This is a genomic window from Janthinobacterium sp. JC611 (assembly GCF_018682595.1).
GTDB lineage: Bacteria > Pseudomonadota > Gammaproteobacteria > Burkholderiales > Burkholderiaceae_D > Janthinobacterium.
On the sequence record NZ_JAFLJN010000009.1, the window covers coordinates 1 to 112,059 of the forward strand.

At 63.4% G+C, this 112,059-nt stretch carries 112 protein-coding genes, 1 other RNA gene and 1 riboswitch (1 of these 114 only partly in view); of the genes, 47 read left to right on the top strand and 66 right to left on the bottom strand.

Annotated features, from left to right (window positions below; translation table 11 throughout):
- Window positions 1–252: 252 nt before the first annotated feature.
- The 13 genes from cobT (at window position 253) to J0O65_RS07575 (ending at window position 13,131) form a co-directional block, all read left to right on the top strand.
- Window positions 253–1,293 (top strand): nicotinate-nucleotide--dimethylbenzimidazole phosphoribosyltransferase, encoded by a 1,041-nt coding sequence (cobT, locus tag J0O65_RS07515; RefSeq protein WP_215405571.1) that lies wholly within the window; start codon window positions 253–255, stop codon window positions 1,291–1,293.
- Between the two features lie 4 nt (window positions 1,294–1,297).
- Entirely contained in the window at window positions 1,298–2,101 is an 804-nt protein-coding gene (locus tag J0O65_RS07520) for an adenosylcobinamide-GDP ribazoletransferase (RefSeq protein ID WP_215405573.1), read from the top strand.
- Between the two features lie 16 nt (window positions 2,102–2,117).
- Window positions 2,118–2,672, top strand: a complete 555-nt coding sequence (locus J0O65_RS07525; protein ID WP_215405575.1) for a histidine phosphatase family protein — start codon at window positions 2,118–2,120, stop codon at window positions 2,670–2,672.
- A gap of 44 nt (window positions 2,673–2,716) precedes the next feature.
- A riboswitch (cobalamin riboswitch) is annotated at window positions 2,717–2,958 on the top strand.
- A 128-nt stretch (window positions 2,959–3,086) separates the two neighbouring features.
- Entirely contained in the window at window positions 3,087–4,958 is a 1,872-nt protein-coding gene (locus tag J0O65_RS07530; RefSeq protein WP_215405577.1) for a TonB-dependent receptor domain-containing protein, read from the top strand.
- A gap of 88 nt (window positions 4,959–5,046) precedes the next feature.
- Entirely contained in the window at window positions 5,047–6,072 is a 1,026-nt protein-coding gene (locus tag J0O65_RS07535) for a FecCD family ABC transporter permease (protein ID WP_215405579.1), read from the top strand.
- 7 nt (window positions 6,073–6,079) lie between these two features.
- Entirely contained in the window at window positions 6,080–6,847 is a 768-nt protein-coding gene (locus tag J0O65_RS07540) for an ABC transporter ATP-binding protein (protein ID WP_215405582.1), read from the top strand.
- 1 nt (window position 6,848) lies between these two features.
- Complete coding sequence (gene cobO, locus J0O65_RS07545) at window positions 6,849–7,481, top strand: cob(I)yrinic acid a,c-diamide adenosyltransferase (protein WP_215405584.1); 633 nt, start codon at window positions 6,849–6,851, stop codon at window positions 7,479–7,481.
- A 7-nt stretch (window positions 7,482–7,488) separates the two neighbouring features.
- A complete protein-coding gene (cobU, locus tag J0O65_RS07550) occupies window positions 7,489–8,055 on the top strand; it encodes a bifunctional adenosylcobinamide kinase/adenosylcobinamide-phosphate guanylyltransferase (RefSeq protein WP_215405586.1) in 567 nt (188 codons plus the stop codon).
- Window positions 8,049–9,002: an adenosylcobinamide-phosphate synthase CbiB gene (gene cbiB / locus J0O65_RS07555; RefSeq protein ID WP_215405588.1), complete on the top strand. Its 954-nt coding sequence runs from the start codon at window positions 8,049–8,051 to the stop codon at window positions 9,000–9,002. The genes cobU and cbiB overlap by 7 nt, the downstream gene beginning before the upstream one ends.
- Complete coding sequence (cobD, locus tag J0O65_RS07560) at window positions 8,995–9,981, top strand: threonine-phosphate decarboxylase CobD (RefSeq protein WP_215405590.1); 987 nt, start codon at window positions 8,995–8,997, stop codon at window positions 9,979–9,981. The genes cbiB and cobD overlap by 8 nt, the downstream gene beginning before the upstream one ends.
- Window positions 9,978–10,877: a cobalamin-binding protein gene (locus J0O65_RS07565; RefSeq protein WP_215405591.1), complete on the top strand. Its 900-nt coding sequence runs from the start codon at window positions 9,978–9,980 to the stop codon at window positions 10,875–10,877. The genes cobD and J0O65_RS07565 overlap by 4 nt, the downstream gene beginning before the upstream one ends.
- Entirely contained in the window at window positions 10,874–11,680 is an 807-nt protein-coding gene (locus tag J0O65_RS07570) for an ABC transporter substrate-binding protein (RefSeq protein WP_215405593.1), read from the top strand. The genes J0O65_RS07565 and J0O65_RS07570 overlap by 4 nt, the downstream gene beginning before the upstream one ends.
- Window positions 11,677–13,131 carry a cobyric acid synthase gene (locus tag J0O65_RS07575; protein ID WP_251373591.1) on the top strand — a complete coding sequence of 485 codons (1,455 nt, stop codon included), beginning with the start codon at window positions 11,677–11,679 and terminating at the stop codon, window positions 13,129–13,131. Before J0O65_RS07570 ends, J0O65_RS07575 begins: the two co-directional genes overlap by 4 nt.
- A 3-nt stretch (window positions 13,132–13,134) precedes the next feature.
- Here J0O65_RS07575 and J0O65_RS07580 read toward each other — a convergent pair whose 3' ends face one another.
- A complete protein-coding gene (locus tag J0O65_RS07580; protein WP_215405595.1) occupies window positions 13,135–14,283 on the bottom strand; it encodes a hypothetical protein in 1,149 nt (382 codons plus the stop codon).
- Between the two features lie 206 nt (window positions 14,284–14,489).
- On the opposite strand from J0O65_RS07580, the gene J0O65_RS07585 reads away from it, so the two are divergent.
- The 7 genes from J0O65_RS07585 to yacG all read left to right on the top strand — a co-directional run bounded on the left by J0O65_RS07585 (window position 14,490) and on the right by yacG (window position 21,290).
- Window positions 14,490–15,962, top strand: coding sequence for a DHA2 family efflux MFS transporter permease subunit (locus tag J0O65_RS07585; RefSeq protein WP_251373592.1), 1,473 nt, complete (start codon window positions 14,490–14,492; stop codon window positions 15,960–15,962).
- Between the two features lie 73 nt (window positions 15,963–16,035).
- On the top strand, window positions 16,036–17,232 hold the full coding sequence (locus J0O65_RS07590) for a type II secretion system F family protein (protein ID WP_215405597.1): 1,197 nt from the start codon (window positions 16,036–16,038) through the stop codon (window positions 17,230–17,232).
- 132 nt (window positions 17,233–17,364) lie between these two features.
- Window positions 17,365–18,525, top strand: coding sequence for an acyltransferase family protein (locus J0O65_RS07595; RefSeq protein ID WP_215405599.1), 1,161 nt, complete (start codon window positions 17,365–17,367; stop codon window positions 18,523–18,525).
- A gap of 185 nt (window positions 18,526–18,710) precedes the next feature.
- Complete coding sequence (locus J0O65_RS07600) at window positions 18,711–19,580, top strand: prepilin peptidase (RefSeq protein WP_215405601.1); 870 nt, start codon at window positions 18,711–18,713, stop codon at window positions 19,578–19,580.
- A 34-nt stretch (window positions 19,581–19,614) separates the two neighbouring features.
- Window positions 19,615–20,262, top strand: a complete 648-nt coding sequence (gene coaE, locus J0O65_RS07605; protein ID WP_215405603.1) for a dephospho-CoA kinase — start codon at window positions 19,615–19,617, stop codon at window positions 20,260–20,262.
- 62 nt (window positions 20,263–20,324) lie between these two features.
- Window positions 20,325–21,080, top strand: a complete 756-nt coding sequence (zapD, locus tag J0O65_RS07610) for a cell division protein ZapD (protein ID WP_152254332.1) — start codon at window positions 20,325–20,327, stop codon at window positions 21,078–21,080.
- Between the two features lie 18 nt (window positions 21,081–21,098).
- The gene (gene yacG, locus J0O65_RS07615) at window positions 21,099–21,290 is read left to right on the top strand and encodes a DNA gyrase inhibitor YacG (RefSeq protein WP_034785391.1); all 192 of its coding nucleotides are present in this window, start codon (window positions 21,099–21,101) and stop codon (window positions 21,288–21,290) included.
- A 3-nt stretch (window positions 21,291–21,293) separates the two neighbouring features.
- On the opposite strand, the gene J0O65_RS07620 is transcribed toward yacG, so the two are convergent.
- From J0O65_RS07620 to argJ, 5 genes are all read right to left on the bottom strand, one after another.
- Window positions 21,294–21,710: a PIN domain-containing protein gene (locus J0O65_RS07620; RefSeq protein ID WP_215405605.1), complete on the bottom strand. Its 417-nt coding sequence runs from the start codon at window positions 21,708–21,710 to the stop codon at window positions 21,294–21,296.
- 4 nt (window positions 21,711–21,714) lie between these two features.
- Window positions 21,715–21,924 carry a FitA-like ribbon-helix-helix domain-containing protein gene (locus J0O65_RS07625; protein WP_152254330.1) on the bottom strand — a complete coding sequence of 70 codons (210 nt, stop codon included), beginning with the start codon at window positions 21,922–21,924 and terminating at the stop codon, window positions 21,715–21,717.
- 120 nt (window positions 21,925–22,044) lie between these two features.
- Window positions 22,045–22,467 (bottom strand): NUDIX domain-containing protein, encoded by a 423-nt coding sequence (locus J0O65_RS07630; protein ID WP_215405607.1) that lies wholly within the window; start codon window positions 22,465–22,467, stop codon window positions 22,045–22,047.
- On the bottom strand, window positions 22,464–23,345 hold the full coding sequence (locus tag J0O65_RS07635; protein WP_215405609.1) for an ATP-binding protein: 882 nt from the start codon (window positions 23,343–23,345) through the stop codon (window positions 22,464–22,466). The genes J0O65_RS07630 and J0O65_RS07635 overlap by 4 nt, the downstream gene beginning before the upstream one ends.
- Window positions 23,342–24,580, bottom strand: a complete 1,239-nt coding sequence (argJ, locus tag J0O65_RS07640) for a bifunctional glutamate N-acetyltransferase/amino-acid acetyltransferase ArgJ (protein WP_215405611.1) — start codon at window positions 24,578–24,580, stop codon at window positions 23,342–23,344. Before argJ ends, J0O65_RS07635 begins: the two co-directional genes overlap by 4 nt.
- Window positions 24,581–24,860: 280 nt before the next feature.
- Between argJ and J0O65_RS07645 the strand changes: the two genes are divergently transcribed.
- On the top strand, window positions 24,861–26,147 hold the full coding sequence (locus J0O65_RS07645; RefSeq protein ID WP_215405613.1) for an alpha/beta hydrolase: 1,287 nt from the start codon (window positions 24,861–24,863) through the stop codon (window positions 26,145–26,147).
- Between the two features lie 75 nt (window positions 26,148–26,222).
- Here J0O65_RS07645 and secA read toward each other — a convergent pair whose 3' ends face one another.
- Window positions 26,223–28,991, bottom strand: a complete 2,769-nt coding sequence (gene secA, locus J0O65_RS07650; protein ID WP_215405615.1) for a preprotein translocase subunit SecA — start codon at window positions 28,989–28,991, stop codon at window positions 26,223–26,225.
- A 279-nt stretch (window positions 28,992–29,270) separates the two neighbouring features.
- Between secA and J0O65_RS07655 the strand changes: the two genes are divergently transcribed.
- Entirely contained in the window at window positions 29,271–29,780 is a 510-nt protein-coding gene (locus J0O65_RS07655; RefSeq protein ID WP_152254324.1) for a DciA family protein, read from the top strand.
- A gap of 109 nt (window positions 29,781–29,889) precedes the next feature.
- Here the strand turns inward: J0O65_RS07655 and lpxC are convergent, their stop codons facing one another.
- From lpxC to J0O65_RS07670, 3 genes are all read right to left on the bottom strand, one after another.
- The gene (gene lpxC / locus J0O65_RS07660) at window positions 29,890–30,825 is read right to left on the bottom strand and encodes a UDP-3-O-acyl-N-acetylglucosamine deacetylase (protein WP_215405617.1); all 936 of its coding nucleotides are present in this window, start codon (window positions 30,823–30,825) and stop codon (window positions 29,890–29,892) included.
- Window positions 30,826–30,900: 75 nt separating this feature from the next.
- Window positions 30,901–31,743, bottom strand: a complete 843-nt coding sequence (locus J0O65_RS07665; RefSeq protein ID WP_215405996.1) for a DMT family transporter — start codon at window positions 31,741–31,743, stop codon at window positions 30,901–30,903.
- A gap of 159 nt (window positions 31,744–31,902) precedes the next feature.
- On the bottom strand, window positions 31,903–32,676 hold the full coding sequence (locus J0O65_RS07670; protein WP_215405619.1) for a helix-turn-helix transcriptional regulator: 774 nt from the start codon (window positions 32,674–32,676) through the stop codon (window positions 31,903–31,905).
- A gap of 104 nt (window positions 32,677–32,780) precedes the next feature.
- Between J0O65_RS07670 and J0O65_RS07675 the strand changes: the two genes are divergently transcribed.
- The gene (locus tag J0O65_RS07675; RefSeq protein WP_215405621.1) at window positions 32,781–33,548 is read left to right on the top strand and encodes a class I SAM-dependent methyltransferase; all 768 of its coding nucleotides are present in this window, start codon (window positions 32,781–32,783) and stop codon (window positions 33,546–33,548) included.
- A gap of 141 nt (window positions 33,549–33,689) precedes the next feature.
- Here J0O65_RS07675 and J0O65_RS07680 read toward each other — a convergent pair whose 3' ends face one another.
- The 17 genes from J0O65_RS07680 to rnpB form a co-directional block, all read right to left on the bottom strand.
- The gene (locus J0O65_RS07680; protein WP_215405623.1) at window positions 33,690–34,196 is read right to left on the bottom strand and encodes a peroxiredoxin; all 507 of its coding nucleotides are present in this window, start codon (window positions 34,194–34,196) and stop codon (window positions 33,690–33,692) included.
- Window positions 34,197–34,380: 184 nt separating this feature from the next.
- Window positions 34,381–35,589, bottom strand: coding sequence for a cell division protein FtsZ (gene ftsZ, locus J0O65_RS07685; protein ID WP_034748865.1), 1,209 nt, complete (start codon window positions 35,587–35,589; stop codon window positions 34,381–34,383).
- 154 nt (window positions 35,590–35,743) lie between these two features.
- Window positions 35,744–36,976, bottom strand: coding sequence for a cell division protein FtsA (gene ftsA, locus J0O65_RS07690; protein ID WP_010394955.1), 1,233 nt, complete (start codon window positions 36,974–36,976; stop codon window positions 35,744–35,746).
- 53 nt (window positions 36,977–37,029) lie between these two features.
- On the bottom strand, window positions 37,030–37,842 hold the full coding sequence (locus tag J0O65_RS07695) for a cell division protein FtsQ/DivIB (protein WP_215405625.1): 813 nt from the start codon (window positions 37,840–37,842) through the stop codon (window positions 37,030–37,032).
- Between the two features lies 1 nt (window position 37,843).
- Entirely contained in the window at window positions 37,844–38,812 is a 969-nt protein-coding gene (locus J0O65_RS07700) for a D-alanine--D-alanine ligase (protein WP_353056166.1), read from the bottom strand.
- 1 nt (window position 38,813) lies between these two features.
- Window positions 38,814–40,217 carry a UDP-N-acetylmuramate--L-alanine ligase gene (gene murC / locus J0O65_RS07705; RefSeq protein ID WP_215405626.1) on the bottom strand — a complete coding sequence of 468 codons (1,404 nt, stop codon included), beginning with the start codon at window positions 40,215–40,217 and terminating at the stop codon, window positions 38,814–38,816.
- Window positions 40,218–40,227: 10 nt separating this feature from the next.
- The gene (murG, locus tag J0O65_RS07710; protein WP_215405628.1) at window positions 40,228–41,322 is read right to left on the bottom strand and encodes an undecaprenyldiphospho-muramoylpentapeptide beta-N-acetylglucosaminyltransferase; all 1,095 of its coding nucleotides are present in this window, start codon (window positions 41,320–41,322) and stop codon (window positions 40,228–40,230) included.
- Window positions 41,319–42,530, bottom strand: coding sequence for a putative lipid II flippase FtsW (gene ftsW, locus J0O65_RS07715; RefSeq protein WP_215405630.1), 1,212 nt, complete (start codon window positions 42,528–42,530; stop codon window positions 41,319–41,321). Before ftsW ends, murG begins: the two co-directional genes overlap by 4 nt.
- Window positions 42,530–44,086 carry a UDP-N-acetylmuramoyl-L-alanine--D-glutamate ligase gene (murD, locus tag J0O65_RS07720; RefSeq protein ID WP_215405632.1) on the bottom strand — a complete coding sequence of 519 codons (1,557 nt, stop codon included), beginning with the start codon at window positions 44,084–44,086 and terminating at the stop codon, window positions 42,530–42,532. The genes ftsW and murD overlap by 1 nt, the downstream gene beginning before the upstream one ends.
- The gene (gene mraY, locus J0O65_RS07725; protein ID WP_034784967.1) at window positions 44,086–45,261 is read right to left on the bottom strand and encodes a phospho-N-acetylmuramoyl-pentapeptide-transferase; all 1,176 of its coding nucleotides are present in this window, start codon (window positions 45,259–45,261) and stop codon (window positions 44,086–44,088) included. Before mraY ends, murD begins: the two co-directional genes overlap by 1 nt.
- 2 nt (window positions 45,262–45,263) lie before the next feature.
- Window positions 45,264–46,694: a UDP-N-acetylmuramoyl-tripeptide--D-alanyl-D-alanine ligase gene (locus tag J0O65_RS07730; RefSeq protein WP_215405634.1), complete on the bottom strand. Its 1,431-nt coding sequence runs from the start codon at window positions 46,692–46,694 to the stop codon at window positions 45,264–45,266.
- Window positions 46,694–48,202, bottom strand: a complete 1,509-nt coding sequence (locus tag J0O65_RS07735; RefSeq protein ID WP_215405636.1) for a UDP-N-acetylmuramoyl-L-alanyl-D-glutamate--2,6-diaminopimelate ligase — start codon at window positions 48,200–48,202, stop codon at window positions 46,694–46,696. Before J0O65_RS07735 ends, J0O65_RS07730 begins: the two co-directional genes overlap by 1 nt.
- An 8-nt stretch (window positions 48,203–48,210) precedes the next feature.
- Window positions 48,211–49,989, bottom strand: a complete 1,779-nt coding sequence (locus J0O65_RS07740; RefSeq protein ID WP_152254313.1) for a peptidoglycan D,D-transpeptidase FtsI family protein — start codon at window positions 49,987–49,989, stop codon at window positions 48,211–48,213.
- Window positions 49,989–50,258, bottom strand: coding sequence for a cell division protein FtsL (gene ftsL, locus J0O65_RS07745; protein ID WP_010394930.1), 270 nt, complete (start codon window positions 50,256–50,258; stop codon window positions 49,989–49,991). Before ftsL ends, J0O65_RS07740 begins: the two co-directional genes overlap by 1 nt.
- Window positions 50,255–51,232, bottom strand: a complete 978-nt coding sequence (rsmH, locus tag J0O65_RS07750; protein WP_215405638.1) for a 16S rRNA (cytosine(1402)-N(4))-methyltransferase RsmH — start codon at window positions 51,230–51,232, stop codon at window positions 50,255–50,257. Before rsmH ends, ftsL begins: the two co-directional genes overlap by 4 nt.
- A 9-nt stretch (window positions 51,233–51,241) precedes the next feature.
- Window positions 51,242–51,670: a division/cell wall cluster transcriptional repressor MraZ gene (gene mraZ / locus J0O65_RS07755; RefSeq protein ID WP_034748899.1), complete on the bottom strand. Its 429-nt coding sequence runs from the start codon at window positions 51,668–51,670 to the stop codon at window positions 51,242–51,244.
- Between the two features lie 661 nt (window positions 51,671–52,331).
- Window positions 52,332–52,671, bottom strand: an RNA gene (gene rnpB / locus J0O65_RS07760) — RNase P RNA component class A.
- A gap of 198 nt (window positions 52,672–52,869) precedes the next feature.
- Between rnpB and J0O65_RS07765 the strand changes: the two genes are divergently transcribed.
- Complete coding sequence (locus tag J0O65_RS07765; RefSeq protein WP_215405640.1) at window positions 52,870–54,573, top strand: thiamine pyrophosphate-binding protein; 1,704 nt, start codon at window positions 52,870–52,872, stop codon at window positions 54,571–54,573.
- 74 nt (window positions 54,574–54,647) lie between these two features.
- Here the strand turns inward: J0O65_RS07765 and J0O65_RS07770 are convergent, their stop codons facing one another.
- The 10 genes from J0O65_RS07770 to J0O65_RS07815 all read right to left on the bottom strand — a co-directional run bounded on the left by J0O65_RS07770 (window position 54,648) and on the right by J0O65_RS07815 (window position 64,289).
- On the bottom strand, window positions 54,648–55,187 hold the full coding sequence (locus tag J0O65_RS07770; protein ID WP_215405642.1) for a hypothetical protein: 540 nt from the start codon (window positions 55,185–55,187) through the stop codon (window positions 54,648–54,650).
- Window positions 55,188–55,338: 151 nt separating this feature from the next.
- Window positions 55,339–56,403, bottom strand: coding sequence for a porin (locus tag J0O65_RS07775; protein ID WP_215405644.1), 1,065 nt, complete (start codon window positions 56,401–56,403; stop codon window positions 55,339–55,341).
- A 973-nt stretch (window positions 56,404–57,376) separates the two neighbouring features.
- Window positions 57,377–57,814, bottom strand: coding sequence for a nuclear transport factor 2 family protein (locus J0O65_RS07780; protein ID WP_215405646.1), 438 nt, complete (start codon window positions 57,812–57,814; stop codon window positions 57,377–57,379).
- Window positions 57,811–58,578 (bottom strand): SDR family NAD(P)-dependent oxidoreductase, encoded by a 768-nt coding sequence (locus J0O65_RS07785; RefSeq protein ID WP_215405648.1) that lies wholly within the window; start codon window positions 58,576–58,578, stop codon window positions 57,811–57,813. Before J0O65_RS07785 ends, J0O65_RS07780 begins: the two co-directional genes overlap by 4 nt.
- A complete protein-coding gene (locus J0O65_RS07790; RefSeq protein WP_215405650.1) occupies window positions 58,575–59,135 on the bottom strand; it encodes a DUF3833 domain-containing protein in 561 nt (186 codons plus the stop codon). Before J0O65_RS07790 ends, J0O65_RS07785 begins: the two co-directional genes overlap by 4 nt.
- A complete protein-coding gene (locus tag J0O65_RS07795) occupies window positions 59,123–60,403 on the bottom strand; it encodes an MFS transporter (protein ID WP_215405652.1) in 1,281 nt (426 codons plus the stop codon). Before J0O65_RS07795 ends, J0O65_RS07790 begins: the two co-directional genes overlap by 13 nt.
- Window positions 60,400–60,948 (bottom strand): chalcone isomerase family protein, encoded by a 549-nt coding sequence (locus J0O65_RS07800; RefSeq protein WP_215405654.1) that lies wholly within the window; start codon window positions 60,946–60,948, stop codon window positions 60,400–60,402. The genes J0O65_RS07795 and J0O65_RS07800 overlap by 4 nt, the downstream gene beginning before the upstream one ends.
- 2 nt (window positions 60,949–60,950) lie before the next feature.
- Complete coding sequence (locus J0O65_RS07805; RefSeq protein WP_502793548.1) at window positions 60,951–62,192, bottom strand: class I SAM-dependent methyltransferase; 1,242 nt, start codon at window positions 62,190–62,192, stop codon at window positions 60,951–60,953.
- The gene (locus J0O65_RS07810) at window positions 62,189–62,986 is read right to left on the bottom strand and encodes a DUF1365 domain-containing protein (RefSeq protein WP_215405656.1); all 798 of its coding nucleotides are present in this window, start codon (window positions 62,984–62,986) and stop codon (window positions 62,189–62,191) included. The genes J0O65_RS07805 and J0O65_RS07810 overlap by 4 nt, the downstream gene beginning before the upstream one ends.
- The gene (locus J0O65_RS07815) at window positions 62,976–64,289 is read right to left on the bottom strand and encodes an NAD(P)/FAD-dependent oxidoreductase (protein WP_215405658.1); all 1,314 of its coding nucleotides are present in this window, start codon (window positions 64,287–64,289) and stop codon (window positions 62,976–62,978) included. The genes J0O65_RS07810 and J0O65_RS07815 overlap by 11 nt, the downstream gene beginning before the upstream one ends.
- A gap of 166 nt (window positions 64,290–64,455) precedes the next feature.
- On the opposite strand from J0O65_RS07815, the gene J0O65_RS07820 reads away from it, so the two are divergent.
- The 5 genes from J0O65_RS07820 to rpoH all read left to right on the top strand — a co-directional run bounded on the left by J0O65_RS07820 (window position 64,456) and on the right by rpoH (window position 69,633).
- Window positions 64,456–65,436 (top strand): MerR family transcriptional regulator, encoded by a 981-nt coding sequence (locus J0O65_RS07820; protein WP_251373594.1) that lies wholly within the window; start codon window positions 64,456–64,458, stop codon window positions 65,434–65,436.
- Window positions 65,437–65,601: 165 nt separating this feature from the next.
- Entirely contained in the window at window positions 65,602–66,657 is a 1,056-nt protein-coding gene (gene ftsY, locus J0O65_RS07825) for a signal recognition particle-docking protein FtsY (protein WP_215405660.1), read from the top strand.
- Window positions 66,658–66,665: 8 nt separating this feature from the next.
- A complete protein-coding gene (locus J0O65_RS07830) occupies window positions 66,666–67,409 on the top strand; it encodes a cell division ATP-binding protein FtsE (protein WP_215405662.1) in 744 nt (247 codons plus the stop codon).
- Complete coding sequence (ftsX, locus tag J0O65_RS07835; RefSeq protein WP_215405664.1) at window positions 67,406–68,326, top strand: permease-like cell division protein FtsX; 921 nt, start codon at window positions 67,406–67,408, stop codon at window positions 68,324–68,326. The genes J0O65_RS07830 and ftsX overlap by 4 nt, the downstream gene beginning before the upstream one ends.
- A gap of 413 nt (window positions 68,327–68,739) precedes the next feature.
- Window positions 68,740–69,633, top strand: a complete 894-nt coding sequence (gene rpoH, locus J0O65_RS07840; protein WP_502793549.1) for an RNA polymerase sigma factor RpoH — start codon at window positions 68,740–68,742, stop codon at window positions 69,631–69,633.
- Between the two features lie 90 nt (window positions 69,634–69,723).
- Here the strand turns inward: rpoH and J0O65_RS07845 are convergent, their stop codons facing one another.
- The gene (locus J0O65_RS07845; RefSeq protein WP_215405669.1) at window positions 69,724–69,990 is read right to left on the bottom strand and encodes a hypothetical protein; all 267 of its coding nucleotides are present in this window, start codon (window positions 69,988–69,990) and stop codon (window positions 69,724–69,726) included.
- A 177-nt stretch (window positions 69,991–70,167) separates the two neighbouring features.
- On the opposite strand from J0O65_RS07845, the gene J0O65_RS07850 reads away from it, so the two are divergent.
- On the top strand, window positions 70,168–70,620 hold the full coding sequence (locus J0O65_RS07850; protein WP_215405671.1) for a hypothetical protein: 453 nt from the start codon (window positions 70,168–70,170) through the stop codon (window positions 70,618–70,620).
- Between the two features lie 177 nt (window positions 70,621–70,797).
- Here J0O65_RS07850 and J0O65_RS07860 read toward each other — a convergent pair whose 3' ends face one another.
- Window positions 70,798–71,901, bottom strand: a complete 1,104-nt coding sequence (locus tag J0O65_RS07860) for a cytochrome P450 family protein (RefSeq protein WP_215405672.1) — start codon at window positions 71,899–71,901, stop codon at window positions 70,798–70,800.
- 76 nt (window positions 71,902–71,977) lie between these two features.
- Here J0O65_RS07860 and J0O65_RS07865 point away from each other — a divergent pair, with 76 nt between their 5' ends.
- The 3 genes from J0O65_RS07865 to J0O65_RS07875 all read left to right on the top strand — a co-directional run bounded on the left by J0O65_RS07865 (window position 71,978) and on the right by J0O65_RS07875 (window position 75,593).
- Window positions 71,978–72,670, top strand: coding sequence for an ArsR/SmtB family transcription factor (locus J0O65_RS07865; protein ID WP_215405674.1), 693 nt, complete (start codon window positions 71,978–71,980; stop codon window positions 72,668–72,670).
- Window positions 72,671–72,810: 140 nt separating this feature from the next.
- Window positions 72,811–73,665 (top strand): DUF3667 domain-containing protein, encoded by an 855-nt coding sequence (locus J0O65_RS07870; protein ID WP_353056169.1) that lies wholly within the window; start codon window positions 72,811–72,813, stop codon window positions 73,663–73,665.
- 275 nt (window positions 73,666–73,940) lie between these two features.
- Window positions 73,941–75,593, top strand: a complete 1,653-nt coding sequence (locus J0O65_RS07875) for a patatin-like phospholipase family protein (RefSeq protein ID WP_215405676.1) — start codon at window positions 73,941–73,943, stop codon at window positions 75,591–75,593.
- Window positions 75,594–75,663: 70 nt separating this feature from the next.
- Here J0O65_RS07875 and J0O65_RS07880 read toward each other — a convergent pair whose 3' ends face one another.
- From J0O65_RS07880 to J0O65_RS07900, 5 genes are all read right to left on the bottom strand, one after another.
- On the bottom strand, window positions 75,664–75,882 hold the full coding sequence (locus J0O65_RS07880; RefSeq protein WP_034784905.1) for a hypothetical protein: 219 nt from the start codon (window positions 75,880–75,882) through the stop codon (window positions 75,664–75,666).
- An 80-nt stretch (window positions 75,883–75,962) separates the two neighbouring features.
- On the bottom strand, window positions 75,963–76,544 hold the full coding sequence (locus J0O65_RS07885; RefSeq protein ID WP_099665451.1) for a TerD family protein: 582 nt from the start codon (window positions 76,542–76,544) through the stop codon (window positions 75,963–75,965).
- A 39-nt stretch (window positions 76,545–76,583) separates the two neighbouring features.
- On the bottom strand, window positions 76,584–77,291 hold the full coding sequence (locus J0O65_RS07890) for a TIGR00266 family protein (protein ID WP_215405678.1): 708 nt from the start codon (window positions 77,289–77,291) through the stop codon (window positions 76,584–76,586).
- A 79-nt stretch (window positions 77,292–77,370) separates the two neighbouring features.
- Window positions 77,371–77,946, bottom strand: coding sequence for a TerD family protein (locus J0O65_RS07895; protein WP_131376285.1), 576 nt, complete (start codon window positions 77,944–77,946; stop codon window positions 77,371–77,373).
- A 132-nt stretch (window positions 77,947–78,078) separates the two neighbouring features.
- Entirely contained in the window at window positions 78,079–79,152 is a 1,074-nt protein-coding gene (locus J0O65_RS07900) for a DUF475 domain-containing protein (RefSeq protein WP_215405680.1), read from the bottom strand.
- 115 nt (window positions 79,153–79,267) lie between these two features.
- Here J0O65_RS07900 and nhaR point away from each other — a divergent pair, with 115 nt between their 5' ends.
- From nhaR to J0O65_RS07915, 3 genes are all read left to right on the top strand, one after another.
- A complete protein-coding gene (nhaR, locus tag J0O65_RS07905; protein ID WP_215405682.1) occupies window positions 79,268–80,182 on the top strand; it encodes a transcriptional activator NhaR in 915 nt (304 codons plus the stop codon).
- Window positions 80,183–80,304: 122 nt separating this feature from the next.
- Entirely contained in the window at window positions 80,305–81,663 is a 1,359-nt protein-coding gene (locus J0O65_RS07910; protein WP_215405685.1) for an MFS transporter, read from the top strand.
- A gap of 63 nt (window positions 81,664–81,726) precedes the next feature.
- Window positions 81,727–83,067, top strand: coding sequence for a hemolysin family protein (locus tag J0O65_RS07915; RefSeq protein WP_215406006.1), 1,341 nt, complete (start codon window positions 81,727–81,729; stop codon window positions 83,065–83,067).
- Here the strand turns inward: J0O65_RS07915 and J0O65_RS07920 are convergent.
- Genes J0O65_RS07920 through J0O65_RS07945 form a run of 6 tightly spaced genes read right to left on the bottom strand, consistent with a single transcriptional unit; the run spans window position 83,064 to window position 88,226 of the window.
- Entirely contained in the window at window positions 83,064–84,143 is a 1,080-nt protein-coding gene (locus tag J0O65_RS07920) for an AI-2E family transporter (RefSeq protein ID WP_215405688.1), read from the bottom strand. The two genes, J0O65_RS07915 and J0O65_RS07920, sit on opposite strands and share 4 nt — an antisense overlap.
- A 42-nt stretch (window positions 84,144–84,185) precedes the next feature.
- A complete protein-coding gene (locus J0O65_RS07925; RefSeq protein ID WP_215405690.1) occupies window positions 84,186–84,779 on the bottom strand; it encodes an SCO family protein in 594 nt (197 codons plus the stop codon).
- A complete protein-coding gene (gene cyoE, locus J0O65_RS07930; protein WP_215405692.1) occupies window positions 84,776–85,675 on the bottom strand; it encodes a heme o synthase in 900 nt (299 codons plus the stop codon). The genes J0O65_RS07925 and cyoE overlap by 4 nt, the downstream gene beginning before the upstream one ends.
- On the bottom strand, window positions 85,676–86,851 hold the full coding sequence (locus J0O65_RS07935; protein WP_215406008.1) for a COX15/CtaA family protein: 1,176 nt from the start codon (window positions 86,849–86,851) through the stop codon (window positions 85,676–85,678).
- An 18-nt stretch (window positions 86,852–86,869) separates the two neighbouring features.
- Window positions 86,870–87,499 carry an SCO family protein gene (locus tag J0O65_RS07940; RefSeq protein WP_353056167.1) on the bottom strand — a complete coding sequence of 210 codons (630 nt, stop codon included), beginning with the start codon at window positions 87,497–87,499 and terminating at the stop codon, window positions 86,870–86,872.
- Window positions 87,480–88,226: an SURF1 family protein gene (locus J0O65_RS07945; protein ID WP_215405694.1), complete on the bottom strand. Its 747-nt coding sequence runs from the start codon at window positions 88,224–88,226 to the stop codon at window positions 87,480–87,482. The genes J0O65_RS07940 and J0O65_RS07945 overlap by 20 nt, the downstream gene beginning before the upstream one ends.
- 36 nt (window positions 88,227–88,262) lie before the next feature.
- Here J0O65_RS07945 and J0O65_RS07950 point away from each other — a divergent pair, with 36 nt between their 5' ends.
- On the top strand, window positions 88,263–88,463 hold the full coding sequence (locus J0O65_RS07950; RefSeq protein WP_034748996.1) for a twin transmembrane helix small protein: 201 nt from the start codon (window positions 88,263–88,265) through the stop codon (window positions 88,461–88,463).
- A 123-nt stretch (window positions 88,464–88,586) separates the two neighbouring features.
- On the opposite strand, the gene J0O65_RS07955 is transcribed toward J0O65_RS07950, so the two are convergent.
- The 7 genes from J0O65_RS07955 to J0O65_RS07985 form a co-directional block, all read right to left on the bottom strand.
- A complete protein-coding gene (locus tag J0O65_RS07955; protein WP_215405697.1) occupies window positions 88,587–89,447 on the bottom strand; it encodes a cytochrome c oxidase subunit 3 in 861 nt (286 codons plus the stop codon).
- A gap of 41 nt (window positions 89,448–89,488) precedes the next feature.
- Entirely contained in the window at window positions 89,489–89,695 is a 207-nt protein-coding gene (locus J0O65_RS07960) for a DUF2970 domain-containing protein (RefSeq protein ID WP_077399736.1), read from the bottom strand.
- A 9-nt stretch (window positions 89,696–89,704) separates the two neighbouring features.
- Window positions 89,705–90,277: a cytochrome c oxidase assembly protein gene (locus J0O65_RS07965; RefSeq protein ID WP_215405698.1), complete on the bottom strand. Its 573-nt coding sequence runs from the start codon at window positions 90,275–90,277 to the stop codon at window positions 89,705–89,707.
- A complete protein-coding gene (locus J0O65_RS07970) occupies window positions 90,274–90,381 on the bottom strand; it encodes a cytochrome oxidase small assembly protein (protein WP_215405700.1) in 108 nt (35 codons plus the stop codon). The genes J0O65_RS07965 and J0O65_RS07970 overlap by 4 nt, the downstream gene beginning before the upstream one ends.
- A gap of 51 nt (window positions 90,382–90,432) precedes the next feature.
- Entirely contained in the window at window positions 90,433–92,031 is a 1,599-nt protein-coding gene (gene ctaD, locus J0O65_RS07975; RefSeq protein ID WP_215405702.1) for a cytochrome c oxidase subunit I, read from the bottom strand.
- 13 nt (window positions 92,032–92,044) lie between these two features.
- On the bottom strand, window positions 92,045–93,253 hold the full coding sequence (coxB, locus tag J0O65_RS07980) for a cytochrome c oxidase subunit II (RefSeq protein WP_215405704.1): 1,209 nt from the start codon (window positions 93,251–93,253) through the stop codon (window positions 92,045–92,047).
- Window positions 93,254–93,719: 466 nt separating this feature from the next.
- Window positions 93,720–94,616: a methyltransferase domain-containing protein gene (locus tag J0O65_RS07985; protein ID WP_215405705.1), complete on the bottom strand. Its 897-nt coding sequence runs from the start codon at window positions 94,614–94,616 to the stop codon at window positions 93,720–93,722.
- 84 nt (window positions 94,617–94,700) lie between these two features.
- Between J0O65_RS07985 and J0O65_RS07990 the strand changes: the two genes are divergently transcribed.
- Both J0O65_RS07990 and trmL read left to right on the top strand, forming a co-directional pair.
- Window positions 94,701–95,450 carry a ComF family protein gene (locus tag J0O65_RS07990; RefSeq protein WP_215405707.1) on the top strand — a complete coding sequence of 250 codons (750 nt, stop codon included), beginning with the start codon at window positions 94,701–94,703 and terminating at the stop codon, window positions 95,448–95,450.
- 42 nt (window positions 95,451–95,492) lie between these two features.
- A complete protein-coding gene (gene trmL / locus J0O65_RS07995) occupies window positions 95,493–95,963 on the top strand; it encodes a tRNA (uridine(34)/cytosine(34)/5-carboxymethylaminomethyluridine(34)-2'-O)-methyltransferase TrmL (protein ID WP_070258795.1) in 471 nt (156 codons plus the stop codon).
- A gap of 142 nt (window positions 95,964–96,105) precedes the next feature.
- Here the strand turns inward: trmL and J0O65_RS08000 are convergent, their stop codons facing one another.
- The 8 genes from J0O65_RS08000 to J0O65_RS08035 form a co-directional block, all read right to left on the bottom strand.
- The gene (locus J0O65_RS08000) at window positions 96,106–96,855 is read right to left on the bottom strand and encodes a hypothetical protein (protein ID WP_215405709.1); all 750 of its coding nucleotides are present in this window, start codon (window positions 96,853–96,855) and stop codon (window positions 96,106–96,108) included.
- Window positions 96,856–96,872: 17 nt separating this feature from the next.
- Complete coding sequence (locus J0O65_RS08005; RefSeq protein ID WP_215405711.1) at window positions 96,873–98,084, bottom strand: hypothetical protein; 1,212 nt, start codon at window positions 98,082–98,084, stop codon at window positions 96,873–96,875.
- A 41-nt stretch (window positions 98,085–98,125) separates the two neighbouring features.
- Window positions 98,126–101,827: a tubulin-like doman-containing protein gene (locus J0O65_RS08010; protein WP_215405713.1), complete on the bottom strand. Its 3,702-nt coding sequence runs from the start codon at window positions 101,825–101,827 to the stop codon at window positions 98,126–98,128.
- Between the two features lie 36 nt (window positions 101,828–101,863).
- Window positions 101,864–102,298, bottom strand: a complete 435-nt coding sequence (locus tag J0O65_RS08015) for a hypothetical protein (RefSeq protein ID WP_215405715.1) — start codon at window positions 102,296–102,298, stop codon at window positions 101,864–101,866.
- Between the two features lie 44 nt (window positions 102,299–102,342).
- A complete protein-coding gene (locus tag J0O65_RS08020) occupies window positions 102,343–103,815 on the bottom strand; it encodes a hypothetical protein (protein WP_215405720.1) in 1,473 nt (490 codons plus the stop codon).
- On the bottom strand, window positions 103,812–105,245 hold the full coding sequence (locus tag J0O65_RS08025; RefSeq protein WP_215405721.1) for a hypothetical protein: 1,434 nt from the start codon (window positions 105,243–105,245) through the stop codon (window positions 103,812–103,814). The genes J0O65_RS08020 and J0O65_RS08025 overlap by 4 nt, the downstream gene beginning before the upstream one ends.
- A 178-nt stretch (window positions 105,246–105,423) precedes the next feature.
- Complete coding sequence (gene rfaE2, locus J0O65_RS08030; protein WP_215405722.1) at window positions 105,424–105,906, bottom strand: D-glycero-beta-D-manno-heptose 1-phosphate adenylyltransferase; 483 nt, start codon at window positions 105,904–105,906, stop codon at window positions 105,424–105,426.
- A 33-nt stretch (window positions 105,907–105,939) separates the two neighbouring features.
- Entirely contained in the window at window positions 105,940–106,179 is a 240-nt protein-coding gene (locus J0O65_RS08035) for a DUF3717 domain-containing protein (protein WP_215405724.1), read from the bottom strand.
- 134 nt (window positions 106,180–106,313) lie between these two features.
- Between J0O65_RS08035 and J0O65_RS08040 the strand changes: the two genes are divergently transcribed.
- The 8 genes from J0O65_RS08040 to J0O65_RS08075 all read left to right on the top strand — a co-directional run bounded on the left by J0O65_RS08040 (window position 106,314) and on the right by J0O65_RS08075 (window position 111,570).
- Complete coding sequence (locus J0O65_RS08040; RefSeq protein WP_215405726.1) at window positions 106,314–107,252, top strand: hydrogen peroxide-inducible genes activator; 939 nt, start codon at window positions 106,314–106,316, stop codon at window positions 107,250–107,252.
- A 77-nt stretch (window positions 107,253–107,329) separates the two neighbouring features.
- Complete coding sequence (gene ubiA / locus J0O65_RS08045) at window positions 107,330–108,184, top strand: 4-hydroxybenzoate octaprenyltransferase (RefSeq protein WP_215405728.1); 855 nt, start codon at window positions 107,330–107,332, stop codon at window positions 108,182–108,184.
- Between the two features lie 108 nt (window positions 108,185–108,292).
- Window positions 108,293–108,649, top strand: coding sequence for an ElaB/YgaM/YqjD family protein (locus tag J0O65_RS08050; protein ID WP_215405730.1), 357 nt, complete (start codon window positions 108,293–108,295; stop codon window positions 108,647–108,649).
- Between the two features lie 47 nt (window positions 108,650–108,696).
- Complete coding sequence (locus J0O65_RS08055) at window positions 108,697–109,083, top strand: phage holin family protein (RefSeq protein WP_215405732.1); 387 nt, start codon at window positions 108,697–108,699, stop codon at window positions 109,081–109,083.
- Window positions 109,080–109,427, top strand: coding sequence for a hypothetical protein (locus J0O65_RS08060; protein ID WP_215405734.1), 348 nt, complete (start codon window positions 109,080–109,082; stop codon window positions 109,425–109,427). The genes J0O65_RS08055 and J0O65_RS08060 overlap by 4 nt, the downstream gene beginning before the upstream one ends.
- Before the next feature lie 89 nt (window positions 109,428–109,516).
- Window positions 109,517–110,074, top strand: a complete 558-nt coding sequence (locus J0O65_RS08065) for a DUF3455 domain-containing protein (protein WP_215405736.1) — start codon at window positions 109,517–109,519, stop codon at window positions 110,072–110,074.
- 216 nt (window positions 110,075–110,290) lie between these two features.
- Entirely contained in the window at window positions 110,291–110,857 is a 567-nt protein-coding gene (locus J0O65_RS08070; protein WP_215405738.1) for a sigma-70 family RNA polymerase sigma factor, read from the top strand.
- On the top strand, window positions 110,854–111,570 hold the full coding sequence (locus J0O65_RS08075) for an anti-sigma factor (RefSeq protein WP_215405740.1): 717 nt from the start codon (window positions 110,854–110,856) through the stop codon (window positions 111,568–111,570). The genes J0O65_RS08070 and J0O65_RS08075 overlap by 4 nt, the downstream gene beginning before the upstream one ends.
- 7 nt (window positions 111,571–111,577) lie before the next feature.
- Here the strand turns inward: J0O65_RS08075 and proC are convergent, their stop codons facing one another.
- Window positions 111,578–112,059, bottom strand: partial view of a pyrroline-5-carboxylate reductase gene (proC, locus tag J0O65_RS08080; protein WP_215405742.1) — the 3' portion only. Its footprint extends 349 nt past the window's final position; the window shows 482 of its 831 coding nt (coding positions 350–831); its start codon lies beyond the right edge, outside the window; it ends in the stop codon at window positions 111,578–111,580.

Genomic DNA, 112,059 nt, shown 5'->3' on the forward strand with positions numbered 1-112,059 from the left:
TACTGCTCTCGCGCTATCGACAAAGCGTTGTGTTTGTCAACTGCGAAGAAGGAAGAGTATGAAGCGTTTGCAGCATTTCGTCAACCTTCTTTTTCACCCTGCTTTACTCGGCATTTGCATGCGTCGTTCAGCGAGGGGGCGAATTATAGCCCTCCCCCCGCAGACTCCGCAAGCGCTATTTTGCAGTTGGGCAAATATTGCTGTGTGATATCGTAGTGCCGACCATACCCTGCCTTATTCACCTTGATTCCCATGCCTATCCCACACATCAGCCCCACCGCCAACCCCGCCCTGAGCAGCGCACTCGAACATGCCATCAACAGCAAGACCAAGCCGCTGGGCAGCCTGGGACTGCTGGAAACCCTGGCCCATCAGATCGGCCTGATCCAGCAAAGCACGCAGCTGACCTTGCAGCAGCCTGCCATCATGGTTTTCGCGGCAGACCATGGCGTCGTCGCCGAAGGCATTTCCGCTTATCCACAAAGCGTGACGTGGCAAATGGTAGAAAACTTCCTCGGCAACGGCGCCGCCATCAATGTCTTTGCACGCCAGAACGATTGCGCCTTATATATAGTGGACGCCGGCGTGAACCATGACTTCGGACCGCGCGACGGCTTGCTTGACCGCAAGCAGGGTCCCGGCACCCGCAACTTTGCCAAGGAACCTGCCATGAACCAGGAGCAATGCCTGGCCGCCATGCAGGCCGGGATGGACCTGGTCGCCACCTTGCACGGCAATGTGCTGGGCTTTGGCGAAATGGGCATCGGCAACACCACCGCTGCCGCCGCCCTGATGCACAAGCTGACGCAAACACCGGTCGCCGACTGCGTGGGCGCCGGCACGGGCCTGTCCAAGGAAGGCATATTGCACAAACAGCAGGTGATCGAAGCGGCTGTCGCCCACCATGCGGATGCCCAAGAGCCACTCGACGTGCTGGCCACCTTCGGCGGCTTCGAAATCGCCATGATGGCGGGCGCCATGCTCAAGGCAGCCGAACGGCGCATGATTCTGCTGATCGATGGCTTCATCGTCAGCAGCGCACTGCTGGTGGCGGCGCGTCTGCAGCCGGCCATTCTCGATTACTGCGTGTTTTCGCACTGCTCCGATGAAAACGGCCATCGCCAATTGCTGGCCAGCCTGGGAGCGCGTCCGCTGCTGCACCTCGATTTGCGCCTCGGCGAAGGCACGGGTTCGGCGCTGGCCCTGCCGCTGCTGCATGCGGCCGTCAACTTCATGCGCGAGATGGCAACCTTCGCCTCGGCCCAGGTCAGCGAAAAATCCACGCCAGACTAAGACCATGAGCAACCCCGTTTCCGCCGCAATCCACCAGTGCCGTCTGTTCTTCATCGCGCTGCAATTCTTCACGCGCCTGCCGATACCGCGCTGGGTGGGATTCGAGCCGGCCTGGCTGCAGCACGCCTCGCGCTACTTTCCCCTGGTGGGTCTGGTGGTGGCGGCCATTTCCGGCGCGGTGTATCTGCTGGCCAGCTGGCTCCTGCCTTCCGCGGTGGCCGTGCTGCTGGCCGTCGCCGCCGGCATCTATCTGACGGGCGCCTTCCATGAAGACGGTTTCGCCGACATGTGCGACGGCTTTGGCGGCGGCTTGACGCGCGAGCGTGTGTTGGAAATCATGAAGGATTCGCGCATCGGCGCGTATGGCGCCATCGGCATCATCTGCCTGCTGGCCATCAAGTGCACGGCGCTGGCCTCGCTGCCGCCACACATCGTCGTGGCGACACTGTTCATCGCCCATCCGCTCTCGCGCCTGGCCGCCGTCTCGCTGATCCGATTCATGGACTATGCGCGCGACGAAGGCAAATCCAAGCCGATGGCGCAGGAAATGACTACCGCAGAATTCATCATCGCCGCCGTCTGCGCCCTGCTGCCGGCCATCGCCTGCGGCACTCTGGGGATATTCGACTGGGCCACGCTGGCCTTTGCCGCCGTGGCGGCGGCGGCCGCTGCTTTCTGGCTAGGCCGCAAATGCCAGCACCGCCTGCAAGGCTATACGGGCGACTGTCTGGGCGCCGTGCAGCAGGTGGCGGAAGTGACGATTTACCTGGCCATCCTGTCGAGTTTCCAGCCTCCCGTGCGCTTCTAGCTTCTATTAAACAAGCATGCGCCTGATCCTCGTCCGCCACCCCGCACCGCAAGTGACCAGCGGCACCTGCTATGGCCGCAGCGACGTGGCGGTGGCGCCGCACGAAATGGCGACGGTACGCGCCAGCCTGCAAGCGACTTTGCCGGCCGGTGTACCGCTTTACGCCAGTCCGCTGCGCCGCTGCGCCGGCCTGGCGGCGGCATTGGCGCAAGACTTGCCTTCCAGCGCACTGCGCTTCGATGCGCGGCTGGAGGAGATGGATTTCGGCGCCTGGGAAATGCAGCCCTGGCACGCGATTGCGCGCACGGAAATCGATGCCTGGGCGGCCGACCTGGCCTGGTATCGCCCCGGCGGCGGCGAGAATGTACTGGCGATGGCCGCCCGTGTCGATGCATTTTTAGGCGATCTGTTGCGCGAACAACACGAAACTGCCGTCATCATCTGCCATGCGGGTACCATCCGCCTGCTGTCGGCACTGCAGGGCAGGCTGCCATTGGAGGAAACGGCCTTGCTGGCCGCCCGTTCCGTCCATAAAATCGCCTATGGTGCGACGGTCGTCGTCGATTTCTGATATCGAATCGACCAGCCGGCCATTTCAGTCCACGCCCACTGCACGTATAATGACCGGGTTTTGGTGCCCGCGCTCATGTCCATGAGCGCAGTTAAACGGGAAACACGATGCCGCGCTCGCGGCGAACGTGTGCTGCCCCCGCAACGGTAAGCAAGTGTCGCCCCTCCCGACAGGAAGCGGACGACAAGCTATCTCTGACAACCACTGTGCTTGCAATCATCGAGCATGGGAAGGTGGGATAGCCGCACTTGCCAGCCCGGATACCGGCCAGGACAGGTGGAAGTGTGCGAACGGGGATGTTCGCGATCCGAATGGCCGACTGGCCGTCTTCGATCGTCATCGTCAGTTCCCACTTCTGTTCAATCTGGCCTACGGGGACGTCGGCTGGTTGCATATTACTTACTGAAAACTATCATGACCCATGCTGTTTCCCGCCACGCGGCCCTCACGTCGCTCGCGCTAGCCATTGCCGCGCCTGCCGCTTTCGCCCAAGCCACGCCAGACACCTTCGATCCCATCGTCGTCACCGCCAACCGTTACCCGCAGCACCTGAGCGAAGTATTGAGCGATACGCAGACCATCAGCTCGGAAGACATCGCGCGCTCGGGCGCCGGTACGCTGATCGACCTGCTGCAAAAGCAGCGCGGCATTGAGGTGACGCGCAACGGCGGCGCAGGCACTGCGGCCAGCGTATTCATCCGCGGCGCGAACAGCAACCAGAATATCGTCCTGGTCGACGGCGTGCGCATCGGCTCGTCCACCCTGGGCACGGCCAACTGGAGCGCCCTGCCCCTGTCGAGCATCGACCACGTTGAAATCGTCTACGGTCCGCTGAGCACCATGTATGGCGCCGATGCCATCGGCGGCGTGATCCAGATCTTCACCAAGAAAGGCGACGGCGCGACGCGCTTCTCCGCTTTCGCAGGCTATGGCAGCAACAACACGCGCCAGGCGGAAGCCAGCGTTGCCAGTTCGACGGGCGGCGCGAACAGCTTCAGCTACGCGCTGACCGCAGGCAAGGAAAAGTCGGACGGCTTCTCCGCATCCAAGCTGGGCGCCTCCTCGTTCACCTACAACCCGGACAAGGACGGCTACGACAAGGAAAGCATCAGTGGCCAGTTCGGCTACCAGATGGCCAAGGGCCATGAAGTCGGCCTGGTTCTCCTGAACAGCAAGTTGAAGGCACAGTACGACGCCGGTCCTGGCTACGATGCACGCAGCAACCAGAAACTGGAAAACATCTCCGTCTTCACGAAGAACGAGTTCCTGCCCAACTGGACCAGCGAACTGCGCTACGCGGAAGCGCGCGACAAGTCGGGCGACGACAGCAGCGCCGAATCGTGGGGCAAGAGCCAGATCGACACCAAGCAGACCGACATCACCTGGCAAAATGACATCCGCTTCGGCCGTGACAACCTGCAACTGCTGGCCAGCTACCGCGATGAAGACGTCATGTCGAGCAGCACGCCGGAAGTGACCGGCTCACGCAACACCAAATCCTTCGCCGCCGCATACAACATGGTGCGTGGCGCGCATTTGTTCAATATCAGCGGCCGCAGCGACGACAGCTCGGCATTCGGCTCGCACAATACGGGCAGCGTCGCCTACGGCTACCGCATCAGCAATGCACTGCGCGCCAACGCCAGCTACGGCACCAGCTTCCGGGCACCGACCTTCAATGAACTGTACTATCCGGGATATGGCCTGGCATCGAACAAGCCGGAAACGGGCCGCAACGCGGAAATCGGCCTGCACTACAACGACGGCGTCTCGCAAGCCAGCGCGACCTACTACCGCAACAAGGTCACTGACCTGCTGGTCAACACCACACCTTGCCCGGATCCGCTGTTCAACGGTAGCTTTGGCTGCGCCTACAACGTGAACAAGGCGTTGCTGGAAGGCCTGACACTCGCTGGCGCGCGCAAATTCGGCGCCTTCAATGTCAGCGGCAACATCGACCTGCAAGACCCGCGCGATGAAACCAAGGACAAGCAGCTGCAGCGCCGCGCCAAGCAGCACGCCAACTTCGCCGTCGACTACACGACTGGCGCGCTGACGTCGGGCGCCGAGTGGCAGTTGTCGGGCAAGCGTTTCGATGATGCCGCAAACAAGAACACTTTGGGTGGCTATGGCCTGGTCAACCTGTACACCACCTACCAGTTCGCCCGCGACTGGTCGGTGCTTGCGCGCTGGAACAACATCGCCAACAAGGATTACGAACTGGCGCGCTTCTACGCAACGCCAGGCTCGAAAGTCTTCGTCGGTGTGCGTTACGGCGTGAAATAAGCTTGTAGTAATGATGTAAGCTGCGGGCGATGGCATGCCGCCGTCGCCCGCAGATGCAGTTCTGCAGTCCCCGTTTTTAAGGCAGTACATGCACCCATTTTTCCGCAATATGCGCCACCGCGCCACCGTCATCCTCACGGTGCTGATCGCGTGCGCGATTGCCAGCCTGATTTTCTCCGGCATGATCGGTTCGATCGCGATTCCGCTCGCCGACCTGCCTTCCGCCCTGTTCCACGTCGTGCAGGGCAAGACCGACACCCTCGCCGCCACCCTGCTCGACCTGCGCCTGGGCCGCGCACTGACCGCCTTTGTCACCGGCGCGGCGCTGTCGCTGGCCGGCCTGATGATGCAGGCGCTGCTGCGCAATCCCCTGGCCGATCCTTACGTGCTGGGCATTTCCGCCGGCGCTTCCGTTGGCGCGCTGGCCGCGCTGCTGTTCATGTGCGCGCTGTGGGTGGTCGACGCGGCCGCCTTTGCCGGCGCCGTCGGCGTGTCCATGCTGCTGTACTTTTTTGCGCGCCGCGACCTGCGCGGCGGCACGGCGGCCGAAGGCGGCGCCTCGCTCTTGCTGCTGACGGGCGTGATCCTGGCCTCGGCCTGCATGGCCATCGTCACCCTGATGCTGTCCATCGCCCCGGAAAGCCGCTTGCGCAGCATGGTGTTCTGGATGATCGGCGACCTGTCCGGCGCGCCCGCGCGGCTGATGCCCTGGCTGGTCCTGGCGGGCGCCCTGGTCTTCGCCTTGCGCAGCGCGCGCTCGCTGAACGTCATGGCGCTGCACGCGGAAGCGGCCAGCACCCTGGGCGTGCGCGTGGGCGCCCTGCGAAAGGGACTGTTCTTCTGTTCCGGCCTGCTCACGGCCAGCGCCGTCACCAGCGCCGGCAGCGTGGGCTTCGTCGGCCTGATCGTGCCGCACGCGCTGCGCTTTGCCTGCGGCCCCGACCATCGCCTGCTGATACCGGCTGCCGCGCTGGCCGGCGGTACCTTCCTCGTACTGGCCGACACGCTTGCACGCACCGTGCTGGCGCCCTTGCAGCTGCCCGTCGGCGTGGTCACGGCCATGATAGGCGCGCCCGTCTTCCTGTACCAACTGCACCGGCTGCGCAGGAGATGAAACAAGCATGATACGTACCTACCAACTCGGCCTGAAGGCAGGCACGCGCTCCCTCGTGGAAAACCTCATCTGGCACATCAGGGATGGCGAATGCTGGAGCGTGATCGGCCGCAACGGCGCGGGAAAAAGCACCTTGCTGCGCACCCTGGCCGGCTTGCGCGAACCGGACGCGGGCCACGTGACGATACAGGGCCGCGCCCTGGTCGACTGGCCCCTGGAAGAACTGGCGCGCGAACGGGCCTTCCTGGCGCAGGCGCGCCACGATGCGTTCTCGTACCGCGTCATCGAAACCGTGCTGTCGGCGCGCCATCCGTATCACGACAACCATTACTGGGAAGGCAGCGACGACCAGCGCATCGCCCTGGCGGCGCTGGCGTCGATGGAAGTGGAGCACCTGGCGGAGCGCGACGTGCGCAGCCTGTCGGGCGGCGAGCGCCAGCGCGTGGCGATCGCCGCCATGCTGGCGCAGGATACGCCCCTGCTGCTGCTGGACGAACCGGCCAATGCGCTGGACCTGGCGCACCAGGTCAGCGTCATGGGCCTGCTGTCGACACTGTGCCGCGAACAGAATAAAACCGTGGTGATGGTGGGGCATGACCTGAACCTGGCGCACCGCGTCTCGACCCATGCGCTGCTGCTGATGGGCGACGGCGGCTGGCTGGCCGGTCCCGTGGCCGACGTGATGCAGGCGTCCATCCTGGGCGACTACCTGGGCCACCCTATCGACATCATCGATCACGGCAAACGCAAGATATTCATACCGAAAGAGGACTGACATGAGCGACAAGAAGACCATCGACGCGGACACCGCGGCCATCAACGAACGCCACCGCGTGCGCATGGAACGCAAGAAAGCCATCATCGACGCGGCCATCGCCAAGGCCGACAAGGAAATCGGCATCATCATCGTCAACACGGGCAATGGCAAGGGCAAGAGTTCGAGCGGCTTCGGCATGGCCATCCGCGCCATGGGCCACGGCATGAAGGTGGGTGTGGTGCAGTTCATCAAGGGCGCCATGTCGACGGGCGAAGAGAAATTCCTGCGCCGCTTCCCCAACGAGATCAGTTTTCATGCGATGGGCGAAGGCTATACCTGGGAAACGCAGAACCGCGAACGCGACATCGAAAAAGCCGAACTGGCATGGGAGCAGGCGAAAACCTTCCTGGCAGACCCCAGCTACGGCCTGGTGCTGTTCGACGAACTCAATATCGCCCTCAAATACAACTACCTCGACGTGCACAAGGTCATCGCCGACCTGCTGGAACGCCCGGCCATGCAGCACGTGGTCATCACGGGCCGCGGCGCACCGGACGAACTGATCGCCATCGCCGACACCGTCACCGAGATGGCCGTCGTCAAACATGCGTACGCGGCCGGCATCGGCGCGCAAATCGGCACCGAGTGGTAACAGCGCCATGACGCGCACCCTGGTCTTCGGCGGCGCCCGTTCAGGCAAGAGCGCCTATGCGGAAAAGCTGGCCCTCGAGTCGGGCAAGGAAGTGGTCTACCTCGCCACCGCGCAAGCGGGCGATGAGGAAATGGCCACGCGCGTCAGGCATCACCGTGCGCAGCGCCCGGCCGAATGGACCACGCTGGAAGAACCGCTGCGCCTGGGCGACGCCATCCTGCGGCAAGCGCGCCCCGGCCGCCTGCTGCTGGTCGACTGCCTGACCCTGTGGTTGACGAATCTGATGTTTTCCACTGGAGAGGCTTACCCGGACGTGGGCGACATCGCCCTGCCCGAACTGTTCCACAGAGAGCGCGCGCACCTGCTGTACGCGCTGGCCGAAATGGCGGACACCGATTGCGACCTCGTTCTCGTCTCGAACGAAGTGGGCATGGGCATCGTGCCTTACGGCGCCATCTCGCGCTGCTTCACCGATGAAGCGGGCCGCCTGAACCAGGCTGTGGCGGCCGTGTGCGACAAGGCCGTCTTTGTCGCCGCCGGCCTGCCGCTGCACCTGAAAGGCGGCCCATGCTGAGCGGCTTGTCGCTGCCCATGCTGGCCGCCTTGATGGCGGCCGGCGTGCTGCTCGACATGCTGCTGGGCGAAACGCGCCGTTGGCATCCGCTGGTGGGCTTTGGCCGCCTCGCCAGCGCGCTGGAACGCCTGCTGAACCGGGGCCGCGGACGTTTTCTGCGCGGCGCGCTGGCCTGGTCGCTGGCCGTGCTGCCCATCAGTTATGCCGCCTACCGGCTGTGCGGCCTGGCGGGCGCCGCCCTCCACGTCTTGCTGCTGTACCTTTGCCTCGGTTTGCGCAGCCTGCGCGACCACAATCAGCCGATCGCCGACGCCCTGGCCATCGATGACCTGGACAAGGCGCGCCTGCTGACGGCGCGCATCGTCAGCCGCGACACGGCCGACGCCGACGCGGCCAGCCTGGCCAAGGCCAGCACGGAATCCCTGCTGGAAAACGGCAACGACGCCGTCTTCGGCACCCTGTTCTGGTTTGCCGTGGCGGGCGGCCCCGGCGCCGTGCTGTTCCGGCTGGCCAATACCCTCGACGCCATGTGGGGCTACCGCAACGCACGCTACGACTGGTTCGGCTGCTGCGCCGCGCGCATCGACGATATCCTCAATTACCTGCCGGCGCGCCTGACGGCCCTGTCCTACGTTTTGCTGGGCAAGAGCATGGCGGACAAGCAGCGCGCGTGGCACTGCTGGCGCAGCCAGGCCCCAAGCTGGGGCAGCCCGAACGCGGGGCCCGTGATGGCCAGCGGCGCCGGCGCCTTGGGCCTGGCCCTCGGCGGCGACGCCATCTACGACGGCGAACTGGAATGCCGCCCGCCGCTGGGCAGCGGACGTCCCGCCGAAGCGCGCGACATCGACCGCGCCTGGCGCCTGGTGGCCGAAACGGCCGTGCTATGGCTGATCTGGATGGCGCTGCTCGCTGGCCTGTCCTACCTTCGGGAGACCTATCTTGCTTGAACATGGCGGCAACCTGCGCGATGCCGCGCGCGAGTACGGCCGGCCCGTCGCCGACTGGATCGACCTGTCGACCGGCATCAATCCGCACTGGTATGCAGCGCCGGCACCCGACGCCAACGCCTGGCACCGGCTGCCGGAAGCCGATCCCGCGCTGGCGGCCGCCGCCTGCGCGTATTACGACGCGCCAGCCATGCTGCCCGTGGCCGGCACGCAAGCCGCCATCCAGGCCCTGCCCCGGATGCGGCCACCATCGCGCGTGGTGGTGGCCGCGCCCTCGTATGCGGAACATGCGCACCACTGGGGCCAGCACGGCCACCAATTGCGCCAAGTGCCGTATGCGCGGCTGGCCGAAGCCGTCGACCACTGCGACGTGCTGGTCGTCTGCAATCCGAACAACCCCACGGGCGAGCGCATCGCGCCCGAGGTATTGCTGGAATGGGCCGGCAAACTGGCCGCGCGCGGCGGCTGGCTGGTGCTCGATGAAGCGTTTGGCGACACGGAAATGCAAGCCAGCCTCGGTGCGCATACGCATCGACCAGGCCTCATCGTGCTGCGCTCCATCGGCAAATTCTTTGGCCTGGCGGGACTGCGCCTGGGCTTTGTCGCCGCCCATCCCGCCTTGCTGGCGCAACTGGCCGACATGCTGGGCCCATGGAACGTCAGCGGCCCGGCGCAGCACGTGGCGCTGGCCGCCTTGAACGATACGCACTGGCAGGCGGCGATACGCGAGCGCCTGCGCGGCGAAGGTATTCGCCTGCGCCAGTTACTGGCCGCACACGGCATCGCCAGCGGCGGCACGGCGCTGTTCCAGTGGTGGCCGGAAGAACGCGCCGAAACGTTCTGGCGCCACATGGCGCAATCGGGTATCTGGGTGCGCCTGTTCCGCCACGCGGCCCACGGCATCCGCCTGGGCCTGCCTCCCGACGAACACGGCTGGCTGCGCCTGCAGCAGGCCCTCACCACATGGAAGCACATATGAACCACTTGAAAACCGCACTGCTGCTGGCCGGATTGATCTCGTTGCAGGCGCATGCCGCCATCACCGTGCGCGACGACGACGGCAATACCGTCACCCTGGAAAAACCGGCGCAGCGCATCCTGGCGCTGGCGCCGCACGTCACGGAACTGCTGTTCGCGGCCGGTGGCGGCGAGAAGATCGCCGGCGTCGTCAGCTATAGCGACTACCCGGAAGCGGCAAAGAAGATCACGCAAGTGGGCGACAACCGCCAGTACGACATGGAGCGCATCATCGCCCTGAAGCCGGACCTGATCGTCGTGTGGATGCATGGCAGCGCCGAGCGCCAGATCGCCATGCTGCGCCAGCTGAAGGTGCCGATCTATCACAGCGAGCCGCGCAAGCTGGCCGACATCCCCGACAGCATGGAACGCCTGGGCCAGCTGATGGGAACGGAAAAAACCGCCAAACCGGCCGCCGCCCGGCTGCGCGCCAAGCTGGCCAGCTTGACGGCGCAATATGCGCAGCGTCCGCCCGTGCGCGTGTTTTACCAGGTGTGGGACAAACCCCTATATACCTTGAGCGGCGCGAGCATCATCAGCGATTCCATGCGCGTGTGCGGCGGCCAGAACGTGTTTGCCGCGATGAAGGTCGTGGCTCCCGTCGTCACGCCGGAAAGCGTGCTGCAGGAAGACCCGGAAGTCATTTTCGGCACCAGCGAAAAAAGCGATGCGCGCAGCGAAGGCGGCCTGGCCATGTGGCGCGCCTTCCCGTCGATGACGGCCGTGCGCCGGAATAATCTGTTCCGCCTGAATGGCGACCTGCTCAACCGCGCCGGTCCGCGCATGATCGAAGGCACGGCCGCCATGTGCGAACAGCTGGAAGTGGCGCGCCAGCGCCGCGCCAAGTCCGCGCCATGAGCCACTATCAACGCATCGCCTGTCTGTCGACGGAAGCCGTCGAGACGCTGTATGCGCTGGGCGCCGAATACGTCATCGCGGGCATCTCCGGCTTTACCGTGCGCCCGCCCCGCGCGCGCGCGGAAAAAACCAAGATCAGCGGCTTTTCCTCCGCTGACCTGGCACGCATCCTGGCCGTCCAGCCCGACCTGGTGATCGGCTTTTGCGACATGCAGGCCGATATCTGCCGCGACCTGGTCAAGGCCGGCATCGAAGTGCACCAGTTCAACCAGCGCACGGTGGACGGCATCCTGCGCATGATCGGCGTGCTGGCCACGCTGGTGCGGCGCGAGGAAGCGGGCAAAGTGCTGGTCGCCAGCCTGCGCGCGGACATCGCCGCCGCCCGGGCCCGCGCCGCGGCCTGGACGCGCAAGCCCGTGATCTACTTTGAAGAGTGGAACGATCCCCTGATGAGCGGCATCGGCTGGGTGGCGGAATTGATCGACATCGCCGGCGGCACGGACGCTTTCCCGGACCTGTCTGCCCATCCTGGCGCGAAAGAGCGCATCATCGCCAATCCACACGAGGTGGTGCGGCGCGCGCCCGACATCATCATCGCCAGCTGGTGCGGCAAGAAGTTCCAGCCGGCGCAGCTGACGGCGCGCCCGGGCTGGGATGCGATTCCCGCCGTGCGCAATGAGATGCTGTTCGAGATCAAGTCGCCCGACATACTTTCGCCCGGTCCGTCCGCCATCACGGAGGGCTTGGGCCAGCTCAGCGACATCATCGCGCGGTGGCAAGAGCAGCGGGAGCGGCAGGCATGAAAAGTACCTTCCCCGCCCTGATGGTGCAGGGCACGACATCCGACGCGGGCAAGAGCACCGTCGTCGCGGCACTGTGCCGATTGTTGAAGCGCCGTGGCGTGACGGTGGCGCCCTTCAAGCCGCAAAACATGGCCTTGAACAGCGCGGTGACGAGCGACGGCGGCGAGATCGGCCGCGCGCAAGCCTTGCAGGCGCTGGCCTGCGGCATCGCGCCGCACACGGACATGAATCCGGTGCTATTGAAACCGTCATCGAACACGGGCGCGCAAGTGATCATCCACGGCAAGGTGCGCGCCGAAATGGATGCGCGCGACTACCAGCAATATAAAACCATCGCCATGGGCGCCGTGCTCGAATCCTACGCGCGACTGCGCCGGCAGTACGACGCCGTCGTCGTCGAAGGCGCGGGCAGCCCCGCCGAAGTCAACCTGCGCGCGCGCGACATCGCCAACATGGGCTTTGCCGAAGCCGTCGACTGCCCCGTGATCCTGGTGGCCGACATCGACCGGGGCGGCGTCTTCGCGCACATCATCGGTACCCTGGCCTGCCTGTCCGACAGCGAACGGGCGCGCATCGTCGGCTTCGTCATCAATCGCTTCCGCGGCGACATCTCGCTGCTGCAACCGGGCATCGAGTGGCTGGAACGGCAGACGGGCAAACCCGTGCTGGCCGTGCTGCCCTACTTGCAAGGCCTGTTCCTCGACGCGGAAGACGCCGTCGAATCGATGCAGGCCGAACGGGGCGCCTTCAAAGTGGTGGTGCCGCAACTGCCGCGCATCAGCAACCACACGGATCTCGACGCGCTGCGCGCCCACCCCGGCATCGACCTGCAATTCATCCAGCAGGGGCAGCCGATTCCAGCGGCCGACCTGGTGATCCTGCCCGGCAGTAAAAACACGCGCGGCGACCTGGCCTGGCTGCGGCAGCAGGGCTGGCCCGCCTATCTGGCCAGGCACCTGCGCTATGGCGGCAAGGTGCTCGGCATTTGCGGCGGCTTCCAGATGCTGGGGCACAGCGTGTGCGATCCGCTGGGCGTGGAAGGCGCGGCGGGAGAATCAACGGCACTGGGCCTGCTCGACATGGCGACCGAGCTGACGAGCGACAAGCGGCTGGAACAGGTGCACGGCCACTGCGCCTTCGCCAGTGCGGCCGATGCACCCGTGGCAGGCTATGAAATCCACATGGGCGTCTCGCATGGCGCGGCGCTGGCGCAACCGGCCTTCGTCATCGACGGCCGTCCGGAAGGAGCGGTATCGGGCGACGGACAAATCCTCGGCAGCTATTTGCACGGCATGTTCGACACGCCCGCCGCGTGTTCGGCGCTGCTGCGCTGGGCGGGGCTGGACTCCGGCCACACGGTGGACACCGCCGCCCTGCGTGAGGCCAGCCTGGAGCGCATCGCCGACGCGGCGCTTCCGCTGCTGGCCGCGCTCGACGCGCTCCCGCGCTAGACCTTACTTTTTCAGGCACATCGTCAGAAAGGAGCGGTCGGTCGAAAACTCGACCGCCATGCTCGACGACAGCGGCATGAACATCGAATAATCGACCGGCGCGTCGGCCGGGTCCTTCAGCACGGCGATGCCATCGACATCGACGGCCTGCGCACCCAGGCCCAGCTTGTTCAGGGTCACGTTTTCCGCGTGCACCTTGCCCGTACCATTGTTCGTGATGGTCGCCACATTGCCCGCGATGTCGATCTTGCCCGTCGTGCCACCCTGCGCCGCACAGGCATAGCTGCCATTGATTTCCGTGCCGATCTTCTGCTGTTGGGCCGCCACGATGGTGCCCACGCGCAGGACGTTTTCCTGGTTGCGGCTGTAGCGGTCGATGAACAGCGCCAGCCCACGGTCCCCCGCATGCACGTGCACGATGCCGAAGTCCTGGCCGCCCTGGCGGGCGACGAGCAAGCCGTTTTTCGCATCCTTTACCAGGGTCAGGCTGGCGTTTTCCGCTTCCAGCTGCGGCGATACTGGCGAGCACACGCCTTGCGCATTGAACACGCCGCCATTGCACAGCTGGGCCGCGCCGTCGGCGGCGATCCTGAGACTGCCTTTCGGATTGAAACGGTCGCCGCCGTTCGAGGCATTGCGCATGGCGCCCAGGAAAATATAGCTGCCGGCCAGCCTGGCCACGTCGCCCACCGCATAGCCGGTGCCGCTGACGGTCGAGACCATGCTGCCCAATTTGATATTGCCAGACAAAACACGCGTGCGCGCATCGACGGTGACGCTGAAATCCGTTGCCGTGTAGGTCGTGAGATTGCCGGTGGTGGATGCGGTAAACGTGCCGCTGCGGTCGCTCAAACCGAACTGCGTCGACAGCACGCGGATCGCGTAGGTTTTCTTGACGTGGTCGAAGGTGATGCGCCACGTGTCGCCGATATCGGCCGCCACGTCATATACCGTCTCGTCCGCATTGGCGCCGGCGATCACGGCCAGGCCAGCCTGGGCCGCGACCGCTTGCGAGGCGACCGTCACGGGATCGGCGACGGGCGTGACCACGACGGGCGGCGTGACGGGTGCTGCCGACGTGCCGCCATCGCTGCCGCCGCCGCATGCGGACAGGGCCGCGCCCAGGACAAGAAAGGTCAGTGCATTTTTCATGTGGTGTGACTTTCGCGAAAGAGGAGGCCGGAGCTGCCAGAAAACACATGCTAGCCTTGCCCGCAATCTATTGCCATGGAACAAATGTTCCATGGACGATGCCCCGGCACGCTGCCAGAATGAAGGGCGCGGGCGGCACGCCTGCGCCATTTATGTGACAATTCACCGTACTGTCGGCTCCGTTTCTCCTCCTCAGGCTCGCATCCATGACCAGTTCCCCGATTAAAAGCTACCTTCCCTGGGTGGTCGCCACCGCCCTGTTCATGGAGCAACTCGACTCCACCATCGTCAACACCGCCATTCCCGCCATGGCCGCCAGCCTCAACGTGACGCCGCTGAGCCTGAAGGCCGTCGTCACCAGCTATATCCTGAGCCTGGCCGTGTGCATTCCCATCAGCGGCTGGATGGCCGACCGCTTCGGCACGCGACGCGTGTTTTCCGCCGCCGTTGCCATCTTTACCATCGCTTCCATCCTGTGCGGTCTGTCCGTGAATGCACCCATGCTGGTGGCCGCGCGCCTGCTGCAAGGGGTGGGCGCGGCCATGATGATGCCGGTGGGCAGGCTCACCATCATCCGCACCTTTCCCAAGTCGCAATTGCTGGCGGCCATGAATTTCGTCATCATCCCGGCCCTGATCGGCCCCCTGCTGGGCCCCACGGTGGGCGGACTGATCGTGCACTGGCTGTCGTGGCGCGAGATTTTCTTCGTCAACGTGCCCGTCGGCCTGGCGGCGCTGTACCTGGCGCACCGCTACATGCCCGATTACTATGGCGACAAGCCCCGTCCGCTGGACCTGATCGGCCTGGTGCTGTTCGGCACGGGCATCGCGCTACTGTCATGGCTGCTGGAAATCTTCGGCGAACACCGCATCGACGGCACCTCGTTCGCCGTGCTGCTGCTCATCTCCATCAGCCTGCTGGCCGCGTATGCCTGGCATTCGAGCGAAGTGCTGCACCCGCTGCTGCGACTGACCCTGTTCAAGATCCGCACCTTCCGCGTCTCCGTGGTGGGCGGCTTCGTCACGCGCCTGGGCGTGGGCGGCCTGCCCTTCCTGTTGCCGCTGTTGTACCAGCTGGGTCTGGGCTTGCCCGCCTGGCAGTCGGGCTTGCTGATGATGCCGTCGGCCGCGGCCGCCATGGGCATGAAATTCATTTCCGCGCGCGTGCTGGCCCGCTTCGGCTACCGCCAGGTGCTGATCGTCAACACCGTGCTGATCGGCGTCACCATCGCCATGTTTTCGCAGGTGGGCGTGGGCACGCCGCTGTACGCCATCGTCGGCATCAGCCTGTGCATGGGCTTTTTCAATTCGCTGCAATTTTCCAGCATGAACACCATCGCGTATGCCGACGTCGACAAGGCCGACTCCAGCATGGCCAGCACCATCGCCAGCTCGATGCAGCAACTGTCGATGAGCTTTGGCCTCGCCTTCGGTTCGCTGATCACGGGCTGGTACCTGGGCGACATGCCGCAGTCGGACCGCGCCATGCTCAGCACGGCCCTGCACCACGCCTTCCTGACCCTCGCCGCCCTGACGGTGCTGTCCTCGCTGACCTTCTGGACCTTGCGCCGCGACGATGGCGAAAGCATCAGCAAGGGCACGGACAGCGACGAGGAAGAGGCGGCCGACGTGAAGGCCCAGGCCCTTGTGCAAACGGAAGTGCAAACCACGAAAGGCTGAGCCACATCAAGCTTGCCGCCGGCGCCGCTGGTGCTTTTGCCGGACGCTGCTACCGTGACGGCAGGAGGTGCACATGGCGGCCGAACGGCGCTTTGCGTGGAAGGGCACGGACCGCCATGGCAAGGCGGTCGACGGCGTCTTGCGCGCCGCCGACGCCAGCGCCGCCAAGGTTGCGCTGAGACGCCAGGGCATCCTGGCTACCCGGGTGCAGGCGGCGCGCCCCGCACCGGGCAAGGCCATCACGCGCAAGGATATCGCGCTGTTTACGCGCCAGCTGTCGACCATGATGGCGGCCGGTGTGCCGCTGCTGCACGCCTTCGATATCGCCGGCAAGGGTCACGCCAAGCCCGCCATCACCGAGCTGATGCGCGACTTGCGCCACGAGATCGAAGCGGGCAGCAGCCTGCAGCAGGCATTCCGCCAATTCCCGCTGCTGTTTGACGAGCTGTATTGCAAGCTGCTGGCGGCAGGCGAACAGGCCGGCATCGTGCAGGATTTGCTGGCGCGCCTGGCCACGCACCAGGAAAAAGCCATCGCCCTGCGGCGGAAAATACGCGGCGCGCTGATGTATCCATTGGCCATCGTGCTCGTCGCCATCGTCGTCACGGCCATCATCATGAGCGTGGTCGTGCCCGCCTTTCGCCAGGTCTTCGACAGCTTCGGCGCGCCCTTGCCGCTGCCCACCCTGGTCGTCATGGGCGTATCCGCCTTCCTCGTCCATTACTGGCTGGTTCTGCTGGCGGCGCTCGTGCTCGCTTGCCTGCTGCTGTCCCTGGCCTGGCGCCGCTGGCCCGGCTGGCGGCGCAACGCGCAACTGCGGGCCTTGCGCCTGCCCGTGTTCGGCCCCCTGTTGCGCAAGGCGGCGATCGCCCGCTGGACGCGCACCCTGGCCGCCATGTTCGCCGCCGGCGTGCCGCTGCTCGACTCGCTCGGCCTGGTGGGCGCCGCCTCCGGCCACGCGCTGTACCAGGAAGCGACGGCGCGCATCGAGCGTGAAATCCGCGCCGGCGGCAGCCTGGCCCTGGCGATGGAGCACAGCGGCGTATTTCCCCCGCTGCTGACGCAACTGGCCCTGATCGGCGAGGAATCGGGCGCGCTCGACGCCATGCTGTCGCGCGCGGCCGATATCATCGAGGTGGACATCGACGCCACGGTCGCCACCCTTTCCACGCTGCTGGAACCGGCGCTGATGGTGGTGCTGGGCGTGCTGGTCGGCTCGCTCGTGATCGCCTTGTATTTGCCGATTTTCAAGCTGGGCACCGTGATCTAAGCAACAGCCAGCGGCTACAGTAAAACGCCAATTCGCCAGAGAAAAAGAAATTACCGCGTTGACAGGTATTGCCTGCCGGGTCAGACTTCGTCGCAACCTCACACCGTCAACGAAGGAGCCATGTCTTAATTCATGAAAAAACAAAATAAACTGGACTGGCTTGAAGCGCTCAGGGGAATTGCTGCCACGCTGGTGGTCCTGACGCATGCCCGCTACTTCATGCTCAATACGGCCAATTGGGAAAAGGCCGATGAAATACTCAGGCCGGGCGCCATGGGAGTCGACCTGTTCTTCATCATCAGCGGCTTCATCATGGCTTATTCGACGCGAAATTCGGATGGCAGCCTAGCCTACGCCAAGACCTTCGCCATCAAGCGCTTTGCGCGCGTGTGGCCCGTCTACGCCATCATCACCTTATGGTGGATAGCGGCAACGCAAGATGTCACCGCGTATTTCGGTTCCTATGACAATGTCATTCTATTTTTAAAAAGCATCTTCTTCATTCCCGTCACGATCGATAATCCGCCCTATTTTGGCGCGGCATTGCCCTTGGGCTGGACCCTGGAATTCGAGATGTATTTTTATGCCATCTTCTGCGCCTCGCTGTGTTTTAAACAATGGCGCTGGCTCGCGCTGTTCGCCTGGATGATCGCCACCGTATTGCTGATTCCCATGCAGCAAAATCCGGCCTTGTCGACCTACGATGCCACCAGAAACCTGTCTTATTCCTTTGTCTACTTCAACTTGATGAGCAATCCGATTATTTTCGAGTTCCTGGCAGGTGCCGCCATCGGGCTGTTGTACCTGCAGGACTGGGCCAGAATCAGGAATCCAGCCATCGCCTATCATCTGCTCGGTCTGAGCATCGCGTTGACCATCTGGCTCGGCTATTCGCGCGTAGTGGATTTCCACGGTCCCAGCAAATGGGGCGGCGCCCTGGCCATGACCGTGCTCGTCATGGCCATAGCCAGCAAGACCGTCAGGATTCCCGCCCCCCGCTGGCTGGTGTGGCTAGGTTCGATTTCCTTCTCGCTGTACCTCAGCCATACGATTACCCATCACTATTTCGGCCTGACCATGCTCAAGTTGGACATGGAAGCACATACGCACTCATGGGGCTATATCTTCATGACCACCGTTACGGCGATTTCGGTCGCGGCCGTAGTCCATCGCTACCTGGAGAAAATGCTTTCGGAATCCATACGCAACAAACTGCTGGCGCTGCTGGTCGAGGAGAAAAAACCGCTGCCTCGCGAACAGGACGGCAACGCCGCCGTGGTCACGAAAAAGTAGCCAAGCGCCGCCGACGAAATACCCGCGGCGTCTTTTGCCAGCCAGCACCGACGAACACATGCATGCTCGTCCAGCGTAAGATGGCAGATAAACTATACTCTCCTGGCTCGCGACGCCGGCCCCGCCATGGCCAGCGTTGCGGGCCATAATCCTGTGCTTGCCCACGCCAATTGGCGATAAAGATAATGCCTCCAGATACTCTGCTGTTCGCCGCGCCCGGCAATCTGCCCGTCGCCCTCGCCGCCGCCCTGTTCGGCCTGATCGTCGGCAGCTTTCTGAACGTGGTGATCCACCGCGTGCCGAAAATGATGCAGCGCGAATCCGATAACTACGTGGCGGAAGAAAGCGGCTTGCCCTTGCCGCACACGGACCGCTACAACCTGATGCTGCCGCACTCGAACTGCACCGCTTGCGGCCACCGCATCACGGCGATGGAAAACATCCCCGTCATCAGCTATCTGCTGTTGCGCGGCAAGTGCAGCGCCTGCCAAGCGCCCATCTCCGTGCGCTATCCGCTGGTGGAATTGCTGACGGGCGCGCTGTCGGCCCTCCTGGTCTGGCACTTCGGCAGCGGCTGGACGGGCCTGGCCACGCTCGTGTTTGCCTGGCTGCTGATCGCCATGACCTTCATCGATGCCGATACGCAAATGCTGCCGGACGACCTCACCTTTCCCCTGCTGTGGGCCGGCTTGCTGGTCAACATCAACGGCACCTTCGTGCCGCTGCAGGAGGCCGTCATCGGCGCGGCCGCCGGCTACCTGGCTTTATGGGCCGTGTACTGGGCCTTCAAGCTGGCGACAGGCAAGGAGGGAATGGGCTATGGTGACTTCAAATTGCTGGCGGCGCTAGGTGCGTGGCTGGGCTGGACCATGCTGCCGACGATCATATTATTGTCGTCGCTGGTGGGCGCCGTGGTCGGCATCGGCCTGATCGTCTTCGCCAAGCGGGGGCGCGACAAACCGATTCCGTTCGGCCCCTACCTGGCGGCGGCAGGCCTGATCGCCCTGCTGTACGGCACGCCCCTGTCGCACCTCACGCTGGGACTGACCAGCTGACCCGCGCAGCACTGCGCCCCCTATGGATACACACATGCAACGACAAAACGTCCCTTATTTCAGCGTGGGTCTCACCGGCGGCATCGGTTGCGGCAAGAGCACCGTGGCCGACCTGTTCGCCGCGCGCGGTGCCTCCATCGTCGACACCGACCAGATCGCCCACAGCCTGACGGCGCCGAATGGCGCGGCCATGCCGGCCCTGGTGGCGGAATTTGGCCCCGACTACGCCGATGCGCGCGGCGCCCTCGACCGCAAAAAAATGCGTGAACTGGTGTTTGCCGACGCCGCCGCCAAGGCGCAACTGGAAGCCATCCTGCATCCGCGCATCCGCGAGGCCACGCTGGCGGCGGCCGCCGCGGCGACGGGCAGCTACGTGATCTTTGCCGTGCCCCTGCTGGTCGAGTCCGGCGGATGGGTGGAACGGGTCAACCGGGTGCTCGTCATCGATTGCCTGGAAAGTTTGCAAATATCACGCGTAATGGCGCGCAATGGCTTATCGGAAGAACAAGTCAAGGCCATCATGGCCACGCAGGCCACGCGGGCCATGCGCCTGGCGGCGGCGGACGACGTGATCGACAACAATGGCGATTTGGCCGCCCTGGCGCCGCAGATTGCCCAGTTGCACGATTTATATCTGGCATTTTCAAAAAGAATGGCTGGAATCGGGCCGCAACGTTTGTAATTTGTCGACGCTTGGTTCAAAATCACGGGATTGTTTGCAGGTCCTTACTTAAGGGAATTATTTTGATTGTCTACGAATACCCTTTCAATGAACGCATACGTACCTTGTTGCGGCTGGAAGACCTGTACGACAAATTCAAGTTCTTCATCCAGCAAGAGCATGCAATGCAACATCATGTCGCCTTGGCAACCATTTTCGATATGCTCGAAGTGGCCGGCCGCGCCGACCTGAAGTCCGACCTGCTGCAGGAACTCGAGCGCCAGCGCCAGAGCCTGCTGGGCTACCGCAGCAATCCGAACGTGGAACCGGAAACGCTCGATGCCATCCTCGGCGAACTCGACAGTGTCAGCGGCGCCCTGGTGGCGGCGCAAGGCAAGACGGGCCAGAATATCCGCGACAATGAATGGCTGATGAGCATACGCGGCCGCACCATCATCCCCGGCGGCGCCTGCGAATTCGACTTGCCGTCCTACTTCGCCTGGCAAAAACGCAGCTGCGAGCAGCGCCTGACCGACATCCACGCCTGGTTCGCTCCGCTGGCGCCGCTGTTCGATGCGCTGGCCCTGGTCTTGCGCCTGCTGCGCGATTCCGGCGGCCCCGTCAAACTGATCGCCAATGGCGGCAGCTACCAGCAAATGCTGCAAGGCAAGGTGTACCAGATGCTGCGCCTGAGCCTGGACGAGAGCAGCGGCGCCATCCCGGAAATTTCCGCCAACAAATACATGCTGTGGGTACGTTTTACCACCCAGGGCGGCGATTTGAAACCCAAGCCGCTGGAAGAAGATGTGCCGTTCGAGCTCACGCTCTGTAATTTTTAACCGTTACGTATTTACCCCATCATGACCGTCGTTAATTGCCCTACCTGTGCCGCCAAAGTCGAATGGACTGAAGCCAACAAATACCGCCCCTTCTGCTCGGAACGCTGCAAGCAGATCGACTTGGGTGCCTGGGCCGAAGAGAAATACACGATCCCCGCCGCCGACCCGTTCGAAGATCCCCTCGCGGACGAAGACAACAAGCCGCAGTAACTCTCAGCGAAACGGATTTTCCAGGCGCAGCCCCTGCGCCGCGAAACTGTCGAGCCTGCCGCTGACCACCGTCAAGCCATAGGCGATGCCCATCGCCGCGATCTGTCCGTCGACGCCGTGCGCGGCGCCATCGCCATGCAGGCGCGCGCACACGAGCGCGCAATCGAGGTCGAATTCCAGCAGCCGCGGCGCATATTCCGCCAGCACGGCTTCCAGCCAGCCTTCCAACGCCAGTGCTTCCAGCGCCGCCTCGCGCCGCCAGCTGCGCTGTATGCCTGCGCGCAATTGCGCGATCGCCTGCACCGGCACATAGCGCATCTCCGGCGCCACCCGCGTGAAAAACTCAACCACGCCCGCCGGCGCAGCGCCGCCCATGCGCGCTGCAACGATCACATCCGTGTCGACCAGGTAGGCGGGCATGCAGTCAGGTGCGGCGCGCGAAATCCGTGTCCAGCCCCACGTCGGGCATGCTGCGCAAGATATCGTCGAGCGGACGCTTCGGCAGCGGCCGCAAGGCGTTGCGCAGGATATCGCGGTGCTCCTCTTCCATGCTACGTCCGTGCGCGCGGGCACGCTTGTGCAAGGCGGCAATCAACAATTCATCGGTATCGGTAAAGGTCAGTGTCAGCGGCATGCGAAACTCCCCGGTGCGTGATGAAAGCACTGTAGCGCAAAGCGCCGCCGATACAAGGAAAGTAACAGGAAAGCTTGCGCCAGCACGCAGCATGGCGCTGCCCGCCGGCACAAGTGGCAATCAGGCAGGCGCCAGGGATGTCCGGCGTACCTCGTCGAGCCATTCCAGCAAGGGAATGGTGGCCGGCAGCAAGGGTTCCACGCCAACCGTGCCCTGCCAGGCGAACGCCTGCCCTTCCAGGCTTTGCGGCTCGCCCCGCCATTCGCGGCTGATATAGAAATGCAGGCGCACGTGGGCGTGCGGATACACATATTCGACGCCGCACCAGGCCTCGGCACTATCGATATGCAAACCCAGTTCCTCGACAAACTCGCGCTTCAAGGCATCAAAAATGGCTTCGCCCGGTTCGACTTTACCGCCAGGAAACTCCCAATAGCCGTCATACGGCTTGCCGGCCGGGCGCTGGCCCAGCAACACGTCGCCATTCGGCTTCATCAGGATGCCGACGGCGACGTCCACCGGTTTGATTTTCACTTCGCTCATTGCGGCAACTTTCCAGCAGGTAGTTTCCCAGCATAATCGCGCGCGAATTGCCACGCCACCCGGCCCGAACGGGAACCGCGCTGCAAGGCCCAGCGCAGGGCGTCGCCGCGCGCTTGCGCGATCTGCTCCGGCGTGCAGCCGAACGAGGCAAGCCAGTGCGCGGCGATATCGAGGTAATCGTCCTGCTTGAACGGGTAGAACGACAGCCACAGGCCGAAGCGCTCGGACAGCGAAATTTTCTCTTCCACCGTCTCGCCCGGATGCAAATCGCCATCGTCGTCCGTCTTGTAGCTGCTATTGTCCGACATGCGTTCCGGCATCAGGTGACGGCGGTTCGAGGTGGCGTAGATCAGCACATTGTCCGATTGCGCGGCGATGCTGCCGTCGAGCGCCACTTTCAGCGCCTTGTAGCCGCTCTCGCCCTCTTCGAACGACAGGTCGTCGCAAAAGATGATGAAGCGCTCGGCGCGCGCCGCCACCAGGTCGACGATGTCGGGCAGGTCGGCCAGGTCGGCCTTGTCCACTTCGATCAGGCGCAGGCCCTGGCCGGCGAACTGATTCAGGCAAGCCTTGATCAGCGACGACTTGCCCGTGCCGCGCGCGCCCGTCAGCAGCACGTTGTTGGCCGGGCGTCCGCCGACGAACTGGCGCGTGTTCTGCTCGATCTGGGCTTTTTGCGTGCCGATATTGTGCAAGTCATCCAGGGCGATGTTCGACACGTGGGCCACGGCCTGCAGATACGGCGCGGCGCCGGGGCGCCGGCGCCAGCGGAAGGCAAAGCTGTTCCAGTCCGGCGCGGGCGCGGCCTGCGGCAGGATCGCTTCCACCCGCGCCAGCAACGCCTCGGCACGGATCAGGAATTGATCGAGGCCGGTCATGAGCGGTAGTCGGCGTTGATCGACACGTAGTCATGCGACAGGTCGCACGTCCACAAAGTGGCCGTGGCATCGCCGCGCGCCAGTTTCACGCGGATGGTGATTTCGCTTTGCTGCATCACGCGCTGCCCATCCTGCTCCTGGTAGTCCGGGTTGCGGCCGCCATTCTTGGCCACCCACACGTCGTCCAGGTACAGGTTCAGCTGGCCGACGTCCAGGTCGTCCACGCCCGCATAGCCGATCGCGGCCAGGATGCGGCCCAGGTTCGGGTCGGAGGCGAAGAAGGCCGTTTTCACCAGCGGCGAATGGGCGATGGAATAGGCGATCTTGCGGCACTCTTCCACGTTGCGGCCGTCTTCCACGGTCACGGTCATGAACTTGGTCGCGCCTTCGCCGTCGCGCACGATGGCTTGCGCGAGAAAAGTGGACAGTTCGGTCACGGCAGCGGCCAGTTCAGCGTAGTGCGGCGAATCGATGGAATCGACGACCAGGCTGCCGGCACCGGTAGCCACCAGCATGAACGAGTCATTCGTGGAGGTGTCGCCGTCGATGGTGATGCAATTGAACGACTTGTCGGCCGCCTGTTTCACCAATTGATCCAGCACCGCTTGCGCCACGGTGGCGTCGAACGCGAGGAAACCGAGCATGGTGGCCATGTTCGGCTTGATCATGCCGGCGCCCTTGCTGATGCCCGTCAGGGTGACCGTGTGGCCGCCGATGGTGACGCTGCGCGAACCGGCTTTCGGCTGCGTGTCGGTGGTCATGATGGCTTCGGCGGCCGAGAACCAGTTGTCCGGCGTCAGTGCGGCCACGGCTTGCGGCAAGCCGGCGACCAGGCGCTGCACGGGCAAGGGTTCGAGGATCACGCCGGTGGAAAACGGCAGGATTTGCTGCGGCGTGCAGCCCAGCAGCTCGGCCAGCGCGGCGCAGCTGGCCTGCGCGTCGGCCAGGCCCGATTCGCCCGTGCCCGCATTCGCGTTGCCCGTGTTGACCAGCAGCGCGCGGATCGGCGCGGCGCCTGCCGTCACGGCCGCCAGGTTGGCTTTCGCAATTTGCACGGGCGCGGCGCAGAAGCGGTTCAGGGTGAACACGCCAGCCACGGTGGCCGTCGGCGCCAGTTTCAATACCAGCAAATCCTTGCGGTTGGGTTTCTTGATGCCGGCTTCGGCAACACCGATTTCAATGCCGGCGACGGCTTTCAAGTCGGCGGCGACGGGCTTGGGGGAATTGACGGCCATGGTGATTTCTTCTGCGAGGGAAAAGGGAAGCGCTATTGTAGCGCCTTCGCGGCCCGGGTGAACATGCGGCAAGGGAATACTCGCGGCGGCGCCGAAGCGAAGCGGTTTGCGATTTATCAGAACCATGCCGCCGGGCGGCGCTAAGGTGGAAGAACCGACGATCGCGAGTCTGGCACAAGCGCCCAGGGAGGATGTCATGGCGCATGGCAAGTCATACGGAATGCAACGCAGCGATGCAGGCCTGCCACGCCTGTTGTGTCTGCTTTGCCTTCTCACCGCGATGACGGCATGCACGGCGCCGCGCGTCCCCGCCGACGAGCCGGTCCTGCCCGCGCCCGCTGAACAGCTGCCTCCGGCGCCACCGGCCAAGGAGGCCACGCCGCCCGCCCAGGAAGTTCCGGCGCCCACCGTCCCGCCGCCGGTCAAGGTGGAACAGCCATCAGGAACCTGGTCCGAGAGCAATGCATGGTCTGGCTTGGGCGGACTGTTCGGCAAGCTCGGCGCGCTTGGCAGCGGCGCCATCGGCACCAGCGTCGCCAAGGATAAAGCCGCCCCGCCCGTCAAGACCGATGCGGTGGCGGGCGCCACGCAAGTCACCGTGTACTATGCCACCGACAGGACATACCAGTTGGAGAGCAACAGCTATGGCTGGCAACCCAACCGCGCGGCGCCCTACCTCAGTTACGGCAGCGTGCAGGTGAGCATTCCTGAAAAAAGAGCGCCGGGCGAACTGCCCTTGCCGCCCTGGTACGCCATCCTGTCCAGCGATAATGCGCAAAAATATGTGCTGATCCAGGGAGCCACGCGCCTGTCGCGCGCGGATTTTCTCGCCACCGTCAAGGCCAGGATACGGGCCGCTCCGGAACGGCATGCCGCCTTCATCTATATCCATGGCTACAGCAATTCCTTCGACGACGCCGCCCGGCGCACGGCGCAAATGGCGGTCGACCTCGATATCGGCGCCCTGCCCGTGTTCTACAGCTGGCCATCGAAAGGCACCCTGGCCGGCTATGAGTTCGACGAAAACGCCGCCGAATGGACGCAAACGCACCTGCAAGCCTTCCTGGCCGACTTCGCCGAGTACTCGTCCGCCACCGACATCTACATCATCGCCCACAGCATGGGCAACCGCCCGATGACGGTGGCCCTGGCCAACCTGCTGGAGCAGCGCCCCGAGCTGCGCCCCCTGTTCAAGCAGGTGGTGCTGGCGGCGCCCGACATCAATGCCGACGTCTTCCGCGACCAGATCGCCCCCCGCTTTGCCAGCCTCAAGCTCTCCGCCACGCTGTACGCGTCTGCGAACGACAAGGCCATGCGCGCTTCCTACAATTTTGCCGACTGGGACAGGATAGGCGACATCCGCGGCCCCGTCGTCGGCATCCCCGGCATGGAACTCGTCGATGCCTCGGCCGTCGTCATGAATTTCATGGGCCACGATTACTTCGCCAGCAACCGCGTCTTGCTGACCGATATCGCCACCATGATCAAGACGGGACAGCGGGCAAGGAACCGTGGCGGCCTGAAAGGCATTCCGGCGCAGGCGCCGCAATACTGGGCCTTTCCCTGAGCCGCCTGGCGCGCGCGACGGGCAAAAAAAACGGAGACCGCGGTCTCCGTTCCTGTTCAAGCCATGCAGCCGGCTTTAGGCCAGCTTGCCGTGGCAAGCCTTGTATTTCTTGCCGCTGCCGCAAGGGCATGGGTCGTTGCGGCCCACTTTCACGCCCATGCTCACGCTCATGTCGTCGACGTTGTCCATGCTGCCGCCGGCCGCAGGCGCCAGCAGTTCTTCCGGCGCCGCGTTCGGATCGAATTCGGCGTGCTGGTAGTGCACGTTTTCCACGTGCGACTGCTGCATCGCCTGTTCCGCCGCATCGACTTCTTCGCGCGACTGGATGCGCACCGTCATCACGTGTTTCGTGACGTCGTTCTTGATCATGTCGAGCATCTGGCCAAACAGCTCGAACGCTTCGCGCTTGTATTCCTGTTTCGGATTCTTCTGCGCATAGCCGCGCAGGTGGATACCCTGGCGCAGGTGATCGAGCGCCGCCAGGTGTTCGCGCCAGTGGCTGTCCACGCTTTGCAGCATGACATTGCGCTCGAAGCCGCCAAACGATTCCTTGCCGACGATATCGATCTTCGACTGGTACACGGCATCGGCCGCGGCCAGCACTTTTTCCAGGATCTCTTCGTCCGTCAGGGTCGGATCGGCTTCCAGCATTTCATGCAGCGGCAAGTCGATCAGCCATTCGCTGGACAAGGTCTTTTCCAGGCCCTTGATATCCCACTGCTCTTCCACCGACTCTTCCGGCACGTACTGGTGCACCAGATCGGTGAACACGCCGTGGCGCAGCGAGGCGATCATGTCCGAGATGTCGGTCGTTTCCAGCAGCTCGTTACGCTGCTGGTAGATGACCTTGCGCTGATCGTTGGCGACGTCATCGTACTCCAGCAATTGCTTGCGGATGTCGAAGTTGCGCGCCTCGACCTTGCGCTGGGCCGATTCGATCGAACGCGAGACGATGCCTGCCTCGATCGGTTCGCCTTCCGGCATTTTCAGGCGGTCCATCACGGCGCGCACGCGGTCGCCGGCGAAGATGCGCAGCAGCGCGTCGTCGAGCGACAGGTAGAAGCGCGACGAACCCGGATCGCCCTGGCGCCCGGCACGGCCACGCAACTGGTTGTCGACGCGGCGCGATTCGTGGCGTTCGGTACCGATGATGTGCAAACCGCCCGCATTGACCACGTGGTCGTGCAAGGATTGCCACTCATCGCGCAGCTTCTGCGCCTGCGCCGCTTTTTCAGCGTCGCTGAGCTCAGGATTGGCTTCGATGAACTTGATCTGGTTTTCAACGTTACCGCCCAAGACGATGTCGGTACCGCGACCGGCCATGTTGGTGGCGATGGTGATGGCTTTCGGACGGCCTGCCTGGGCGATGATTTCCGCTTCGCGGGCATGCTGTTTCGCGTTCAGCACGTTGTGCGGCAAGCCGGCCTTGGTCAGGATACCCGACAGCAATTCCGAATTCTCGATCGAGGTCGTACCCACCAGCACGGGCTGGCCGCGTTCGTAGCAGTCGCGGATGTCGTTCAGCATCGCGTTGTATTTTTCCGCCGACGACTTGTAGACCTGATCCTGACGGTCCTTGCGCTGCAGCGGACGGTTCTGCGGGATCACGACCGTTTCCAGGCCGTAGATTTCCTGGAATTCGTACGCTTCGGTATCGGCCGTACCGGTCATGCCGGCCAGCTTGGCGTACATGCGGAAGTAGTTCTGGAAGGTGATCGAGGCCAGGGTCTGGTTCTCGTTCTGGATCTTGACGCCTTCTTTCGCTTCGACGGCCTGGTGCAAGCCATCGGACCAGCGGCGGCCCGTCATCAGACGGCCCGTGAATTCATCGACGATCACCACTTCATTGTTCTGCACCACATAGTGCTGATCCTTGAAGTACAGCGCATGCGCGCGCAGGGCTGCATACAGGTGGTGCACGAGGGTGATGTTGGCCGAATCGTACAGCGACGCGCCTTCCGGCAGCAGGCCCATTTCCATCAGGATGCCTTCGGCCTTTTCGTGGCCCGCTTCCGTCAAGAGCACCTGGTGCGCTTTTTCATCCTTGGTGTAGTCGCCCGGCACTTCGACCTTGCCCTTGCCGTCCGGCGTTTCTTCGCCGATCTGCAAGGTCAAGCGCGCAGGCACCGCATTGATCTTGTGATACAGGTCGGTATGGTTCTCGGCCTGGCCCGAAATGATCAGCGGCGTACGCGCCTCATCGATCAGGATCGAGTCGACTTCATCGACGATGCCGAAGTTCAGGCTGCGCTGCACGCGCTCGCGCGCTTCGTAGACCATGTTGTCGCGCAAGAAGTCGAAACCGAATTCGTTATTCGTGCCGTACGTGATGTCGGAGGCGTACGCCTGCTGCTTGGCGCTGTGCTCCATCTGCGACATGTTCACGCCCGTCGACAGGCCCAGCCACGCATACAGGCGGCCCATGGTCTCGGCATCGCGCTGCGCCAGGTAATCATTGACGGTAACGATATGCACGCCCTTGCCCGACAGGGCATTCAGGTAGGCTGGCAAGGTTGCCATCAGGGTCTTGCCCTCGCCCGTGCCCATCTCCGCGATCTTACCGAAATGCAAGACCATGCCGCCGATCATCTGCACGTCGAAATGGCGCATGCGCAATACGCGCTTGCTGGCCTCGCGGCAGACGGCAAAGGCTTCCGGCAACAAGGCATCGAGCGATTCGCCGGCGGCGATGCGTTCCTTGAAGGCAGGCGTCTTCGCTTGCAGCTCGGCATCCGACAGCTTTTCGATGGCCGGCTCGAGCGCATTGATCTCGCGTACCGTTTTTTGGTATTGCTTGAGCAGCCGCTGGTTGCGGCTACCGAAAATCTGGGTCAGTAATGACATGCTTGAATTCTTGAAAAAACGCCGTTAAAAAAAGCTCGGCAGGTGACGACGAGGTAACAATCGCGTGACCGCACGGAGTTCGACTATGGCAAAAGACGATGATTTTATCATGCGTTCCCGACATGGTTGGGGTAATGCGCCATATAACAATAGCTTAATGACAAACATATGGCAGAAATTGCCGACATTTTCCATACTGTAAGGCAATACGGCTGGCCCGCCCGCACCGCACCCGCCGTCGCCCTCGTCACGCGGGGGCGAGTGTGCTATGTTTCGGCCATGCGAACTCCCACTTATTCTCCGGCACCGCGCCGCGGCTACGGCTTTGCCCGTTCAAGCCCGGCCGTCACGGGCGCAACCGATTTTCTGCGCGGCAACGCCACGATGGCCTCCCTGATGCCCACCGTCACGCGCCTGGCCGCCCTGCAAAAAGATTGCGCCAAGGCCTTGCCGGCCATGTTCGAGCATTGCGACATCCTGCAGTTCGAGGGCGGCCAGCTGGTGCTGGCCACGCCGAACGCGGCGCTGGCGGCCAAGCTCAAGCAGCAATTGCCGAAACTGCAAGGGGAACTGGAAAGAAAGGGCTGGCAGATTTCAGGCATCAAGCTGAAAGTGCAGGTCATCAAGAGCATCGCGCCCATCGTGCATACGCGGGCGCTGGTCTTGCCGGAAAAAGCCATGTCCGCCCTGGAAGAGCTGAGCACGGCCCTGCCGGCGTCGAAGCAGAATGAACAGTTGATCGCGGCGCTGCGCAACATGGTCCGCCATCACCGCGAACCTAAAGATTAGCAACGCCAGGCGGCAGCACGTAGGTCGGATTAGGCCCTTCGGGCCGTAATCCGACAACATTGTTGGCGCCTGCGGGGTTGTCGGATTACGGCCTGCGGCCTAATCCGACCTACGTCAACGACCACTCGCGCTGCATTTGACGCAGGTAAGACTGCGGCGCCGCTTCGTTGGTATCGAACGAGACGATTTCATACGCTTCCGGCTGCTCCAGCAGCGCCAGCAGCAGCTGGTTGTTCAGCGCATGGCCCGACTTGTGCGCCGTGTAATAGGCCAGCAAGGGGTGGCCCACCAGGTACAGGTCGCCGATGGCGTCGAGGATCTTGTGGCGCACGAATTCGTCTTCATAGCGCAAGCCGTCCGCGTTGAGGATGCGGTATTCGTCCATGACGATGGCGTTTTCCAGCGAACCGCCACGCGCCAGGCCCATGCCGCGCAAACTTTCCACGTCCTGCATGAAACCAAAGGTGCGCGCGCGCGCCACGTCGTGCACGTACGACACGTCGCCGAAATCGACGGAGGCGCGCTGCATCGTGCCATCGACGGCCGGATGATTGAATTCGATGAAGAAGTCGAGCTTGAAGCCGTCGTACGGCGACAGGCGCGCCCATTTCTCCGCATCACCCTTACCGTGACGCACTTCCACAGGCTTGATGACCTTGATGAATTTCTTTGGCGCCTGCTGCTCTTCCACGCCCGCCTGCTGCAGCAGGTAGACGAAGGACGAAGCGGAACCATCCATGATGGGAATTTCTTCCGCATTCACGTCGATAACCATATTGTCGACGCCCAGGCCGGCCGCCGCCGACATCAGATGTTCCACGGTGGACACCCTGGCGCCGTCCTTGATCAGCACGGAAGCCATGCGCGTGTCGCCCACGGCCATGGCGCTGGCGGGGAACTCGACGATGGGATCGAGGTCGATGCGGCGAAACACGATGCCCGTGTCGATCGCGGCAGGACGCAGAGTCAGCTCGACCTTGGTGCCAGAGTGCAAACCGACACCGATGGTGCGGACCTGTTGTTTGATGGTGCGTTGTTTTAACATCTGTCGATTATATCTATTTGCCGGATTTTCGTTGCGGCGCGGCATGGATCACGCCAGAAATACCACAACCGTTTCTTATGGATGCTCGCTCTCGGCGTGGACAGCCTCCCTGCGCACGAGGTAAATGCCGCTGCCGATGATGATGGCCGCGCCGATCAGGGTGTATTCGTCGGGCAAGGCGCGCCACAGCAGCCAGTCCAGCGCCATGCCCCAGGCCAGGGCCGAGTATTCGAACGGCGCCACGCTGGACGCCTTGCCATGGCGAAACGCCTCCGTGATGGCCAGCTGGCCCAGGAAGCCGCTCAGCGACAAGCCCGCCAGCAGCCACCAGTCGTCGCGGCGGATCCCCACCCACTCGTGCGCCGACAGGGCCACGCCGCCGACGGCCATCATCACCATCAGCCAGAAGACCATGCTTTCGCTGGCATCCGTGCGGCTCAGGATGCGGCCCGTGACAGCCGAGATGGCGTAACAGGCGGCCGAACCCAGCACGGCCAGCCCGGCGACCGAAAAGAATCCCGAGCCGTCCGGGCGCAGCGCCACCAGCACGCCCAGCAGGCCCACGGCGATGGCGCACCAGCGCGCGAAGTCGACTTTTTCCTTCAGGAGAAAAACCGACAGGACCGTGATCAGCAAGGGGGCAACAAAAAACAGCGCATACGTCTCGGCCAGCGACATGCGCTTCAAACCGTAGGCGAACAAGGTGATCATCAGCACGCCCAGTATGCCGCGCAGCAAGTGCAGCGGCCAGCGCACCTGCAGCACGTTCCTGAAGGCGCCACGGTACAGCAGGTACAGGCACACGAGCGGCAGGGACGACAGGGCGCGCAAGGCCGTCACCTGCATCGGTGGATAATGGGCGGACAACAGCTTCATGGCCGTGTCCATCAGGGAAAACATGGCGACGGCGACCAGCATCACATAGATGCTGCGCAGGTTGGGATTGCGGGGTAACAGGACAGACTCCTGGCGAAAGAGCGGGACCGTCATCATGGCGACGGCCGGAGCCAGGACAGCATGGTCTGGAAAGGCAGGGCCAGGCGGTCAGCCCGATTATAACAAGCGCGGCCGTTTACCTTATGACAGCGGCAACAGCATCACCAGTTTCAAGTCGTGCTGGCGCGCCAGGTGCAAGGTCACCTGATTGAACGCCAGCAGCCCCTGTTGCGCGTGCTGGAACTGGCGCAAGCCGCCATCGCGGCCCTGCACCTGCTGCGCGCCCCACCACTGGCGAAACTCAAGGCTGGCGTCGGCCAGTTCGGCGATCAGGCCGGCCAGCGGCGCCTGGTCCGCCTGGCGGCCGATATCGGCGCGAAACTCCGCCACCAGGCGCCGCGCCCGCTCGGGCCAGCCGACGACCAGCGCGCGCGCGCCCGCGTCCTGGAACATGAAGCGCAGCTGGTTCGGCGCGTCCCCGTCGCCATGCAGCCAGCCCGAGAACAGCGTGGCCGCCGCCCCGTTCCACGCCACGGCGTTCCATTCGCGGTTCAGGATATACGCGGGCGCGTCGATGGCGGCGACGATGGCGTCCAGCTCGACGCTAGCAAGCCCCCCGCCCTCGCCTGTGCTGTGACTGGGGTCATGCTTGTCGGCCACCTCGAACAGATAGGCGCGCTCGGCCGCGCTCAGTTGCAGCACCTGCGCCAGGCGGGCCAGCATCTTGGCCGACGCCGACACGGGCCGCCCCTGCTCCAGCCACGTCAGCCAGGTGGGGCTGACTTCGCACAGCTGGGCCAGCTCTTCGCGCCGCAAGCCGGGCGTGCGCCGCCGCCCGCCACCGGGCAAGCCGGCCATGGCGGGGGTGACGGCTTCGCGCCGGGCGCGGATGAATTCAGCGAGCTTGTTCGACATCAGATGCCTGCATGGTAGTGGATATACCAGTATAAGTTATGGTCTTGTTACAGGATAATTTTATCCCTATTCTGCAGATACTCACCCATCCACAGGAGAACACCATGCAGCAGCACGATGTCGTTACCGAACAGTTTGGCAAGACGGCGAATGCCTACCTGAGCAGCGCGGTCCACGCGCAGGGCGCCGACCTGGTGCTGATGCAGGAATGCGCGCGCCGCCATGGCAAGCCGGTGGTGCTGGACCTGGGCTGCGGCGCCGGCCACGCCAGCTTCGCCGTCGCCCCCGTGGCGCAATCAGTCATCGCCTACGACCTGGCGCAACCCATGCTCGACGTGGTGGAATGCGCCAGGGTGCAGCGCGGCTTGCACAACATCGGCACGCAGCAGGGCGACGTGGCCCGCCTGCCGTTTGCCGACGCCAGCTTCGACATGGTCGTCACGCGCTTTTCCGCGCACCACTGGAACGACGTGGCGGGCGCGCTGGCCGAAGCGTGGCGCGTGCTGCGCCCGAACGGCACCTTGCTGGTGGTCGACATCGTCGCGCCGAAAACAGCCCTGTACGACAGCACCTTGCAGGCCGTGGAAATGCTGCGCGACGCCTCGCACGTGCGCGACTACCGTACCTGCGAATGGAGCGCCAAGTTCGACAACGCGGGATTCACGCACAGCTTGCGCAGCGTGTGGAAACTGACGATGCAGTTCGACGAGTGGGTGGCGCGCATGCGCACGCCGAGCGAGCGCGTGGCGGCCATCCGCAACCTGTTCGACGGCGCGCCCGAGGAAGCGCGCCAGTATTTCGCCCTGCAGGACGATTATTCGTTCAGCATCGACGCGGCCATGTTCGAGGCGACCAAGCCGCAGGTGCAATAAAAAAACGGCGCCGATGGCGCCGTTTTTACGTCAAAAAAGGAAAAGTCCCTGAAAAATGTTCAGGGCAAGGCGCATTGCCGCAGGCAGTACGAGTAGTACGCCAAGGCAGTGCAACGCCGCCATGGACTTTTTCTCAGGGACTTAAGCCAGTTGGCCCAGCAAGGTCTCGGCATTCGACACTTCAAACTTGCCGCCCTGCTCAATGTTCAATTGCGTCACGACGCCATTGTCGACCAGCATCGAGTAGCGTTGCGAGCGCGTGCCCATGCCAAATTTGCTGAAGTCGGCGTCCAGGCCCAGGGCCTTGCTGTAGGCGGCATTGCCGTCAGCCATCATGCGCACGACGCCGGTGGCTTTCTGATCGCGGCCCCAGGCGCCCATCACGAACGCGTCGTTGACGGAGATGCACCAGATTTCATCGACGCCCTTGGCCTTCAGGTCGGCGGCGTGCTTGACGTAGCCTGGCACGTGCTGTGCGGAGCAGGTCGGGGTGTAGGCGCCTGGCAGGCCGAAGATGGCGATCTTCTTGCCCTTGACCAGGTCTTGCACGTTGAACGTGTTCGGGCCCAGTGCGCAACCTTCGGTTTCGCTTTCGATGAATTCGGCCAGGGTGCCTTCTGGCAGGGTGTCGCCGATCTTGATGGTCATGTTGACTCCTTGTGTACTTGTCGGTTGAGGATGCTGCCGGCATGATGCCGACACTGCGCGATAGTATGCCTGACTTGCCGTATTCGTGCAGAAAACGGCCGGAAAGGCAAAGTCAAAAGTCAAAAAACGGCAAAAAAAACGGCGGCCCTCAGGCCGCCGTCATGCGTGCATACATCAAACCACCTTAGTCGGCTTGCTTGCGCAGGAAGGCTGGAATGTCATACGTCTCCATGCCATTCTTTTCCATCGCGCGCACCTGCTCGGAAGCCGATTCGCGACGCCATACCGCCGGCGCCTTCATGCCGTCGAAACCGGCTGCCGGCGTGGCCACGCCTACCGTCGTCGTCGCCGCTTGCGCGCTACCCATGGCAGCCGACGGGGTCAACGGGCTGTTGTGGGTGCCGGTGCGCAGCACTTGCTGCGGTACCAGCTGGATGTTTTTCTTCGCGCGGCCCAGGCCCGTGGCCACCACGGTCACGCGGATGTCGTCGCCCATGGCGTCGTCGTAGGCGATACCTTGCGCGATCGACGCGTCCGGCGCGGCAAACGCGCGCACGGCAGCCATGACTTCCTTGATCTCCTTGCCTTTCAAGCCACGGCTGGCCGTGACGTTGACCAGCACGCCGCGCGCGCCAGAGAGATCAATGCCGTCGAGCAGCGGCGAAGCGACGGCCTGTTCGGCGGCGATGCGCGCGCGGTCGACGCCGGAAGCCGTCGCCGTGCCCATCATGGCCTTGCCCTGCTCGCCCATGATGGTTTTCACGTCGTTGAAGTCGACGTTGATATGGCCAGGCACGTTGATGATCTCGGCAATGCCGGCCACCGCGTTATTGAGCACGTCATCGGCATGCTGCATCCATTCCAGCATGCTTTCGTCTTCGTAGATCTCTTCCAGTTTTTCATTGAGGATGATGATCAGCGAATCGACGTGCAGCGACAGCTGTTCCAGGCCTTCGTCGGCGATGTCCATGCACTTCTGGCCTTCGTACGAAAATGGCTTGGAAACCACGGCCACCGTCAGCGCGCCCAGTTCCTTGGCCACTTCGGCCACGATGGGCGCGGCGCCCGTGCCCGTGCCGCCGCCCATGCCGGCGGCGATGAAGACCATGTGCGCGCCGCGCAGCGAATCGGCGATGCGCGTGCGCGATTCTTCGGCCAGCTGGCGGCCGACGGCAGGCTTCATGCCGGCGCCCAGGCCGGTGTCGCCGATCTGGATGATGTTGTGGGCCTTCGATGTCGACAGGGCCTGTGCGTCGGTGTTGGCGGCAATGAACTCCACACCCGACATGCCTTTGTTGATCATGTGTTGGACTGCATTGCCACCCGCACCGCCGACGCCGACGACTTTGATGACGGTACCTAAAGCTGTGTTATCGACCATATCGAACTCCATGATGTGCTCCTATCAGATGCGGTTTCCAAGCGCCAGGCCTCATATTGGTAGGAGAACTGGAGATTGAAAACTGCGGTTAAATATAAAATAAAGTTATGTGTGTGTACCTGCGATGCTGCCAAAAAACCTGTGCTGCCGGGCGAAAATCATGCCCTTAAAAATTCCCTAAAAACCATTCCTTCATGCGCTGCCAGACCGCCTTCACCGAGCCGTCCTGACGCGTCACGATGTGGCCGCGCAGGTATTGCTTCTTCGCTTCCAGCAGCAGGCCCAATACCGTGGCATAGCGCGGACTGCGCACCACGTCGGCCAGCTGGCCCCGATACTCTGGCGTGCCCAGGCGCGCCGGTTTCAGGAAGATGTCTTCCGCCATTTCCACCATGCCGGGCATGATGGAGGTGCCGCCCGTGAGCACGATGCCCGACGACAGCACGCCTTCGTAACCGGATTCGCGCACCACCTGGTGCACCATCGCGAACAGCTCTTCGACGCGCGGCTCGATCACGGCCGCCAGCGCCTGGCGCGACAGGTTGCGCGGGCCGCGGTCGCCCAGGCCTGGCACTTCCAGCGATTCGCCGGGGTCGGCCAGGACCTGCTTGGCCACGCCATAGCGGATCTTGATTTCTTCCGCTTCCGCGGTCGGGGTACGCAAGGCCATGGCGATGTCGTTGGTGATCTGGTCGCCGGCGATGGGAATGACTGCCGTATGGCGAATCGCGCCATCGGAAAATACCGCCACATCGGTCGTGCCGCCGCCGATGTCGATCAGCACCACGCCCAGTTCCTTCTCGTCGGGCGTGAGCACCGCATCGGCCGAGGCCATCGGCTGCAGGATCAGGTCCGACACTTCCAGGCCGCAGCGGCGCACGCACTTGACGATGTTCTGCACCGCCGACACGGCGCCGGTAACGATATGCACCTTCACCTCCAGGCGGATGCCGCTCATGCCGATAGGCTCGCGCACGTCTTCCTGGCTGTCGACGATGAACTCTTGCGGCACCGTGTGCAGCAATTGCTGATCGGTCGGAATGTTAACCGCTTTTGCCGTCTCGATGACGCGCGCCACGTCGGTCGCCGTCACTTCCTTGTCCTTGATGGCCACCATGCCGCTGGAATTGAAACTGCGGATATGGCTGCCCGCAATACCCGCGTAGACATTGCGGATCTTGCAGTCGGCCATCAGCTCGGCCTCTTCCAGCGCGCGCTGGATGGACTCCACCGTGGCCTCGATGTTGACCACCACGCCTTTTTTCAGGCCCTTCGATTCGTGCTGGCCCAGCCCGATCACTTCGTGGCGCCCATCGGACATCACTTCGGCTACCACCGCCACCACTTTCGAGGTGCCGATGTCGAGGCCGACGATCAGGTTTTTCGCGTCTTTTGTCATTTCTGTCGCCTAGTTTTTTGGGCTAATAGTTAATTGATGAATTGGGTGTTCGGTCAAGCCGGTTTTTTAATCGGACTGCTATTCTTTTTCTTCATCACTGGCCTGCCATCCTTGCCTTCGGCCGGTATCACCAGGCCGGCGGAGCTCAAGGCCAGGCCATTCTGGTAGCGCATATCGATCGTGTCGATATTTTCCAGCCGGCTCGCCAGCTGCGGGTAGATGCCCACCAGCCGGTCGACCCGCGCCTTCAGGGTCGTATGATTCTGCTCGCGTCCCAGCGCCACGCTCATGCCGTTATCCAGTTTCACGGTCCACGCATAGCGGCTCGACAGCGACAGGCTTTCCGGCACCATCTTCAAGGGCGCAAACCACTTGGCCAGCTGCACATAGGTGGCCAGCACTTCCTTCTCGCTGCCATCGGGACCGGCGAAGGCGGGCAATTCATGGTCGTCTTCGGCCTCGGCCACATTGGCCGTAAACACGTCGCCCTTGACCGACAGCAAGCGCCCGTCCTCGCCCCAGGTACCCAGCGCCTCGTGTTCTTCCAGCGCCACGATCAGCTGGTTCGGCCACTCGCGGCGCACGCTGGCGCGGCGTACCCAGGGTACCGATTCGAACACGCCGCGCACGCTTTCCAGGTTGGTCGTGAAGAAATTGCCCTTGATGCGGCCCAGGGTGCCGCTGCGCAGGGTCAGGTAATTCACGTGGCGCAGGCCCTTCTCGTCCGCGCTTTCCACCTTGATGGAGCGCAGGTCGAACATGGGGCGCTGCGACACCCACCAGACGCCGGCCGCCACGCACACGACCAGCACCGCGGCCAGCAAGCCGTTGGCAGTCGTATTGAGGCTTTTAGCGTCATGCCACATATCAGCGCTGTCCCTTGTGCATTTTCAGGCTGGCGCCGGAAACGATTTCCAGGCACAGGTCTTCATAGCTGGTGCCTTCGGCGCGCGCCGCCATCGGCACGAGCGAATGGCCCGTCATGCCTGGCGAGGTATTCACCTCCAGCAAAAACAGCTTGCTGTCGGCCGCGCGCATCAGCACGTCCACCCGTCCCCAGCCTTCGCAGCCGAGGGCGCGGTAGGCTTCCAAGGCGATGCGCGCCATCTCGGCCACGATCGCCGGGTCCAGCTGCGGTGGGCAGAAATACTGCGTATCGTCGGTAAAATACTTGTTCTGGTAGTCGTAATTGCCTTGCGGCGCGACGATTTCAATCGGCGGCAGCGCGCGCGCCGTGGCGCCCTTGCCCAGGATCGCGACGGTGAATTCGCGGCCCTTGATGAATTCCTCGGCCAGCACCGCATCATCGAGGCCGGCGGCGATGTCGTAGGCGGCCTGGAAGGCCGACGCTTCATTGACGGTCGTGATGCCGATGCTCGAGCCTTCATGCGGCGGCTTGACGATCAGCGGCAGGCCCAGTTCGGCCGCCACCTTGGCCAGGTCGGAGCTGTCGTCGAGCACCGCATACTTTGGCGTCGGCAGCTGGTGCATCAGCCAGATCATCTTGGTGTAGACCTTGTCCATGCCCACCGAGCAAGCCATCACGCCGCTGCCCGTGTAGGGGATGCCCAGCTGCTCCAGCGCGCCCTGCAGGCTGCCGTCTTCGCCGAAGCGGCCATGCAGCGCGATGAAGACGCGGTCGAATTTTTCCGCGGCCAGTTCGGCCAGGCTGCGTTCGCCCGTATCGAAGCCATGCGCATCCACGCCACGGCTTGTCAAGGCGGCCAGCACGCCCGCGCCGGACATCAGCGACACTTCGCGCTCGGCCGAACGGCCGCCGAACAGGACGCCGACCTTGCCCAATTGTTTAACGTCGATAGCTGAAGCTTGGTTCACGTCAGGCCTTTACAGTGTGAGATTGATACGTAGTCAGTTGTTGCGGGATGCCGCTGATCGAGCCGGCCCCCATGGTCAGCACGACGTCGCCGTCGCGCGCCACGCTCATGATGGTGTCGGCCATGTCCGCCATGGACTCGACGAAGATCGGTTCGATCTTGCCGCGCGCGCGCAGCGCATGCGCCAGTGCGCGGCCGTCGGCGGCGACGATAGGCGCTTCGCCCGCCGCATACACTTCCGACAAGAGCAGCACGTCCGGTGCGCCCAGCACCTTGACGAAATCCTCGAACAGGTCGCGCGTGCGGCTGTAGCGGTGCGGCTGGAACGCCAGCACCAGGCGGCGGCCCGGATAGGCGGCGCGCGCGGCGGCCAGGGTCACTTCCGTTTCCACCGGATGGTGGCCGAAATCGTCGACCAGCGCGAAGCTGCCGCCGTTCGGCAGCGCCACGTCGCCGTAGCGCGTGAAGCGGCGTCCCACGCCGGAGAACTCGGCCAGGCCCTGCTGCGTGGCGCTGTCGGCGATGCCGATTTCGCGCGCGATGGCGATCGCCGAGCAGGCGTTCTGCACATTGTGCATGCCGGGCTGGTTCAGCACCACGTCGAGGTCGGGGTAGCCTTCCTGCAGCACGGTGAAATGCATTTCCAGGCCCACGGCGCGCGCGTTGATGGCGCGCACCTGCGCGTCTTCGGCGAAACCGTAGGTGGTGACGGGCTTGGTGACGGACGGGATGATGGCGCGCACGTGCGGATCGTCGATGCACAGCATGGCGCGGCCGTAGAAGGGCAAGCGGTGCGTGAACTGCACGAAGGCCTGCTTGAGCTTTTCGAAATCGTGCTCGTAGGTGTCCATGTGATCGGCGTCGATATTCGTGATCACTTCGATCATCGGCGTCAGGTTCAGGAACGAGGCGTCCGATTCATCGGCTTCGGCCACCAGGTAGTCGCCGGAGCCCAGCTTGGCGTTCGCGCCGGCGCTGGTCAGGCGGCCGCCGATGACGAACGTGGGATCGAGACCGCCCTGCGCCAGCACGGAAGCGACCAGGCTGGTGGTGGTCGTCTTGCCGTGCGTGCCGGCGATGGCGATGCCGCGTTTCAGGCGCATCAACTCGCCGAGCATCACGGCGCGCGGCACCAGCGGAATCTTGCGCGCACGCGCGGCCGCCACTTCAGGATTGTCTTGCGGGACGGCGCCCGAGGTCACCACCGCATCGGCGTCGCCGATATTTTCCGCCGCGTGACCGAGCATGACGGTCGCGCCCAAGCTCGCCAGGCGCTGCGTCGCCGCATTGCTGCCCAGGTCGGAGCCCGACACCTTGTAGCCCAGGTTGACCAGCACTTCGGCGATGCCGCTCATGCCGCTGCCGCCAATGCCGACAAAGTGGATATTGTTTACTTTATGCTTCACAGAGCTAACCTCATGCCAGTTTTTCCAATACGTGTGCGATCGCCTCATTGGCGTCGCGCTTGCCTGCTGCCAGTGCCGCCTGCGCCATCCGCTGGCAAGTGTCGCGGTTCAGCGACGCCAGCAGGGCGCTCAGCGACGCCGCACTCATTTCCGTCTGCGGCAGGTGAATCGCCGCACCTTGTTGCGCCATCCATTGCGCGTTGTCGCGCTGGTGGCTGGTGGTCGACGCCACCAGCGGCACGAGCACGCTGGCCACGCCGGCCGCCGTCAGTTCCGACAGGGTGATCGCGCCTGCGCGGCAAATCACCAGGTCGGCCTCGGTATACGCCCTGGCCATGTCGTCGATGAAATCGACCACATTGGCTTGCACGCCCGCCCGCGCATACGCGGCATGCAGGGCGTCGATATTCTTCTTGCCCGACTGGTGCGTCACCAGCGGACGCTCGCCTTCGGGCATCAGGGCCAGCGCGGCAGGCAGATTGTCATTCAGCGCCTTCGCGCCCAGGCTGCCGCCAACCACCAGGATGCGCAACGGCCCGCCGCGGCCCGCGAAACGCGGTGCCGGCGGCGCCATGGCGAGGATCTCGGCGCGCACGGGATTGCCCGTGACGACGGCCTTGCCGGCGGCGCTGCCGAAATCGGCGGGAAAGCCGAAGCACACCTGCTGCGCCAGCGGCACCAGGGTCTTGTTCGACAACAGCAGCGCCGCGTCGGCGTTGACCAGCACCAGCGGCACGCCCTTCAGGCGCGCCATCAGGCCGCCCGGCACCGTGACGTAGCCGCCCATGCCCATCACCACGTCCGGCTTGCGGCTGGCGATGAAGCGGCGGATGGCAAAGAAGCTGGCCAGCATCCTGAAGCCGCCCTGGATGGTGTGCGCCAGGCCCTTGCCGCGCATGCCGGAGAACGCGATGGCGTCCATGGGGATGCCGCTCTTCGGCACCAGGTCCTGCTCCATGCCGTGCGTCGTGCCCAGCCAGCTCACTTCCCAGCCGCGCGCGCGCATCGTCTGCGCGATCGCCAGGCCGGGGAAAATATGGCCGCCGGTGCCGGCCGCCATGATCATCAGTCTTTTCGTCGTTTTCAAGTTCGTCGCGTTGTTCATAGCCGGCCTCCGCGCATGAGGATCCGGTTTTCGTAATCGATGCGCAGCAAAATCGCCAGACCGATACAGTTAATCAGTACGCCCGTGCCGCCATAGCTCATCAGGGGCAAGGTCAGGCCCTTGGTCGGCAGTAGGCCCAGGTTCACGCCCATGTTGATGAAGGTCTGCACGCCGATCCAGATGGCGATGCCTTTCGCCGTCAGGCCGGCGAAGGTCTGGTCGATGGCGATCGCCTGGCGGCCGATGTCGAAGGCGCGCTTGATAATCCAGTAAAACATGCCGATCACGACCAGCACGCCCACCAGGCCCAGCTCCTCGCCGATCACGGCCAGCAGGAAGTCCGTATGCGCTTCGGGCAGGTAGTGCAGCTTTTCCACGCTGCCGCCCAGGCCCACGCCAAACAGCTCGCCGCGCCCGAAGGCGATCAGCGAGTGCGTCAGCTGGTAGGCCTTGTTGAGCGCATTGTCTTCCTGCCACGGATCGAGATACGCAAAAAACCGCTCGCGGCGGAATTTCGACAAGGCGATGATGGTGACGAAGATCGCCGTCAGCATGGCGCCGATGCCGCCGAACCAGATGGCGTTGACGCCGCCCAAAAACAAAATGCCCATGGCGATGCAGACGATCACGCCAAAGGCGCCCAGGTCGGGCTCCATCAGCAGCAGCAGGCCGACGAAGCTGACGGCCAGCGCCATCGGCATGAAGCCCTTGGTCAGCTTGTGCATGTATTCCTGCTTGCGCACCGTGTAGTCGGCCGCGTACAGCACCATCACCACCTTCATCAGCTCGGACGGCTGCGGCCGCAGGCCGGGCAGGTTCAGCCAGCGGCGCCCGCCGTTGACCGACACGCCCAGGCCCGGTATCAGCACCATCACCAGCAGCACCAGGGTGCCGATGAACAGCCACGGCGCCATCTTTTGCCAGGTGGCGACGGGGATGCGGAACACCAGCGCGCCGAAGATGATCGACACGCCGATGAACAGCGCCTGGCGCACGACGAAGTAATTATTCGTGTAGGCGGCGAACTTGCGCGCGTCCGACAGCGAGATCGACGCCGAATACACCATCACCATGCCCAGCAGCATGAGCAGCAGGACCACCCACACCAGCGGCTTGTCATAGTCCATCATCTTCGACTGCCGCGCGCGGCTATCCAGCGGCTTGGCAGCCGAGCCGGAACCAAAGCGGAAGGGCAGCTGGAAGGCCATCAGAGATCCTGTCCGTTTTCCAGGGCGATGTCGCGCACGGCGTCGACAAACACCTGCGCGCGGTGCGCATAGTTCTTGAACATGTCCAGGCTGGCGCACGCGGGCGACAGCAGCACGGCATCGCCGGCCAGCGCCAGGCTGCTGGCGCGCTTGACGGCTTCCGGCAAGGTGGCGCAGTCGACGATGTCCACGCCGGCCGGCTCCAGCGCCGCGCGCAAGGCCGGCGCATCGCGGCCGATCAGCACCACGGCGCGCACGTAGCGCGACACGGGTTCAGCCAGCGGCGAGAAATCCTGTCCCTTGCCGTCGCCGCCGGCGATCAGCACCAGGCGCTGTTCCGCGCCGCCGAAGGCCTTGCCCAGGCCGGACAGGGCCGCCACGGTCGCGCCCACATTCGTGCCCTTGCTGTCGTCGTAGTATTCAACCTCGCCCACGGCCGTGATCAATTCCACCCGGTGCGGCTCGCCCTGGTATTCGCGCAAGCCATGCAGCAGCGGCGCGAATGGCAGGCCGATGGCGCGGCACAGGGCCAGCGCCGCCAGCGCATTCGCGGCATTGTGCTGGCCGCGGATTTTCAGCGCGTCGGCCGGCATCAGCTTTTTCGCCATCGTCGGCACCGGTTCCGGCGCCGGATCGTTCTTCCTGCGTTTTTTCTCGATGACTTCTTCGCTGGGCACGGCTTGCGCCAGCCAGAAGATGCCGCGTTCATTGACCAGGCCAAAGCTGTCCACGTCAAGCGGCTCGCCCGTGCCGAAGGTGATGGTCTCGGCCAGCGGATCGGCCATGTGCATGACCAGGGCATCGTCGCGGTTCAGGATGCGCACGGTCTGGTCGCCGAAGATGCGCGCCTTGTCGGCAGCGTAGGCGGCCATGTCGCCATGCCAGTCCAGGTGGTCCTGCGACAGGTTCAAGACCGTGGCCGCATCGGCCTGCAGGCTGAAGGTCGTGTGCAGCTGGAAGCTGGACAGCTCCAAAATCCATGCCTGCGGCAAGCTGCTGGCGACGGCTTCCGCCACGTCAGCTTCCGCCTCCAGCGGCTGCGGCGCAGGCTCGGCATCGAGCACTTCGCGCAGCACGTCCAGCGCGGCCGGGCTGATATTGCCGGCCACGCGCGTGGCCAGACCCGCGCGCTCGCACAGCAAGCCCGTCAGGCTGGTGACGGTCGTCTTGCCATTCGTGCCCGTGATGGCGATGACTTTCGGCGCATAGCCGCGTTCCGCCTTGAGCGCGGCCAGCGCCTGCGCGAACAGTTCGATCTCGCCCCACACGGGGATATTTTTCTCAAGAGCGGCCGGCGCGATATGCGCCAGTTCGCGCTGCGGCGCCAGGCCAGGGCTGACGGCGACGAAATCGACGCCGTCGAGCAGGTCGGCCGTGAAGGCGCCGGCGATGAACTGCGCCTGCGGCACGGCGGCCTGCAAGGCGGCCAGGCGCTCCGGCGCCTCGCGCGTGTCGGCCACGCGCACGCAAGCACCGCTGCGGGCCAGCCACAGGGCCATCGCCAGCCCCGATTCGCCGAGGCCCAGTACCAGTGCGGTTTTAGCGTCGTACATCATCAGCGCAGCTTCAGGGTGGTCAGGCCGAGCAGCACCAGCATCATGGTGATGATCCAGAAACGCACGACAACCTGCGTCTCTTTCCAGCCTTTTTGTTCAAAATGGTGGTGCAAGGGAGCCATCAGGAAGACGCGGCGGCCCGCGCCATAGCGCTTCTTGGTGTACTTGAACCAGACGACCTGGATGATCACGGACAGCGTTTCGACGACGAAGATGCCGCCCATGATGAACAGGACGATTTCCTGGCGCACGATGACGGCGATGGTGCCCAGTGCGCCGCCCAGTGCCAGCGCGCCCACGTCGCCCATGAACACTTTCGCGGGATGCGTGTTATACCAGAGGAAGGCCAGACCGGAACCGGCCAGCGCGCCGCAGAAGATCACCAGTTCGCCGGCGCCCGGGATGTGCGGGATGAACAGGTAGCGCGCGTACGTGGCGTTGCCCGTCAAGTAGGCGAACAGGCCCAGGGCCGTCCCCACCATCACGGTCGGCATGATGGCCAGGCCATCGAGGCCGTCCGTGAAATTGACGGCGTTGCTGGTGCCGACGATGACGCAATAGGTCAGCGCGATGAAACCCCATACGCCCAGCGGATAGCTGATGGTCTTGAAGAACGGGACGATCAGATCGGCCTTCGGCGGCAGGTCCATGGCGAAGCCCGATTGCACCCAGGCGTAGATCAGATTCCACACCTGGCCGGCATTGGGCTCGGAGATGGAGACGGAAAACGCCAGGTAAAACGCGGCGGCGATGCCGATCAGCGACTGCCAGAAATATTTTTCGCGCGAGCGCATGCCTTCCGGGTCCTGGTGCACCACCTTGCGGTAGTCATCGGCCCAGCCGACGGCGCCAAAGCCGAGGGTGACGATCAGCACGGGCCAGATGAAACGGTTCGACAGGTCGGCCCACAGCAAGGTGGAGATGCCGATGGCGATGAGGATCAGCACACCGCCCATGGTCGGCGTGCCGTGTTTTTTCAGATGCGTTTGCGGACCGTCCGTGCGCACGGCCTGGCCGACCTTCATGCGCGTGAGCATGCGGATCACGGCGGGGCCGGCGCACAGGCCGATCAAGATCGCCGTCAGGGTGGCAAAGACGGCGCGGAATGTGATGAAGTTAAAGACCCGCAGTGGGCCAATGTCGTCCTGGAAATAATGAGCGAGCCAGAGCAGCATGATTAGTGAGCTTCCTTGTTATTGTTGTTTGAACCAATCAAATGCTGCACGGCCCGCTCCATTTTCATGGAACGGGAGCCCTTGATTAATACTGTTGCATCCGAACGGCCGGACAAATGCGCATCGAGCGCCGCCAGCAAGCCGTCGAACTGTTCGAAATACTCCACGACCGTGCCTGATTCCTGGCTCGCGGCTGCCTGCGCCGCATTCACCAGATGGCGCGCCAGGCCGCCCGTCGCCAGCACGTGTTCGATGCCTTTGGCGGCGGCGTAGGCGCCGATCTCTTCGTGGAACTGCTGCCCTTGCGTGCCAACTTCCGCCATCTCGCCCAGCACCAGGATGCGCGGCCTTGCTGCCTGCGCCAGCACGTCGATGGCCGCCTTCACCGAATCCGGATTGGCGTTGTAGCTGTCGTCGATGATGGTGGCGCCGTTGGCGGCACGTTTTTTCTGCAGACGGCCGTTCACGGGAGAAAACGCTTCCAGGCCCTGCTTGATATGGTCGATAGCAATGCCGGCGCCGATCGCGCATGCCACGGCCGCCAGCGCATTGCGCACATTGTGTTCACCCGCCGCCTGCAAGCCGACGAAGAACTGGCGCAAGCCGCCGTCCTGTGCGCGCACGCTGACGAACAGGTCGCTGCCAAAATCCTCGGCCGCGCGGTGCGTGCAGCTGACGTCCGCCTCCTTCGACAGGCCGAAGGTGATGACGGCGCGCGCACCGGCCAATTCGCGCCACAGGGGCGTGAATTCATCGCCGTGCGGGAAGACGGCCACGCCGTCGTCGGCCAGGGCCGCCAGCGCGGCGCCGTTTTCGCGCGCCACCGCTTCCACCGTATGCATGAATTCCTGGTGCTCGCGCTGCGCGTTGTTGACCATCGCCAGGGTCGGCGCGGCGATCGCCGCCAGGCGCGCGATTTCGCCCGGATGGTTCATGCCCATCTCGATGACGGCCGCCTTGTGTGCTTCATTCAGGCGGAACAGGGTCAGGGGCACGCCGATCTCGTTATTCAGGTTGCCGCGCGTGGCCAGCCGGCCTTCTTCGCCAAAGGCCGCCGCCAGGATGGATGCAATCATCTCCTTGACGGTGGTCTTGCCGTTGCTGCCGGTGACGCCGATGACGGGTAAATTGAACCGGCCGCGCCAGTGGTTGGCGATGCGGCCCAGCGCGGCCAATGTATCGGGCACCACGATGGCAGGTACCTTGGCGCTGTCCCAGTCTTTGGGCAGGCGCTCGACCACCACGGCGGCGACGCCGCGCGCGGCCACCTGGTCGAGGAAATCGTGGGCGTCGAAGCTCTCGCCGCGCAGGGCGACGAAGAGCGAACAGGCTTGGGCGCTGCGGCTGTCGGTGCAGACGCCGTCAAAAACGGCGTGGCCCGTCAGTTGCGCGCCGTCCAGTGACGACATCAATTCTGTCAGGGAGCCGCGCATCAGTTCGTCCTCATCATCGTCAGGCGCGCGGACAGGGCCAGCTGCGCATGGTCGGCATCGGAGAACGGCAGTTTCTTGCCCTTGATTTCCTGGTACGGCTCATGGCCCTTGCCCGCCAACAGGATCACGTCCGGCTTGGCGGCGTGCTTGATGGCCGACAAAATGGCCCCGGCGCGGTCTTCGATGGCTTGCGGCTGCGGACCGTCGGCACGCATGCCGGCGACGATCTGCGCGATGATGGCGTGCGGATCTTCGCTGCGCGGATTGTCGCTGGTGACCAGTACGTGATCGGCCAACTGCGCGATGGCGCCCATCTGCGGACGTTTGCCCGGATCGCGGTCGCCGCCGCAGCCGAACACGCACCACAGCTGGCCGCCCCGCTCCTGCGCCACCTGGCGCAAGGCGGCCAGGGTTTTTTCCAACGCGTCGGGCGTGTGCGCATAATCGATGACGACCATCGGCGCTTCCTGGCCGCCCACCTGCTGCATGCGGCCCGGGGCCGGCTGCAGCGATTCGATGCCGTCGATGGCGGCGCGCAGGCCGGCGCCGTGCGCCAGCAAGGCGCCCAGCACGGCCAGCGCATTGCTGATATTGAAGTGGCCCACCAGCTGCGTCTTGACCAGCGCCACGCCCAGCGCGCATTCCAGATGGAAGTCGGTGCCGGCATGGCGGCTGCGGAACTGGCTGGCGCGCAGCATCAGCACGCCCGGCAGATCGGGCAGGCTGGCCGCATCCTGCAAGGTGTAGCCGATGACGGGATACTCGCCCGCCAGCTTACCGTCCACGTGGCGCGCCAGGCGCAGCCCCATGGCGTCATCCAGGTTGATGACGGCCGTTTTCAGGCCGGGCCAGTCGAACAGCTTGACCTTGGCCGCCTCGTAGGCCGCCATGTCGCCATGGTAGTCGAGGTGGTCGCGCGTCAGATTGGTGAACATGGCGACATCGAAATGCATGCCGGCCGCGCGGTCCTGGTCCAGGCCGATCGACGACACTTCGATGGCGACGGCCTTGGCGCCGGCGTCGCGCATGGCGGCCAGTTTGCGCGCCAGCAGCACGGCGTCCGGCGTGGTGTAGCCGGTGACGTCGAATTCGATGGCGCCGCGCGGCTTGCACAGGCCCACGCCCAAAGTCCCAATGACGGACGAGGTGACGCCGAGGCGCGCCAGGGCCTGCGCCAGCCATAGCGCGCACGAGGTCTTGCCATTCGTGCCCGTCACGCCGGCGCTGAACATGGCGCTGTCGGGCATGTCGTAGAAGGCATGCGCCACGGGGCCGGCCAGGCGTTTCAGGTCACTGACCAGCAGGTGCGGCACGCTCCAGGCGGCGTTCCATTCGACGGCGTCATGCACGATGGCGGCGGCACCCTGCTCGATGGCGGCGGCGATGAAATGGGTGGCGCCCGCATAGGCGAAAAACACGTCGCCGCGCTGCACGCGGCGCGAATCGGACGTCAGCTGCCCGGACTGGGCAGCCGTTTTGATCCACAAACTGATGTCTTGTATGGTCATGAGTGACTTCACATGGCCTCCGGGCCGGCATTGGCCGGGACCACGATTTCGGTAACGGAGGAATCGGGCGGTACGTTCATCGCGCGCAGCGCGTTGGTCGCAATCGCCGCAAAAGCGGGAGCGGCAACCTGGCCGCCATAGTGGGCAGGGCCGGTCGGTTCATCGATCATCACGGCAATGATGAAGCGCGGCGCCGACATCGGCACCATGCCCACGAAGGAGCCGATGTATTTGCGCGGCATCGCATAGCGGCCGTTCTCCACTTTATAGGCGGTGCCCGTCTTGCCGCCGACGCGGTAGCCGGCGACCTGCGCGCGCTTGGCCGAGCCGTGCGCGCCGGAGACCACCAGTTCCAGCATGGCGCGCATTTCGGCGGCCGTCTTTGGCTTGATCACTTGCTGGCCCACGGGCAGTTCATTGACCTTCTGGAACGACAGGGGAATCGTGTCGCCGTCGCGCGCGAACATCATATATGAGCGCGCCAGCTGGATCAGCGAGACGGAAATGCCGTTACCGTAGCTCATGGTGGCCTGCTCCACCGGGCGCCACGATTTATACGGACGCACGCGACCGGCCACGGCGCCGGGGAAGCCCCATTTCGGCTGCTGGCCGAAGCCCACCTTGGTAAACATTTCCCACATTTCCTGCGACGGCATGCCCAGCGCGATTTTCGAGGTGCCGATGTTCGACGACATTTCGATGATTTCGGAGACGTTGATCACGCCGTGCGGCTTGGTGTCGGTGATCGTGCGGTCGGCGATGGTGTAGCGCCCCGGCCCCGTGTCGATCAGGGTGGTCGGCTTGACGCGGCCCGTGTCGAGCGCCAGCGAGACCGTGATCGGCTTCAGGGTCGAACCGGGTTCGAAAGTATCGGTCATGACGCGGTTGCGCAGCTGCTGGCCCGTCAGCTTGCGGCGGTCGTTCGGGTCGTAGCTGGGGTAATTGGCCAGTGCCAGCACTTCGCCCGTATGCACGTCGAGCACCACGGCGCCGCCGGCCTTGGCATTGAATTTCTCCACCGCTTCCTTCAGCTGCGTGAAGGCGATGTACTGGATCTTGCTGTCGACGGACAGGGTCAGGTCCTTGCCGTCATGCGGTTCGTGGATGAAGCCGATGTCTTCGACGATGTGGCCCAGGCGGTCCTTGATCACGCGGCGGCTGCCGGTGGTGCCGACGAGGGTTTTCTGCTGCGCCAGTTCCATGCTTTCCTGGCCCACGTCTTCCACGTTGGTAAAGCCGACCACGTGGGTCATCACTTCGCCCTGTGGATAAAAGCGCTTGTATTCCTTGCGTTCGTCGATGCCGTCGATGCCCAGCTTGGAGATCTTGTCGGCCACGTCCATCTCGACCTGGCGTTTCAGGTAGACGAAGCTGCGGTCCGAATCGAGCTTCTTGCGCAATTCGTTGACGTTCATTTCCAGCAGGCCGGCCAGCGCGTTGATTTTCTCGGGCGACGCCTGCAGCACGTCGTCGGGAATGGCCCATATGGCCTTGACGGGCACGGACGAGGCGAGCACCTGGCCATTGCGGTCGGTGATCTTGCCGCGCGTGGCCGGCAATTCGAGCGTGCGCTCATAGCGCGCCTTGCCCTGCTTTTGCAGGAACTGCGTCGACACGCCCTGCAGCCACAGGGCGCGCGCGCCCAGGCCGGCGAAAGCGAAGAACAGCAGGAACAGCACGACGCGCGAACGCCAGACGGGCAGACGCACCGCCAGTACGGGGTTCTTCGAGAAGGGCACGCCTTTCGATGCCGCCACCCGGCCGTTGCTGTTACCGCCCAACTTCATTATTCGCCCTCCGTCAGGTATTGCGTACGTGCCGCCGTCAGCGGCGTCATGCTCAGGTCGCGCCGCGCGATCGCCTCGATGCGCTCATGCTTGCCCAGGGTGGACTGGTCCAGCTGCAGCTGCGCCCAGTCGATGTCGAGCTGGCGCGACAGCGCTTGCGCGCGTTCCAGGTCGATCAGCAGGTGGCGCGACTGGTACTGCGCGTTCACCAGCGACAGGCCGCAGCACACCAGCAGGGCCGACAGCACGACACACAGCTTGCCAGTCATCGGGCGCCGCCGTTTGCAGGGGCGGCCAGCGGCAAACGCTGCGCCACGCGCATCACGGCCGAACGCGAGCGCGGATTGCCCTCGATCTCGGCGTCGGACGGCTTCATCTTCGCAATCAGCTTCATTTCCGGCTGCGGCAAGTCGACCGCGCGGATCGGCAGGCGGCGGTCAGGCTGCTCCACGTTCGCCTTCGAGGCGAAGAAGCGCTTGACCATGCGGTCTTCCAGCGAATGAAAGCTGATCACGGCCATGCGCGCGCCGGGCGCCAGGCAGGCATATGCCTGGTTCAGGCCGATCTCGAGATCCTCGAGCTCTTTGTTAATGAAAATGCGTATGGCCTGAAAGGTGCGGGTAGCGGGGTCCTTACCCTTCTCGCGGGTCTTGACGGCGCCTGCCACGATGCCGGCAAGCTGTCGTGTGCTTGAAATTGGCTGGACTGCCCGGCCAGCAACAATCGCCTTTGCAATCTGAAAAGCAAACCGTTCTTCCCCATAATCGCGTATCACTTTCTCTAAATTCTGCTCGGTTTCCACCGCCAGCCATTCGGCCGCGGAGATGCCGCGCGTGGTATCCATGCGCATGTCCAGCGGTCCGTCGTTGCGGAAGCTGAAACCGCGCGCCGCGTCGTCGACCTGTGGCGACGAGATGCCCAGGTCGAGCAGGATGCCGTCCACCTGCCGCACGCCGCGTTCGGCCAGGCTGGCCGCCATGGTGGCAAAGCTGTCGTGGACGATCTGAAAACGGGGGTCGCCGATCTGCTCGGCCGTGGCGATGGCCTGCAAGTCCTTGTCGAAGCCGATCAGGCGTGCGTCGGGCGCCAGGCGCGACAAGATCAAACGGCTATGGCCGCCGCGGCCAAACGTGCCGTCGACGTAAATGCCGTGCGCGCGGTCGCCCGACAGGTCGAGCGCATCGACCGCTTCATCGAGCAGCACCGTGCGATGCTGAAATTCCGGCACCGTGAGTTGTGTCATTACGGAGCCTTAGAAAGAAAAATTGGAAAGTACATCGGGGGTGCCGGCATCGATCGCCTGCTGTTCTTTGTCGGCCAATTTGGCGGCATCCCATATTTCAAAGTGGCTGCCCATGCCGATCATCATGACTTCGCGCGCCAGCCCCACGGCGTTGCGCAACTCAGGCGAGATCAGCACGCGGCCGGCCGAGTCCAGCTCGACATCGACGGCGTTGCCGAGGAAGATGCGCTGCCAGGCGCGCGCCGACATGGGCCAGGCGGCGATTTGCTGGCGGTGGCTTTCCCACACGGGACGGGGGAAAAACAGCAGGCAGCCATCGGGGTGTTTGGTCAGGGTCAAGCGGCCTTCGCATTGAATCGCCAGCGCGTCACGGTGCTTGGCAGGGATAGACATCCTGCCTTTGGCATCGAGATTGATTGCGGACGCGCCTTGAAACACGGAAGACCTTTTTTGAGCTTGGTTTGCGACGCTTGCGCATCACGATGAAAAGGGAAAATTTCCCACAAAAACACACTTTTTCACACAGTTGCCCACTTTAGAGGAAGCAAAGATAGTGGTCAAGCGGTTTCCGATTGGCAAAACAGGAATTTTATTAATGAAATTAAGGACTTAGCGCATATCGTTGAAGGAGTCTCAAATAAAAATATATCGATAAATTAGATACTTATGAAAGATAGTGAATGTGCTACCTCATCTGCACACATGTGTTTTCCTACCGTAAACATCGAAAAAAACGAAATCAAAAAATTGAAATTTTTGCAGTTAGTTGACACATGACAATACTTTCATCCTCGAGGCACAACAGCAATCAGCGGCGGCGAAAGACTTGGTTTAAAGCAAAAAATAAGCGTCCATGGCGCGCACCGCCCCTGTTTTCCGGGCCTGGCCCGACGCGGAAAAACTATTTTTGCAATGCAGCAATTAATTGAAATCAAGAAACTTTAACCAATTGTCCATCTTTAGTTGTATATACAACTTTATCCTGAATACTATTTTTTTGGAAACAAAAAAAGCCCCCTCGCGGGGGCTTTTGGGTGGCGCGCAGCAGGCAATACGCTGCGGCCGATACGCTCCCTGGCAAGCCAGGGAACAGGAATTCAAGTGAAGCAGGCCGGTAGGCCGGATTTTGTTACGGCGCCTTCCCTTGCAGGTCGGCGCTATGACAGTCATTCCTCTAGGCGCCAGATTACTCGGGCGCTCAAGCTTTCTACCCGCACGCTCCGCGAGCAGCATCATCGCGTGCCTATTTGAAATTGCACCAGGTGGAGGTTACCGCGTTTCACCGTAACTTAATACGCTCGTCTCTGTGGCCCTATTCCTCGCCTTATACCTTGCGGCTTTCGACGGACGGCCGTTAACCGTCACCCCGCTCTATGGAGTCCGGACCTTCCTCCCGCCAGCGCATTGCTGCGCCGGCCAGCGACTGTCTGGCCTGCTTCACCCGCCATTGTACCGCGCCGCAGCATGTTTCTGCAAAAGCGCGGCGCCACCGTCGGGGGATTGTGTAATTCGGTGTCGCCATTTCAAAAGCCGGGCCAAATCGGCTCACATAGAATGAGGCAAGCTGCTTGCATGCAGGCGCATGCGCACCGCTTGTCCCACTTCTTTGCCACCCACTAGCATATAAAGAGCCGAACATGACGCAACAATCCCGTACCGGCGGCCAGATCCTGGTCGATGCCCTGCAGATCCACGGTGTCGACACCGCCTTTGGCGTGCCTGGCGAAAGTTACCTCGACGTCCTCGACGCCCTGCACGATTCGGGCATCCGCTTCATCATCAACCGCCAGGAAGGCGGCGCCGCCTTCATGGCCGAAGCCTACGGCAAGCTGACGGGCAAGCCGGGCATCTGCTTCGTCACGCGGGGACCGGGCGCCACCAACGCCTCGATCGGCGTGCACACGGCCTACCAGGATTCCACCCCGATGATCCTGTTCATCGGCCAGGTGGGCAATGATTTCGTCGACCGCGAAGCGTTCCAGGAAATCGACTACCGCCGCATGTACGGCCAGATGGCCAAGTGGGTGGCGCAGATCGACCGCGCCGAGCGCATTCCCGAATACCTGGCGCGCGCCTTCCAGGTCGCCACCAGCGGGCGTCCCGGCCCCGTCGTGCTGGCCCTGCCGGAAGACATGCTCATTTCGCTGGCCACGGTGGCCGATACGCGCGCCTACCAGCCCGTGCAGGCGGCGCCATCGGACGCCCAACTGCAGCAACTGCGCAGCATGCTGGCCGAGGCGCAGCGCCCGCTGGTGTTGCTGGGCGGCACCACCTGGACGCCGCAAGCGTGCGCCGACCTGCGGCAGTTCGCGGAAAGCAACCATCTGCCCGTCGCCTGCGCCTTCCGCTTCCAGGACTTGCTCGACAATGCCCATCCGAACTACATCGGCGACGTCGGCATCGGCATCAACCCGAAACTGGCCGCGCGCGTGAAAAATGCCGACCTGGTCATCGCCATCGGCCCGCGCCTGGGCGAAATGACGACGGGCGGCTACACCCTGTTCGACTCGCCCGTACCACGCCAGCGCCTCGTGCACATCCATACGGATGCCGAGGAACTGGGCAGCGTCTATCAGGCCGAACTGATGATCAACAGCGGCATGCCGCAAGTGTGCGCCATGCTGGCCGCCATGCCCCCCATCGACGCTGCCGCATGGAAACATACACCGGCCGAAGCGAAGGCCGAGCTGGCCGCCTACCAGCAGCGCCCGCCCATCTTCCAGGATGGCCAGGCGCCGCTGGACCTGTGGCAAGTGACGCAAGAGATCATGGCGCAGGTGCCTGTTGATACCATCCTGACCAACGGCGCCGGCAATTACGCCTCGTGGGCGCACCGCTTCTACCGCTACGGCGGCCTGCGCACCCAGCTGGCGCCGACGAATGGCGCCATGGGCTACGGCGTGCCGTCCGGCGTGGCGGCCAAGATCGTGCACCCGGAACGCACGGTGATCACCTTTGCCGGCGATGGCGAATACATGATGAATGGCCAGGAACTGGCCACCGCCGTGCAATACCAGGCGGGCGTGGTCATCATCGTCTTCAATAACCAGATGTTCGGCACCATCCGCATGCACCAGGAACGCGACTACCCGGGCCGCGTGTCGGGCACGAGCCTGCACAACCCGGACTTTGCGGCGCTGGCGCAGGCGTATGGCGCGCATGGCGAAGTGGTCAATACGACAGAAGAGTTCGCTCCCGCCCTGCGGCGGGCGCTGGCGCACGCCAAGGCCAACAACTTGCCGGCCCTGATCGAGCTGCGCTACGACGGCAACCTGATTACGCCGAACGCCACGCTCGCCACCATCCGCGCCACGGCGGAAAAGGCGCAAGCGGCAAAATAGTCCCGCCTCAAGGCGAAAAAATGCAAAGGCCCGGTCGATACCGGGCCTTTTTCATATCACGACAACAAAATTGACTACGCGGCAGGCGTCTCCGCGCCATCCTGCGCGGGCACCGGCGCGGGCGCCTCGGGCATGGGCGGACATGGAGTGCACGTCTTCAAAGGGCGGCCGAAATCGCGCACGCGGCTCAGTTTCATGGGCATGCGCACGTTACCGCCGCAATAATCGCCTTCCAGGGTCAGGGTCTGCCCATCCTTGGAAAACTTGCCGACGATGGTGCGCTCTTCATTGTCGGCGCCGGCGATGGTGAAGTCGAAGGCGCCCGTGGCGGCGTCCAGATTGACGTCATTGGCGACGATAGGCCAGCTCAGGGCGCCTGCCGTGAATTCATAGATGACGGAATCGGCTTCGGCGAAGCGGTGCAGGGTGACGCGCTGGCCGCCGATCTCGCCGCTGTCCTTTTGCAGGCACAGGTCCGAGTAGACGGCCACGCCGTAGCGCTCCAGTCCGGCCGGCTTCTTGCCCTTGACGGCGGCGACAGCGGCACCCGTGGCGCCAGCGAACAGCAGCGCGGCCAGCATGGCGGCCAGGCGCGGCGATGTGTTTGGATACATGGCATTCCTTTACTTGAGTAACGGCGCCATTATAACTGGCGCCGCCCATGCAAAAACGCGCCGCCAGGACTAGCCTGGAGACGCGTTTTCTTGCTTAAAGACATCCCCAAAGGGATGCCTGCAGCGGTACTAAGCTTCGCTTGCGCGAATATTAGAACGAGTGACGAACGCCAACGTTGAAGGCTTTGTCGCCCGTACCAACATTGCTGTTGTTACCAACGGTGTAGCCAGCGTTGTTTTTGTTCTTGATCTTGGCGTACGAAGCGTAGGTGCTGGTGCGCTTCGACAGAGCGTAGGAGTAGCCCAGTGCCCATTGATCAGCATCAGCGTTAGCAGCGGTTTTGTCGTTCGTGCGGATGAACGAAGCCATGACGGTGCCAGCTGGGCCAACAGGTACGGTTGCGCCGACCAGGATGTTGTTGCTGTCGGTGCTGTAGCCAGCCGAAGTGTAGTTAAACGCGTTAACGTTGCCGTTGTTGCGGATGGCGCTGTTTTGGCCTTTGTTCGCGCCGTATGCGACGTAAGCTTTAGCAACTGCGAAGTCGTAGTTAGCTGCAGCCAACCAGTTACGGCCGCTACCGGTTTCGGTCAGGGCGGTGTCGTTGCTGGTGTTGTTGTAAGCGATACGAGCGTTCAGAGGACCGTTCGAGTAGCCAGCCGACGCGCCGATTTTGCGGCCGATTTTGTTCGACTCAGCTTGCTCGCCGAAGGTGTAAGCCACGTCAGCGTCAAAGCCGTTGAAGTTTGGCGAGGTGTACAGCACGGTGTTGCTGGTGCGGGTGTTCGCTGGGAACAAGTTTTTAGCGGAACCAGCGTAGCCAGCTGCGAATGGATCAGCAACTTTCGACAGGGTGTTGTACCAAGGCGTGTATTGACGACCCAGGGTCAGCGTACCGGTCGTTTTGCTGCTCAGACCAACGTAAGCTTGACGATTGAACAAGGTACCTGCAACGTCTTGCTGACCGTTGTCAACGCCGAAGCCCGATTCCAGAACGAACAGTGCCGACAGGCCGCTGCCCAGATCTTCGGTGCCTTTGAAGCCGATACGGGAAGCCGAAGCAATGCCGCTGTCCAGCTTGTTAACGTTGCCGTTAACACCGCCGCGCTCGCTGACGAAACCAGCGTCAACGGTACCGTAGATAACAACGCTCGATTGAGCTTGGGCTACGCCAGTGGCTGCTGCCAGGACTGCCAGGGTGATCAGAGTTTTTTTCATTGCGATTTCCTTTAATTTTGAAGCAAAAAGTAATACAGCCTATGCATCTCGAGCTGCGCTCTAGCAGAGCGCTTTTTATGAGTGAGGGCAAGGTCTCCACCTGCCACATTGCTGTTCCGGTCAGGGGAACATTCATATCGGTATCGGCACGCTATTGCACCGATAAGCTTGAAGGCTGCATGACTGCCGTCTTTCGTGCGCCGGTTCGGTGCTCAAAAGGCACCGGAAGCGGCACTATAACGACCGTTTCACATTCCATCAAGTTCCAACATGTTACTTCCGGTACCAGGCCGGGGGCTTTTTCAGGCATCCCGACCATCGCCAACCGTACTACGCGACAGAGCCAGTGCCCCTTGCCAACCAATGCATTGGCCTGATTGACCATTCCATCATAGCGCATGCCTTGTCGACACCCGTTGTATTAGTGCAACAGTATCAGGCGCATGATTAAAACATCAACATGCTTTACCCATCATTTGCCTTCCATGATTTACGCGACAAAGCGCACAATTTGTCAGGCGATAATGGATAAACGGGACGAAGCATACACGGCATCGCCAATGTTTGCTGCCGGATGCCCGAAAACGGGAAATTTGGCGCCCTGTTTTGGTGCGTTGCCGCATTATTCAGGGGCGTAGGCGCCATTTTCGACGTCGGCGCGCACGTCAGAAAAATAGGCAGAGTATCAATACAATTACTGACTTTCCGGTAATTTAAATTGTTCACATAGAAATGTTTTCCATGTTTTTCAGCACACGTGCCAGGTGCCGGCCTGGAATGGATGAGGACGACTTTTGCTTGCAAATTCAGCATCAGTTGAAACAATTTCTTACAATGTTGCCTTCTCAATATTTTGAGATATTTGTGTATAAAAAACGACATATTGACCGAAATCAAGTTTTTGCCGGTCCCATTCCACACAATTTACTTTTTCTTTTTCTGATTTTTTGCTTGAAAGCATCAAGAAATACACTTAGCGCCGGCTTGCGCGCCGGAGCATCCGCATGAAAGGGCCCAGCACAGGCAGTTTTTCATACAATTCTTCGGCCGCGTCCCAATAATCGCGGTGCAATACCACCCGTCCCTGCGCATCGAAGCGCACATGTGTTGCGCCACGAATACACTGTTCGCCAGATACCAGGCGTTTCATGCGAAAGCGAAACTCCCACGTGAGGAACGCTTGCTCCCCTTGCGCCAGGCGTTCCAGCACGACAAACCGGGGGACATCGACTTGCACGAACATGTGCTCGAAGATGGCCAGGATGGCGGCATGGCCCTCCACCTCATTGAACGGATCCTTGAAATGGGCATCTGGCGCGTACACGGCGCCCAGCTGGGCCAGGCTTTCCAGGCTCAGGTGCTCGTAAAACGCCACCAGACGCGCCAGCCGGTCATCCCTGGTTGCGCTCATAGCCCCGTCACCTTGTGGATCAGCCAAAAATAGGCGCGGTACGGCAACAACCGCGCCAGGCGCAGAGTATTGGTAAAACGTTTGGGAAAGTGGATGTGGAACTGGCCCCGCTCGATGCCGTCGAGCATGGCGGCGGCCGCGTCCTGCGCCGTCATCAGAGCCGGCATGGTGAAATCATTGTCCGCCGTCAGGGGCGTGGCGACAAAACCCGGGTTGATTTGATACACATCAATCCCGCGCGGATGCAAGTCCAAATACAGCGACTCCGTCAGGTTGATCAGCGCCGCCTTGCTGGCGCCATACGCGAGCGCCTTGGGCAAGCCGCCATAGCCGGCTACCGAGCCGACGATGCCGATGCCGCCGCTGCCCTGGCGCAACAGCCACGGCAAGGCCTGTTCCAGGCAATTGAAGACGCCGCCCACATTCAGGGCCAGCAAACCCTGCGCCGCCTCCAGGTCGAAACTATCGGCGCGCATGGCCTGGTAACCGCCAGCAACCACCAGTATCAGGTCGATATGCGTCCACTGCTGCTGCAACGCCACGCACACGGCCCGCACTTGCGCATGCTCGGTGATATCGAGCGGCAAGGCCTGTGCCAGCGGCTGCCCCTCGCACAGCCGTTCCAGGCTGGCGCGGTGGCGGGCCGACAGGGCCACGCTGGCGCCCTGCTCCAGCAGCAAGGTGGCGCAGGCGGCGCCGATGCCGCTGGAAGCGCCGATGATCCACACGCGCTTGCCGGCCCAGCTGGTAATCTTGCGATTCATGGGGCCGCCTGTGGACGCTTGCTGAACGATAAAGTGACGGCGCCCAGGCTGAAACCGAACTTGCTCATGGCGGCGCGGTTCAGCATGACCTTGTCATCCATCAAAAACATCCAGTCGTCGAAGTCGACGTGGTAGACCGTGCCATCGACGGGCAGCGCCAGCACGTATTGCCAGCGCAAGGCATTGCCGGCCACCTCGCCGATGGCCTCGCCGATCACGTCGGGCGCCGTGCCGATGAAGCGCCCGGGCGCCGTCTTGCGCAAGGTCCACACGCGCCGTTGGCGGCTGCCGTCCGAGTACGTGAAATCTTCGTCCAGAATACCCGTCTCGCCTTGCCAGCTGGCCCGCATGACAACGGTAAAGCGTTTCACGACCTTGCCGGAGCGGTCCTGGAAGATGCCGTGGGCATCGAGCGTGCCGTTGAAATACCGCTGCAAGTCCAGTTGCGGCAATTCCTGCGCATACGTGGCCGGCGTGGGCGGCGTGGAGCAGGCGGCCAGCGCCAGCAACAGGGCTGCCAGCGGCAGGCGGCGTTTGCAATAGTTCATGAGGCGCATGGGCGATTCTCCAGGTGATCACTATATATATGTTGTAGCGGCGCGCGCCACAGCAGCAGCGCCGCCAGCAGCTTCAAGGCGCAGGGCAGCAAGGCGTAGGCGGCGGACAAGGCCGGCAAGCCGCCACTGCTGCCCGGCACATAGCCGAGCCAGGCCAGCAGGGGCAAGGCGATGCCGGCCGCCAGCGCCAGGCTCATCTGCACGCCCCAGTTCCACCAGCCGAAATACGCCGCTTCGTGCCGCCCGGCATGCCCGGCCGCGCCGATCAGCCCTGCCAGCAGGGCCGGCGGCAAGGCCAGGTCGGCGCCCAACGCCAGGCCCGACAGCAGGCAAATGGCGGCAAAGCCCCAGGCGGCGCCCGCGCCCAGGCCATACGCCCAGACAAACACGGTCGCGGCCAGCAGCATGGCGCCACCCCAGGCGCGCGCCTCGCCAAAGCGGCGCGCCAGGGCCACCCACGCGGGCATCGAGGCGGCCGCCGCGCAAAAATAGACGATCAGGAACGGTCCTGCGTAATGGCCCAGGCGCAAGTAGTCGGTGGCAAAGAACAGGAACAGGGTGGCGGGGATGGCGGCGGCCACGCCATTGACGAGCAAGACGGCAAACAGCCAGCGAAACGCGCGCTGGCGCAATGGCAGGCGCCAGGCGCCAGCGGGCAACGCCGCCATGCCTGGGCGCAAAAGCGGACGCGGCGCGCGCGCCAGCAGCAAGGCGCCCGCCCCCAGCAGGCAGACGGCAAAGGCCAGCGACAGGCCGTCATAGCCGAGCACGGAAGTCAGCCCGGCCGCCAGGATCACGCCGAGCAAGCCGCAGCCTTCGCGCACGGCCGTCACGCGCGCCCGCTGGGCGCGCGCCTGGCTCAAGGCCGCGCCCCAGCTCTGGTGTGCGATGCCGGCCAGGCCATAGGCGGCATACACGAGCAGCAAGGCGGCCAGGAACCAGGCCAGGGTGGCCGCTTGCGGCATGGCCGGCGGATGGAACAGGGCGCCAAAGCCCAGCAGCAGCAAGGGCAGCGCCGCGCCGACATGGACGGCATAGCCGCGCCGGCCCCGCGCCATCCAGGCGCCGAGGGCAGGATCGATGAAGGCGGCGGCGATGCGGGCCGCCAGCAGCACGGCGCCGATCTGCGCCAGGTCAAGGCTGCTGCGCTGCGCATAGAACGGCGCCACATATATATAGATGGGCAGCGCCAGCATGGCCAGCGGCAAGCCGAACAGGCCATAACTGAACAAGGCCGGCAAGCTCAACGCACTGGCCCCGGCAGTCATGGCAGCGGCGCCGCACTCTGCAACAGGGAGGCGCGCAGCTTGGGCGCCGTGGTCGACGGCGAGAGCCAGATGGCGAAGAAGGCGCGCGCGAAGTCGCCATCGCTCACGTCGGCCAGCACCTTGCCGTCGAGGTAAAAGCGCACGCCGGGTGCGATGCCGGCCCGGTAGGCGCCCGCGATGCGCTGGTCTTCCTTAACGTCAGGAAAGATGCGTTGCATGGTGGCCAGCCACGCCAGGCGCTGCGCTTCCGTGCCGACGCCTATCTTCTGCATCTGTTCATAGCTGGCCTCGGCGATCTTCCTGCCGTCAAGCGCGCGCGCATAGCGCAATTCCAGCACGAAGGGCGCCGTCGCCGACGTCGTGCCCTGATAACCGTTCGCGCCCACCCACAGTTGCGCCCGATAGATGCGCATGCCGAACCACGTATATTCGCCCTCGCCCGCCAGGCGGGCCTCGGGCACGTCGGTAGCGATAAAGGCCGGCGGCGCGGCCGCGGCACCCAACATGGTCAACGACAGCACAACAGCGGCAAGCAAGCGGCGCATGGTCAGTCCTTGATCAGGGTAAATTGCATCACATCCGTGTTGTGCGCCTGGAAGGCGGCCTCGCAATACGCGAGGTAAAACTCCCAGGTCAGCAGGAAACGGCCGTCGAAACCCTGTTTTTCCAGCGCCGTGCGCTGGGCCAGGAAGCTGGCGCGCCACTGGCGCAAGGTTTCCGCGTAATCGAGGCCAAAGCTGAAGGCGTCTTCCACGCGCAAGCCCTGCGCCTCGGCGGCGCGGCGAAACTCGGCCGGCGAAGGCAGCATGCCGCCAGGGAAAATGTACTGTTGAATAAAATCCGTGCTCTTGCTGTAGCGCTCGAACAAGGCATCGGCGATGACGATGGTCTGGATGCAGGCGCGTCCGCCCTGCTGCAAATTGCGCGCCACGCAGGCGAAATAGCCGGGCCAGTAGCGTTGCCCCACGGCTTCGAACATCTCGATCGAGGCGATGGCGTCGTACTGGCCCGCGCTGTCGCGGTAATCGCACAGTTGCAGGTCGGCCTGTCCTGCCAGGCCCGCGTCCTGCAGGCGCTGGCGCGCATAGGCGAGCTGCTCGGTCGACAGGGTCAGGCCCGTCACGTGGGCGCCGTAGCTGCGCGCCGCCGTTTCCGCGAAACCGCCCCAACCACAGCCGATTTCCAGCACGCGCTGGCCCGGCCGCAGCCGCAGTTGCTCGGCGATGCGCCGGTACTTTGCGCCCTGCGCCTGCTCCAGGCTGGCGCCTTCGGTGAACAGGGCGCTCGAATATGTCATCGACGGGTCCAGCCACAGCTGGTAAAAGGCGTTGCCGATGTCGTAATGGGCGTGGATATTCTTCTTGCTGCCGGCGCGCGAGTTACGGTTGAGCAAATGCCGCAGCTTGTAGAGCAGATTGCCCCACCAGTTGCCGTAGATCAAGGATTCGATCTGTGCGCGGTTGCGTATCATCAACTCGATCAAGCCCGGCAAATTGTCCGTGCGCCAGTCGCCGGCGATAAACGTTTCCGCAAAGCCGATGTCGCCCGAGCGCAGGACGGCCGCGCACAGCCGCCAGTTATGCAAGTCCAGGGTGACGGGGTGGCTGCCATCGCCATACAACAGGAAACTGCCGTCCGGCGTGCGCAGGCGCAGGGCGCCATGCTGCAATTTTTCCAGCAGGCGCACGATCATGCGCCCGGCAGCGGGCATGTCCAGGTGCGCATGCCCATGCGGGGCAGTGGAACCGCTGCGCGCATGCAGGCCGGTCGGCAGGGAATCGGAGCTCATCGGGACACCTTTTCTTGTGGAGGGTGGGGTTTGCTGAAAAACGGCACGCGGCGCAGCCACAGGCGCAAGGCTTGCCAATGGATGCGCGCCATCACGCCAAACGTCATCAGGGGGTAGCGCAGCAAGGCCAGGGCGATGGCGCCGTCGCGCAGCGGCTGCGCCGTGCCGGACAAGCTCGTCTGCAGCAGCGGGCCAGCGAGGTCGTCGTAATCGACTCGCGCCAGGTGGCGCTCACCGTCTTGTTCGCTATTGCGCAGGAAACGGAAGCGGTACCGGCCTTCCACCTTGCAAAACGGCGACACGTGGAAAATTTTCTTCGCGACCAGCTCGCTGCCATACGCGATGGCGCCGCCCTGTTCGAGCAAGTACAGATGGCGCTCGCCAAAGGTATTGCGCACGTCGCACAGCACGGCCCGCAGCGCGCCATCCGGGCGGTGGCAAAACCAGAAACTGACGGGATTGAAGACATAGCCGAACAGGCGCGGCATGGTTTGCAGCCAGATTTCGCCACCCGCGTCCGCCACGCCATGCTGGCGCAGCAAGCCATCGATCCAGTCCAGCAGCGGCGCCTTGCCATCGCCGTGGTCGCTGTCGCGGAACGACAGCAGATTGGCGCCGTTGCGCGAGATCAGGCGTGCCGGAAAATCCTGCGCGCCCAGGCTGCGCAGGGGCAGGCGCAGGTAAAACATGCCGTAAGCAAAGGCATGCGCGCGCGGACGCAGCCGCGCATGGCGCACCCGCCCCAGGCACAGCTGGGGCTGCGGCGGCACGGCTTGCGTGGGATCACGCGGCATGGCCAAGCTCCGCGGACGCCAGGCCCAGCAGGCTTTGCGCCACGCCCAGGCCCGATTTCAAGCCGTCTTCATGGAAACCGTAGCCCGTCCAGGCGCCCGCGAACCAGGTGTGCTGCGCTCCCTGGAAACCGGCCAGGCGCGCCTGGGCGGCAATGGCCGCGCCATCGAACACGGGGTGGGCATACGAAAACGCGTCGATGATGCTGGCCGGATCTGGCTCGTCGAGCGGATTGAGCGAAACGATGACGGGCGTGGTGAACGGCAAGGGCTGCAGCTGGTTCAGCAAATAATGCACGCACACTTGCGGCGCCTCGCCTTCCGCCACTGCCGGCCGGCCCTGGTAATTCCAGGCCGACCAGGCACGGCGGCGCTGCGGCAGGCAGGACGCATCCGTATGCAGCACGGCCCGGTTGGGCTGGTAGCGCACGGCTGCGAGCACGGAGCGCTCGTCGTCGCGGATATCGGCCAGCAGAGCCAGCGACTGGTCGCTGTGACAGGCGAGCACGACGTGATCGGCATGCTCGACGCCGGCGGCCGTGTGCAGCTCGACCATGCGCGCACCGCCGTGCGGCTGGCGGCGCACGGCCAGCACGGGGCACGCCAGGCGCTGCTGCGGTATGCCCGCCAGCAGTTTTTCCACGTACACGCGCGCGCCGCCCCGCACCGTGCGCCATTGCGGCCGGTTGCTCACCTGCAGCAAGCCATGGTTGTGGCAGAAACGGATGAAGGTGGCCAGCGGAAAGGCCAGCATCTGGCGCGCCGGGCACGACCAGATGCAGGCGGCCATCGGCAGCAGATACCAGTGGCGGAACTCGTCAGCGTAGCCGTGCAGGTCGAGAAACTCGCCCAGCGACAGGGCCGGCGCCGGCACGCCTGCCGTGGCCAGCGCGCTGGCCTGGCGGTTGAAACGCACGATATCGCGCAGCATGCGCAGGAAGGCGGGGCGCAGCAGATTGCTGCGCTGGGTAAATACGGTATCGAAATTGGCGCCCGCCCATTCCAGCACGCGGGCATCGGGCGTGGTTCCCAGCGGCATCTTCACGGAAAACGACATATCGCTGTCGGCCGCCTCGACACCGAGTTCGTCAAACAATTGCACCAGGTTCGGGTAAGTGGCATGGTTGAACACCAGAAAACCCGTATCGACGCCGTGCGTGACGCCATCGAGCGTCACATCCACGGTATGGCTGTGGCCGCCAAAGTAGTCGCCCGCCTCGTACAAGGTGACGTCCTGGCCCGCCTGCGCCAGGCGATAGGCACACGACAATCCTGCGATTCCTGCTCCGACGACGGCAATTTTCATGAGTATACCTGTAATGAGTTTGTCCTGGACAAAACGAGCATCATGGATAATCGATCAAATATTGATTTATGTCAATGAGCGCCCCCTGCCGTTCAGAAACTTATACGCCCGCCATTTCCAATCGGATTCAGCGATTTGGTCCGGGGCGGCGGAAGGCGTAAAATGCATGCCACGTTCTTCCGCAAGCGAGCAAAACCACCCTGGTATGGATACTGATCTGCAACCTACTTCCGCCTTCAGCATCAGCGATGTCGAACGCGACACCGGGCTGGCCAAGGAAACCTTGCGTGTATGGGAGCGGCGCTACGCCTTTCCCCAGCCCCGGCGCGACGCCTTTGGCGAACGCAGCTATCCGGCCGAGCAAGTGCAGAAATTGCGCATGGTCAAGCGCCTGCTGGACCTCGGATTTCGGCCGGGAAAAATCATGCAGCACAGCACCGCGCAACTGCAGCAGCTGGCCAGCGCCGGCAGCGCGGCGCCGTCCTTGCAGCAACCGCAACTGGCGCACTACCTGGCGCTGTGCCGCGGCCACCAGATGGCGGAATTGGGCGACGCCCTGCGCCAGGCGCTGGCCGTGCTGGGGCTGAAAGCGTTCACCATCGACGTCATCGCCCCCCTCACCAGCATGGTGGGCGACGCGTGGGCTTGCGGCGAACTGGCCGTCTACGAAGAGCATCTGTACAGCGAAACCTTGCAGACGGTGATGCGCCACGCCATTTTTTCCCTGCCACAGGCGAGCAGCCCGTCCACGCGCACGCCGCGCATCGTCCTCAGTACCTTGCCGCAGGAGCGCCATGGCCTGGGGCTGCTGATGGCCGAGGCGCTGTGCGCGGCGACCGGCGCCCATTGCATGTCGCTGGGGGTGGAAACGCCGCTGACCGACATCGTTGCGGCCGCCCGCGCGCAGCGGGCCGATATCGTGGCGCTGTCGTTTTCCAGCGCCAGCAAGCAGCGGCAGACGCGCGACAGCCTGCAGCAGCTGCGTGCAAGCTTGCCTCCAAGCATGGAATTGTGGGCCGGAGGACGCAGTCCCGTCCTGTATAAGCAGCCGCCGTCCTTCCTGCATGTGCTGGACTTGCGGCAAGTCGAGGAAAGCATCGCCGACTGGCGCCGCCGTCACCAGGCGCACGCCCTGCAAACCCACTGAACCGACTGAAAAGCGCGGCAACTGCGGCGATCTCCGTGGATAGCCGCGCAATGTTGCCAATCGAACAGTAAAGCATGAAGCGCCGGGCGCGCTCTGGTAGAATAGACCGTAACAACAGTGTCCGGCGCCGCCGGGCCTTAGGTCAGCACCCGCCACCACACATCCATGTTTAGTTTCTTCAAGAAAAAACCCACCGCTCCCGAGGCTGCGCCAGCCGAGCCCCTCGTCCTTCCCGCCACGCCGCCTGCACCGCAGCCTGCCGCCACGCCCCTGAGCGGCGCGCCGGCCGAGCGCGTGCCCGTCGTCGTGGCCGCCGAGCCCGAGAAAAAATCGTGGATGACGCGCCTGAAGGCCGGCCTGTCGAAAACCTCGAACACCTTGTCCGTGCTGTTCGTCGGCGCGAAGATCGACGAAGCCCTGTACGAAGAGCTGGAAGCGGCGCTGCTGATGTCCGACGCCGGTATCGACGCCACCGAATTCCTGCTCACGGAATTGAAGAAAAAGGTCAAGGAAGACAAGCTGCTCGACGCCGCCGCCGTCAAGGCCGCGCTGAAAGTGCTGCTGATCGAGCTGCTCTCGCCGCTGGAAAAGCGTTTCGAGCTGGGCCGCCACAAGCCGCTGGTGATGATGATTTCCGGCGTGAATGGCGCCGGCAAGACCACCACCATCGGCAAGCTGGCCAAGCACATGCAGTCGAACAATCAATCCGTGCTGCTGGCCGCGGGCGACACCTTCCGCGCCGCCGCGCGCGAGCAGCTGATGGTGTGGGGCGAGCGCAACAACGTCACCGTGATTTCGCAGGAATCGGGCGACCCGGCCGCCGTGGCCTACGACTCCGTGCAATCGGCGAAGGCGCGCGGCATCGACGTGGTCATGGTCGATACGGCCGGCCGCCTGCCGACGCAGTTGCACCTGATGGAAGAATTGAAGAAAATCAAGCGCGTGATCGGCAAGGGCATGGAGGGCGCGCCGCATGAAACCCTGCTCGTCATCGACGGCAACACGGGCCAGAACGCCCTCACGCAAGTGAAGGCCTTCGACGATGCCCTGCAGTTGAGCGGCCTGGTGATCACCAAGCTGGACGGCACCGCCAAGGGCGGCGTGCTGGCGGCGATCGCCCGCGTGCGTCCCGTGCCCGTGTATTTCATCGGCATCGGTGAGAAAATTGAAGACTTGCAGCCTTTCGTGGCTGCCGAATTTGTCGAAGCGCTGCTCGGATAAACCCCTACATGATTGAATTTCAGCACGTCTCCAAGCAATACTCCGCCGATGCCGTGGCCCTCAGCGACATTTCGCTGAGCATTGCCAAGGGCGAGCTGGTGTTCCTGGCCGGCCCGTCCGGCGCCGGCAAATCCACCCTGCTGAAAATGATCGCCGCCATGGAACGCCCCACGTCGGGCAAGCTGATCGTCAATGGCCAGGACATGGCGAAGATCAAGCCGGCCGGCGTGCCGTTTTTGCGCCGTAACATGGGCCTGATCTTCCAGCAGCAGAAATTATTGAACGACCGCTCCATCCTGGCCAACGTCATGCTGCCGCTGCTCGTCGTCGGCGCCCACAAGGCGGCCGCCGAACAGCGCGCGCGCGCCGCGCTCGACAAGGTGGGCCTGCTGGAGCGCGCCCTGGCGCGTCCGCTGTCGCTGTCGGGCGGCGAACAGCAGCGCGTATCGATCGCGCGCGCCATCGTCAACCGGCCGCAGATCATCCTGGCCGACGAACCGACGGCAAACCTGGACCGCGCCAGCGCCAACAAGGTGCTCGACGCCCTGAAAGCGTTCCATTCCGTGGGCGTGACCTGCCTCATTTCCAGCCATGACGAACAGATGCTCGACGCCGCCGCCCGCGTGATCCACCTGAAGAACGGCCAGCTGGTGGCCATCGACAAGGCCACGCAGGCGCCCGTCTTCGCCCCGCCCGATCCCGATTTCGCGCCCGCCCCCGACCAGGACGACGCGCAGGGAGAACAGGCATGAGAGGCTGGTTCCGTCAACACCGCTTCGCCCTCGGCTCGGCGCTGATTCACTTGCGCAAGTCGCCGGGCGGTTTTCTATTGAACGTGCTCGTCGTCGCCATCGCCCTGTCGCTGCCGTTCGCCGGCTTGACCATGCTCGACAACGTGCGTCCCATGTCGGAACAGATGTCGGTCGACCCGGAAATCAGCGTCTTCCTGAAGATCGACACGCCGCGCGAGCAAGCCGTGGCCCTGGCCAGCGCCATGCGCAAGATCGTGGGCCAGCAAAAGGCGAAGATCGTCTTCATCCCGCGCGAACAGGCGCTCGACTCGCTGAAAAACAAGAACGGCCTGGCCGACGTGCTCAGTACCCTGGGCGACAATCCCTTGCCCGACAGCTATGTGCTGAAACTCGACGCCTTCAGCAGCGCCAGCGAAGCACAGGATGTCGACGCGGTGGCGGAACAGCTGCGCCACTTGCCCGGCGTGGAATCGGCGCAAGTCGATTCGGCCTGGGTCAAGCGCCTGGCGGCCCTGCTGGGCGTGCTGCGCCTGGTGCTGCTGTTGCTGGCGATCACCCTGGGCGTGGCCGTGATCGCCGTCGTCTTCAATACCATCCGCCTGCAAGTGATGCAGCAGCGCGATGAAATCAGCATCTCGAAGCTGATCGGCGCCACCGACACTTTCATCCACCGCCCCTTCTATTACACGGGCGCCCTGCTGGGCCTGTGCGCCGGTGCGCTGGCGCTGGGCGCCGTGGCGCTGGCCTTGCAGCCGCTGAATACGGCGATTGCCGAGTTTGCCCGCCTGTACGCGTCCGAATTCCAGCTGGTGCCGCTGGCGCCGCTGCCGATGGCCGGCTTGCTGGCCGTCAGCGCCGGCCTGGGCCTGATCGGCGCCTTCCTCTGCGTGCAGCGCCACCTGGCGCGCCTGAACTGACCATTCCCTTCCATGGCGGCGCTCCTGGCGCCGCCATGCGCCTCGTCATCCGTCATCTTGATATTAAGCAAGTATTCTTAAGGTTCGCTTCAGCCAGAGGCCGTAGACTGGCTACGTTGTCGTGAAGCGGCCTGCAGAGCCACTCCAATCGCTGTTCATATACATTTATCAAGCATTAAATCGCCATAGCATTTAGGCTATCAGGACGATTAAATGTGCCGATTGGCACTCTCAAGCGGAGAGTGCTAATATAGGGACATACCAAGAGCAGAACCGCCATGGATGCCAGATCAAGATGGTGCCGCGATCTGCAAAGTGCAAGACCGAATACTGAAAACGAATAGACAAGAGGACCACGTCGCGTGACGTGGCCAACTGGAACAAAGCAAGACTACGAGGGAGAAAACATGACTATGATGTCCGCAACGTCCGCATTGGTTCCGACCAAAAGTAATGCGCTGGGCCTCGGGTTCACTGGCAATCTGGGCAATATCGACGCCTATATCTCGGCCGTGAATCGCCTGCCCATGTTGACCCATGACGAAGAAATCTCGCTGGCGAAGCGCCTGCGTGAAAAAAATGACCTGGCCGCCGCGCAAGAGCTGGTGCTGTCGCACCTGCGCCTGGTGGTCTCGATTGCCCGCGGCTACCTGGGCTATGGCCTGCCGCACGCCGACCTGATTCAGGAAGGCAATATCGGCTTGATGAAAGCCGTGAAACGTTTCGATCCGGACCAGGGCGTGCGCCTGGTGTCGTACGCCATGCACTGGGTGAAAGCCGAGATGCACGAGTACATCCTGAAAAACTGGCGCCTGGTCAAGGTCGCGACGACGAAGGCGCAGCGCAAGCTGTTCTTCAACCTGCGCAGCCACAAGACGGGCCTGGACGCGATGACGCCGAAGCAAGTCGATGCGCTGGCCAAGCTGCTCGACGTGAAGCGCGAAGAAGTGATCGAGATGGAAACGCGCTTGAGCGGTCGCGACATCGCGCTGGAATCGCCGACCGACGATGAAGACGACAAGTTTTCGCCGATCGCCTACCTGTCGTCGGAGCAAAGCGAGCCGACCAAGGTGCTGGAAGCGGAGCAAGTGACGCGTCTGCAATCGGAAGGACTGGAAACGGCACTGTCCAAGCTGGACGCCCGTTCGCGCCGCATCATCGAAGCGCGCTGGCTGGCCAACGACGACGGTTCCGGCGCCACCCTGCACGCGCTGGCGGAAGAGTTCGGCGTATCGGCCGAGCGCATCCGCCAGATCGAAGTGGCGGCGCTGAAAAAAATGAAGGGCGCCCTGGCCGCCTACGTGTAAGCGCAAGCCAGAGCCGCAGTAAAAAGGCGCCGCAAGGCGCCTTTTAGTTTTGAACTTTGATGTTTATCAACAGATAAACATGGTCAGCCGTTACGCTGCAGCCAGGCCCTTGACGAGGACTTCGGCGACCAATGCATTCAGATCCGCGCCGCGTTCCTTGGCCAGGGTCTGCAATTGCAACACCAGATCGCTGTTCAGCTTGACAGCGAACGGCACCAGGCCCAGGGCCTGGTCGCGCTTGCGCTGCTCGCGGCGGTCGACGACCGCCGCTTCCTTACCGAATGCACCGGCGCCGGGAACATGCATCTTTCCCATCAGTTTCTTGGCATCGCTTTTGGCCAGGTCGGTTTTTTTCATGGTTGTTTCCTGATTTTCAAAACAGCCATTCTACGCAGTAATCGGCGCGCCGCGTGGCCGGCGCATCAATTCACCCGCAGCGCGCCTATGGTGCGCCCGAAAAATATCATTTTGTTACTATCATTTTATCCCACGCGTGGACGCCACGCCGGGGACGCTCCACCTGAAAGGAAAAACATGCCTTACCTGACCCACTCTTATCGTACCGTGCTGCTTCCCCTGTTCTTCGCCTGCCTGGCCGTGCTGGCGGGCTGCGGCGCGGCCGGCAGCGCCGGCGACGCGGAAAACACGCCGCGCAGCGTCACCCATGTGCTCTCTCCGGGCGAACAGGTCGCCATCACGGCCACCGACACCCTGAAACTCGAACGCATCAACGACAGCCGCTGCCGCAAGGGCGCCGTGTGCGTATGGAAAGGCTATGTCAGCTACAGTTTCAGTCTGCTCAACAGCGCGGGCGCCACCGACATCGTCCTGTCCGAGTCCATGCCCGGCGCCGCCAGTTCCGTCACCGTCAACCACCTGACGTTCACCCTGCTCGACGTCGACCCGGCCACGCCGCCCGCCCTGAACGCGGCCGAGCCCACCTACCGGGTCAAGGTGAAAATCACGCAGGGCGCGCTGCCCCGCTAAACGTCAGGCATCGTGGCACCGGCGGCTGTCGGCGGGCGCCTGTTGCCGCTCCAGCATGCCGTAATCGCGCACGACGGCGGCGATGCGCAGCCGGTAGTCGTCGAACACGCCCTGCCGGCCGGCCGACTGCGCCGCGCGGTGCGCTTCCAGCTGCCGCCACCTCGAAAATCACGGCGATCATGCCATTTCTCCCGTATGAAAAACAGGGATGCGCGCGTTCAGCGACGGCAGATAATTCCACGCCAGCGGCAGCTCTTCCAACGCAGCGGCCCACGCCTGCAAACAGGCCGTGGCGATGGCGTGCGCGATGGCCTGGCCCGGACAAACGTGGCGGCCATGGCCAAAGCCGAACTCCGCATCGCCGGCGCTGGCCAGCACGACGACGATCATCTGTCCGGCCGGCACGCGCACGCCGTCGAAATCCACGGCATCCGCCGTGTAGCGGCGCGTGTTGTGAATGGCGGGATCACGCTCGCCGACCTCGCGCAGCATGGCCGGCCACAGCCCGGGCGCGGCACGCAGTCGCGTGGACAACTGCGGCTGCGCGCGCAAGGCAACGATGGCATTGCCCAGCAAGCCAGCGGTGGCGTCGCAGGTCTGCGACAGCAAACCCACGAGATTGGCCAGCACGCCGTCTCCCATGGCATCGGCCTCTGCCACGATAGTGGCCAGCACGCTGCCGGGCCGCACCTCGCCCTGGCGTAGCAGACGGCTAAAGCTTTGCAGCAGGGCCTCGGCCGCCACCTGTGCGCCGGCCAGTTGGCCAGCATTGCTCAGCGGCGACAGGCAGGCGACAAAGGCGCGCGTCCAGGCCGCCAGCGCCGGCCATTGCGCTGGCGCAAAGCCCAGCACCTCCGCCATGGCGAACAGGGGCAACTCAAAAATCGCCTCGTTCAACTGCGCGGCGCTGCCAGGCACGCGGTCGCTGGCAATCTGCAGCACCCGCTCCTGCAGGCGCGCCAGATCCAGCTGGCCCAGCGCGCGCGCCAGCACCTGTTTCGGCACGGCATGCCGTTCGCCCTCATTCATGCGCACCAGTTCGGCAAAAATCGCGCCGCATGGCGTGCCCGCCAGGTTGTCCGGCACGCCCAATCCCGGTGGTCGCACGCGGCAAGCGGGATGCTCGAGCACGGCCAGCACGCCGGCCGCGCCCGTCGCCAGCCAGCTATCGAGCTGTGCATCGAATCGCAGCGGCGGACCGTCCGCCAGGCGGCGATAGTAATCGTAGGGCGCCGCGTGGGTGACGGCTGAAAAAGGATCGGCGGGATAGTCGAGCGGCATGCGCATTCCATTGCAGTGATGAAGGGAGCCGAGTATGCTGCCCCTTCCACCACAACACTTCGCCCACGGACGAATCATGGATGACAAAGTTCCCTCGGCCGACATGGGCCTGGCGCAACTGGCCGGCGCCATCGCCGAACCGGCCCGCGCGCGCATGCTGTGCAGCCTGCTCGATGGCCATGCGCGCACGGCCACGGAACTGGCGGCGCTGGCCGAGGTAGGCGCCTCGACGGCCAGCGCCCATTTGAGCCGTTTGCGCGAGGATGGCTTGCTGTCGATGCTGGCGCAGGGCAAGCACCGCTATTACCGCCTGGCCAGCGCGGAAGTTGGCCAGGCCCTCGAAGCGCTGCTGGTGGTGGCCGGCGTGGCGGCGACGCCATTTACGCCCACCACGCCGGACCGCCTGCGCCATGCGCGCACCTGCTACGACCACATGGCCGGCAGCGTCGCCGTCACGCTGCACGACCAATTGCGCGCGCAAGGCTGGCTGCTGGACGATGGTGACGATTACCGGCTGTCGGAAGCGGGCGCGGCCGGCATGGCGGCCCTGGGCATCGACGTGCCGCCATTGCGGCGGCAGCGCCGCCGCTTCGCCTGTGCCTGCCTGGACTGGAGCGAACGGCGCGCCCACCTGGGCGGCGCGCTGGAGGCCGCCCTGCTGCAGCTGGCCCTGCGCCAGCGCTGGGCCGAGCGCGAACTCGACAGCCGCGCCCTGCGCCTCACGCCAGCCGGTGAACAACGCCTGCTGGCGGCCTTCCGTGGCGCCTGAACGGCGCAGGATTTTGTATCTCGGAAGCAACTAGAACGCGAAAAAAGTGCGCTTTTATCATTGTTTTCATTCATCATATGCTGCGCCCTTGAGCGATCATCTTTACCTTTCGGCCATGGAAAGAATCCATCTTGAAAACAGTGTCATCCAGCACGCGTCCCGCCAGCACCTGCCATAACTGCCATACCGATGCGCCAGGCAACTTCTGCAGCGCCTGTGGCCAGACAACGGCCCTGCACATGCCCAGCGCGCGCGAATTCCTGCATGAATTTGTCGCCCATTATGTGGCGCTCGAAGGCAAACTCTGGCGTACCTTGGCCCTGCTGCTGTTCCGCCCTGGCGCACTGAGCAATGAATACCTCGCGGGACGCCGCGTGCGCTACGTCGAGCCGCTGCGCGTCTACCTGACTTTCAGCATCCTGTTCTTTGCCATCCTCAAGTTCAGCAGCTCCGACGTGTTCCTCACCGTCCACGACCAGCAAGCCCAGGTGAGCGCCCATGCACCCCGTCCAACTCCTGAAAACCAGACGTCGACCATGCAGGTCAGCATGTTGGGCCAGACGCCCACCCTGCCGCGCCAATGGCAAGACTTTACGCAACTGCCCACGGCCGAGAAACAAAAACTCGTGGTGGACAGCTTTTTCCATTACGCGCCGTACGCCATGTTTTGCCTGATGCCGCTGTTCGCCCTGTTCCTGAAAATCCTCTACCTGGGCAGCGGACGGCGCTATGGCGAGCATTTCCTGTTCGCCCTGCATACGAATGCCTTCGCCTTCATCACGATGGCGCTCATGCTCCTGATCCCCGTCGACCTGGTCCGCCTCGTGCTCGGCGCATGGCTGCTGACCTATCTGCCCTGGGCCATGTGGCGCGTGTATCCGTGCGGCAAACTTGCTACCGTCTGCCGCTGGCTGTTATTGATGACCGCCTACAGCCTCGCCATGAGCCTGGCGATCATGGCCTGCATCGCCATCGGCGTGATGCTGCGGCATTAAGTTACGCCGCCAAGAGGCGCTCTGGCAGCGCCGTTCGGCATCGGCCATGCGGCCCTGTTGCCAGCGGACGCTCCACCATTGATGCAGATCAATGACGATGGCTTGTGGCCGCTGGCACTGGGCGTGCTGGCGCGCGGGCCATGCCTGTGCGCGCGGCGGCGCGCAGCAACGCTGCCCTGCCCGCTTATCAGCTGAATAGGTGATTATTGCCGGGTTTGCTAGAATCGCACACGTTTCCGTCCGTATCCCAACCAATGACTACGCACAGATCACGCATGCATCCACGTTTGTTCGCCCCATTTATCCTCGCAGCGCTGCTGAGCGGCTGCACGGTACTCGCCCTGCGCCCCAACAGCGGCGTTGAAAACCGCACGTTTACCGTGCAGGAAACCCCGCGCCTGCGCATCGACGCGCCCAAGGCGCGCATCCAGAATCCCATGCCCAACGACCATTTCATCGGCATCGCCCTGTCCGGCGGGGGCAGCCGCGCGGCCAATTTCTCGGCCGCCTCGCTGGAGCAGCTGGAGCAGTTCGGCCTCGTCAGCGGCGCCTCGGCCATCTCCGGCGTCTCGGGCGGCGCCATCGCGGGCGGCTACTACGCGCTGCATGGCAGGCAGACGGATTGGCCCTTGCTGCGCAGCAAGCTGAAAACGGATTTCTTTGGCCAGACCATCTTGAAACCGGCCAACCTGACGACGATGTTGTTGACGAACAAGACCCGCACGTCGTTCCTGTCCGACGTCTTCGACGATGTGCTGTACGACAAGAAAACCTACCAGGACTTGCCGCACGACGGCCCCATCTTCCTGGCCAACGCGACGGACGCCACCGATGGCGGCAAGCGCGTAGTGTTTTCTTATGAATATTTTTACGGCACCCTGCATTCGCCGATCCAGGATATCCGCCTGGCCACGGCCGTGGCCACCTCGGCCGCCTTTCCCGGCGTGTTCGATTCCGTCACCTTCGAGCGTTTCCGCCCGAAAAACAGTTTCGTGCCAGAACTGGGTTCCGAGTCGCGCGAATCGCCGTCCTACGTACACCTGTTCGATGGCGGCGCGGCCGACAACCTGGGCGTGGAAACCCTGTGGGACGTGGCCCTGACGCAACTGTATGGCAACGACATGGCCGTCGTGCCGCCGCGCCTGAACAGCAAGCCCTTCATCCTCATTTCCATCGATGCCAACGCGCCCAATTCCAGCGCCGTGTTTGAAAAGATGTCGGATGAGCGCCAGCCGCTGGACCGCATCTTCAACAAGAATATCTACGACGCCGTCGACGCCCTGTTTTCGCGCCAGCGCAAGGAAAACCTCGTCAAGATGGGCTTTGGACAAGCCCGCTTCGATACCATCACGCATGAAAATTTTGGCGACCTGAGCCAGAAATTCGTAAAGGGCAAGCGCACCTCGGCCTTTGCCATCCCCGTGCTGTGCCGCCCCCACCTGGGCCAGTACCGCTGGGAAGTCGATGCGGCCGATCCCTTGCCGGGCCAGATCCGCACGCGGCTCGAAGGCTTTGCCTGGCATATTTCCATCGACCAGATCGCCTCGCTGGCGCTGCGCCTGGCCAGCGGCGATGCGCATGTCGACGGTGCGCGCAAGGAAGAACGCGCCGCCCTCGTCAAGCTGCAGCGCCTGGCCACGCAAACGAAAACCCATCTGAAGCTGACGGGGCCGGAAAACTGCAGCCCGGACGTGCTGCAATCGGCCCTGTACAGCGCGGCGCGCGTGCTGATCCTCGACGACGAGGAATCGCGCTTCGCCCTGTGCGACTACATGCTGGCGGGCAAGCTGATCAATGACGACACCGTCTGCAAGCAGCGCTACGTGCACGCCGTGCCCCGCTTCGCCATCGAAAGTGAAGATTTGCAGTACCGCAACCTGAGTTCGGACGGCAATTCCGTGAACGTGCCGATACGCTGCAAGAAGTGAGCGCGCACAAAAAAGCCCGCACGATCGCTCGTGCGGGCTTTAGCGCAAGGATTCCAAGCGCCCGGCTGATCTAGATCAACCGACTACGCCTGCGCATGTAGCTGCGGCTTAACGCACCTTCCAGTTCCTGCTCCGTCTTATGCTGGTTCACCGTGTACAGGGCCCACAGGGCCGCCGGCGCCCAGCCGATCACAGTGCACTGCAAAATCAAGGCGGCGGCACCGGCCAGCGGGCGCCCCAGCATGAAAAACGTGAGACACGGAAGTAGCAAGGCTATCAGCAATCGCATCACGACATACTCTCCTTCAATATAGAGCAGCGGACAAGGGCCGGTATCCGGTCCGTCCCCCGCCCGCTGCGTACTGCTCCTTATAGATGCACGGAGATCTGGGGCATCAGGTCGTCAAAGGTGCGACCGTTGCCGTTTTCTCCGATGGCGTGCATCTTCCATTCGCCGTTATGGCGGTACAGCTTGGCCATGATCTGTGCCGTGTGGGAACCTTGCACAGACAGGTTGAAACGCGCGACTTCCTGGTTATTGCTGGCATTCAAGATGCGGCAATAGGCGTTTTCCACCTGCGAGAAGTTCTGGCCAGTAAAGCTGTTGACGGTGAAGACCAGGCTTTTCACGTGCGCCGGCACTTTCGACAGATCGACATTGATCTGTTCGTCGTCGCCATCGCCCGCGCCCGTGCGGTTGTCGCCCGTGTGAACGATGCTGCCGTCCTTGCTTTTCAGCTGGCGGAACCAGACGATGTCGGACGTGCTCTTGTTGTCATCGAACATGACGCACGAGGCGTCCAGGTCGACGGCTTCCGTCTTCGAACCGAAACCGAGGAAACCCTTGGTCTTGGCCGCATCCCAGCCCAGGCCCATGGTGATACGGGTCAGGGTGGTACCAGCTTCTTTGTCCAGAGAAATCTTCTGGCCCTTGCTCAAATTGACAGACATACGCATAGCTCCTGTTTGCTTGGTGATATCAAATGTTAATTACGCCGGCTTGCTTTGGGTCCAGGCGAGGAAGGCCGCGCGGTTGCGCGAGCACACGAGGATTTTTCCCGTGCCTGAAAACTTCAGCACCATGCCCTCGCCGCTGGTCTGGCTATTGATCAGGTTCCCCAGAAAGCCGCCGCTGCTGCCGGTCGTCATGGAAATCTCGTATTGCAGGCGGTTGTCCCAGCACACGACGTGCGAGTTATCGATCACCACGTCCTTGCCAGGCGTCACTTCCAGTATCGACATCGCGCCAAAACCGGACACCGCCAACTGGCCGCTGCCTGCCGTCTCGGTGATGAAAAAACCACCGCTCTGGGCAAACAGCGCATTGCCAAGGCTTTGCGTGCGCACCTTCAATTCCACGCCAGCTGTGGCCGCCACGAAGGCGCCGTCGCTGATCATGTATTGCTGGGCACCTACCTCATTGCCCACGTCAAGCACCCGCATCGCGCCCGGCAAGGTGGGCGACAACAGACAATCGCCGTCACCCCGCATGGCCTCGATATGCTGCTGAAAGAACGATTCCCCGTTGGCAAAGGTGCGCATCAGCGCGGCGCCTATGCCGCCAGTCATCTTGCCTTTCAGCTCAAGATTGGTTTCCATCATCACCATCGCGTTGGATTCGCAATAAATCTTCTCGCCCCTGGCAAGCGACACATGCAGGAACGGATCGACATCCCCGGTAATAGTAAACACTGGCATACCTGTTCCTCCACAGAACACCTGACCAAACCTACTGCGCGTCGGTTTTGTCAGGCGTTGCGACTTTTAAATCAAAATCTTATACACCTACACCAAAAGAAGCGGCTAATGGGCCTAAACCGCCCTTGTAACCCTGGCCGATGGCCTTGAATTTCCAATCGCCGCCGTTGCGGTAGATTTCGCCGAAGACCATGGCCGTTTCCGCCGAACCGTCTTCCGACAGGTCGAAACGGGCGATTTCCGTGTTGCCATTGGCATTCACGCAACGCACGTACGCCTTCGACACCATACCAAAGTTTTGCTTGCGCGCTTCGGCATCGTGGATCGTCACGCAGACGGCGATCTTGTCGATGTCGGCCGGCACCGTGGCCAGGTCAACGACGACGGTTTCATCGTCGCCATCGCCGGCGCCGGTGGTGTTGTCGCCCGAGTGGGTGACGGAACCGTCGCTCGACTTCAGGTTGTTGTAGAAGATCATGTCGACGTCGGCGCGTACCTTGCCGTCGGCCTTCAGCAGGAACACGGAACCGTCGATGTCGAACGCGGCGCCATCGGTGGCGCGGGCATCCCAGCCCAGGCCGATGATCATTTTCGAAATGCCGGGGGCTTCCTTGCTCAGGTTGACGTTGCCGCCTTTTTGCAGACTGATTGCCATGATGTATTTCTCCTAATATGGGTTGTGTATGACCAAACACCTGGCGTCCTCCACCGGCCTGACTCCCCAGGCCGGCGGCGACGCTTGCTACAACTTGCCGACAAACGGGTGTAGTCGTTTGCCGCGCATTCTTTACACCGCCTTGACCGCTTCCAGCGCTGCCGTCTTGTCTTCTTCGAGGGCCATCCTGCGCTTGTAGCGGATCGACGACCACAGCGAGGCGAGAATGAAGGCCACGCCGATCAGACCCGTGAAGATCTCGGGAATGTGGAACTTCATGCTGACCAACATGATCACGGCCAGGATACCGATCGCATAGTGCGCGCCATGCTCCAGATAAACGAACTCGTCGAGCGTGCCCTTGCGCACCAGGAACACCGTCATCGAGCGCACGAACATCGCGCCGATAGCCAGGCCCAGCATGATGATCACGACATCCTTGGTGATGGCAAACGCGCCGATCACGCCGTCAAAGCTGAACGAGGCGTCGAGCACTTCCAGGTACAGGAAGCCGCCAATACCGCCGCGCTTGACGATGTCGCCGACGTTGCCGTCGCCGTTATCGCCTTCCAGCAAGCCACTGATCACGTCGACGCCCACGTAGGTCAGGATGCCCCACAGGCCGGCCGTCAAGACCACCAGCTTCTGGCCTTCTTCTATCATCGACAGGCTGGCCATCAAGGTGCCCAGCGCGATCATCACGGAAATCGACGATATCTTGCCCAGCGCGCCCAGTTTTTCTTCAATACGGCCCAGCCAGTGCGTTTCCTTTTCCGCGTCCAGAAGGAAGTTCAGGAAAACCAGCAGCAGGAAGATGCCGCCGAAGGCCGCCACTTCCGCATGGTGATTCGTCAGGTGCATCGAATACTGTTCCGGATTGCTCAGGGCCAGATTCCATACCTCCATCAAGCCCAGGTCCGCCGCTTGCGCCACGATGACCAGCGGGAACAGCAGACGCATGCCGAACACGGCGATGATGATGCCCACGCCCAGGAACAAGCCCTGCCAGAACTTGTCCCAGTTCTTCAGCACCGAGGCGTTGACCACCGCGTTGTCGAACGACAGCGATACTTCCATCACGCCCAGGATCACCGCGATACCGAGCGCCGCCAGCATCGTCTGCACGCCACCGTGCGTGTAACCCCACCAGGCGGAAATGCCCAGGCAGATAAATGTCACTAGAAATGACACTCTGAAATGCTTCATCGATAGTTCCCCGTTATCTAGATTTAATGAAACATAGTATAGGGACATGTCACACATTTAAAAATAGAAGATAATGGAAGCATTACTTCGTAAAAACAGAAGATAGGATGTCGCGATGAAAACCACGGGCTTCAATTACCGCCATTTGTATTTCTTTTGGGTAGTCGCCAAGGAAGGCGGCGTGACGCGCGCGGCCGAACGGCTGGGACTGGCCGTGCAAACCATCAGCACCCAGCTGGCCCTGCTGGAAAAGGAACTGGGCAAGTCATTGCTGCAGCCGCAGGGACGGCGATTGGTGCCGACCGAGGCGGGCCGGCTGGCGCTCGGCTACGCGGACCAGATTTTTTTGCTGGGCGAGCAGATGCAGGATGCGCTGGCCGACACCGACGCGGAAAAGATGCGCCTGACGGTGGGCATTTCCGACTCGCTGCCCAAGCTGATGGCGTACCGCATGCTCGACGCCACGCGCAGCCTGGACCAGCCCGTCAAGCTCGTGTGCCTGGAAGACGAATTCGAATCCTTGCTGGCCGACCTGGCCCTGCACAAGCTGGACCTGGTGTTGACGGACCGCGCCGTGCCGGCCGGCGCCAGCCTGCGCGTCTCCAGCCATTTATGGGGCGAGAGCGCCATGAAGCTGTTCGGCATTCCCGCGCTGGCGGGACAGTACCGCGAGAATTTCCCGCACAGCTTGCACGGCGCGCCATTCCTGCTGCCCGCGCGCAATAACGCCTTGCGCGGGCGCATCGACGAATGGATGGTGCAGCAAGGCGTGCGCCCCGACGTGGTCGGCGAATTCGAAGACAACGCCATGCTCAACGCGTTTGGCCGCAAGGGCCTGGGCCTGTTTTTCGCGTCCGCCAGCCTGGCGGCCGACATCGAGGAGCAATTCGGCGCCGTGCTGGTCGGTGACGCCTCATCCCTGCGCGAACAGTTTTACGTCATTTCCAACGAACGCAAGATCATGCATCCGGCGCTGGACGTGATCCTGGCGGCCATCCAGGACCACCCGAAGATTCAAAAGGAAACCTGATAAATCCATTCGAAAATAACGTTTGAATTATCAATCAAAAGCGATTGTAATGAAGCCTGAGACAAACACGCGCCCCGCCCTCGCCGGCAGGACGCGACCACCATAAAAACAGGAGCGGCAGCATGTCCACGGCAGGCAAGACGATCGATATTCCCGATCTCATCAATAACAACCGGATCGGCTCCTTCCAGATCGGCATGCTGATCCTGTGCGGGCTGTGCGTCATCATGGATGGCTTCGACGTGCAGGCGATGGGCTATGTGGCGCCCGCCATCATCGCCGACTGGCATGTGAGCAAGGCCAACCTGGGTCCCGTCTTCGGCGCGGGCTTGCTGGGCATGCTGGTCGGTTCGCTGGTGTTCAGCATCACGGCCGACAAGTTCGGCCGCCGCCCCGTGCTGATCGGCTCGACCATCTTCTTTGCCCTGTGCATGCTCGTCACGCCGCTGGCGACGACCATAGAACAATTGCAGCTGATCCGTTTTATCACCGGGCTGGGCCTGGGCGCCGTGATGCCGAACGCCATGGCGCTGGCCGGCGAATACAGTCCGCTGCGCAAGAAAGTCACCTTGATGATGCTGGTGTCCTGCGGCTTTACCCTGGGCGCCGTGCTCGGCGGCTTGTTGTCCGCCGCGCTGATTCCCGCGTTCGGCTGGCAATCCGTGTTTTACGTGGGCGGCGTGGTGCCGCTGGTGATCGGCATATTGATGTTCTTCCTGCTGCCGGAATCCATGCAATTCCTGGTGCTGAAAAAACGCCAGCTGGACAAGGTTGCCCAGTGGCTCAAGCGCATCGACCCGACGGTGCACATCACGGCCGACACGCAATACGTCGTGCATGAGAAGGAACACAAGGGCGCGCCCGTGCTGCAATTGTTTACGGGCGGCCGCGCGAAGATGACGATTTTGTTGTGGGTCATCAACTTCATGAACTTGCTGAACTTGTATTTCCTGTCGAACTGGCTGCCCACCATCGCCAAGGAAGCGGGCCTGTCGACGGCCAATGCCGTGCTGGCGGGCACGGCCCTGCAAGTGGGCGGCACCATCGGCACCCTCGTCATGGGCCAGCTGATCGACCGCTCCAGCTTCCGCCGCATCCTGCTGCCCTGCTTCCTGGTCGCCGCCGTGGCCATCGCCCTGATCGGCCGCCCGGACGTGTCGCTGGCCTTCCTGTTCATCACGATCTTCATCGCCGGTTTCTGCGTGGTGGGCGGCCAGCCGGCCGTCAACGCCCTGGCGGCCAGCTACTATCCCACCACCCTGCGCTCGACGGGCATCGGCTGGAGCCTGGGCGTGGGCCGCATCGGCTCCATCATCGGCCCCGTGCTCGGCGGCGAGCTGATCCGCCTGAACTGGCCCAACAGCACCATTTTCCTCGTCGTCGCCATCCCGGCGCTGGTCTCGGCCGTCATGGTGTTTGCCATGCGCGGCGGGCCGCAAACGGCGGCCCGGGCGCCAGCGCAGCGGGGGGCGCGCGGCTAAATTAGGCTATGGCGCCCTTCGTCGTTTAAGATGACGTTTTTACAGCCCATCTTCAGCGCCCCCATGCACAATGTCTTGCTAGTCCTGCTCGCCCTCTTCCTGGTCGCGCTGAACGGTTTTTTTGTTGCCGCCGAATTTGGCATCGTCACCTTGCGGCGCACGCGCATCCGCGCCATCGCCAAGACGCAGGGGGTGCGGGGCCGCATCCTGGCCAAGGTGCACGGCCAGCTGGACGCCTACCTGTCGGCCTGCCAGCTGGGCATCACCCTGGCGTCGCTGGGCCTGGGCTGGGTCGGCGAACCGGCGTTTGCCGGACTGCTGGAGCCGCTGTTCGGCGCCATCGGCGTCACTTCGCAAGAGCTGATCCACGGCGTTTCCTTCGTCGTCGCCTTCAGCGTGATTTCCTTCCTGCACATCGTCGTGGGTGAACTGGCGCCCAAATCGATGGCCATCCGCAACCCGGAAGCCGTCGGCCTGTGGAGCGCGATTCCCCTGTACGGCTTTTACTGGACCATGTATCCGGCCATTTACCTGCTCAACGCCAGCGCCAACTGGGTGCTGCGCCTGGCCGGCCTGTCCGGCAAGGGCGGCCACGATGCCCATTATTCGTCCGAAGAATTGAAATTGATCCTGCGCACCAGCCAGCCGGGCGAGAAATTCACGCGCGACGAACGCAACATCCTGGCGCAGTCGCTCGACTTCGAACAGATGACGGTATCGGACCTGATGCGCCCGATCAATGAAGTGATCGCCCTGCACGCGTCCAACACGCTGGAAGAAAACCTCGACACGGTGCTGCGCAACCGCTTCAGCCGCTACCCGTATTTCGACACGAATGGAGACGACGTGCTGGGCGTGGTGCACCTGAAAGACCTGTTCTTTGCCCAGCAGGCGGGCAAGCCGATCACCTCACTCACGCCCTTCCTGCGTCCGGTGGACATCATTTCCGCTCGCACGCCGGCGCTGGAATTGTTCCGCCGCTTCCGCGACGGCGCGCCCCACTTCGCCCTGATCGGCGAAAAGGGCAAGCGTCCGCTGGGTTTCATCACCCTGGATAACTTGCTCGGCGCCATGGTCGGCGAAATCCGCGATGAATTCCGCCGCAATGAAAACGACTGGCTCAAGCAAAGCGACGGCACCCTGATCGGCAAGGCCAGCCTGCCCATCTTCTCGCTCGAACGCATCCTCGGCATCGATATCGAAAACGAGGAACTGGGACTCGATGACGTGGAATCGGTGGGCGGCTTGATCATGGTCAAGCTGGGGGATATCCCGAAGCAGGGCCAGCGCATCACCTTCGTCGACTTCGACATCGTCGTCAAGAAGATGAACGGGCCCCGCATCGTGCTCATCAAGGTGATTCCGAAACAGGAACGCGACCTCGATGCCGATTTACGCGATTAATCTTTTTTCAAGGTAAGCGTATCTTTTCCCTGCGGCACGGTGGTCTCGCCCACGGTCCACGTCTGTAGCAGGCTGTACAGCACCGCCAGCAGGGTCGGTCCGATGAAGATGCCGACGAAGCCGAAGGCCAGCACGCCGCCCAGCACGCCCAGCAGCACCAGCAGGAACGGCAGGCTGCTGCCGCGGCTGATCAGCATGGGTTTCACCACGTTATCCACGCCGCTGATCAGCAATGCCCCCCACACCAGCATGAAGATGCCCCAGCCCGTCTGGCCGTCATTGAACAGCCAGATGGCGGCGCCGCCCCAGATCAGGGGCGGCCCCACGGGGATCAGCGAAAAGATGAAGGTGGCCACGCCCAGCAGCGCCACGGCCGGCACGCCGGCGATCAGGAAACCCACCACCGCCACCAGGGCCTGCGCCAGCGCCGTGCCCAGCAAGCCGTACATGACGCCGCGCACGGTGCGGCTGATGGTCAGGCCCACGCCTGGCGCGCTGTCGCCGATGATGCGGCCTGCGCCCGTCATCAGGGCGCGGCTCAGTTGCTGGCCGTCGCGGTAGAGGAAGAAGCTGACGAACACGGCCAGGCTGGTCTGCGCCAGGCCCGTGCCCAGCAGGATGCCGCCGGAAGCGAGGAAGTGGCGCGCCGGTTCCAGCATGGTTTTACCCAGATTCAGTAATTCCTCGCGGTCCGCCAGCAGCCGCTGCACGTAGCCGTCGATGGTTTCGCCCACCACGGGAATGCTGGCCAGCCAGGCCGGCGGATGCAGGCCGCCCGTTTCCAGCGCCGCGCGCAATTGTTCGTAGATGCGCGACACATTATCGGCCAGGTTGTAGGTAACGAGGGCCAGCGGCAGCACGATGACGAGCAGCAGCGAGACGGTCATGATGGCGGCCGCCCAGTTGCGCCGGCCTTTCAGGCGCTCGAGCAGGAGCAGATACAGGGGCCAGCTGGAGATGCCCACGCAAGCGGCAAACAGCATGGCGGCGAGGAAGGGCCGCAGGACGAAAAAGCAGCCGATCAGCAAGAAGATGATGGCTGCCAGGCGGGCGTGGGGCTCGAAACGTTTATCCATGTACTGCGCATCCTGAAGATGGCGCCCGGGGGCGCGACCGGATCAGGATAGCAGAAGTTTAAGATCGTGCGCGATGGCGGCGGGCTTTTCGCCATGCCGCACGAACAAACGGATCTTGCCTTCGCGGTCGAAGACATAGGTGCCGGCCGTGTGGTCGACCGTGTAGCTCTCGTCCGTCTCGCCCTCGACCTTGGCGTAATACACCTTGAATTCCTTGGCCACCTTGGCCGTCTGTTCCAGGCTGCCGTACAGGCCCACGAAACGCTGGTCGAAGGCGGGCACGTATTGCGCCAGCAAGGCTTGCGTGTCGCGCTCGGGGTCGACGGTGACGAACAGCACTTGCACCTGGTCCGCCTGCGGCCCCATTTCCTGCATCACCTGCGCCATGTCGGCCATGGTGGTGGGACAGACGTCCGGGCATTGCGTGTAGCCGAAGAACATCAGCACCAGCTTGCCCTTGTAGTCGGCCAGGGTGCGCGGATGGCCCGTGTGGTCCGTCAGCGCGAACTCGCGCGCATAACCGAGGCCCGTCACGTCCGTGTTCTTGAAGGCCAGCTTGGGTGCGGCCGGCTTGCCGCAGCCGGCGAGGACGGCGACCAGGGCGGCCGCCAGCAACAGGGTCAGGGTTTTTTTCATGTTCCGAGGGGAATGTAGTGGTCGACCAGCAAAGCCGCGAACAGCAAGGCCAGGTAGATGATGGAAAACGTAAAGGCCTTGCGCGCGATCAAGTCCGTATAGTGGCGGTACATCTTCCACGCGTAATACAGGAAGCCGGCGTTGAGCACCACGGCCGAGGCCAGGTAGATCAGGCCGCTCATCCGCACGGCGTACGGCAGCAAGGTGGTGGCGGCCAGCGCGATCGAGTACAGCCAGACGTGAAATTGCGTGAATTTCAAGCCGTGCGTGACGGGCAGCATGGGCAAGCCCGAACGCGCGTAATCGTCGCGGCGGTACATGGCCAGCGCCCAGAAATGCGGCGGCGTCCAGACAAAAATGATCAGGACCAGCAGCCAGGCCTGCATCGGCACGTCGTTGGCGACGGCGGCCCAGCCCAGCGCGGGCGGCATGGCGCCGGACAGGCCGCCGATGACGATGTTTTGCGGCGTGGCCGGTTTCAGCACCATGGTGTAGATCAGGGCGTAGCCGACGAAGGTGACAAAGGTCAGCCACATGGTCAGCGGATTGACGAGGTGGTACAGAATCGCCATGCCCAGGCCGCCGATCACCAGCGCGAACACCACCGTCTGCTTCACCGTGATGTCGCCCATGGCCATCGGGCGGCGCGCCGTGCGGGCCATGCGCGCGTCGATTTCGCGCTCGGCCAGGCAATTGACGGCAAACGCTGCGCCGGCCAGCAGCCAGATGCCGACGGTGCCGAACACCACCGCGTGCCAGTCGGGCAACTCCTCGCTGGCCAGGAACATGCCGATGACGGCGCAAAACACGGCCAGCTGCGTCACGCGGGGCTTGGTCAGCGCCCAGTACTGGGCAATGCGGGGGGATGGTTTACGGCTGATGGTCTGAGTAGTCATTTATGCGGTACGGGAAGGACTGGCTGGTGCCGAGGACACTGGCGCGGCGGCGCAAGCGCGCTGAACATTGCGCGCTACATCGAGTTGAAATTTAGCCTTGTAGTTTAACATGGTCAGCAATAACACGAGCAGCGCCGCCCCGCCGTTATGCAGGACGGCAATCGACAATGGCCAGCTCAGGTAAATCGTCGCCAGGCCCGTGGCCGCCTGCAGGGCCAGCACCAGCGCCACCCAGCGCGCCGTACCGCGCAAGGATGGCAGCGTCCACGCGCGCCACACCGTATACCCGACACCGGCCAGCACGATGAAGGCAAAATTGCGGTGCACCCAGTGAATGGCCGTCAGCGCGGAAAACGGCAGGTAGTGGCCGGCGGCCGTCTTGCCCAGTTCGCGCCACAGATGGAAACCATGCTCGAAATCCATCTCCGGAATGACTTTCCCGCCGCACAGGGGGAAATCCGTGCAAGCCAGGGTCGCGTAGTTGGTGCTCACCCAGCCGCCCAGCGCGATCTGCACGGTGAGCAGCACGAGCGACATGACGGCCAGCGCGCGCACGGGGCGCAGCACGGCAGCGTCCGCGTCGGCGCGCTTGATTGGCGCCACGGCATGGTCCTGGCGCCCGCCCAGCCACGTCAGCATGGCCAGCAAGCCCATGCCCAACAGCAAGTGGATAGTGACGATCACCGGCTGCAGCTTCAGGGTGACGGTCCACGCGCCGAAGGCGCCTTGCAGACAGACGAACAGAAACAGCGCCGTCGGCAGCGCGGGGGCGAATTCGGCGCGGCGGCTCTTGCGCCACTGGCGCCACGCCTGCACCATCATCGCCACGATCAGCACGCCGATGGCCATGGCCAGGTAGCGGTGCGTCATTTCGATCCACGCCTTGACCACCGTCACGGGGCCCGTCGGCATCAGGGTTTCCGCCGCCACGATGTGCTCGTGTGCGAGGAAGGGATTGGCCGAGCCATAGCAGCCGGGCCAGTCCGGACAGCCGAGGCCGGAATCGGACAGGCGGGTGAAGCCGCCAAACATGATCAGGTCGACCGTCAGGAAGACGGCGATCCACACGAGCTTGCGGTATTTATTGGCGTCCGCGGACACCCAAACCATGCTCAAAGGCAGCAGCGCCACCAGCAGGCCAGTCAAGCCCAGCTGGGCCAGCGCGGAGAGATGCATCGTCGGCATGCGGACTCCTCAACCGATCGCCGAAGCTTTGAGCAGCTTGGCGATATCTTTCTTGATCTTGTTCGGGTCCGCGTCTTTCGGGAAGCGCATCATCAGATTGCCCAGCGGATCGATCAGGTACAAATGGTCGCTGGACTTGCCGCCCGGCTCCACGGGCAGCCACGCTTTCAGGGCGTCGCCATTCACGCGCAACATGCTGGTACCGTCGAATTCGCGCATCACGAGGGTGTCGAGCGGCTGCGCATCCGTCACCAGCCAGACCCGTTCCAGGCGTTCGCGTTCCTTGCCCTGCATGAGGCGCAGTTGTTGCATGTCAAACAATTGCTTCTTGCACGCTTCCTGGCAATCGGACGGCCCCGTCTGCAGCAGCACCCACTTGCCCTTGAATTGCGCCAGCGGCGCCGCCTTGCCATCGAGTTCCGTCACCTGCAATTGCGCTTCCGGTATCGGGTGCAAACGCGGGTCGATCAGGGCGCCGTAATTGTTGCGGCCCGTGGGCTTGATGATGTAATACGTGAAATACGAGGCGATGATGGGAAACGCGCACACGGCCACCACGGCCAGCAGTTTCCAGCGACCGCTGTTCTGTGCCTGTTTATCGTTGCCGTCTTGCGTTGCTTCAGGGATGTTTGTTTGCACGTCGAAATCCTGTAAAGACAAAAAATAAAAAAGCCATCAGTGCCAGTGCGTACCACTGGAAGGCATAGCCGCGGTGCTTGTCGGCGCCCAGGTCCGGCGCCGGCCAGTCGCGCACGGGAAGCTGGCTGGACGCTGGCGCCGTCACTCCGTCGACTGTTTGTTCAAGGATAAAAGGCTGCAAGGCCAGGCCGCTGGCCTGGGCCAGCTGGGCGATATCGGCATTTTGCACGATGGCGTGCGGCGCCAGCGGCGGCGCCGTGCCCAGTTCCATCACGTGGCCGGCGTTCAGGCGCGCGATGCCGGAAATCGTCACCGTGCCGGCCGGCGTGGCGTAATCGGGAATGCGCGTGCGCTCGGCATTGTTGCGCGGCAGCCAGCCCTGCGCCACCAGCACGTGCATGGCGGAACCGTCGATCTGGAATGGCGTGAGCACGTGAAAGCCGGCCTGGCCCTGGTAGGGGCGGTTGTCCAGGTACACCGTCCAGGCGGGCACGAAACGGCCCGTGACGGTGACGCGGCGGTATTCGATCGCCTGCGCGTCGGCCGGCGACAGGGGCGCGGCCGTCAAGGCCAGGGGCGCGGCCCGGTTGCCCGCTTCCAGGCGGGCGGCGCGGGCGACCTTCTCGTCGCCACGGCGCTGCTGCCATTGCGCCAAAGAAATCCCCAGGGCCACCAGTAGCAGCATTACAACAAACGGAATCCATCTAAAATGGAAGCGGATACGCATTACAATGAAACCTCCTCAAGCCCGGCGCTACCATCCATGAAAATCCTCGTTGCCATCGCCTTCATCCTGATCCTGGGCAGCCTGGGCTCGGCCCTGTTCTTCCTCATGCGCGACAAGGGCAAGAGCAACCGCACCGTGCAGGCGCTGGCCCTGCGCGTGGGTTTGTCCATCACCCTGTTTTTGCTGATCCTGCTGGCGCACAAGCTTGGCTATATTCAGCCCACTGGAATTCATTAACACCTGACATTGCCTGATTGGCAAATTCTTCACACTAAGAAAAAAGCCGTACCCAGGATGTCCCGGTACGGCTTTTTTTTATGGCGCCGGCGCGCCTTCAACCACGCGCGCCCTGCCCCGCCATTATAACCAATACACGACCACGTACAGGCCCAGCCAGACGACGTCGACAAAGTGCCAGTACCAGGCCGCGCCTTCGAAGCCGAAGTGGTGCTCGGGCGTGAAGTGGCCTTTCAGGACGCGGTACAGGATGACGGACAGCATGATGGCGCCCAGGGTCACGTGGAAGCCGTGGAAACCCGTCAGCATGAAGAAGGTGGCGCCATAGATGCCGGACGTCAATTTCAAGTTCAGTTCGCTGTAGGCGTGGATGTATTCGTAGACCTGGAAGCCCATGAAGATGGCGCCCAGCACGATGGTGGCGAACAGGAACAGGGCCGTCATGGCGCGGTGGCCGGCGCGCAGCGCGTGGTGCGAGATGGTCAGGGTCACGCCCGACAGCAGCAGCAAGGCCGTATTGATGGTCGGAATCCAGAACGGCGTCATGGTGGTAAATTCCTGCACCGTGCCGGCCGGTCCCGTATTGCCCCAGTGGGCGGCGAAATCGGGCCAGATCACCTTGTGGTCGAGGTCGGCCAACCACGGCATGGAAATGCTGCGCGCATAGAACAGGGCGCCGAAGAAGGCGGCGAAGAACATGACTTCCGAAAAGATGAACCAGCTCATGCTCCAGCGGAAGGAGTGGTCGATGCGCTCGCTGTACAGGCCCTGTTCCGATTCGCTGATGGCGTCGCCGAACCAGAAATACAGCACCAGCAGGATGCCGGCGATGCCCAGGTAGTTCACGTACGGGCCCCAGGCGACGTCGTTGACCCAGGCCGAGGCGCCGATCATGGTCAGCAGCAGGCTGGCGCCGCCCAGCATGGGCCAGCGCGACGGGCCGGGCACGAAATAATACGGTACGGCGGCGTGGTTGGAACTCATCATCATCTCCTCAAAAACTTGTAGGGTGGTTTTTTTATAATTTATAAAACGACGAATTTAACTATCGAAATCAAGATGCCGATCAGGCAAGCCACCACCAGGAAGCCGGCGATGACGATGTGCACGGGATTGAGCTTGGCCGAATCCGTGTCGAAATCGCTCTTGCGGCGCAGTCCCGTGAACGACCACACGACGGCCCGCAGCGAATACAGGAACGACGCTTTTTCCGGCTTGGCGGATTCACCCATGGCACTCTCCTATTGGACGGCTGGCGTCTGAGCCTGGCTCAGACCGGCAATCTCGAAAAACGTGTACGACAGGGTGATGGTCTTCACCTCTTTCGGCAGGGCCGGATCGAGGAAGAACACCACCGGCATCTGCCGCGCTTCGTTGGGCTTCAAGGTCTGCTGCTTGAAGCAGAAGCACTCGACCTTCTTGAAATGCGGCGTGGCACTCTGCGGCGCGTAGCTGGGAATGGCTTGCGCGTTGACGACGCGGTTTTGCGTGTTGACCACTTCATACATGACGGTCACCAATTCGCCCGGATGCACCTGCATGCTCGACACGGTCGGGCGGAAGCGCCATGGTCCCTGCGCATTGCCGTCGAACTCGACGGTGATGCTGCGCGTCGTGTCGACTTGCGTGTTGTTGTCGTAGGCCACCGTGCCATCTTTTTGCGTCAGCACGTTGATGCCCATCACTTCGCAAATCTGCTTGTAGACGGGAATCAGGGCATAGCCAAAGCCAAACATCAGCACGGCAATGACGAGCAGCTTGCCCAGCATCTTGCGGTTCAGGCCGCGTGTTTCCTGTTGGTGGGGCGTCGTCACGACAGCCACAGCCGCTTGGCGAACACGGACAGGAAGAAGAAGGCCGCCAGGGCGGCCAGTATCAGCCCGGTACGCAGGTTGTTCGGATTTTTACGTTCGGTCATGACAGGCACTCTATTCAAGACGGGCCGCGCAACACGCCGGCCCGGGATACCTTATTTCACTGTCGGCGGCGTTTCAAACGTGTGGAAAGGCGCCGGGCTCGGCACGGTCCATTCCAGGCCTTCCGCGCCTTCCCATGGTTTCGCCGGCGCAGCCTTGCCGCCGCGGATGGTCGGCAAGACCACGAAGAACAGGAAGTACACCTGCATCAGGCCGAAGCCGAAGCCGCCGATCGAGGCGATCATGTTGAAGTCGGTGAACTGCGCCGGATAGTCGGCGTAGCGGCGCGGCATGCCGGCCAGGCCCAGGAAGTGCATCGGGAAGAAGGTCACGTTGAACGTGATCAGCGACAGCCAGAAATGGATCTTGCCGCGCGTCTCGTTGTACATGTGGCCCGTCCATTTCGGCGACCAGTAGTAGAAACCAGCGAACAGGGCGAACAGCGAACCGGCCACCAGCACGTAGTGGAAGTGCGCCACCACATAATAGGTATCCTGCAGCTGGATGTCGATCGGCGTCACGGCCAGAATCAGGCCGGTGAAACCGCCCATGGTGAAGACGAAGATGAAGCCCACCGAGAACAGCATCGGCGTCTCGAAGGTCATGGAACCCTTCCACATCGTGGCGATCCAGTTGAACACTTTCACGCCCGTCGGCACGGCGATCAGCATGGTCGCGTACATGAAGAAGAGCTGGCTGGTCACCGGCATGCCGGTGGTAAACATGTGGTGCGCCCAGACGATGAAGGACAGGATGGCGATCGAGGCGGTGGCGTAGACCATCGAGGCATAGCCGAACAAAGGCTTGCGGGCGAACGCGGGCAGGATCTGCGAGACGATGCCGAAGGCCGGCAGAATCATGATGTAGACCTCGGGATGGCCGAAGAACCAGAAGATGTGCTGGTACATGACGGGGTCGCCGCCGCCTGCCGCGTTAAAGAAGGAGGTGCCGAAATGGCGGTCCGTCAGGGTCATGGTGATGGCGCCGGCCAGCACGGGCATGACGGCGATCAACAGATACGCGGTGATCAGCCAGGTCCAGCAAAACATCGGCATTTTCATCAGGGTCATGCCGGGGGCGCGCATGTTGAGGATGGTGACGATGATGTTGATCGAGCCCATGATGGACGAGGCGCCCATCAGGTGCATGGCGAAAATGGCCATGTCCATGCCAGGCCCCATCTGCGTCGACAGCGGCGCATACAGGGTCCAGCCGGCGGCCGTGGCGCCGCCAGGCACGAGGAAGGAGGTGGCCAGCAGCAGCGCGGCCGGCGGCAGCAGCCAGAACGAGAAGTTGTTCATGCGGGCAAACGCCATGTCGGACGCGCCCACTTGCAGCGGGATCATCCAGTTGGCGTAGCCGACGAAGGCCGGCATGATGGCGCCGAACACCATCACCAGGCCGTGCATGGTGGTCAGCTGGTTGAAGAATTCTGGGTGAAAGAATTGCAAGCCTGGCTGAAACAGTTCCGTACGGATCATCAGGGCCAGCACGCCGCCCGACAGCAGCATGATGAACGAGAACCACAGGTACAGGGTGCCGATATCCTTGTGGTTGGTGGCAAACAGCCAGCGGCGCAGGCCTGTCGGGTGGTCGTGGGCGTGGTCGTGATCGTGACCGGCGTGGTCCAAGGTGCTCGTGCTAGTACTCATGTGCGGCTCCTAATTACTTACGTGCAGCCACGACTTCGGCTGGTTGAACGATGTTCTCTGCGGCCTTGTTCGCCCAGGAATTGCGCGTGTAAGTGATCACTGCGGCAATTTCCGTGTCGGACAGCTGTTTCCAGGCAGGCATCTCGGCGGGATACTTGCCGCTCTTTTGCCCGTTCAGCAAGACGTGGATCTGATCCGCTTTCGGACCGTTCACCACGGCCGAGCCGTCCAGCGGCGCAAACGCACCGGGCACGCCCTTGCCTGTCGCCTGGTGGCAGACCACGCAGTTGGCCGCATACACTTTCTCGCCCTTGACCTTCAATTCGTCGATGGTCCACACCTTGCTTGGATCATCAGCCAATGCCGCCATTTCCTTTTGTTTTACATCAACCCAGGCCTTGTAGTCTTCGTTTGATACGACCTTGACGACGATGGGCATGAAGGCGTGTTCCTTGCCGCACAGCTCGGCGCAATTGCCGCGGAAGGTGCCGATGTGGTCGGCCTTGAACCAGGTGTCGCGCACGAAACCGGGAATCGCATCCTGCTTCACGCCAAAGGCGGGCACGGACCAGGCGTGGATGACGTCGTTGGCCGTCAGCACCATGCGGATCTTCTTGTGGACCGGCACGACGACTTCATTGTCGACTTCGATCAGGTAGTTTTCGCCCCGCTTTTCCGTCGGCGGCGCGCCTGGCGCACCCACTTGCGAACGGGGCGTGGCCAGATTGGAGAGGAAGGAAATGCCTTCGCCCTCGCCTTTCAGGTAGTCATAGCCCCATTTCCACTGCATGCCGGTGGCCTTGATGGTGATGTCGGCGTTCGACGTGTCCTTCATGCCGACGACGGTGCGCGTGGCAGGCAGGGCCATGCCGATGACGATCAGGAAAGGCACGACGGTCCAGGCGATCTCGACGGTGGTGCTTTCGTGGAAAGTGGCCGGTTTGTGGCCCAGGGACTTGCGGTGCTTGAAGATGGAATAGAACATGACGCCGAACACGGCCACGAAGATCACCAGGCAGATGATCATCATCAGGGTGTGCAAATCGTAGATTTCATGGGCGATCTGTGTCGCCGGCGGTTGCAGATTCATTTCGAACGGCACGGGACCGCCGGTGCCGGGATAGGTGCCGGCAGCCGGTGCCGCCGTGGCCCATCGCCCGATGCCAAACGCTGTCAAAGACAGCCCGAGCAGCAACGATTGAAGTCGCTTTGCATGTGTCATGTTTTCCCCAACCACCCAAAAATAATGATATTTTAAACGGCTGCGGATTTCTCCGTACTGGACCGCTGCCGCTCCTCCATGAAAGCAACACGACCAAATCCCGGCCATGCGCGTCAAGCACCAGCGAATTCCATGCTGGCCGCCAACGTCAGAACGCAGACGGACAGCCATGCTGGAATCCTGTTTTTTCTTCCACGCCGTGATATGGCCATGCATGGAAGATGGTTACTATACTAATGCAGTAACTTCAAATAAGTCTCGCTTTGTTTTATTTATTTTGTATGCAGCCCTTGTTTTTTAAGCTTGGCAAGCTGACAAACAATCAACGATTATAATCAAGTAAACTTGAATCCATCAAGCAATAATCGGCTTTGTGCACGCCCTTCTCCCGGCCGCCGCGCGCTTTGCAACGCTTGCCGCGATGGCAATGCGCGGATGGCGACCAAGTGTCGGTTTCTTTGGCCTTTTATTTAGGTTTTCTGGGCAAGTCAAAACGGATGATCGCTTCGCCATTGCGCGTCACGCGCGGCGCGGGACGGAAGGCGTGGCCGTAGATCACCTCGAAACTCAGGCCCAGCTTGCCATCGGGACGGCGCGTCTTTTCCAGCGCGGCCAGCATGCGCCGCCAGGCCGCCTTGCCCATCAGGCCGCGCCGGCGCGTGGTCAGCGGGTTGCCGCCAAAGGCGCGCACGTCCGCCAGCAGTTTTTCCGCCGTGTCGTAGGTGACCGTGATGATTTCCATGTCCAGCACGGGCGTGGAAAAACCCGTCTCGACCAGCATGTCGCCAAAGTCGTGCATGTCGACGAAGGGCAAGGCATGCGGATACAAGTCCGCTTCGGCAAACGCGTCGCGCACTTCGCGGAAGGTGTCGGGGCCGAAGCAGGAAAACATCAGCAAGCCGTCGAGGCGCAGCGCGCGCCGCCACTCGGCGAACACGCGGTCGGGCTGGGCATGCCAGTGCAGCGCCAGGTTCGACCACACGAGGTCGACGCTGCCCTGCGCCAGCGGCAGATCGCCCAAGTCGCCGCACAACAAATCCACCCCCGCCTTGGCCGGCAGGAGCTTGCTGAGGAACTGATTCAGGCCGGCCAGTTTCGACGCGGGCGCGCGCGCCGCCTGCATCATCGCTTGCGCTGCATCGAGACCGATAATCTGCGCGGCGGGATAATCCTTGTGCAGTTGCGCCAGGTCCGCGCCGGGGCCGCAGCCGGCGTCGAGCACGCGATGCGGCGTGATCTTCACCAACTCCAGGCGCTCGTGCATGCGCTGCGATACTTCGCGGCGCAGGAAGTCCGATGGCGCGACGCGCGCCGGACGGGAAAAGAAATCGCGTACTTGCACCGCATCGATGGGCGCACTCATTTTGGGCGGACTGCTGGGAACTGGCATGTTGAAACCGGTGAGGTGAGATAATGTCGGCAGTGTACATGGAACGACGCCAACGCGATGCGGACCGCCACCCTGCACCAGCTTGATGCCGCCTGGCGGGCGCTGCGACTGTGGCTGGGCGCCACGGTGCTGCCGGCCCAATGCGCGCTGTGCGGCATGGGCTGCCCGGAAGCGCTGTGTTCGCCCTGCCGCGCGCAATACCTGGGTCTGCTGCGACCGCGCTGCCGCCAGTGCGCCAACCCGCTCGACGATGTGGCGCTGCTGTGCGGCCGCTGCGTGCGCCAGCGGCCCGCGTATGACGCCACCGTCACGGCGTTTGATTATGCGGCGCCCGTCGACCAGTTGCTGTTGCAGCTGAAATTCGGCGCGCGCCTGGCGCTGGCGCCCCTGCTGGCGCAACTGCTGCATGTTGCCATTCAGCAACATCAAGCATGGCAAGCGCCGCATCTGCTGTGCCCGGTGCCCTTGGGCCCGGCCCGGCTGGCCGAGCGGGGTTTTAATCAGGCGCTGGAAATTGCCCGTCCGCTGGCGCGCCTGCTGGACGTCCCTTTGCAGCCCCGGCTGGCGCTGCGCGTGCGCGACACACGGGCGCAAAGTGGCGTGGCGCCGCAGGAACGGCAAGCCAACCTGGCGCACGCGTTTGCCATCGCGCCGGAGCACGCGCCGTTATTGCAAGGATGCCATGTCGGCATCGTCGACGACGTGATGAGCAGCGGCCATACCGTCAACGCCCTGGCGGCAACCTGCAAGGGTGCGGGGGCGGCCAGGGTCAGCATACTGGTGGTGGCGCGCACGCCGCCACATTGAATTCGCTACAGATTCGTTACAGATATATATGAGGAGAGCATTTTGTTTCACGTTGTTTTGGTAGAACCTGAAATCCCGCCCAATACGGGCAACGTCATCCGCCTGTGCGCGAACACGGGCGCGCAGCTGCACCTGGTCGAACCGCTGGGCTTTCCGCTCGACGATGCCAAGATGAAACGCGCCGGCCTCGATTACCACGATTACGCCAAGATGAAGGTGCACAAGAACTGGGAGGCCTTCCTGGCCGACACCCAGCCCGACCCGGCCCGCATGTTCGCCATGACGACGCGCGGCTCGCGCCCGTTCGGCGACGTGGCCTTCCTGCCGGGCGACGTATTCGTGTTCGGCTCGGAAACGAAAGGCCTGGACCCGGCCCTGCGCGACGGCTTTCCGGCCGAGCAGCGCATCCGCCTGCCGATGCGCCCGGACAACCGCAGTCTGAACTTATCGAATACGGTGGCCGTCGTCGTGTATGAAGCGTGGCGCCAGCATGGATACCAGGGTGGCGCGTAGCTGACACCTCACCCAGTCTACTGCGCGGCGCGCTTTGCGGCCGGCGATGCTCGCGCTACTAAAGTAGCGCTGCGCTTCTCGGCCACAAATCATCGCCGCTCGCTACGACTGGATGAGATGTTGAGACTCCTGCAATCTCCCTTTACCGCTGCGCCAATTGCTGCGCTACGTCGCTATTGTCGTCCAGCATCACCAGCTGTGTGCGCAGGTCGCGCGTGGCGGCCAGCTTGCCGTTCACGTACAAATTCGTCTTGACGCCATACACGCCCTGCGACACGCCGGCCGGCAAGGTCAGCTCGAACGAGTTTTCAAAGCGCCCGCCCGACTTGTTGTTGCTGGCCAGGGCCTTCGAGCCGGACTTGAACGGCTGGCCTTGCGGATCGAGCACCACCAGCTCTTCGCGCACGTCGCTGACGCTTTGCGCGCTGCCGTTGACCAGCTCCACCACGGAATTCACCTTGAACGGCTGGCCGCGCTTGACGGTCGACGCGCTCAGCTGCGGCGTGTACGACACCACTTGCGGCTCGCGCGGCAGCGCGCCGCGTGCGCGGATATAGTCGCGGTCCGCCTGCGCCGCCGTCTTGGTCTGGCGCGAATTGACATTGATGGCCAGGCAACCGGCCGCCGCCAGGCCGCCGCCGATGGCCGCGCCCTTCAGCGCGCCATTCTTGCCGCCCGCCAGCGCGCCCAGCAGCGCCCCCACGGCCGCGCCGGCAGCGGCCGTCGCGCCCACGCTGCACGGGTCCTCATCCGTGGCCGCCTGGGCGCCGCCTTGTGGATAGGAACTGTCCTGGCGCACGCCGTTCGGGTTCATCGGCGCCGTGGCGCAGCCGGCCAGCATGGCCGCGATGGTCAGCGCAGCGGTGGCGCGCAAGGTAGTGTGATTCAGCATGGTGATTCCCCATAGAACTAGTTGATCGTTGTTTCCGTCTGCAGCACTTGCCGTTCCCGTTCGCGGATGCGGCGCGACAGATTGTCGATGCGCGCATTGCCTGGGTCGACGCGGCGCGCGCTTTCCAGATAGGTCTTGGCCGCATCGAACTTGCCTTCGTTCAAGGAACGCTCTGCATCGCGCAGGAACGATTGCGCCATCTCGTTGCGCATGGCCGCGCCATTGTCGACGGGCGCCGTTTCCAGCGGACGGCGTTCGACCACGGCTGGACGTTCGACCGCGCGCACGGGCGCCGCTTCCTGCTGTGCCGCCGTCGACACCGGCGCCGGCGTTGAAACGGCTGCGACCGCCGACAGCGCCTGGACGTCGGCCTTCAATTGCGGCAATTCCGCCGCTTCGCGGTCGATCGCTTCCAGCCGGGCGATGCCATTGCCCGCCGCCGTCGCATCCTTGCCATCGAGCGCCTGGCGCACCCCAACCAGCACGGACGCGGCCGCCGCCTGCTGGCGCGCCAGCTGCTTGCGCAAGGAATCCACGCTGGATGCGCCCGCGCAATCGGCGTCGAGCGCGGCGATGCCCTTGACGGCGCTTTGCAACTGGTGACCATCGATCGCGCGCTCGATGGCGCGCACGCTCCGCTGGCAACTGCCTGACGCGGCGCCCGCCTTGCCGATCGCCGCCTGCAAATCGTCCGCCTTGGCGCTGGACTTGCCGGTGCACACATTTTTTGCCGTCGCCAGCTTCTGGCGGGCGCCGTCCAGGCTGCCATCCGCTACCAACTTGAGGCCGCTATCGATGGCGTCATTGCAGGCCGATTCATTCTTGCCGCCCGGCTTGCCATTCATGTAGACGATGACGGCCGCCAGCACGGCGATGCCGCCCAGCCAGCGCAACCACTTGCGCGGCGCTGGCGGCGCTTCGTCCGGCGCCGGTGGCGCTGCCGGCACGGGCTTCGGCACGGCTTGCGGCTGCGCCGGTGCCGGCGCGGGAACCTGTACTGGCGCCGGTTTCGGCGGCGCTTTCGGTGCAGGCGCAGGCGCCACCGGCACGGGCGGCGGCTTGGGCGCTGGTGGCGGCGCTACTGGCGCAGGCGTCGGCGCGGACGCGGCCGGCAACGGCGGCGGCACGGCCGCGGCTGGCCGGGCAGCGCCAGCCTGCGCCTGCCCGCAGTACGGGCAATGGCTGACAACGGTCCACAGGCCCGTCTTGCATTTGTTGCAGATATCCAAAACTAATCCTTCATTCCAACGTCATTCCAGCATTCCGGCACTCAAGCCAGGGGCGGCGGCATCAACGGTGGCGGCGCGCTGAGGAACAAGGGCGCCAGTTCGGGGAACTGGGCCAGGTCGACCCAGGCCGGCAAGCCGGCGCGCCACACCTTGGTGGTGCCGGGTACGACCTGCCCCGCCTGCACGTACTGCACGATCTGTTGGGCCGTGAACGGTCCCTGCTGCTGGCCGTTAATGCCCAGGAAATACTGGTATTCCACCAGGGGCGGCGCCATGCCGCCCAGCGGTGGCGGCGCCATGCCGAATGCGGGTGCCGCCGGGGCGGCCGCCGCGGCGGCCGGGCGCAGCAATTGCTCGAGGCGACCCGCTTCCAGCATTTCCCCCTTGATCGCGTATTTCAAACGGGGCTGGCCGTCCGCTTCCGGTTCGCGCACTTCCCAGTCGTAGGCGTCGCCGTCGGAGTCGCCGATGACGTTCGCCCACTCCTTCAGCCGTCCCAGCAAGGCTTGCACCGTGCGGTCGAGCTCATCGCTGGCCATGCCCTTGCGGCGCGCCGACTCGCGCAGGCGCGCGCCCAGTTCGGCGGAAATGGCGCTGCCAAAGCCGACGTACGGCAGTTGCGAACCATCGGCCTGCGCCACCAGCTTGGGTGCATACACCGTGCGTTCATAGTATTTTGCCAGCGCCGCCATGGCGGCCGTCTGCACGGCGTCAAGCGCCGTCAATTTTTCCTCGATGCGCAGGGCGATATTTTTCTCGTACGAGGCCGGCATGCCGTTCTGGCGGATGGCCCGCTCGTTGCCGATGCGGCGCAAGTCGCCCGGCTCGACGGCGAACTGGTACTGGCCCGGCGGTACGACTCTGCCCGTGTGGCGCGTCAGCACGCCCAGCATGATCGCTTGCAGGAACTCGCCGAAATCTTCCGCCAGGCGCTTCATCTCGTCCGTGTTCGGCGCGATCGGGTGCGTGAATTGCGTCGGATCGATATGCGTGTGGGTCGGCGCCTTGTCGTTGTCGCCTTCCTTGCGATAGCTGGTGCGCCAGCCTTCCAGGCCGCGCAGCACCGTCATCGGCACGCCGGCCAGCTCGCAATAGCAGACGGCGCGCCCGCGGATGCCCGTCTCGACGATTTCCAGCTGGCTCACCGTGATGCCCACCTGGGTCGGCACGCACGATTCGAGCTCGGCGCCGAATTTCGCCTTGAAGGCGGCCGCGTTGGCCACGCCGATCACGCACTTGAACTGGTCCGACACGACCGTGAAGTCACCCGCCATGTTGGCGTCGATCCATGGCATGGAGCAGGCCAGCAGCTTGCGGAAGCGGTCCAGGCGTTCGGACACGTCCATCTGCTCGAGCGCCTCGAACAGGGGATCGGGCGTGCTCGTCGCGCCTTCCAACAGGCCCGCCGTGGCGATCATGTTCTCGGCCATGCGCGTCACCTTGGCCAGGATCAAGCCCCGTTGCGCCGGTTCGCCCAACATGGGGAACAGCGCTTTCGAGCCGCCCATGTCCTTGAACGCGTCATCGGCCCACTGGCGCAAGGTGGCCGCCGATGGCAGCGCGATGTCTTTTTCCGTGACGGGAATGACGATCAGGGTCGCGTGTTCCTTGTCCAGGTCTTTTTGCAGGATGGTATTGGCCGTTTTCAATTCGGCCAGCATGGCCAGCACGCCTTCGCGGCCCGATTGCAGCTCGCCCACCAGGCCATTCCACTGGGCGCGGCCTTGCGCGTCCACGCCGATCCGGTTGCCCAGCCAGCGCGACAGCTCGCCCAGCAGGATGACGGACTCGTCCGCTGCCTTGGCGCGCAGATGGAATTTCAGCGCATTCGCCATTTCCGTGCGCAAGTGATCCATCACCACGCCGGCCTGCTTTTCGCCATTGCTGAGGAAACCGAAGGTGCTGCGCGTCTGTTCCAGGTTATTCAACAGGCGCTCGTATTCGCGCGAACGCACGGCTTCCTTGATTTCGCGGTAGCGCTCGGCATTGTTGCCGATCTGCGCCGTCAAGCCGCTGCCCGGCGCCTCGATGCGGTCCTTGATCTGTTCCACCAGCGACAGCACGTATTCCAGGCCGCCGAATTCCTTGTTGTCCAGGTAGCCATACAGCTGGTCGCGCACGACTTTCTTGACGTCTTCCAGCACTTCGCGGCGGCGCTTGCTGATGCGGTCTTCCGTCGTGTCGGCCGTGGAATCCTGGTCGCGCACGGCGTCGCGTTCCAGGTGCTTCATGGCGTCGCGCACCTGCGCCGGCCATTCGCTGCGGTCGAAACCCGTGCGGATATCGTTGATGCGCGTGTTGACGCGGTTTTCCACGCCGGCCAGCAAGTGGCCGTGGCGGTCTTCCAGCAATTCATCGACGACGCGGAAATCGATGAAGTCGCCGCTGGAGCGCTTCAGTTCGATGCTCTTGTCGGAAAACTCGGGGAAATCGCTGAACGGCGTGCCTTTCAGGAACATATTAGCCGCGAGGAAATTATCGCGCTGCGTATCCGTGGCGCGGTTGGCGCCCGCATCCGTGCCGCCCACGCCGAAGAACGCTTGCAGCATGGCGCCGGCCCAGCGGTGGGCCCGCTCGTCGCGCGCCGCTTCCTGGCGCGTATCGAGCACGGCCATGCCGAACGAGGAGAAACGTTTCGAGAAATACAGGCGCATGTCGCCGAAGCGGTCTTGCGGCACGGGCGCGTTGTACAGCGAATTCTTGTGCTGCGCCTGGTTGACGGCGATCGAGCGCTTGGCGCGCGCGAAGTCGGCCGAGGCGAAATCCTCGAACAGCGAATCGGCCACCATGTGGTAGACGTCGCTGACATCCTTGGTGTGCTGCTGCGCCAGGTTGCCCGAATCGATCAGGTACACCTCGCTGTACGGCTCGCGCGTCAGTTCCGGACGGTCATATGCATCCCAGCGGCCCACATAGCCCTTGTTGCCCATCATGGCCGATTCCAGCTCCATCAGCGCCGCGTAGCCGTTGGCCTCGACCCGATCCTTGTTGGCCTTGGTGTAGCCGGTCGGCAAGAACAGCATCAGCTCGACGTCGGCCGCGCCCACTTCGCTGCGCGCCAGCCAGCGCGCCAGCAAGCCCATGTCGAGGAAGGAACCGGACCCCGTGCCGCCCGCCACGGAGCCGACGATGACGATGCGGAAACGGTTCGTTTCCATGCGCAAACCCAGTTCGGCCAGCTGGCGCTCGTGCGACAGGCCCGCCTTCAAGGCTTTCAGTTTCAAACGGATCTTGTCGCGGATCTTCGCGTACTTGTCGAAGAAATACAGGCGCGACACGGCGCGGATCTGGCCGGCGCCGCTGCTCATGTCGAAACGCAATTCGCGGATGCGCTGCGGTGTCAAGGGCAGCCATTCCTTAATGTGCGGATATTTCTCCAAGGAATCTTCATCACGGCTGTATTTGTCCATGTCGAACGATTCGACCACCTTGTCATCGTCCGTGAACTTCACCTGGTCGAACTGCAAGTCCTTCGCCTGCGACTCGCCGCTCTCGATCACGGCGCCATTGTCCAGGTCGAAATGGATGAATTGCGCGATGGGAAAGTCGGCCAAGCCCTCGATGCGCGTGCGCTTGCCCGCGCCGCCCCACAGGGTGTTGAGGATGCGCCGGCGCACGCGCATCAGCACCTGCATGCCCGTGCCGCCGATGCCGATGAACAGGGTCGGGCGCAGTTCGATGATCTTGTCCTGCTTGCGCTCGCTGGCGCCGCCGGTGATGGTTTGGTTCAGGTTCTCTGCCATGGTGATTCCTTCGATGATGCGTGCAACGGCGTGTGCTTAGCGGCGGCTGGAAGTAAAGGTCAACAGTAACGCGACCAGGCCCACCAGCACCAGCGGCCCCATGAACAATGGCGCGAGGAATTTATGCGCGTTCACGGCGGCCAGCACGACGCCCGTCGCCAGGCTGGCCAGGAAGATGAACAGCCACCAGCCCGAGGCATTGGCCTTGTTCGGCGGCACGCGCTTGGCCACCAGGCCATTCGCATAGGCATTCTTGGCAAAGAAAAAGGCTATGAACAGCAGCAACAGCACGACGCCGCCGACCAGGGTGTCGCGCGACGAGGTATCGGTCGTGCCGGCGGCGTCAAACGCGGGCGCCGCTTCGGTCGTTGCGGTGGCGGCGCTGGCCGCAGCGGCGTCCGCGGCGGGCGGTGCCGATGCCGGGGACGGCAAAGTGAAACCTGTATTGTCTTTTGGAGTGTCTTGCGCCATGGTATGCCTCTGATGGGTTTGAATAGTTTAAAAAGAAATACTTGTCAGGCCAGGCTCAAGGTATGGCCTTCGGCCACGCGCACGACGGCCGGCTTGCCCAGGCCACGCTTGAGTTCGCCAATCTCGCGGCCGTCATCGTCGCGGATCTGCACGCTCTTGAACGGTTTTAATAACACTTGCCGCTGCACGCCGTCGGCCATCACCTTGTAGCGCGCGGCGCGCGTGCTGACCAGGCCCAGCGCCAGCAAGCCCAGCACCAGCGCCAGCACGCCGCCCAGTATCACCAGCACGGGCAGCAGCGGATACTGTATGCGCACCAGCAACGGTATCGTCGCCTGCGACGCGCGCACGCTGTCGGGCGGCGTGAACATGCCTGAAATCGGATCGCCAGGGAACAGTTCCTGCAAATCCTTGCCGAAGCTGGACGCCAGCGCCAGCCGCTGTTCCGACAGGCCCACCTGCGCCCGCATCGGCAACAGCACCTGCTTGCCCATGGCGGCGATCGCCTGCGCCGACCACGGCGACGGGATCTGCGCCATCGGCAGCGCGAACTGCACTTGCACGGACTGGCTGGCGCCCGGCTGCAGCTGGCGGATCTGATCGGGCGCGACGTGCAGGGGCGCGTCCTGCCCGGCCAGGCTGGCGTGCACCCTGGCGCTGTCGATCACGTACGGGAAAAACATGTTTTGCAAGGATGCCTGCAACACCACTTGCGGCACCAGCTTGGCCGCATCGACGTCGAGCACGATGGTGCGCCCGTCGCGGTCCAGGCTGGCGTGCACATTGGCGCTGTTCTTGACGGACTGGGGCACGATGCGCACGGCATCCTGGTCCACCGGTTTCAAGCGCGCGGGCGGGCGCGTCAGCACCTGCGACAGCCGCCCTTCGGCCAGGATGCGGGTCAAGGCCTCGGAGGCCGGCTGGCCATACGCGAGCGCATACACCATCAAGCCCTTGGCGCTGTACAGCTTGCCCTGCACGGGCATGCGCAGCGGAAACACCACCGTCTTGGTGATCGACGGCTCCAGGTGCAGCAGGCGGTAAAAGTCGCGGTTGCGCTCGGCCGTCTGGCTGTCGTTGTTCGGGCTGTTCTTATTGTTGGTAAAGATCCACACGATGCCGGACGCGGACTGGAACGGGCCCGTGATGGTTTTTGTCACGGCTTCCTGGAAGTCCGTGTCGGCCAGCGCGCCGCCGCTCTTGCGCGCCAGGCCGAGATGGGCCAGCTGGCCCGCCACGCCGGCGCCGCCCTGCCCCTGCCCGATCAGCGCGGGCGACACATTGCTGCCGCTGCTCTGGCTGAAGGCCAGGGTATACACTTTGTCGGACGGGCTCGTGGCAGCCTGCGCCACGGCGCCCACCAGGGCTTTCAGCTGCGAATGCTCATCCGTGTAGAACGGCTCCATCCAGCCCGAATTTTGCACGAGAAAAGCTTGCTGGATGCCGGCCGCCTGCACGCCGACTGCACTGACACTGAGTAAAGCGGCGCAGGCCGCGATCAGGACGCGCGCCTTCATGCCTGCAAGGCCCAGCCATCGATGCGCGACAGCAGCGGGTGATACGCCCACAGCGTGCCTTCGTGCACAAACAGGCGCAGGCGCCACGGTTCGCTGACGGCGAAGGTATGAAACACGGTTTCGCGCAACTCGTCGTCCTGCACCAGCTGCGCCGCCAGGCGCTCGTTCGAGCGCAGCACGCTCGACAGGCCGGCGCTGGTGGCGAACTTCACGCCGAAGACGCTGTTGCCGGCATTCGATTCGAGCAGCGGCATGACGGCCTGGTTCTTGCCGCCATCGTCGCCGTGTTCCGGCTCTTCCCACGGCGCCGTTTTCAGCTTGGTGGCGAAGCGGTAATTGAAGCTGCCCGAACACAGGCGCGGCGCCAGCGCGTCGGCCCGTTCGGACTGCGCGCCCAGCTTCACGTAGACATAGGTGCCGCGGCTGCGCTCGAAGCACAGCTGCCACAGTCCCCCATCGCGCGACACGTACGGGCTGCCGAATTCGAAATGCGGCACCAGTCCTTCGGGCCACGGCGTAAACGAAGCGGCCACGTTGCCGTCCGGCTGCAGCTGCAAGCGCAGCTGGCCGTTGGCGCAAGGCCAGACGGCCATGCGGTTGTAGGCGACGGGCGCGCTGACGGCGCCCAGGTCAAGCAGGCCGTCGAGCAGCACGTCGCTGCCCGGCTTTTGTTGCGCGTCCAGGTTGACGAAGCGGAGGCGGCCGTCGTCGTCGCGCAGGGGCGCCCACAGGCGGTTCTGGAACCAGACGGGCGCGGCCGCGCACGGCGCGCCGCCCACGTGCTCGACCACGTAGGTCAGCGAAGGCACGTCGGGACGGATGCAGGCGAGGCCGTGGCTGGTCGGCAAGACCAGCACGCTATTGAACTCCGGCACCAGCTCGGCGCGCCAGGCGCCATGGGCCAGGTCCGATTCGGCCAGCAAGCTGCCATAGTCGGGGTCCAGCGCCAGCCAGCGTTTCGAGGCGGGCAACCAGGCGTGCAAGACGGCCTTGCGCGGGTCGAGCGCCAGCAGCGCGGGCGCGCCGGTGCCGAACCGGGCGGAAAAGAATTCGTATTCGCCGGGCGGCGGCATGGGCAGCGAGGCATCGGCCTGCGCATGCTCTTCGCGCGCGCGCTGGTCGGCCAGTTTCAGGGGCACGCTGGCCTGGCGCAAGCCGGCCGGGCCGGCCGGCGGCACGTCGCTGACGGGATGAGCGCCGTAGGGCGGCACCCAGGGCGGCGTGGCGGCCGTGTCGGGCGGCACTTGCAAGGCCGTGCCCGACGCGGGGTCGAACGCGAACTCGGGCGGCAACTCCCGCACGGGCGCGCCGGCGGCCGCGGGCAGGCGCCGCGCGAGCATCAGCTTGCCGATATCGGCATGGCTCACCAAGGGCGAGACGTTCTGGCCGTCCGCGCTGCGCTGCATGGTCCACGCGCCCTCGTCATCCACATGCCAGACGCCGGAAGGCAGTGGCCAATCCCCAGAAGTTTTATGATCCATTTATTTTCTATGACAAGCAATGCATATCAGACGGTGTAACGCGCTGGGGCTGTCGCAACGAAGTCGCAGCCCTGGCAGTTCTCATAGTAACGTCTTTTTATCTGTATGGAAACATTGACGACGTTCCTCAGCCCTGCTGCGCCCGCACTTTCGTCAACAGCTTGGTGGTCGAGCGGTCATGCTCGAAATCGATGGCCACGGCCTGGCCGCCATATGCCAGCACGGCCTTGCCTTCCGGAATGGCCGACATGTCGTAGTCGCCGCCCTTGGCATAGATTTCCGGGCGGACTTCCTGCACCACTTCCAGGGCACTGTCTTGCGAGAACGGCACGACCAGGCTCACCGCTTCCAGCGCGGCCAGCACGGCCATGCGGTCTTCGCAGTTGTTCAGGGGACGGTCGTCGCCCTTGCCCAGTCGTTTCACTGAGGCATCAGTATTCACGGCAACGACCAGCGAGGCGCCCAGCGCGCGCGCCTGCGCCAGATAGGTCACGTGGCCGCGGTGCAGGATGTCGAACACGCCGTTCGTCACCACCACCGGTTTCGGCAGCGCCGCGGCGCGGGCGCGCAGTTCGTCACGACCGCACAGTTTGTTTTCAAAATCAGGCATGGCACTCTCTTGTTGGGTTAAATATGGCCGCCCTCAGGCGTGGCTATCGCCTTGGATGCCGCCGGCATCCCTGCGCCAGGCGTCGATCAGGGCCACGACGGCCGGGTCCAGGGCCTCTTCGGCGATGTGATCTTGCCGGTAATAAATCATCAGCGCATACACGCCGGCCAGGCGGCTGACGGCTGGCGACAGCGCATATTCATTGCCGCGCGCCGGCTGCCTGGCTCGCCAATAATTGATCGCCGCTTCCAGCGCCTGCATCCGCAGTTCCATCGCCCTCTCCTTGCACCGCCCGGTCCCGCATTATAGGGGGCGATCCGCTACAATACGCCATCGGCGCCACAGTTTCACGTTTGCGCCACCTTTCATTCATTGCAAGTAAGTACTTCCTGTGTTTCAATCACCCTATGACACTGACTGAACTGAAATATATCGTTGCAGTCGCGCGAGCGAAGCACTTCGGCCATGCCGCCGAAGCCTGCTTCGTTGCCCAGCCCACCCTGTCAGTGGCCATCAAGAAACTCGAAGACGAATTGGGCGTGGTCCTGTTCGAACGGGGCGGCGCGGAAATCTCCGTCACGCCCCTGGGCGCGCAGATCATCGCGCAAGCCGAGCGCGTGCTGGAACAGACGGCCGCCATCAAGGAACTCGCCAAGCAAAACAAGGACCCGCTGGCCGGCCCCCTGCGCCTGGGCGTGATCTACACGATCGGGCCCTACCTGCTGCCGCCCCTGGTCAAGGCCATGATAGACCAGGTACCGCAAATGCCCTTGATCTTGCAGGAAAACTTCACGGTTCGCCTGCTCGAATTGCTGCGCCAGGGCGAACTGGACGTGGCCATCATGGCCCTGCCGCTGCCCGAACACGGCATGGCCATGCAGGCACTGTATGACGAACCGTTCGTCGTCGCCATGCCGCGCCACCATCCATGGACGGCGCGCGCAAAAATCGCCGCGCAAGACCTGAAATCGGAAACCATGCTGCTGCTGGGCAACGGCCACTGCTTCCGCGACCAGGTACTGGAAGTGTGCCCCGAGATGGCGCGTTTTTCCTCGCCCGGCAACGGCATGCAGCGCACGTTTGAAGGTTCCTCATTGGAAACCATCCGCCACATGGTGGCCAGCGGCATCGGCCTGACGGTCTTGCCGCGCGCCTCCGTCGCCAATATGCACGCCACCGACGGCATGCTCGCATACCGGCCCTTCGCCGACCCCGTGCCCTCGCGCCGGGTGGTAATGCTGTGGCGCAAGAGTTTTACGCGCAAGGCGGCCATCGACGCCCTGTGCGCGGCTATCGCCAGCTGTAACTTGCCTGGCATTACCCCCTTGTGCGAAGACGACGACTAGCGCCCCAGGCGCAAAATAGTACATTGACATACTATTTGCGATAATCGACCTTTCTCTTCAACAAGATCGAGTCTTCCATGAACAAGCTGGCGCTGTATTTCCGCCTGATACGGCTGGACAAGCCTATCGGTACCGTATTGCTGCTGTGGCCCACCCTGTGCGCGCTATGGCTGGCGCAGCAGGGCGTGCCGGACTGGCGGCTGCTGCTCATCTTTACCCTCGGCACTTTCCTGATGCGCTCGGCAGGCTGCGCCATCAACGACTACGCCGACCAGGATATCGACAAGTTCGTCAAGCGCACGGCCGAGCGTCCCATCACCAGCGGACGCATCAGCGGCAAGGAAGCGCTGGCCGTGGCCGGCGTGCTCACCGTGCTGGCCTTTTGCCTGATCCTGCCCCTGAATGCGCTGACCAGGCAATTGTCCGTGGCCGCCGTCATCATCGCCGGCACCTATCCCTATTTCAAGCGCTTCTTTGCCATCCCGCAAGCCTACCTGGGCATCGCCTTCGGCTTCGGCATCCCCATGGGCTTTGCGGCCATCACGGATGCCGTGCCCGTCGTCGCCTGGCTACTGCTGCTGGGCAATGTCTTCTGGGCCGTTGCCTACGACACGGAGTATGCGATGGTCGACCGCGACGACGACTTAAAAATCGGCATCAAGACGTCGGCCATCACTTTCGGCCGCTACGACGTGGCCATCGTCATGTTCTGCTATGCCGTTTTCCTGCTGCTGTGGCTGGCATGCGGCTGGTACCTGGGCTTGCGCTACTGGTACGTCGCGGGCTTGCTGGTGGCGGCCGGCTGCGCCGTTTACCACTACACCCTGATCCGCGCACGCGAGCGGATGCCGTGTTTTGCGGCATTCCGGCATAATAACTGGCTAGGAGCAGCGGTGTTTGCGGGCGTGGTACTGGACTTTGCGTTCCGTTAAGCAATGATTCATGCGCCGTAGCAGCCCTTGAGGCGGCGCAAGCCCCGCCTGGCCGCAGCTGCCTACACTGGTATTTCACTGTGCAGTTTCACTTCCATGAGGTAATACATGAGCTCGATACATACCGGAAAATCCAGCAGCGACAACATCCTCGCCGACGCCGACAAGGCGCGCGACAAACTGGTCGGCGACTTGAAAACCGTCATCAATGAAGCGGAAGGCTGGCTCGATGGCGCCAAGGATCAGACGGGCGAGAGTGTCAAGGCCGTCAAGGACAAGTTCATCGCCACCCTGGAAACGGCCAAGAAAGACTTGATCAAGCTGGAAGAAGACTTGCTCGAACGCACCAAGAAGGCGGCCAAGGCCACCGACGAATACGTGCAGGACAACCCATGGAAAGCCGTCGGCGCGGGCGCCGTCGTGGGCGTGCTGTTCGGCCTGCTGCTTTCCTCGTCACGCCGCTAGCTAGCACCGACGGCGCAAGCCGTCTCCCCTGACGCGAAAGGCAGCATATGGCTATCCTGCACCATGTCGCCCAAGTCGCAGCGACCCTCGCCGCCATCGTCCAGACCCGTCTGGCCCTGGCGGCCGTGGAAATGGAAGAAGAGTCGCTGCGCTTCCTGTCCTATCTGGCACTGGCCATGCTGGCACTGTTGTGCCTGTTTGTCGGCCTCGTCTTGATCGTGTTCCTCGTCATCGTCTTATTCTGGGACACGCACCGCATCGCCGCCATCGCCATCACGGCCGCCGTCTTCATCGGCGCCGCCATCGCCACCCTGCTGGGCGTGCGCGCCAGCTTCCGCAGCAAGCCGAAACTGCTGTCCTTCACACTTTCCGAACTGAACAAAGACCTGGACGAGCTGCAACTGCTGGCGCGCCGGGGAGCGGAGCGGCCATGACCACGCATCCCACCAAGTTGTCGCATGTCCACACGGCCGCCAGCCTGGCGCAGCGGCGCGACGCGCTGCTGGCCGAATGCGCGCTGCAGCGCCTGGCCCTGGGCGTGCAGACGCGCCAGTTGCTGGAACCGCTAACGGGCGGCAACTTGCGCCACACCCTGGCCACGCGTTTTAAAATTCCCCTGATGCTGGGGGGCGCCGTGCTGGGCCTGGCATTGGTGCGTCCGCGCCGCATCCTGCCGCTGTTGCGGGCCAGCGGCGCGCTGCTCAAGCACGCGACGACCGCCCTGCCCGTCGTGCTGGCGCTGTCGCGGCGGTTCAGCAAGAAAGACACGCCGCCGTAAACTATTTTTATCTGGCTGCATCCAAATGGCCGGCCCATGCGTAGTAATGGTATCAACCAGCCGGTTGAGCCAACTACCAGGAGTTCGCCATGCTTGCCACCATCGCCCCACGCCATACCGCCCCTACACTCACCGTACTGTGCGCCGCCCTGCTCGTGGCCGCCTGCGCCCCCATGAGCGCCCGCTATTCGCAGGAACAATTGCCGAACGCCGTCAAGGTGCCCGATGGCCACCAAGTCGCCATGCAGACGGTGGGCGTGGGCAAGATCGCCTACGAATGCAAGGCGAAAAAAGACATGACGGGCCATGAATGGGTCTTCGTGGGGCCGGACGCGGCCTTGAACGACCGCGGTGGCATGCAAGTGGGCACGTATGCCGGCCCACCCGCCACCTGGGCCAGCCTGGACGGCTCGAAAGTGACGGCGACGCAAGTGGCCGTGGCGCCGGCCGGCGCGGGCAACATCCCGTATCAGCTGGTAAAAGCCAACCCGGCCACCGGCAGCGGCGCCATGCAGGGCGTCAGCTACATCCAGCGCGTGGCCACCAGCGGCGGCGTGGCGCCCAGCAGCCCCTGCGGCATGGACACCGTTGGCGTCAAGCAATGGGTGCCCTATCAAGCCGATTATATCTTCTGGAAAGCCGCATGAACACACCTATCAGAACCTACTGCGCGTCGTGATAGGCGGCCTGCGATGCTCACCGTACTAGAGTACGGTTGCGCTTCTTAGCCACCTCTCCCTTCCGCTCGCTACGGTTTTGCTAGGCGTTGTAAAACAGGAAAACAACGGTTGGCAAGCGGGTTTCTGGCCTATACTTGGCATGAAAAACTTGCTAACCGTTCACTCTTGACGATTGCGCCAACCTTGCCAGCCCAAGCCGCCCCTTACGATTACGATGCCGCCCTGCGCGCCTGCGCCCGGGGCGAACAGCAGGCATTGCACGGCCTGTACCAACAGGAAAGCCGCTACCTGCTGGGCGTGGCCCTGCGCATCGTGCGCCAGCGGGCACTGGCCGAAGACGTGCTGCACGACGCCTTCCTGAATATCTGGCGCCGCGCCGGCAGTTTCGACGCCACGCGCGGCAGCGGCAAGGGCTGGATCTATGTGGTGGTGCGGCACCAGGCGCTGAACGTGGCGCGCGCCCGCGCGCATGAAGTATCGGCCGACGAGGATACCGTGGAAACCCTGCTGCACCAACGCCAAGGCGACGATGCCGACGCCACCTCGGACGCCTACGCCCTGCAGGCGAACATGGGCAAGCTGCACGATTGCCTCGGCCACCTGGACGAACCCAAGCGCAACAGCATCCTGTACGCCTATGTCGATGGCTGTTCCCACAGTGAAATTGCGCAGCGCCTGCAAGCGCCGCTGGGCACCGTCAAGGCATGGGTCAAGCGGGGCCTGGCCGCCTTGCGGGAGTGCATGGGATGATCGATAGCGACGAGCAATTGCAACGGCTGGCCAGCGAATACGTGCTGGGCACCTTGGCGCTGGCCGAGCGTACGAAAGTGGAGCAGCGCCTGCCGCGCGACGCCGCCTTGCGCGACGCCGTCGATGCCTGGGAACGGCGTCTGCTGCCCTTGACGACGCTGGCGCCGCCCGCAACACCGTCCGCGCAACTGTGGCCGCGCATCAGCGCCAGCCTGTTGACGCCATCGGCCGTGCGGCAGGCGGGCGGCTGGCGGGCGTGGTGGAACAGCCTGGCCTTCTGGCGAGTGCTGGCCGGCGGCGGGCTGGCGGCCACGGCCGCGCTGGCCGTGCTGGTGAGCGTGCAGCTGCAAGCGCCAAGCGGACCCGGCTACCTGGTGGTGCTGGTGGCGCCGCAGGATAAATCGCCGGGCTGGATCGTGCAGGCGGGCGGACGCGGCGGCAAGAACCGCGACCTGAGCCTGATCCCGCTGGGGCCGACGGCCGTGCCGCAACAAAAAGCGCTGCAATTCTGGACCAAGGGCAAGGACTGGGGCGCGCCTGTCTCGCTGGGCCTGGTCAAGCCGGGGCAGAGCCTCAAGCTGACCCTGGACAAGCTGCCGCCGCTGCAGCCGGAACAGCTGTTTGAAATCACGCTGGAACCGGAGACGGGCTCACCCACGGGCCGGCCGACGGGGCCGGTGCTTTACATCGGCCGCGCCGTGAAGGTGATGTAAGCCGAACTTATTTGCCCAGCTCGTCTCCCATCTCGCGTCCGCGCTGCGCGGCCGCCTTGATGCCCTTGACGATGGCCGCCTTCACGCCGCTCTCTTCCATGCTGGTGAGCGCCGCATACGTCGTCCCGCCTTTCGACGTGACCCGCTCGCGCAGCAGCGACACGGGCTCGCTGGAGTTCGCCGCCAGTTGCGCCGCGCCCGTAAACGTGGCAATGGCCAGCTGCGTGCCCTGCTCCGGCGTCAAGCCCAGCTCGGCGGCGGCCTGCTGCATCGCTTCGATAAAGTAAAACACGTAGGCGGGACCGCTGCCGGACACGGCCGTCACGGGGTCGATCTTCGCTTCGTCAGCCAGCCAGACGGTCTGGCCGACGGCGCGCAGGATGGCGTCCGCCATTTTTTTCTGTTCCTCGCTCACGCCGTCGCTGGCCACCATGCCCGTGATGCCCATGCCGATCAGGGCCGGCGTGTTCGGCATGCAGCGCACGATGG

Coding starts and splice junctions, on each gene's coding strand:
- cobT (WP_215405571.1), top strand. CDS start 253: ATGCCTATCCCACACATCAGCCCCACCGCCAACCCCGCCCTGAGCAGC.
- J0O65_RS07520 (WP_215405573.1), top strand. CDS start 1,298: ATGAGCAACCCCGTTTCCGCCGCAATCCACCAGTGCCGTCTGTTCTTC.
- J0O65_RS07525 (WP_215405575.1), top strand. CDS start 2,118: ATGCGCCTGATCCTCGTCCGCCACCCCGCACCGCAAGTGACCAGCGGC.
- J0O65_RS07530 (WP_215405577.1), top strand. CDS start 3,087: ATGACCCATGCTGTTTCCCGCCACGCGGCCCTCACGTCGCTCGCGCTA.
- J0O65_RS07535 (WP_215405579.1), top strand. CDS start 5,047: ATGCACCCATTTTTCCGCAATATGCGCCACCGCGCCACCGTCATCCTC.
- J0O65_RS07540 (WP_215405582.1), top strand. CDS start 6,080: ATGATACGTACCTACCAACTCGGCCTGAAGGCAGGCACGCGCTCCCTC.
- cobO (WP_215405584.1), top strand. CDS start 6,849: ATGAGCGACAAGAAGACCATCGACGCGGACACCGCGGCCATCAACGAA.
- cobU (WP_215405586.1), top strand. CDS start 7,489: ATGACGCGCACCCTGGTCTTCGGCGGCGCCCGTTCAGGCAAGAGCGCC.
- cbiB (WP_215405588.1), top strand. CDS start 8,049: ATGCTGAGCGGCTTGTCGCTGCCCATGCTGGCCGCCTTGATGGCGGCC.
- J0O65_RS07565 (WP_215405591.1), top strand. CDS start 9,978: ATGAACCACTTGAAAACCGCACTGCTGCTGGCCGGATTGATCTCGTTG.
- J0O65_RS07570 (WP_215405593.1), top strand. CDS start 10,874: ATGAGCCACTATCAACGCATCGCCTGTCTGTCGACGGAAGCCGTCGAG.
- J0O65_RS07575 (WP_251373591.1), top strand. CDS start 11,677: ATGAAAAGTACCTTCCCCGCCCTGATGGTGCAGGGCACGACATCCGAC.
- J0O65_RS07580 (WP_215405595.1), bottom strand. CDS start 14,283: ATGAAAAATGCACTGACCTTTCTTGTCCTGGGCGCGGCCCTGTCCGCA.
- J0O65_RS07585 (WP_251373592.1), top strand. CDS start 14,490: ATGACCAGTTCCCCGATTAAAAGCTACCTTCCCTGGGTGGTCGCCACC.
- J0O65_RS07590 (WP_215405597.1), top strand. CDS start 16,036: ATGGCGGCCGAACGGCGCTTTGCGTGGAAGGGCACGGACCGCCATGGC.
- J0O65_RS07595 (WP_215405599.1), top strand. CDS start 17,365: ATGAAAAAACAAAATAAACTGGACTGGCTTGAAGCGCTCAGGGGAATT.
- J0O65_RS07600 (WP_215405601.1), top strand. CDS start 18,711: ATGCCTCCAGATACTCTGCTGTTCGCCGCGCCCGGCAATCTGCCCGTC.
- coaE (WP_215405603.1), top strand. CDS start 19,615: ATGCAACGACAAAACGTCCCTTATTTCAGCGTGGGTCTCACCGGCGGC.
- J0O65_RS07620 (WP_215405605.1), bottom strand. CDS start 21,710: ATGCCCGCCTACCTGGTCGACACGGATGTGATCGTTGCAGCGCGCATG.
- J0O65_RS07625 (WP_152254330.1), bottom strand. CDS start 21,924: ATGCCGCTGACACTGACCTTTACCGATACCGATGAATTGTTGATTGCC.
- J0O65_RS07630 (WP_215405607.1), bottom strand. CDS start 22,467: ATGAGCGAAGTGAAAATCAAACCGGTGGACGTCGCCGTCGGCATCCTG.
- J0O65_RS07635 (WP_215405609.1), bottom strand. CDS start 23,345: ATGACCGGCCTCGATCAATTCCTGATCCGTGCCGAGGCGTTGCTGGCG.
- argJ (WP_215405611.1), bottom strand. CDS start 24,580: ATGGCCGTCAATTCCCCCAAGCCCGTCGCCGCCGACTTGAAAGCCGTC.
- J0O65_RS07645 (WP_215405613.1), top strand. CDS start 24,861: ATGACGGCATGCACGGCGCCGCGCGTCCCCGCCGACGAGCCGGTCCTG.
- secA (WP_215405615.1), bottom strand. CDS start 28,991: ATGTCATTACTGACCCAGATTTTCGGTAGCCGCAACCAGCGGCTGCTC.
- J0O65_RS07655 (WP_152254324.1), top strand. CDS start 29,271: ATGCGAACTCCCACTTATTCTCCGGCACCGCGCCGCGGCTACGGCTTT.
- lpxC (WP_215405617.1), bottom strand. CDS start 30,825: ATGTTAAAACAACGCACCATCAAACAACAGGTCCGCACCATCGGTGTC.
- J0O65_RS07665 (WP_215405996.1), bottom strand. CDS start 31,743: ATGCTGGTCGCCGTCGCCATGTTTTCCCTGATGGACACGGCCATGAAG.
- J0O65_RS07670 (WP_215405619.1), bottom strand. CDS start 32,676: ATGTCGAACAAGCTCGCTGAATTCATCCGCGCCCGGCGCGAAGCCGTC.
- J0O65_RS07675 (WP_215405621.1), top strand. CDS start 32,781: ATGCAGCAGCACGATGTCGTTACCGAACAGTTTGGCAAGACGGCGAAT.
- J0O65_RS07680 (WP_215405623.1), bottom strand. CDS start 34,196: ATGACCATCAAGATCGGCGACACCCTGCCAGAAGGCACCCTGGCCGAA.
- ftsZ (WP_034748865.1), bottom strand. CDS start 35,589: ATGGAGTTCGATATGGTCGATAACACAGCTTTAGGTACCGTCATCAAA.
- ftsA (WP_010394955.1), bottom strand. CDS start 36,976: ATGACAAAAGACGCGAAAAACCTGATCGTCGGCCTCGACATCGGCACC.
- J0O65_RS07695 (WP_215405625.1), bottom strand. CDS start 37,842: ATGTGGCATGACGCTAAAAGCCTCAATACGACTGCCAACGGCTTGCTG.
- murG (WP_215405628.1), bottom strand. CDS start 41,322: ATGAACAACGCGACGAACTTGAAAACGACGAAAAGACTGATGATCATG.
- ftsW (WP_215405630.1), bottom strand. CDS start 42,530: ATGGCCTTCCAGCTGCCCTTCCGCTTTGGTTCCGGCTCGGCTGCCAAG.
- murD (WP_215405632.1), bottom strand. CDS start 44,086: ATGATGTACGACGCTAAAACCGCACTGGTACTGGGCCTCGGCGAATCG.
- mraY (WP_034784967.1), bottom strand. CDS start 45,261: ATGCTGCTCTGGCTCGCTCATTATTTCCAGGACGACATTGGCCCACTG.
- J0O65_RS07730 (WP_215405634.1), bottom strand. CDS start 46,694: ATGCGCGGCTCCCTGACAGAATTGATGTCGTCACTGGACGGCGCGCAA.
- J0O65_RS07735 (WP_215405636.1), bottom strand. CDS start 48,202: ATGACCATACAAGACATCAGTTTGTGGATCAAAACGGCTGCCCAGTCC.
- J0O65_RS07740 (WP_152254313.1), bottom strand. CDS start 49,989: ATGAAGTTGGGCGGTAACAGCAACGGCCGGGTGGCGGCATCGAAAGGC.
- ftsL (WP_010394930.1), bottom strand. CDS start 50,258: ATGACTGGCAAGCTGTGTGTCGTGCTGTCGGCCCTGCTGGTGTGCTGC.
- rsmH (WP_215405638.1), bottom strand. CDS start 51,232: ATGACACAACTCACGGTGCCGGAATTTCAGCATCGCACGGTGCTGCTC.
- J0O65_RS07765 (WP_215405640.1), top strand. CDS start 52,870: ATGACGCAACAATCCCGTACCGGCGGCCAGATCCTGGTCGATGCCCTG.
- J0O65_RS07770 (WP_215405642.1), bottom strand. CDS start 55,187: ATGTATCCAAACACATCGCCGCGCCTGGCCGCCATGCTGGCCGCGCTG.
- J0O65_RS07775 (WP_215405644.1), bottom strand. CDS start 56,403: ATGAAAAAAACTCTGATCACCCTGGCAGTCCTGGCAGCAGCCACTGGC.
- J0O65_RS07780 (WP_215405646.1), bottom strand. CDS start 57,814: ATGAGCGCAACCAGGGATGACCGGCTGGCGCGTCTGGTGGCGTTTTAC.
- J0O65_RS07785 (WP_215405648.1), bottom strand. CDS start 58,578: ATGAATCGCAAGATTACCAGCTGGGCCGGCAAGCGCGTGTGGATCATC.
- J0O65_RS07790 (WP_215405650.1), bottom strand. CDS start 59,135: ATGCGCCTCATGAACTATTGCAAACGCCGCCTGCCGCTGGCAGCCCTG.
- J0O65_RS07795 (WP_215405652.1), bottom strand. CDS start 60,403: ATGACTGCCGGGGCCAGTGCGTTGAGCTTGCCGGCCTTGTTCAGTTAT.
- J0O65_RS07800 (WP_215405654.1), bottom strand. CDS start 60,948: ATGCGCCGCTTGCTTGCCGCTGTTGTGCTGTCGTTGACCATGTTGGGT.
- J0O65_RS07805 (WP_502793548.1), bottom strand. CDS start 62,192: ATGAGCTCCGATTCCCTGCCGACCGGCCTGCATGCGCGCAGCGGTTCC.
- J0O65_RS07810 (WP_215405656.1), bottom strand. CDS start 62,986: ATGCCGCGTGATCCCACGCAAGCCGTGCCGCCGCAGCCCCAGCTGTGC.
- J0O65_RS07815 (WP_215405658.1), bottom strand. CDS start 64,289: ATGAAAATTGCCGTCGTCGGAGCAGGAATCGCAGGATTGTCGTGTGCC.
- J0O65_RS07820 (WP_251373594.1), top strand. CDS start 64,456: ATGCCACGTTCTTCCGCAAGCGAGCAAAACCACCCTGGTATGGATACT.
- ftsY (WP_215405660.1), top strand. CDS start 65,602: ATGTTTAGTTTCTTCAAGAAAAAACCCACCGCTCCCGAGGCTGCGCCA.
- J0O65_RS07830 (WP_215405662.1), top strand. CDS start 66,666: ATGATTGAATTTCAGCACGTCTCCAAGCAATACTCCGCCGATGCCGTG.
- ftsX (WP_215405664.1), top strand. CDS start 67,406: ATGAGAGGCTGGTTCCGTCAACACCGCTTCGCCCTCGGCTCGGCGCTG.
- rpoH (WP_502793549.1), top strand. CDS start 68,740: ATGATGTCCGCAACGTCCGCATTGGTTCCGACCAAAAGTAATGCGCTG.
- J0O65_RS07845 (WP_215405669.1), bottom strand. CDS start 69,990: ATGAAAAAAACCGACCTGGCCAAAAGCGATGCCAAGAAACTGATGGGA.
- J0O65_RS07850 (WP_215405671.1), top strand. CDS start 70,168: ATGCCTTACCTGACCCACTCTTATCGTACCGTGCTGCTTCCCCTGTTC.
- J0O65_RS07860 (WP_215405672.1), bottom strand. CDS start 71,901: ATGCCGCTCGACTATCCCGCCGATCCTTTTTCAGCCGTCACCCACGCG.
- J0O65_RS07865 (WP_215405674.1), top strand. CDS start 71,978: ATGGATGACAAAGTTCCCTCGGCCGACATGGGCCTGGCGCAACTGGCC.
- J0O65_RS07875 (WP_215405676.1), top strand. CDS start 73,941: ATGCATCCACGTTTGTTCGCCCCATTTATCCTCGCAGCGCTGCTGAGC.
- J0O65_RS07880 (WP_034784905.1), bottom strand. CDS start 75,882: ATGCGATTGCTGATAGCCTTGCTACTTCCGTGTCTCACGTTTTTCATG.
- J0O65_RS07885 (WP_099665451.1), bottom strand. CDS start 76,544: ATGTCTGTCAATTTGAGCAAGGGCCAGAAGATTTCTCTGGACAAAGAA.
- J0O65_RS07890 (WP_215405678.1), bottom strand. CDS start 77,291: ATGCCAGTGTTTACTATTACCGGGGATGTCGATCCGTTCCTGCATGTG.
- J0O65_RS07895 (WP_131376285.1), bottom strand. CDS start 77,946: ATGGCAATCAGTCTGCAAAAAGGCGGCAACGTCAACCTGAGCAAGGAA.
- J0O65_RS07900 (WP_215405680.1), bottom strand. CDS start 79,152: ATGAAGCATTTCAGAGTGTCATTTCTAGTGACATTTATCTGCCTGGGC.
- nhaR (WP_215405682.1), top strand. CDS start 79,268: ATGAAAACCACGGGCTTCAATTACCGCCATTTGTATTTCTTTTGGGTA.
- J0O65_RS07910 (WP_215405685.1), top strand. CDS start 80,305: ATGTCCACGGCAGGCAAGACGATCGATATTCCCGATCTCATCAATAAC.
- J0O65_RS07915 (WP_215406006.1), top strand. CDS start 81,727: ATGCACAATGTCTTGCTAGTCCTGCTCGCCCTCTTCCTGGTCGCGCTG.
- J0O65_RS07920 (WP_215405688.1), bottom strand. CDS start 84,143: ATGGATAAACGTTTCGAGCCCCACGCCCGCCTGGCAGCCATCATCTTC.
- J0O65_RS07925 (WP_215405690.1), bottom strand. CDS start 84,779: ATGAAAAAAACCCTGACCCTGTTGCTGGCGGCCGCCCTGGTCGCCGTC.
- cyoE (WP_215405692.1), bottom strand. CDS start 85,675: ATGACTACTCAGACCATCAGCCGTAAACCATCCCCCCGCATTGCCCAG.
- J0O65_RS07935 (WP_215406008.1), bottom strand. CDS start 86,851: ATGCATCTCTCCGCGCTGGCCCAGCTGGGCTTGACTGGCCTGCTGGTG.
- J0O65_RS07945 (WP_215405694.1), bottom strand. CDS start 88,226: ATGCGTATCCGCTTCCATTTTAGATGGATTCCGTTTGTTGTAATGCTG.
- J0O65_RS07950 (WP_034748996.1), top strand. CDS start 88,263: ATGAAAATCCTCGTTGCCATCGCCTTCATCCTGATCCTGGGCAGCCTG.
- J0O65_RS07955 (WP_215405697.1), bottom strand. CDS start 89,447: ATGAGTTCCAACCACGCCGCCGTACCGTATTATTTCGTGCCCGGCCCG.
- J0O65_RS07960 (WP_077399736.1), bottom strand. CDS start 89,695: ATGGGTGAATCCGCCAAGCCGGAAAAAGCGTCGTTCCTGTATTCGCTG.
- J0O65_RS07970 (WP_215405700.1), bottom strand. CDS start 90,381: ATGACCGAACGTAAAAATCCGAACAACCTGCGTACCGGGCTGATACTG.
- ctaD (WP_215405702.1), bottom strand. CDS start 92,031: ATGAGTACTAGCACGAGCACCTTGGACCACGCCGGTCACGATCACGAC.
- coxB (WP_215405704.1), bottom strand. CDS start 93,253: ATGACACATGCAAAGCGACTTCAATCGTTGCTGCTCGGGCTGTCTTTG.
- J0O65_RS07985 (WP_215405705.1), bottom strand. CDS start 94,616: ATGAGTGCGCCCATCGATGCGGTGCAAGTACGCGATTTCTTTTCCCGT.
- J0O65_RS07990 (WP_215405707.1), top strand. CDS start 94,701: ATGCGGACCGCCACCCTGCACCAGCTTGATGCCGCCTGGCGGGCGCTG.
- J0O65_RS08000 (WP_215405709.1), bottom strand. CDS start 96,855: ATGCTGAATCACACTACCTTGCGCGCCACCGCTGCGCTGACCATCGCG.
- J0O65_RS08010 (WP_215405713.1), bottom strand. CDS start 101,827: ATGGCAGAGAACCTGAACCAAACCATCACCGGCGGCGCCAGCGAGCGC.
- J0O65_RS08015 (WP_215405715.1), bottom strand. CDS start 102,298: ATGGCGCAAGACACTCCAAAAGACAATACAGGTTTCACTTTGCCGTCC.
- J0O65_RS08020 (WP_215405720.1), bottom strand. CDS start 103,815: ATGAAGGCGCGCGTCCTGATCGCGGCCTGCGCCGCTTTACTCAGTGTC.
- rfaE2 (WP_215405722.1), bottom strand. CDS start 105,906: ATGCCTGATTTTGAAAACAAACTGTGCGGTCGTGACGAACTGCGCGCC.
- J0O65_RS08035 (WP_215405724.1), bottom strand. CDS start 106,179: ATGGAACTGCGGATGCAGGCGCTGGAAGCGGCGATCAATTATTGGCGA.
- J0O65_RS08040 (WP_215405726.1), top strand. CDS start 106,314: ATGACACTGACTGAACTGAAATATATCGTTGCAGTCGCGCGAGCGAAG.
- ubiA (WP_215405728.1), top strand. CDS start 107,330: ATGAACAAGCTGGCGCTGTATTTCCGCCTGATACGGCTGGACAAGCCT.
- J0O65_RS08050 (WP_215405730.1), top strand. CDS start 108,293: ATGAGCTCGATACATACCGGAAAATCCAGCAGCGACAACATCCTCGCC.
- J0O65_RS08055 (WP_215405732.1), top strand. CDS start 108,697: ATGGCTATCCTGCACCATGTCGCCCAAGTCGCAGCGACCCTCGCCGCC.
- J0O65_RS08060 (WP_215405734.1), top strand. CDS start 109,080: ATGACCACGCATCCCACCAAGTTGTCGCATGTCCACACGGCCGCCAGC.
- J0O65_RS08065 (WP_215405736.1), top strand. CDS start 109,517: ATGCTTGCCACCATCGCCCCACGCCATACCGCCCCTACACTCACCGTA.
- J0O65_RS08075 (WP_215405740.1), top strand. CDS start 110,854: ATGATCGATAGCGACGAGCAATTGCAACGGCTGGCCAGCGAATACGTG.